This is a genomic window from Streptomyces sp. NPDC050548 (assembly GCF_044457385.1).
Lineage (GTDB): Bacteria > Actinomycetota > Actinomycetes > Streptomycetales > Streptomycetaceae > Streptomyces.
Map to the genome: position 1 here is coordinate 56611 of NZ_JBITGV010000007.1, position 110780 is coordinate 167390.

A 110780-nucleotide genomic window follows, 5' to 3' on the forward strand; every position below is an offset into this window, starting at 1 on the left:
CGCCGGAGCCCTGGGCGCCGGCTGACCTCCACGCACAACGACACGCGCGCGTGCACCCCGTAACAGGGGTCCACGCGCGCGTGCCGTTTTCCGTCGTCCTCCAGGAGGCTCTAGGGGGCGTACTCCGTGAAGGCCTCGCACACCGCGTCGTACTCCCGCGTCCACCACACGGCGAGCGCCGAGGCGGCCGGGAACTGGGGGTCCGCGCGGGTGTCGCCGCGTTCGTAGTGCCAGCGCAGCATCCAGAAGTCGTTGAGCCGTTCCCACCACACCCGGTGCACGGCGGCGGCGAGTTCGGAGGGGGTGGCCCGCGCGGCCCGCCGGTACGCGTGCGCGTACGCCCGCACCTTCGGCAGGTCGAGCGCCCCGTCGGGCCGTACGAAGAAGATCGCGGCGGCGCGTACGGCCTCCTCTGCGCGGGGCTGTACGCCGAGCCGGTCCCAGTCGACGATCGCGGCGGGGGCGTCGCCCTTGTAGAGCAGGTTGAACGGGTGGAAGTCCCCGTGCACCCAGCCCACGGAGCCCCCGCGCGGCGGGCGCCGGTCCGCGTGCCGCTCCAGCAGTTCGCGCCGCTCCAGCAGCCGGTGGCGGGCCAGTTCGTCGAAGGCGTCGGCGGGCCGGTGCCGGCGGACGTGCCCGAGCAGGTCGTCGATGAGGGCGAAGGTGTCGGCGGGGTCGGCCCCCGGCGCGCACTCCCCGCGCTGTCCCGGCATCACCCGCTCCAGGCTCGCGTGGACGATCCCGAGGAGCGCGCCGAGGCGTCCGCACTGGACGGGGGTGAGCTGGCCGCCGTGGCGGTGGCGGCCGTCGACCCAGGGGTGCAGGGCGTAGGCGTGACCGCCCACGACGGCGACCGTACGGCCGTCGCGGTCGGGCAGCGGCGGCGCGACGGGGACGCCGAGGTCGGCGAGGCGCCGGGTCGCGGCGTGCTGGCGGGCGATCGCCGCCGGGTCCGCGGTCTCGGGGTCGAAGTGGTGCTTGAGGAAGTAGCGGCCCCGGGTGGTGCGGAGCCGGTAGCCGCGGTTCAGGAGGCCCTGTTCGACGGGTTCGCAGGTGACGGCGGACCCGGCGGCGTACTGGCGGAGGAGGGCGCCCAGTGGGGGCGCGTGGGGCACGAGGGGTGGTACACGTAAGGGTGGCACGCGGCCGATGCTAGGGCACGGAACGCGCCCGTGAGCTGCGGTTTGTCACAGAAAGTCACCGCTCGGTCGTCGATGGTCGCTTTCGGTCACGGGGTGGGCCCGAAGCGCCGTTCCAGACCGCCGTCCACCGCGTGCACGGTGCCGAGCCGCGGTTCGATGCGCAGGTAGACCATCGCGTCCCGGGTCGGGCCGAAACGCTCGACCTGGTCGGCCGTCGGCTCGTGCGGCTCGCACCTGCCGATCACCTGCGCGGACCACAACTCCTCGCCCGGTCCGGCCGAGTCCAGGTTGTCGGCCCCGTAGGCGACGACGCTGCCCACGCACGCGTGGTGGTGGCCGTGGCTGAGGGGCATGCGCAGCAGCAGCCGGCCGTCCTGGACGATGTGCCCGGCGAGGGCCAGGAAGGGCAGCGCCCGCAGAGTGGTGGCCACCCTGCCGTGATCGGCGCGGGAGAGCAGCGCGACGGCCGGCTGTGCGTCCTCGGACATACGACCACTGTCGGCGTATCGGGCCTCCCGGGGGAGAGGTCTTTGGTCCCTAATGGCGCTGCCGCTCGGCCTGTCTGCGCGCCACATAGGCCGCCGCCTGCGAGCGCCGCTCCATACCGAGTTTGGAAAGCAGACTGGACACGTAGTTCTTGATGGTCTTCTCCGCGAGGTGCAGCCGCTCGCCGATCGCCCGGTTGGTGAGCCCCTCCCCGATCAGGTCGAGGATCCTGCGCTCCTGGTCGGTGAGCGCGTCGAACCTGTCGTCCGGCTCGGCGCCGCCGTTGCGCAGCCGCTCCAGGACCCGGGCGGTCGCCACCGGGTCCAGCAGCGACTTCCCGGCCGCGACGTCCCGTACGGCACTCAGCAGTTCGTTCCCCCGGATGGCCTTCAGGACGTACCCGGAGGCACCCGCCATGATCGCGTCGAACAGGGCCTCGTCGTCCGCGTAGGAGGTCAGCATCAGGCACTTCACCGACTCGTCCCGCGCGCGGATCTCCCGGCACACCTCGACCCCGCTGCCGTCCGGGAGCCGTACGTCCAGGATCGCGACATCGGGGCGCACGGCCGGGATCCGCACCAGTGCGTCGGCCGCCGTGCCGGCCTCGCCGACCACCTCGATGTCGTCCTCCACGGAGAGCAACTCATGGACACCTCTGCGTACCACTTCATGGTCATCGAGGAGAAAAACGCTGATTTTTCCGTCTTCGCGCACACGGCAAGTCTCACACGCGGCCTCTTCCCGTGCCCGAGGTGACCGGGATAACGTGCCGTTGTTCCGGCCCCCTGCAAGGCTGTGACCAGGAGTTGTTCCCGACTTTGCCGATTTACTTGGAAATCCAAGCAAAATCGCAGGTCAGGAGGGGTTTCACAGAATTGTGGAGCACTGGGTAACGTGCCTGTTGCAGGGCGCTCGCCGGGGCACCTGTCACGCCTGCTCCCGACGAACCGCACCCACCCTGTGCGTCCGTGGGGCGCAGGTGAGCCGCACTGGCACCCGGCGAACCCGGGGAGCCGGACCGACGGAGGAGCACACGTGACCGTGGAGAGCACTGCCACGCGCAAGCCGCGACGCAGCGCCGGAAGCAAGGCCAAGGGCGCCGACCCGGACCTCGTCCAGCTGCTGACGCCCGAGGGCAAGCGAGTCAAGAACGCGAAGACCGCCCCGTACGACAAGTACGTCGCCGGCATCACCCCCGATGAGCTCCGCGGCCTGTACCGCGACATGGTGCTCACCCGGCGCTTCGACGCCGAGGCCACCGCCCTCCAGCGCCAGGGCGAGCTGGGCCTGTGGGCCTCGCTGCTCGGCCAGGAGGCCGCCCAGATCGGCTCCGGGCGGGCCACCCGCGAGGACGACTACGTCTTCCCGACCTACCGCGAGCACGGCGTCGCCTGGTGCCGCGGCGTCGACCCGACCAACCTGCTGGGCATGTTCCGGGGCGTCAACCACGGCGGCTGGGACCCGAACACCAACAACTTCCACCTGTACACGATCGTCATCGGCTCGCAGACCCTGCACGCCACCGGCTACGCGATGGGCGTGACCATGGACGGCGCCGACAGCGCCGTCGTCGCGTACTTCGGGGACGGCGCCTCCAGCCAGGGCGACGTCGCCGAATCGTTCACCTTCTCGGCGGTGTACAACGCCCCGGTGGTGTTCTTCTGCCAGAACAACCAGTGGGCCATCTCCGAGCCCACCGAGAAGCAGACCCGCGTCCCGCTCTACCAGCGCGCGCAGGGCTACGGCTTCCCCGGCGTCCGCGTCGACGGCAACGACGTCCTGGCCTGCCTCGCGGTCACCAAGTGGGCGCTGGAGCGGGCCCGCAGCGGCGAGGGCCCGACGCTCGTCGAGGCGTACACGTACCGCATGGGCGCCCACACCACCTCCGACGACCCGACGAAGTACCGCGCCGACGAGGAGCGCGAGTCCTGGGAGGCGAAGGATCCGATCCTGCGCCTGCGCCGGTATCTCGAAGCCTCAAACCACGCGGACGAGGGATTTTTCGCGGAACTCGAAGCGGAAAGCGAGACGTTGGGCAGGCGAGTACGCGAAGCGGTCCGTGCCATGCCGGACCCGGACCGGTTCGCACTCTTCGAGCACGTGTACGCGGACGGGCACGCGCTCGTCGACGAGGAGAGGGCCCAGTTCGCCGCCTACCAGGCGTCGTTCGCGGACGAAGAAGGGGGTAAGTGACATGGCGCAGACCGCGACAACCAAGAACCTGCCGCTGGCCAAGGCGATCAACGAATCGCTGCGCGCCGCCCTGGAGTCCGACCCCAAGGTCCTCATCATGGGCGAGGACGTCGGCAAGCTCGGCGGCGTCTTCCGCGTCACGGACGGCCTCCAGAAGGACTTCGGCGAGCGCAGGGTGGTCGACACCCCCCTCGCTGAGTCGGGCATCGTAGGCACCGCCATCGGATTGGCCCTCCGCGGCTACCGCCCGGTCGTGGAGATCCAGTTCGACGGCTTCGTCTTCCCGGCCTACGACCAGATCGTCACCCAGCTCGCCAAGATGCACGCCCGCTCCCTGGGCAAGGTCAAACTCCCTGTCGTCGTCCGCATCCCCTACGGCGGCGGAATCGGCGCGGTCGAACACCACTCGGAGTCCCCCGAGGCCCTGTTCGCCCACGTGCCCGGCCTGAAGATCGTCAGCCCGTCGAACGCGTCGGACGCCTACTGGATGATGCAGCAGGCCATCCAGAGCGACGACCCGGTGATCTTCTTCGAGCCGAAACGGCGCTACTGGGACAAGGGCGAAGTCAACACCGAGTCGATCCCCGGCCCCCTGCACAAGGCCCGCGTGGTCCGCGAGGGCACCGCCCTGACCCTCGCCGCCTACGGCCCGATGGTGAAGCTCTGCCAGGAAGTCGCCGACGCGGCGGCCGAGGAGGGCAAGTCGCTGGAGATCCTGGACCTGCGCTCGGTGTCCCCGCTGGACTTCGACGCGATCCAGGCCTCGGTCGAGAAGACCCGCCGCCTGGTCGTGGTCCACGAGGCGCCGGTGTTCTTCGGCTCCGGCGCCGAGATCGCGGCCCGCATCACCGAGCGCTGCTTCTACCACCTGGAGGCCCCGGTGCTCAGGGTCGGCGGTTACCACGCCCCGTACCCGCCGGCCCGCCTGGAGGAGGAGTACCTGCCGAGCCTGGACCGGGTGCTCGACGCCGTCGACCGCGCTCTGGCGTACTGAGGAGAGGGTCGTGACGACGATGACTCAAGCGGAAGCGTCCGTACGCGAGTTCAAGATGCCGGACGTGGGCGAGGGCCTGACCGAGGCCGAGATCCTCAAGTGGTACGTCCAGCCCGGCGACACCGTCACCGACGGCCAGGTCGTCTGCGAGGTGGAGACGGCCAAGGCGGCGGTGGAACTCCCCATCCCGTACGACGGCGTGGTCCACGAACTCCGCTTCCCGGAGGGGACGACGGTGGCGGTGGGCACGTCCATCATCGCGGTGGCGGTCGCGGGTTCCGCGGCCGAGGCTCGGCCCGAGCCGAAGCCGGAGCCGGTGGAGGAGGCGAAGCCCGCCGCCCGCACCCCGGTGCTGGTGGGCTACGGCGTCTCCACGTCCGCGACGAAGCGCCGCCCCCGCAAGGGCGCGGAGATCCCGGCGCAGGAAGCGTCGGCGGCGACGGCGGCCGTACAGGCGGAGCTGAACGGCCACGCGCCGGCAGTGGCGTCCCCGTCCCGCCCCCTCGCCAAGCCGCCGGTGCGCAAGCTGGCGAAGGACCTGGGCGTCGACCTGGCGACGGTGACCCCGTCGGGCCCGGACGGCATCATCACCCGCGAGGACGTGCACGCGGCGCTGGCTCCGGCGCAGGCCCCGGCACCGGAACCGGTGCAGACCCCCGCACCCGCACCGACCCCTGTCCCCGCGGCCCTCTCGGTGCCTTCCGCGACGTACGACTCGACCCGGGAGACCCGCATCCCGGTCAAGGGCGTCCGCAGGGCGACGGCGGCGGCGATGGTCGGCTCGGCGTTCACGGCGCCGCATGTCACGGAGTTCGTGACGGTGGACGTGACCCGCACGATGAAGCTGGTCGAGGAACTGAAGCAGGACAAGGAGCTGCAGGGCCTGCGGGTGAACCCGTTGCTCCTGATCGCCAAGGCCCTGCTGGTCGCGATCAAGCGCAACCCGGACATCAACGCGTCCTGGGACGAGGCCGCGCAGGAGATCGTCCTCAAGCACTACGTCAACCTCGGCATCGCGGCGGCGACCCCGCGCGGGTTGATCGTGCCGAACATCAAGGACGCCCACGTGAAGACGCTGCCCCAACTGGCGGATTCACTGGGCGAGTTGGTGTCCACGGCACGCGACGGCAAGACGTCTCCCGCGGCGATGCAGGGCGGCACGGTGACCATCACCAACGTCGGCGTCTTCGGCATCGACACCGGCACCCCGATCCTCAACCCCGGCGAGTCGGCGATCCTCGCGATCGGCACGATCAAACTCCAGCCGTGGGTCCACAAGGGCAAGGTGAAGCCCCGCCAGGTCACGACGCTCGCGCTGAGCTTCGACCACCGGCTGGTGGACGGGGAGTTGGGGTCGAAGGTGCTGGCGGATGTGGCGGCGATTCTTGAACAGCCGAAGCGGCTGATCACCTGGGCGTGACGTCCGCCCATTCGGTACCCTAGGACGCCTGGAGGGGACGGCCGCAACTTCGTTTTGCGACCGCCCCCTCCGCTGTTCCGGAGTGTTCAGGCCGGCCTCAGGACCCGTCGAGCACGTACACCGGCGCCCCGTCCTCCGCCCCGCCGCGCGAGCGGATGCAGGCGTGCTGGCGCAGCAGGCGGAGACACTCGTTGACGCGGCGTACGGTCAGCCCCGTACGCGACGCGATAGATTCGAGCGGCTCACGCAGTTCCCCCCTCCTCGACCAGCACCGGTGCGATCACCACGGCCACCGTCCACACGTCCTCCGTGACGGACAGCCGTTGCCGCCAGTCGGCCAGCACGGATTCCGTGGTGGGCTGAAGGGCGGGGGCGTCGACGACCGCAGGACGGTCGAGAGCGAGCACGTCGAGCCGGTCCGCGATGCGTCCCATGGCCTGGGCGATGGTCTCCTGCGCGACGAGCGTCGCACGCTGGGCGGCGAGCATCTCCCTTTGCAACGCCAGCGATTCACGCTGCGCGACCGCAAGCTCCCCGTCCACCTGAAGGTTGTGCGCCTCCAGCCGGACGATGGCCTCGGCGACCTGCTCGGGCATCGCGTACGCGATGGAGGCTCCGGGGTCGGCGGGCTGCACCTCGGCTTCTTCGAGGGTGTAGGAGCCTTCGCGCTGGATGGTCTCGATCACTTCGACGGCCCACTGCTTGAAGGGCGCGGCTGAGGGCTTGGTGCAGGCGTTGACGAGGAAGAGCAGCCCCTGAAGATTGATGAGATTCATGTCTCGGCGCCACTCCCGACCTGCGGGAACGCTGAGACCGTAACCATTCGTTACGGTCTCAAGAGTTTCTCGGGACCCCTCGGGAACATGGTCGGCGAGAGCCTTTCTGGCATTGGAGTGTCCCAACTCCTTGCAGACATCCACAGCCGGGAACCAGTGCGTCCCGTCCGGCATGGTCAGCCTCCGGACGCGGGCTCCGGTAGTCGCGTAGACGAAGTCGTTGACGTCGATCGCCTCGTGCTGTTCGGCGGAATCGGGTCGTTTGCTGGGGTCGTTCATGTGAACCACCTCCGCCGGGGAACGCAGGGCGGAGGCGAATGAATATGCCAGCTGATACAAGGATGTTCAGGATTGCGGTGGAAGATCACCCGAATCCACAGCACGGGACCGCCGAAGCGTGTAAGGCGTCAACTCATCGGCCCACTGGGTCACTTCGCGGCGCTGCCCGGCGGGGGCCCGTACTCGGCACGCGGCGCGGTCAGCCGGTCGGCGACCAGTGCGAGCCAGCCGCTGGGTGAGTACGGCGCCGGTGGGTCGACCTCCATGCCCAACTCGGCTAGGGCGAGGGCGTAGTCGGACTCGTCGATGTCCAGAGTGAGCAGTTCGTGCAGCTCGCCGACGAGGTGGGCGACCAACTGCGGGTCGGTCGAGGTCCGGTAGTCGTCGACCGCCGCGTCGTGGTCGTCGAACTCGTCCGGCATGTCCTGGGAGAACCACCCGCCGAGGAACTGGCCGAGTTCCGGGAAGCGGGCGTGCCATTCCCAATGGGTGGCGGGAGTGGCCGGGGGCGGGACCTCGCCCTCCTCGACGCTGTGCTTGATGTGGTCGGCGAGGCAGTACAGCCACTGCTGGACGTCTGATTCGGGAAGGCCGACGTCCGGGACGGCGTAGAACTCGCCGAGACGCAGGCGGAGTCGGCCGGGAGGGTTGTCGGCGTACTCGCGGAGTTGGCGTTCGGCGACGGCGAGGGCCCAGGGGCGGGTGTGCCAGGTGTGGCGGAGATAGGCGACCAGCGCCTCGCTCGGCTTGTCCGGGGTGTCGTCGGGCGGCTGTCCGGCGTAGGCGCGGATCACCTGGTCCAACTCGCCGTAGCGGCGGTCGTGTTCGAGGGGGCTCAGGGGCAAGGGGATCAGCCTCTACGGATCGGGTTGTTACAGGTAGACAGGGAACGTGGCGTGGACAGCGAACCCGTGCGGCCGGGATGCGTCCCGCTTCAGGATCACCCGGGCCGCGCGGACGTCCACCGGGTCCCGTCCGGCCAGCATCATCGCCTGGAGCAGGACCCGTCCGACCGGTTCGGGGCGGGAGGGCCAGGACGCCTCGATGGTCAGGCGGGGGCGCGTGGACTGGGCCAGCCAGCGGTGGATCGCCTGCTCGTTGGCAGTGACGACCTGTTGGGTGGCCCATTGGGCGGTTTCGTGGTCGGGGTAGGTCGAACTTCTTGTACGCACTGCCGGCGATTCCTGCACGGGCGTCACCTCGTCGAGGGGCTTGCGGATAGGTACGGACGGTGGGTTCCGCCATCGGATCCTCGCGCATCCGTCGACGTTTCCGTCCGGTCACGGCGCTCGGCGGCTGTGGCCAGGACGTGGATCAGACGCGCCAACGCTCTCGCGCCCGACGCGTCCTCGGCGTATCGGCGTATCTGGATGGGACCGACCTCGTCCAGCACGACATCCTCGCGTGCCAGCACGAATGCCAGGGCCAGCAAAGCGGCACGGCCATTTCCGTCGTCGAAGGGATGGAAGAAGCACACATCGAGATAGGCACGGGCCGCACGGGCCGGGAGCGGGAGGACGGTGTCGATGTCAGTGGCCTGCCGCAGGCATTCATCGAATTGGGCCGGTGTATCGGCGCACAGGCCGTACCGCTCCCGTCCGGCCTTGGCGAAGGCAGGCAGGACGCGAAATGCGACATCAGGCCGCCCGAGTACCAGCTTCTGCCACGTGCACAGGACGTCGAAGTCGAGGGGCCTGCCTGCCGTGGCGTCCGCTCGGGCCATCCGCCAAGCAGCCCGTACTCGGGCACCGCGAGCGGGATCGTTCGGCCTGCCGCCTGTCCCGATCACCTCGTCGACGGCGTCGCGGCGTCCATGGATCGGGCCTGTCAGAGTTTTGGACGCGTGTCTCCAGTCGACTTCGGCGCGCACCCGTAGCCAGTTCTGCAGGTCGTCACGCACCGTATCCTCCGATGGCCTCCCGAACCCGGTCCACCGCTTGTTCATCGGGCGCGACCCAGCTCTCGAACTCGGAGTCCACGACCTCGTCCGTCAGTTCCTCCGCCTCGGCCGGAGGCAGACCGGTCGACTCCAAGTACCAGGCAAGTGCCTGTTCGAAGACGGACCGCCAGCTCTCACCGGCTCCGGTGCGTTCGACGACGAGTGTGACAAGGGGAGCGACAGCCTGCTCGCGCACTTGGCGGATCTGTTTCTCGTCCGCGTCCGGCCCGAGTGTGAACTGCTCGAAGACTGCGGCAAGTTCCTCCAGCCACGCTCGCCATTGAAGCAAGGCACTCAGGCACCGCTGCGTCTGCTGCTCCAGTTCGCTCCCGCCCGGGCCGCTTGCCGGGACCTCCCTGACAACGAGTCCGGAGTCGGGCGATGAACCTGTCGCATTGAACCAGCCGAATGCCCAGGAGTCGTAGTGTTCGGCAAGACCACGGGCGATTGAACGGGTCGACCGCGGTACCCCCGCGCGACCGGACCGCGGGTCCGGCGAGGACGCGATCTCGTACACGACGTCTGCTGCCCGAGCGGGGTCGAACAGATGCGTAGCCGGGTCCATGTCCTGCCACGTCATCGAAGCGGGATACCAATCCGTACTGATGGCCACTCCTAGCCTCTGAAATGCGGCTTATCTGTTGGGCATTGACGTCAGGACGACGAACGGAGGATCCAGTTGAGGGTCGTACTTGAGGATGGTTCTCACCTTGTTGACTGGAATGGCTTCTGCCTCCAGCCCCTTGGTCTTGAACCCCTCGTTGTTCACATCGTTCGGCTGCTTGGTGACACTGCGCCCGCTCGTCTCACCATTTGGTGCCGTGCAATTGATGGGAAGTTTGAGATCGTCGTTCTGAGCTGACGGTGGACGCCCGAGCCATGCTGTGATTTCGGCTGAGTTCTCGTCCACATTGTACTGAGTCAGTCTCTGTGCCTGTGCCGTCGTAGTGAACGTGGACGCCGCCCCGACATGCGGCTTTCCGTGTGGCCAGGCGGCTGTCGGCGGATCTCCCTGATCGCGTAGACGTTGGGCGAGCTGTTCGTCCGACTTGCCTACGTGTTTGTCGAGAGTGTGGCCGCCGTCGAGCCATTCGTTGCTTGCGAGGTCGATCTTGTAGATGCCGTTCTTGGTGTCCTCCGGATTCGTCCAGGCGTGACTGTGCTTGAACTCGTCGAGCGACCGCGCACCGAAAGCCTCGGCACGTGCTTCCTCGGCAGCGTATCTGGGGACACTGAGCCTTGCTTCCTCCAGAGCTTCCTTGAGTGTGCTCAATTCGGCACCGTAGGAATGAATTTCCCGGTTGTAGGCGTCAACCGCGTGATTCAGGCGCCCCGTGTCGATGTTGGATATGAACTCCGCGGCCAGCTCGGGGAGTTCGCTGAGCTTTTCCAGGGCGTCCAGGATCCCCTTCACGGCGAAGGTTTTCGTCGCCGCGTCCTTGTAGACGTCGATGATCGTGGACCTGATCTTCGTGACTTCGGCGCTGACCCCGTCACTGGCCGTGGCGATGTCTCGTGCGGAGTCCTGGAGGACATCCAGCGCGGGCCGCCGGCCATCCTTGTGGTTCCACTTGTGGCCGAGCCGTTCCTGGCCCCAGGCCGTTGTGCCCCATATCGAGGAACAGAAGTCCCTCATCGCGCTCTGCCACTCGTCGTTCCCCGACGCGGGATTGGTGATGTACGCGATGGCGTCGTCGAAGCTGTCCGCGGACTTCTCGGCGTCCTTGCCCGCCTGCCGCCAGGCCTGCGCGATCTTTGGCAGGCTGACGTCGTCGCCGCCCGGCGTGATGTCCGCGACCTTCCCGTGCTGCAGAGCGTGCTTGAGGATCGGGCGCAGTACGTGGTCGCCGACCCAGCTCAGCGCGCCGGAGACCTCGTCGATGATCGCGTTGCCCCAGCCGTCCTCGGCGGAGGCGTTGCCCCAGGCGAGATCGGCGACCGGGCCACCCGCACCGGCCCTTTTGAGGACGGCCGGCGGACTCTTCTTCACCACCGAAGGGGTCAGGATGTTGGTGGCGTGTTCTGCCTCCGCGTAGTTGTTGGCGGTCACCGTGAGGCCCACGGCCGCACCTCCGACACCCTCGGTGGCCCGGTCCCAGACGTCGAGGAACAGGGCGGCGATCTCGGTGTACGCCTTGGCGAAGGCCTCCGGTCCCGAGCCGCAGCCCACCGCGTGTTCGTATCCGTCGAGCGTGTCGACGAGGCTCTTGGCCCGGTCGGCGAAGTCGTACTGGGCGTTGCGCAGCATGAAGGACGCGTAGTACACGTGCGGCGGCTGGACGTCGAACCCGGTGACCACGCTGCTGCCCGGAGCGGAGGGCTTCATCGCGGCCAGCTCGTCGGAACGTTGCTGCCGGGCCGAGACCGTGTCCTGTTGCGAGAGGTCCTTGCCCTGCGGGTCCTGGAGCGAACCAGGAGAAGGCGCGGGGGTCGCACCGCCCGAGCCGGACGCCGGGGCGGGCAGCGAACCGCTGCCGGTGGTGGCGGGCGGTGTCGTCGATGGCGAGGGAGAGGGCGTTACCATCAGGCCGCCCCCCAACCCCGCAGCACCGCCCGGTGCGCCGCCGAGTAATTCGCATGCCCTGTGGTGACGTATGCGTGCAGCCACTTCTGCGCGGCCTGCAGATCCTGTGCCGAGCGGTCCCACTCGTCCAGCTTCTCCACGAAGACCTCGCGGGCCTCGCCCTTCCAGGACAGGACGACCGGTTCGGCGCGGTCGTAGAGGTCGTCGAGTTTGCCGTTGAGCTGCTTGAGGATGTCCTCCAGCTCGGTGGCGAGGTCGTGGAGCGTGGCGAAGGAGACGGCTATGTGGTCGTCGTCGGCGGAAGCCCCGGTCGACATGATCCCCCTGGATATCGGTTCCGTTGGCAACTACAGCTGGGTGACTGGCACTTGACGGCTCGGTTCAGAAGGAGTCGAGGCTGCTGCGGGGCGGCGTCGGCGTATCGCCGCCCGTCGCCTCCACGCCGGGCGTGGACAGTTTGGCGACCTCGCCGGCGACGTTCACCTGGATCTTCCGCATCTGCTCCAGCACCTCGATGTCGTTCGCGGAGAAGCCGTCCCTGCTCATGCGTACGGCCTCTTCCAGCAGCTTCATCACTTCGCGGATGCGTACGGCGTCCTCGGTCGCCGCGCGGTGGAACTCGCGGTACGCCGTCGCCGCCGGGCCGCGCCAGCCGGCCTCGATGCGGTCGACGATCGCGTCCATGCGTCTGACCTGCTTGTCGAGGTGATCCTGCATGTCGTCGAGGTCACCGGCGAGCTTGGTGAGGTCGGAGGACGTCACGCGCAGGTTGGGGCCGCCGCCCTGGTCCGTGCCTGTTCCGGGCACTGCCATGCCGTATCCCCGCCCCCGTCACGTCGGCCTCACACTTCACTTGCTGTTGCAATAATCCTACGGTTCGCAGTGGCCCGGAAGCGAGGCCGTTCAGGGTCCCGCGATGTCCAACTCCGCCCAGACCGTCTTGCCGACAGTGAGCCTCTCCACGGCCCAACGGGCGGCCAGCGTACGGACGATGAGGAGACCTCGGCCGAACTGGTCGTCCGGGGTGGAGTTTTGGGGCCACGGGAGTCGCTCGCCTCTCGGGTCGGTGACCGCGACGCGCAGGGCGTTGCCGGTGAGGGACGTCTCCACGCGGAACAGGCGGTCCCGGAGGCAGCCGTGCAGTAAGGCGTTCGTGCACAACTCGCTTGCCAGCAGGGCCGCGTCGCCGGCGGAGTGGGGGTGTCCCCAGGTGGTGGTGAGGTGGGCGACGTGTCTGCGGGCGCGGGGGATGTTGATCGGGTACGGGGTGTAGGTGACGGCGTCGTAGTGGTCGTAGCGGCGGCGGTCGTGGGGGTTGGGGTATCCGGGAGGGCAGGAGTCGGTCACCGGGGCGCACCTCCTTGTGCGGTGGGGGACGGGGCCAGGTGGGGTGGCTCTGCCGTGCTGTGCCGGGTGCAGGCAGCACGGTGCGCTTCCGCCAACTGGTGTCGCTGGGTGGGTGATTCGGTACTGACGGTAGCGGTGGGAGTCATTGGCCAGCAAGTGTGAGGCCATAAATTTCTACTCGAATTTGCTTGCTCGCAGTGCGACGACGGCACAGACTGTGACCAACTCGTCGGGAGGGAGCGCGAGATGGCAGGTCGGAACCCTGATCGCGGGGTGTCCGTGTCGACCGTGCTGGCGCGGCGGCTGGGCGGTGAACTGCTCCGCATGCGTGAGGTGCGTGGGCTGCGTCAGGCGCATGCCGCCGAGGCGTTGTCGGCGTCGGTGGCCAAGGTCGCGAAGATGGAGCGCGGGCAGGTGCCGATCCGTGATCCGGACATTCGCGCGCTCTGTCACCTGTACAGCGAGACGGCTGAGCCGGTGATCGGGCGGTTGCTGACCCTTGCGAGGACGGACCGTGAGAGACGCAAGGCTCGTGGTTGGTGGAACCAGTACCCGCAGCTTTCGGCGATGGTCGAGTACGTGGCATTGGAGGACATCGCCACCAGCATGCGTACCTGGGAACTGGCCTTTGTTCCCGGCCTGTTGCAGACACCGGATTACGCGCGTGCGGTGGCCGTCGGCGCGGGATCGTGGGAGGACCCGGGGGAGATCGAACCCTTTGTGGAGGCGAGGCTGGCTCGTCAGGCCCGACTGCGTTCGGAACGGCCACTGGAGTTGTGGGCCGTGGTGCACGAGGGAGCGCTACGCCAACTCGTAGGTGGCCGTGCCGTGATGAAGGAGCAGCTGGGGCAGCTGCTGGACCTGGCCCGCACGGACACGGTGACCTTGCAGGTGGTGCCTTTTCTGGCAGGCGCGAACCCCGGCATGATCGGGTCGTTCAGCATCGTCTCGTTCGCAGAACCCGGTGCCCTGGACGTCGTGCACATGGACGTACCCTCTTCTACGCTCTGGTTGGAGAGCGAGGAGGACGCGGCCCGGCATGGTCGGATTTTCGACCGCATCGCGCGAGTGGGGCTGGCGGAGCGCAACGCTCTCGATCTGATCGAAGCCATTCGCAAGGAGATGTAGATCCGGTGACAGAGTTCGTGTTCGTCAAGTCCAGCTACAGCGGCGGTGATGCCGGACAGCAGTGCGTCGAAGTCGCCCGCAACATCCCCACCACAGTCGCCGTCCGAGACTCCAAGGCACCCGACGGCCCCATACTCCGTCTCACCCCCGCCACCTGGACGGCGTTCGCAGCGCACGCAGGCGACGACCGAGGGTGAGTGATCTCGACGGGCTCCCGTGGAACCACGCCGAACAGCGCGCCGCGCAAGGCGACGCATCGTACGTGCGCAAGCTGGGGGAGCAGTTGGCCCACCGGCACGAGGACGCCGTTCGGCAGGTAAGGGAGTACGAGCGCCAACTGGCCCACGTCGTACGGGTGCTGGCCCTCACCCCCAGCCGTGACAGCCTGGTCAACCTCCTCCAACTCCTCGACGAGAAGCGCCCGCCCACAGGGAGTTCCCGCCCCCTGCTGCCTTTCGTCGCCTCGCTCCTCGCGGAGCACCAACAGGTCACCGACCTCGCAGCCACCGTCTTCGACCGTCGCGGACTGGATCACCTGGACGAGCTGTACGTCTGCCTCTTCCACGAGTTGGTGCTCCGTGGTGTGGAGACCGACGCGTATCCGGCGCTGCGTTCCTCGTCGCGCGTACGACCCCCGTGGCACCCTCTGTCCTGGCTTCCGGCGCACCGCCGCGACGTGGAGTCCGGCGCCGGCTTCCCGAGCCGTTCGATCAACGGCTCCTTCTACGGAGTGCCGAGTCAGCTGCCCGCCGAGGGTCGCGTGGACCCGCCGACGCCCCGTACCTCCGAGCGGTCCGCCCTGCGCGACAGGGCCACAACGGACGTACAGGAGAGCATTGTTGCCGCCGTGAAGGCGGGCGAATGGGGTGACCACGGCGCCTGGGTCTTCATGCTGGACGAGGCCATCGCACCCGAGCGGGTACCGGCTCTGCTGCCGACCCTGTCCATGCCCTGTGTCGACGGGCTCGCCCCCACGGATCGCTTCGAGATCGCCGTCCGCCCGCTGGACGAGATCTGGCGGCTCCTCTTCGCCACGGCGTCGATGGGCGGCATGTTCGACACGGGCGTGCACGGCGCGTATGGCCGACTGTGGGCATGGCGTTCGATCGCCGGGCTGAGCGGTGCTCCGGCGGGCGCGAGCGCGGAGGAGGTGGAGCACCGTGCCCGGCAGAGCACCTGGTTCCACTTCGACACCGACACGGACTGGTTCCACGGCGACATCGAGTCCGACTACGGCATAGCCGCCCTCTCCCCCGACCGCCGCCGGATCGCGGTGCTGGCGGCGACGGACACCGACTAGAGAGCCCGGCCGGCGACGGAGCCGTACGACAAAGGGACCCGCCGCTGGCATGCGGCAGGTCCCCGTGTGGATCTGAACGTCAGCTGATCTTCGCGTAACCGTACGTGATGAGCTTCTTCACGTCCGCCGTGCGGTTGGCCTCGTTGGCGGCGGTCATGACGGCGCCGATCACCGACTCGCCGTTCTTCGTGGCGGCGAAGACGAGGCAGTAATGGGCCTCGGTGCCCGAGCCGGTCTTGATACCGAGTGTGCCGTTCCAGCCGAGCAGGGTGTTGGTGTTGCTCCAGGTCGTGCTCCGCGTGGAACCGGTCTTGGTGGTCGTCTTGGCTGTGTACGACTTGGTCTTCACGACGGTCTTGAACGTGGAGAGTTTCATCGCGCTGACGGCAATCTTCGTCAGGTCACGCGGCGTCGAGTAGTTGTTGCCGTTGCTGTTGCCGTCGAACGAGTCGAAGTGCGTGTTCGTCATGCCCAGGCTCTTGGCCGTGGTGTTCATCTTGGCGATGAAGTTCTTGGTGCGGGCCGAGACGGTTGAACCGGAGCCGTACTTGTCGGCCAGGGCCATCGCGGCGTCGCAGCCGGACTGCAGCATCATCCCGTACAGCAGCTGGCGGACGGTGACCTTGTCACCCACGATCAGGTGCGCGGACGACGCACCCTTGGCAACGATGTAGTCGCTGTACGCCTTCTTGATCGTGACCGTGGCGTTCAGGTTCAGGTTCGACTGGGAGAGCACGACCTTCGCGGTCATGACCTTCGTGGTGGAGGCCGTGAGCCGCTTGGTGTCGGCTGCCTTGGCGAAGAGGGTCTTGCCGTTCGCGCTGTTCATCAGGAACCCGCCCTTGGCGGTGATGGTGGGCGTCGTGACAGCCTGCGCGGGTGCCGCGGTCAGGGCGCCGGTCGCGAGCACGGCGCCTGCGGTCACGGTGACCGCGGCGGCTCTGCGGAAGCGGCTGCCCTTGATGCCGTTAATGGCAGTAATCAACTGAGGTACCCCGAATACGTTGAATGCCCCTGAGGAACGGCCCAGTTGGAGGGGGGAAAGAAGAGGGCCGCACGTGTGTGACACGTAAGTAGCACAGAAGGTTGTGCGGTTGCTGGGGCGGGTTCCTCGAATGTGTGACACGCCCCCGGGAACCGGCCGCGGAAATACACATCCGTAGACGCACCCCGGGTCCCCCTTGGTTCCGTCCGCATCCTGGACGGCTCCCCTCATGCGTACGTGTTGTATCTATGCTGTCCTCATGTCGTCCCCGTCCCTCGTCACCACCGGTTCCGCCCCGCCCGCCGTCAAACAGCCCCCCGCCGCGGACCGCGTCTACACCCACGTCAAGCAAGGTGTCCTGGACCGGCTCTACGAAGGCGGAACCCTGCTCACCGAGGGCGAGTTGGCCGAGGCCGTCGGAGTGTCACGGACACCCGTGCGCGAGGCGCTGCTGCGCCTGGAGGTCGAGGGGCTGATCAAGCTCTACCCGAAGAAGGGCGCCCTCGTCCTGCCCGTCTCCTCGCAGGAGATCGCGGACGTGGTGGAGACCCGGATGCTGGTCGAGCAGCACGCGGTCCGCAAGGTCGTACCGGCCTCGCCGACCCTCATCGCCCGGCTCGAAGAACTCCTCGCGCGGCAGAAGGAACAGGCCGCCGCGGGCGACCTGGCCGGTGCCGCCGTCACCGACCGCTGCTTCCACGCCGAGATCGTCCGCAGCGGCGGCAACGAGATCCTCTCCCGCCTCTACGACCAACTCCGCGACCGGCAGCTGCGGATGGGCGTCGCCATCATGCACTCGCACCCCGACCGCATCGCCAAGACGCTCACCGAGCACGAGGCGATCCTCGACGCGCTGCGCACCGGCGACGCCGAGGCGGCCGTCGGGATCGTGCACCAGCACGTCGACTGGTTCTCCCACCTGGCCCGGGGCGAGGTCCGATGAGCAGCAGCGGCAGCAGCAGTTCAAGTTCCGCTCTCTCCCTGCCCGGTGATCCGCCCGGCGGCCGGCGCGCCCTCGCTGTATGGGGCATCGGCGTCTCCGTCTACTTCGTCGCCGTCATCTTCCGTACGTCCCTGGGAGTGGCCGGCCTCGACGCCGCCGAGCGCTTCCACGTCAACGCCTCGGCGCTCTCCACCTTCTCGATCCTCCAACTCCTGGTCTACGCGGGCATGCAGATACCTGTCGGCCTGCTCGTCGACAGCCTCGGCACCAAGAAGGTGCTGACCATCGGGGTGGTGCTCTTCACCGCCGGCCAGCTCGGCTTCGCCTTCTCCCCCTCCTACGGCACCGCCCTCGCCTCCCGCGCGCTGCTCGGCTGCGGCGACGCGATGACGTTCATCAGCGTGCTGCGGCTGGGCACCCGCTGGTTCCCGGCCCGGCGGGGACCGATGGTCGCCCAGCTCGCGGGTCTGGCCGGGATGGCCGGAAACCTTGTCTCCACCCTGGTGATCGCCCGCCTGCTGCACGGCATCGGCTGGACGGCCGCCTTCGCGGGCAGCGCGCTCGCCGGGGTCGTAGTCCTCGTCCTGCTGTTGCTCTTCCTGAAGGACCACCCGGAGGGCCACGAGCCGGAGCCCTTCCCGCACCGGGGCGCGGCCTACGTCCGCCGCCAGATCGCCGCCTCCTGGCGCGAACCGGGCACCCGCCTCGGCCTGTGGGTGCACTTCACCACCCAGTTCCCGGCGATGGTGTTCCTGCTCCTGTGGGGCCTGCCGTTCCTGGTCCAGGCCCAGGGCCTGTCCCGCGCCACCGCCGGCGAACTCCTCACCCTCGTCGTGCTGTCCAACATGGTGGTGGGTCTGGTCTACGGCCAGATCGTCGCCCGGCATCACGCGGCCCGGCTGCCGCTGGCGCTGGGCACGGTCGGCGCGACGGCGTTGGTCTGGGCGGTCGTCCTCGTCTACCCCGGCGCGCACGCGCCGATGTGGCTGCTGATCGTGCTGTGCGCGGTGCTCGGCTCCTGCGGTCCCGCCTCGATGCTGGGCTTCGACTTCGCCCGCCCGGCCAACCCGCCGGAGCGTCAGGGCACCGCCTCCGGAATCACCAACATGGGTGGTTTCACGGCCTCGATGACGACCCTGTTCGCGATCGGTGTGCTGCTCGACGCGACCGGCGACAACTACTCGATCGCGTTCTCGGTGGTCTTCGTGCTCCAGGCGCTCGGCGTCAGCCAGATCCTGCGGCTACGGCGCAGGGCGGCCCGCCGCGAGCGCGAGCGGCTGGTGGCGAGCCGGGTGGAGACGGTGCACGTGCCGCACGCGAGCCACCCCTGACAGGGGATCAGGCAGGGATCAGCGTCAGGTAGGCGAGGCCCAACACGCCCCGGTAGCCCATCCAATGGGCCCGGTGCCGATCGAGGCGCTCGCGCGTCTCGGCGGCCAGGGGGTGATCGCCGTGCCCGGCGAGCCACACCTCCACGTCCGCCTGGTACCCCGCCTCGAACTCCTCCCACTCGTCCGCGTTCGCCGTCTCGACCCTCCCCCACCCTCGGCTTCGCTCGACCGGGGGGACCCCCATGGGACGGAACCCGGCCGCCACCGCCAGATCGACGAGCGTCGCGAGGTCGAGATGGTCGTCGGCGGAGGCCTCCGGCCACATGCGTGCCAACTCGGCCGCCGTCGGCGGACGTTGCCAGAACCCCTCGCCGAGCAGCACCCGCCCGCCGTCGGCGACGAGCCCCCGCAACGCACGCAAAGCCTCGGAGATCTCGGGGGCGAGGGCGTGGCTCGCACCCACACACAGCACCAGGTCGGCCGGCCCGCGCGCCGTCCCCACGGCCGACTCCTCGACGAACACGACCCGCTCCGCGAGCCCCCGCGCCTCGGCACCGCGCCGCCCGCGCGCCAGATCCCGCGCGTCCAGGTCGACTCCGGTGCCCCGTGCCTCCGGTACGGCGGTCAGCACCCGGAGCATCAACTCGCCCCAGCCGCACCCCAGATCGGGCACGGTCCGCGGCGCCGCACCGGCCAGCCGCCGTACGATCCGGGTCGCCCGCTCCTCGGAGAGGGGACCGTGGAAGGTGAGCCGGGTGAGGCGGGGCGGACCGTCGCCGGGCTCGGTGTTCTCGGTTCTGATGGACGTCACGTCAGACATGCGGCGGAGGCTTGCCGCACTCAGCCGATCACCGACAACGAATTCCCGCTCCCGGTGACTGACTCGGGTGTGCTACTTCGTGACCGCGAAATTGCGCAGTATCGACGCCGCCAGCTCCGGATCGCCGTCCGCCTTGACGCGGTCCGTCACCGCTTCGAGGGAGACCCGCCCGCAGGCCAGCCGGACGTACGTCTCCCAGTCGAGGATCAGGGTCGCGGCGGGGCCGAGCGCCGGGGCCGTCTCCAGACTGCCGCGGCCCTGGATGTCGACGCGGATCGTCCGGAGGAACTCGATCGGACCGTGCACGTCGAAGACGACCGCCGAACTGCGCGGGGCGCCCGAGTCCTCGGCGACGACCTTCGGGAGCGCGGCGAGGAGCACGTCACGGGCGATGTGCGCGCCCGGGGAGTCGAGGTTCCCGGTACGGCCGAGGGCGGTACGCAGGTCCTGCTCGTGCACCCACACGTTGAACGCGTGGGTCCGCATGGACTCTTCGAGCGTGACCTCGGTGCCGACATGGCCGCGCACCTTCCGGCCCGGCTCCCGCGACTCGTTGCGCAGCTGCCGGTTGCGCCGGATGATCGTGTACTCCAGCTCCGACGTCATCTCCGGCGCCGTGTGGTGGCGGCGGACGTCGACCTGCATCTCCATGTACCGCTGGTGCTCGTTGGTGACGTGGTAGAGGTCGCGCGGGAGGGTGTGGATGGGACGCGGGTCGCCGAGCATCTCGCTGTCCAGCCCGATGACGTGCGAGACCACATCGCGCACCGACCAGCCCGGGCACGGCGTTCGCCGGTTCCACTCTCCCTCCACGAGGGGGGTCACCAGCTCGGATATCGCTTCGATGGAGTGGGTCCAGGCGTCGGCGTAGGGCTGGAGAGTGGGATGCAGACTCACGGAACGGGACCCCTCGGCGGTCGGTACAGGTCGGGTGGCGGGCGGCGTTGCCAGCGGGAGGTGGCTGTCGGCGGGTGTCTTGGAACGCTAAGTTACGCTGCTGTGAGGCACCCCGGCAGTGCTTTCGTGTGACGATCGTAGGCCCGTGTGAACGGCTCGAATGCCAGGACGGTGGTAGTGTGCGCGCCTCTCTCATCCAGATCGCCGTAGAAGAGGGCGAATCGGTCGAATCTCGCCGGGTTCGGATGGGTGCTCTCGTCCGCGAACAGGCGGGCGCCGACCTGGTCGTCCTGCCGGAGCTGTGGACCACGGGCGCGTTCGCCTACGAGCAGTTCGGCAGCGAGGCCGAGCCGCTGGAGGGGCCGACCTACGAGGCGATGGCCAAGGCGGCGAGCGACGCGGGCGTCTGGCTGCACGCGGGCTCGATCCCCGAGCGCGACCCTGAGGGCCCCCTCTACAACACGTCCCTGGTCTTCTCCCCCTCCGGCGAACTGGCCGCCGCCTACCGCAAGATCCACCGCTTCGGCTTCGACAAGGGCGAGGCCGTGCTGATGGGCGCGGGCAGCGAGTTGGTGACGGTCCGTCTGCCCCAGACCGTCATCGGTCTTGCCACCTGCTACGACCTCCGTTTCCCCGAACTCTTCCGCGGCCTCGTCGACGCCGGCGCCGAGACCCTCGTCCTCCCCGCGGGCTGGCCCGAACGCCGCCGCTCCCACTGGACGCTCCTGGCGCAGGCCCGCGCCGTGGAGAACCAGTCGTTCGTCCTCGCCTGCGGAACGGCCGGCACGCACGCCGGAGTTCCCCAGGCCGGTCACTCGATCGTGGTCGACCCCTGGGGCGAGGTCCTCGCGGAGGCGGGCACCGGCGAGGAGGTCCTCACGGTGGAATTCGACCCGGCGCGGGTGTCCGTGACACGCGAACAGTTCCCGGCACTGAAGGACCGCGTGCTGGGGCTGGAACGTCCGCGGCGCGCGGGGTGAGCGGCGGATCCGAGGTGAGCGACGGGTCCGAGGCGGGCGGCAGATCCAGGCGGCTTCGGGCCGCGCTCCGCCGCGCCTTCTGGGCCGTCGACCGTAGCTTCGACGGCGCGGACCCGCCGCCCCGGCCACTGGTGTTCGCCGCGCGGAACGCGGCGGGCTGCGCGACGGTCGCGGCCCTGCTCGTCGCGGCCCCCGTCGGCCTGGCCCTCTCGGTCTTCACCGACCCGGCCTGGGGCCGTCTCCTGCAGACCGTCCTCACCGGCACGTGCGCGTGGCTGCTGTTCTGGGCGTTCCTGCGCTTCGAACGCCGCCGTCAGGCCCACTACGAGCGCACCGGCTACGACCTCGCACCGCGCGACTCCGAGGCGCCCGCCGGCGCCCGGGGCGTACTCATCGGGGCGCTCATCTCATGGGTCCCCATGACGGTGTTCGTCCGGCTCATCGGCAGGCTGGACGACCCCTCTCCCAGCTGGACGGCCAGCGCGGTCCTCGCCGCGCTGACCGTCGTCTGCATGAACTACGCCCACTACCTGCGGGAACGCCGCCGGACCCGCGCGCGCAGGGCGGCCGAACCCGGAGGGCGTTAGTCCTCGCGTTCCTTCTCCGCCAGGTGGATCACGCACACCGCCACCGCGATCAGCAGCGCCGCGTCCGCGTCCTCCCGGACGATGTCGACGCCGTACGTCTCCCGGATGTGCAGCCAGCGCCGAGAGATCTGCGCGAGCAGCTCACCGTCGTAGTCGACGCCGAACTCGCGGTCCAGGATCTTGCCGCTGACGTCGAGTTCGGTGCCGTCCACCAGGGACACCCGATAGTGGTTGCGCAGCAGCGAGAACCGTTTGCGTCTGATGGTCGCGAGGGGCTCGCCGTCCCGTTCGATGACCATCGTGTCGCGCAGGGCGAGCATCTTCTTGTGGATGTCGATGAGCACGCGCCCGTGCGTGTCCTTCAACTCGAAGGTGTCCCTGATGCGCATGGCCTTGCCGTCGACCAGGAACGCCTTGTTGCCGTGCTGGTCCTCGATCCAGTAATCCTCACCGAAGCCGAGGATCCGATCGCGTACGAGGAATCTCATGACATTACGGCTTCCCCGGCAGCCGGTCCGAAACGCCGCCGGTAGGCCGACGGGCTCAATCCGGTCTCCTTCCGCAGTCGTACGCGCAGATTCGCACCGGTGCCGAGCCCGCACCGCGCGGCCACCACGTCCAGCCGCTCCTCCCCGCGCTCGATCAGCCGGCACGCCAGTGCCACCCGCTCCCCGGTCAGCCACGCCAGCGGAGTCGTCCCCAGCTGCGCCCTGAACCGCCGGTGCAGCGTCGCGGGGGAGACGGCCGCGCGGGCGGCCAGTTCGGCCACCGTCAACGGCTCCCCCAGCCGCCCCTGCGCCCACGCGAGCAGCGGCGCGAGCGACTCGTCGGGGACATCGGGCAACGGCCGCTCCACGAACTGCCTCTGCCCGCCGTCCCGATGGGCCGCGAAAACGAGCCTCCTGGAGACCGCGTTGGCGATCTCGGCGCCATGGTCCCGCCGTACGACATGCAGCCCCAGGTCGAGCGCGGCGGCGCTGCCGGAGGCGGTGAGGATGTCGCCGTCGTCCACGAAGAGGACGTCCGGTGCGAGCCGCACGCGCGGGTGCAGGGTGCGGAAGCGGTCGGCCCACATCCAGTGGGTGGTCGCCCGGCGCCCGTCCAGCAGCCCGGCCTCGGCGAGCGCGAAGCTGCCGGTGCACAGGCTCATGACACGGGCCCCGCGCGCGTGGGTGCGCCGGATGGCGTCCAGGACGGCGGCCCCGCGCGGTACGACGTTGTCGGGTCGGCCCGGTACGACGAGGGTGTCGGCCGAGTCCACGGCGTCCAGGCCGTGCGCTCCGGTGAGGGTGAAGAACCCGTGGTTCATCCGCACCTCACGCGTGGGCGTGCACACCAGGACCTCGTACAACGGCCCGGAGAGCCCCAGTTCGGGCCGGGGCAGCCCGAACAGCTCGGTGGCGACGCCCACTTCGAAGGGGTTGGTGCCCTCGTCGACGATGACGGCGACGCGATGCGGACGTTTCGTGTGTTTCGGGTGCTTCGGCTGCTGAGAGGATCCTTGCGGCATGTGCGATTCCTAGCACTCGTGAGGCGCTCACGGAACACGCACGATGGCCCCCATGGAACCGATCTCTCTCACCGCCGCCCTCGCCTCCTTCACCGACCAGTGGAGCCCCCGCATCGTCACCACCGTCAACGACTACGACGTACGCGTCGCGAAGGTCGAGGGCGAGCACCTCTGGCACACCCACGACCACACCGACGAGTTCTTCCTGGTCCTGGCCGGCGAACTGCACATCGCGCTGCGCGAGCCGGCGGGGGAGCGCACGGTCGTCCTCCCCAAGGGCTCCGTCTTCACGGTCCCGCGCGGCACGGAACACAAGCCCTACGCCCCGGTCCCCTCCGAGATCCTGCTTCTCGAACCCACCGGCACGCTCACGGTCGGCGACCAGCACGAGGAGATCCCGGCCCATGTGGACGCGACGACGGGTCACACCCTGAACTGACTCTCTCCCCGCCAATTCCGTTGAGCGCGCACTCCGCGATCGTGTTGGCTGGCGGCACCGGACTGTCAGTACCGCAGGGAGTTGAACGTGCAGGACAGTGGTGTCGACCCCGTCGCCCACAATCGGGCGGCCTGGGACAAGTACGTCCAAGAGGGCAACGAGTGGTCGAGGCCGGTGAGTGCCGAGGACGTCGAGCGCGCCCGCACGGGCGACTGGTCGGTCGTTCTCGTCGGGCACGAGCCGGTCGACCGCTCCTGGCTGCCGGCGGACCTGACCGGCAAGGACGTGCTGTGCCTGGCCTCCGGCGGCGGCCAGCAGGGTCCGATCCTCGCCGCGGCGGGGGCGCGGGTCACCGTGTTCGACAACTCACCAGGCCAACTCGGCCAGGACCGGCTGGTGGCGGCACGCGACGGACTCGACCTGCGCACCGTCCTGGGCGACATGCGCGACCTCGGAGCCTTCGGCGACGCGACGTTCGACGTCGTGTTCCATCCGGTCTCCAACCTGTTCGTACCGGACCTGGCACCGGTGTGGCGCGAGTGCTTCCGCGTCCTGCGACCGGGCGGAACCCTGCTCGCGGGCTTCCTCAACCCCGATGTGTACCTGTTCGACCACGAGGCGCTCGACGAGCGCGGCGAACTGATCGTCGTGCACAAGCTGCCCTACAGCGACCTCACGCAGTACTCCGCCGACGAACGCGCCACGAGGTTCGGCGCGGACGCAGCTCTCGAATACAGCCACACCCTCACCGGCCAGATCGGCGGGCAGCTGGCCGCGGGCTTCGTCCTCACTGGCTTCGCGGAAGCGCCGCACCAGTCCGACGCGTCCGCCCCATACATGTCGCACTACTTCGCGACGCGGGCGGTCAAGCCGGGCTGACCCAGCCGCGGGGCGTGGTGTCGGTGCGCTGTCGGTGGCCGGTGACGTGTGCCGCTGTGCTGTCGGATCTTTGTCGGCGGGCTCTGGAACGTTTCGGACAGGTCCTGCCGGAGGTCATCCGGCAGGCGCGAAACGCGAGGAATCACTGGCGATGTACGACGGCGCGGAACTCGGCAAGGCCATCGCCGCTCACCCCGACGACGTGGAGACAGCACTCACCGAATACGAGCACGCAATGTTCCCCCGCAGCGCCGCGTCCGCCGCCGAACAACCCGACCTCCACGAGGTCCTGGGCGACGACACGCCCCACAACCTGCTCAACAGGTTCGCCGGGAGCCGAGTGTTCTCACACCCTGAACTGACCCTTCAGCGCGGTGAGTAGGGCGTTCAGGGCAGTGGGGGCGGGGGTGAGGAGCGTGGCGGGGTCGTCGCTCTCGCGGAGGTGGAGGGTGGTGGGGGCGGCGGTTATCTCCAGGCAGCTGGTTTCGACGTTTCCTCCGGAGTACGACGACTTCTGCCAGTGGAGGGCTTCGGGCACGGGCGTTCCTTCAGAATTCCTGGGCGATACGGCGGATGAGGTCGAGGGAAGCCTCCTGCGGGAGAGCTGCCTTGTCGATGCTCTCGCCCCAGGTTCGGTAGCGGCTCAGCCGCATTGGGGCATCGATGAACTCGGCGCCATGGGGCGCATCGATCTGCACGGTGTCGAGTTGGGGAATGACGCCGCCAACGTACTGCATGGAAAATTCCGCCCCCGCGAACCCCTCGGCCGTGAACGGGATGACGCGAAGAGTGACCGACTTCCGGTCGGATGCCTCAAGGAGATGGTCGAGTTGAGCGCGGGCAACCTTGGAGCCACCCACCCGCATCCGTAGTGCGGCTTCGTGGACGATCACGTCGTACGGCGTCCCCGAAGCGATGACCTGCTGACGGCGTATCCGGAACGCGACTCGGGTCTCGCACTCCTCCTCCGTGAGACTTGGCGCGGCGAACATCGAGACTGCACGTACATGTTCCTCGGTCTGGAGAACTCCAGGGATGTGCACCATGTGGAACACGCGGACGTACAAGGCGTGGTGCTCCAACTCGGCGAGGTCGAGCGCCTTGGGCGGCAGCACGCTGCGGTACTCCTCCCACCAGCCCTTGGACCGCGGCGCCGCCATCTCGACCAAGGCGTCGATGAGTTGGCTGTCGTCGCATTTGTAGAACCTGGCCAGTCCGCGGAGCCGCTGCTCGCCGATTCCGAACCGGCCGGATTCGATGTGGCTGATCTGGGTCTGGTTCACGCCGAGGAAGGCGGCGGCGTCCCGCGACTCGATACCCGTCGCCTCGCGCAGCTTGCGTAGTTCGGCGCCGAGTCGCCCTTGGCGTGCGGTGGGGTTCGCCCTCGGCGGCATGGAGGTCTCCTCGTTCGTCGCACTTTTCTTGAACGGTTGGTGCGTATCAGGCTGAGTCGCTATGGTCGTAACGTACCTCACGGAGGGTGCCAACACGGTCACCCATCCGCAACTCCCGCACGCCCACCCCCCGTTGGAAGTGCCACCCCGGCCGTCGACACCGGGGCGCCGGACAGCAACGAGCCCGGGCTCGCGCAAACCCCCCTCACTCCACCGGAGTTGATGCCCCATGCCCTCGTACACCCTGATCTGCCCACCCCTCGACACCTCTCCCCACATCGCCCGCGACTTCGTCGCCACCGTCCTGCGCACGCTGGAGCTGGACCGTGCCCTGGTAGACGACGCGATCCTCTGCACCTCGGAACTCGTCACCAACGCCTGCGTCCACGCGAAGGGCGGTGACGGCACGGTGCTGTGGCTGGCGGTGGAGGAGGGGCGACTGCGGGTCGTGGTGTACGACGGCGACGAGAACCCGCCGGTGATAAGGGAGTTGACGGCAGAACCGGGTGAGCGCGGCGGCGGCCGGGGCCTGTACCTGGTGGACGCCCTCACCGAAGGCCGCTGGGGCCACGCCCCGGACATCCCGTACGGCGGGCAACCACACCCGGAGGGCAAGGGCGTGTGGTTCGACCTGCCCGCAGAGCAGGCCGTACGACGCCCGGCATCACCATGACCGACCAGCGACGCCGACAACTCGAAACAGCAGCCGTCATCCTGGGCCTCGCCCGGCCGATGGTGGACGACGACGCACCTCTGACGGCCGACGAACTCCGCTGGATCGCCCGCCGCCCGGTCGAGTCCCTGACGGACGTCCTCGGTACCGCCGCCGGCCAGCACCACGCACCGCCGCAGCACGGCGCGGGAGATCGGCGCAACGCCCCCAACTCCCCGATCACCCGCCCCTAGGATGGCGCACATGGCAATCGAAGGTGCGCAGACGACCCCGGACGTCGTGGAGGACGTGTTCGAAGGACACGCCACGGACATCGAGGTCGAGGACTCCGGCGGGGACGCCGAGCGGATCCAACGGCCGTGGAATCCCGACCAGATCCGGGTGAACACCAGCCAGTTCTCCCTGCGTAACATCCTCGACCAGATCGACGAGGGCTCCATCGAACTCGCTCCGGACTTCCAGCGGTTGCAGGTGTGGCGCGCCGATCAGAAGTCCCTGCTCGTCGAGTCCTTGTTGCTTCAGATCCCGCTGCCCGCGTTCTATTTCGCGGAGGACACCGACGGGTCGTTCCGGGTCGTCGACGGCCTTCAGCGGTTGTCCACACTGCACGCGTTCGTCCGGGGCGGGGAGAGGACCGGATTCGCCCTTGGGAAGCTGGAGCATCTGGACGACCTGAAGGATCTGCGCTTCAGCGATCTCCCCGTGCCGTTCCAGCGGCGGATCAACAACACCCAGCTGATCGTCAACGTGATCGACCCGACGACCCCGCGCGGAGTGACGTACGAGATCTTCAAGCGGATCAACACCGGCGGGACCCCGCTGAACGCGCAGGAGATCCGCCACTGCATGAGCAGCCCGCGCAGCAGGGACGTCCTGCACCGGATGACCCACACGGACGCTTTCGCCAAGGCCACCGGGGGCCGCCTCACCAACCACATCCGGATGAACGACCGGGAGATGGCACTGAGGTTCGCCGCGTTCTGGCTGAAGGGCGTCGAGGCGTACCAGGAGCGTCCCATGATGGAACTGTTCCTGATGGACGCCACCGAGCTGCTCGACGATCCGAAGCAGGTCCCGGACGAGCGGGTGGCGGCGCTGGAGGCCGCCTTCGAACGTGCGATGACCCATGCGTACCTCGTCTTCGGGGAGCACGCCTTCCGCAAGTGGCCCAAGGGCGACGACTACCGCCGTCCGATCAACCGCGCCATGTTCGAGAGCTGGTCGCTCGCCCTGGCCGACCCCGAACACACCACCGCCGATCTGCGTGCGCGCCGCACGGCGGTCGTACAGGCCGCGCGGACGCGGATGACCGTCGACTTCGTCTACCTCAACGCCATCACCTCCTCCACCGCAGACCGGTTCCGCGTCGACTACCGCTTCAAGGCCGCCGTCGAGGACGCGGGAGCCGGCCGGTGATCACCTCTCTGGAGATCCGGGGCTTCAAACGATTCGAGTCGGAGTCGTTCGAATTGCGCCCCCTGACCGTCCTCACTGGCGTCAACGGCGGCGGCAAGAGCACCGTGATCCAGTCCCTGCTGCTGGCCCGGCTGGCGGCCATGTCCGGCGGCGGCAAGGCGGGCGGCACGGTCCGGCTGAACGGGCCGCTCGGCCTGGCCCTCGGAGAGGCCCGTGACGTACTCAACTGGACGTCCGGCGCGACGGAGATCACGGTACGACTCGGCGGACCGGGCGGTGAGTCATGGGTGTTCGGCTTCGGCCTGCCCGATGCCGAACAGGCTCTGCATCTGGACGTACGGCGGCTCCCGGTGGCGGTCGTACCCGGTATCGGACCGGGTGTCGCAGATCCCGCCTTCACTTATCTGTGCGCGGAGCGCCTCGGCCCGCGCGACACCCTTGCCCTGTCCGCCGACGAACCCGAACGGATCGGGGTGGGCGTGCGCGGCGAGTTCACGGCACAGGTGTTGGCGCTGCGCGAGACTCGTGCGATCGGCCCCCGCAGTTCGCGCGGGGAGGTGCGGGGCCTGCTGCATCACCCGGACGGCGCCGGTCCGCAGCTGAGGGCCCAGGCCGAGGCGTGGGCATCAGAGATCATCCGGCCACTACGTATCACCGCCCGCTTGGCCGCAGGCATCATGGCCGGGACGATCCGCTTCGGTGAGACGAGCCTCATCGGCGAGGAGATCCGCCCCGCCAACACCGGCTTCGGCGTCTCCTACGCCCTGCCCGTCATCGTCGCTGGTCTGCTCACCGAGCCGGGCGACCTACTGATCGTGGAGAACCCGGAGGCCCATCTGCATCCGGCGGGACAGTCCCGTCTGGGCCGTTTCCTCGCGCGTGTGGCGGGCAGCGGGGTGCAGGTACTCGTGGAGACGCACAGCGACCACGTTCTCAACGGAGCCCGGCTCGCCGTAGCGCAGGACGGCTCGCTCCCCGCGAAGGACATGGTCACGCACTACTTCGATCACGACCGCACCTTGCCCATCGGCATCAACGACAAGGGCGAGCTCAGTCACTGGCCGAGCGGCTTCTTCGACCAGATCGAGACCGACCTGGGGAGGCTCGCCCGTGCTCGACGTGACAGGTGATGCCACGGCCGGCGACGACTATCGCGTCGTCGTCGGCGAGGAGTGCTTCGACTGGCGGGAGCTGACGGAGTCGGATCTTCAGGACGCCCTTGACCTGCTCGCGGAGTTATTGGAGCCGCTTGCCGACGGCCGCAAAGCAGCTCTCATGGAACCCGCGTACGAAACCGAGTGCCGCCCGTCCGTCGCGCTGTTCGACGTCCTCTATTCACCGGACGGTGGACTACCCCGCGACAAGCGAGTCCGGCTGCAGAAGTTGCTGGGCAAGTGCAAGCGCGTGGAACCCGACGAGGCGGATGTGCCCCAGCCGGTCCGCGTGGCCGACGGCCCCTGGCGCGAGCCCTCTTGGGGCACGGCACACGCCCTGGCCAGGGCGGCGGACGGCCGGGCCATGTCCTGCCTCCTCGCGCCGTATGCCAAGGAACCCGACTGGCCGTCCGGCTGGATCACCGTCACGCGAACGACGGAGACGGGCCACGACGAGGTGAAGGCGCACGTCCTGAGGACGCCGGAGGACGCGCCGGGTTTCTGGCGAGGTCTGTTCACCCACGAACCCGTCCCCGCCGAGCACTTCTTCACCTTCACCGAGGACGCCTTCCCCCGGCTGCTCTTCGCCGACTCCCTGCGTCTGCACCACTTCAAGGGCTCCTACACCGAGGTACTGCCCTGGCTGGTCAAGCTCCTCGGCGCGCTCAACGACCACTTCACCCGGACACTGGCGGACTGCGGCGGCGACCTGAACCAGGTCATGCGCAGGTTCGACGCGCTGGGTCTGGACATCTCCCCCGAGAGCGCCAACACGAAGAAGAACGCCAAGGCATGGGAGCAACGCAACGTCGACCATGACGGCGACACCTACCGGTGCGACTGGCACGGCAAACGTCTCTATGACCGCGACCGTGTGCACTTCTCCCTGCCGATCCCCGAGCGGGACGGCCGGATACTCGTCGGGATCTTCGTGGACCATCTCGCGACGTGACGGTCCGGTGAGGTGACTGTCAGTCGCGGGTGGCAGTCTTGATTCATGACCGATGCATCCGCGACCCCGACTCCCCGACGCGTCCGCGTCCGTGCCCCCCAGCTCACCGGCAAGGGCGGATGGCTGAACACGGGGGACAAGCAGTACAGCCTCACCGACCTGCGTGGACGCATCGTCATCCTGGATTTCTGGACCTTCTGCTGCATCAACTGCCTGCATGTCCTGGACGAGCTGCGGGAGTTGGAGGCGAAGCATCGCGACACCGTCGTGATCATCGGCGTGCACTCGCCGAAGTTCGTGCACGAGGCCGAGCATCAGGCGGTCGTGGACGCGGTCGAGCGGTACGGCGTGGAGCATCCGGTGCTGGACGACCCGGAGTTGGCGACCTGGAAGCAGTACGCGGTGCGCGCGTGGCCGACGCTCGTCGTGATCGACCCGGAGGGATACGTCGTCGCGCAGCACGCGGGCGAGGGGCACGCGCACGCCATCGAGCGGCTGGTCGCGGAGCTGGAGACCGAGCACGCGGCGAAGGGCACGCTACGGCGCGGGGACGGGCCGTATGTGGCCCCGGAGCCGGAGCCGACGGTGCTGCGTTTCCCGGGCAAGGCGTTGGCCCTGCCTTCCGGGAACTTCCTGGTCAGCGACACCACCCGGCATCAACTGGTCGAGCTGGCGGCGGACGGGGAGACGGTCGTACGGCGGATCGGTCAGGGCGATCGCGGAATGACCGACAGCACCTGGGTCCGCGCGCGGTTCAAGGAGCCGCAGGGGCTGGCGCTGCTGCCGGACGGCGCCGTGGCCGTCGCCGACACGGGGAACCATGTGATCCGGCGCTTCGACCCGGAGAGCGGCCGGGTCACCACCCTCGCCGGCACCGGATACCAGTGGATGCAGGGCGAGCCCACCTCCGGCCCCGCCCGCGAGGTCAGCCTCTCCTCCCCCTGGGACGTGGCCTGGTGGCAGGGCAGGCTGTGGATCGCCATGGCCGGTGTGCATCAGCTCTGGGCCTACGACCCCGCCGACAACACCGTCGCCGTCACCGCTGGCACCACCAACGAAGGGCTCGTCGACGGGCCCGGCCCCGAGGCCTGGTTCGCGCAGCCCTCGGGACTCGCCGCGACCGCCGACCGGCTCTGGGTGGCCGACTCCGAGACGTCCGCCCTGCGCTGGATGGACGTCGAGGGTGCCGTCCACACTGCCGTCGGTACCGGTCTCTTCGACTTCGGGCATCGTGACGGAGCCGCCGAACAGGCCCTGCTGCAGCACCCGTTGGGCGTCACCGCGCTCCCGGACGGCTCGGTCGCGATCAGCGACACGTACAACCACGCGCTGCGCCGCTACGACCCCGCGACCGGCGAAGTCACCACGCTGGCCACGGACTTGAGGGAGCCGAGTGATGCCGTGCTCGTCGGTGACGAGATCCTGGTCGTCGAGTCGGCCCGGCACCGGCTCACCCGCCTACGCCTCCCGGAGGAAGCCGTGCGGGTCGAGTCCGTTGCCCATCGCACCCAGCGCGCGGCCACCGAAGTCGCCCCGGGCGAAGTCAAGTTGGACGTGATCTTCCAGGCTCCGACCGGGCAGAAACTCGACACCCTCCCCCACGCTCGAACAGACTCGCGCGGGGGGACCCCCATCGGCCCCTCGACCCGGCTGCTCGTCTCCGCGACCCCGCCCGAGCTGCTGGTCGGCGGCGAGGGCCCGGGCACGGACCTGAACCGCACCCTGACCCTCAACAAGGCGGTCGCGGAAGGCGTGTTGCACGTCTCCGCGATGGCCGCCTCCTGCGACGACGACCCCGCCAACGAATACCCCGCCTGCCACGTCCACCAGCAGGACTGGGGCGTCCCGGTCCGCCTCATCGTCGGCGCGACGGACCGCCTCCCCCTCGTCCTGGCAGGCATGGACGATCCGCACGACCCACACAACCAGGACGCCTGAAACGGGGGATCACCCGGGGCAACGCCCTATCGCCGCCGCGCCCGCGGTGCCAGCTTGTACAGCGCCATCCCCGCCGCCACCAGCGTGGTCGCCGCCACCATCATCGCCATGCTGTTCAGCCACAGGCCCGTCGCGGCCAGGGTGGCACCACCGGCGCCGGTCGTGCCGGCGCCGACAACTCGTCCGTACATGAATATCTCTCCTTGCGGGATGTGCGGTTTGCGTAGGGGGTGGGCTAGGTGGCCACCCACTTCTCCTCGCTGCGGCGGACCAGGCCCCACAGGGAGGTGAAGTAGACGGCGTGCTGGAAGAGGTCGTAGAGCATCTCGGGGATCATCAGCGCGGCGACCAGGACCGCGAGGGGTCCGGCGCGGCGGACGGAGACGGTCTTCTCGACCACGAAGATCAGGCCGATCGCGGTCCAGAACGGGGAGACGCCGGGGAAGCCGTAGAGCGTGGTGTAGGTCGCCATGAAGGTCAGGTAGACCAGGAACGACAGCGCGCCGAAGCCCATCAGGAACTGCTGGAGGAAGTAGCGGGCGGTGACCTTGGTCCAGCCGTAGTCGCGGAGGTTCTCCAGGGCGCCGCGCTGCCAGCGCAGGCGCTGGTGCCAGAGTTTGGGGAGGCTGGTCATGACCTCGGTGGTGACCGCGCAGCCCGCGGGGGACATCGCGCGGTAGCCGAGGGTCTTGACCGCCTTGGTCATCTCGTCGTCCTCGGTGAGCGAGGCGAGGCTGTAGTAGCCGTCGCCGCCGCCGATCCGCCCCGAGTGGCGGGCTTCGCGGACCTCGCGCAGGACGCGGGCGCGGAACATCGTGCCGGTGCCGGTGAGGACCTGGGCCTTGCCGCCGGTGCGGTCCAACTCCCAGGCGTAGCGCTGGAACTCCATGCGCTGGAGCAGTCCGAGGAGGCCGCCGCCCTGCTCGCCGTAGAAGACTCCGCCGACGGCGCCGACCTTGCGGTTGAAGGTGGCCATGGCGGTCTCGCTGAACCAGGGGTTGAGGACGGTGTCCGCGTCCTGGACGAGGAGGAGGTCGCGTTCGTCGAGGTGGGGCAGGACCCAGTCGATGGCCTGGTTGAGGGCGCCGGCCTTCTTGTGGGTGTTGCCCGCGGTGGCGAAGATGTCCGCGCCGTGCGAGGCGGCGACCTCGGCCGTGTCGTCGGTGCAGTTGTCGGTGACGACGACGATCAGGTCGGGTTTACGGGTTTGCCGCCACAAGCCCTCGATCGCGGCGCCGATGCGGTCCGCCTCGTTGTGGGCCGGTATGAGCACCACCAGCCGTGGTTCGGGCACGGCAGCGGCCTCCCCCGTGATGAATCGTGAGATGGGCCCGGGGCTGCCTCCCCCCGGACCCTCAACTGCACAGAGTCTTCACGAGGCTCACACAAGCGCACAATACGACTGGCGTCACGAATTGCTCACGGTTGTCTTTGGATGTCCTGTGCGGGCGATTCGGTCCGTGTGAGGGTTACGCCCGGTATCCGTCGCGGTTCCGGTCCTCGTCCACCACGGTCGTCGAGCCCGGCAGGAGCACTCGACGGCGCCGCGCGATGCTGCTGAACGTCACGACGCCGATCAGTCCGACGACCATGAGGATCACACCGACCAGCGTGAGATTGACCCCCTGCATGTGCCAGTCGGTCGCGAACGCGAGGATCGCGCCGACGGCGATGAGGATGATGCAGCCGCCCAGGCCCATGAGTGTCGCCTCCCTTTGCTGTGCGCTCGTTCCGGTCCGCGACCGGGTACCCGGGAAGGCAACACCCATGCGCCGAGCGGGAGTTGACTACCCCTCCAGGAACGCCACCAGCGCGTTGGCCAGCAGGAACGGGTCGTGGTCGCCGCAGAGTTCGCGGGCGCTGTGCATCGAGAGGATGGCCACCCCGATGTCGACGGTCTTGATGCCGTGCCGGGCCGCGGTGATCGGGCCGATCGTCGTGCCGCAGGGCATGGAGTTGTTGGAGACGAAGGTCTGGAACGGCACACCGGCCTTCTCGCAGGCGGCGGCGAACACCGCGCGGCCCGAACCGTCCGTGGCGTAGCGGTTGTTGACGTTGACCTTGAGGATCGGCCCGCCGTTGACGCGCGGGTGGTGCGTCGGGTCGTGCCGCTCCGCGTAGTTGGGGTGCACGGCGTGACCCGTGTCGGAGGAGAGGCAGACGGTCCCGGCGAAGGCCCGTGCCCGGTCCTCGTACGATCCGCCGCGCGCGAACACCGAACGCTCCAGCACCCCGCCGAGCAGCGGCCCGTCCGCGCCCGTGTCGGACTGCGAGCCGTTCTCCTCGTGGTCGAAGCCGGCGAGCACGGGGATGTACGGCAGGTTCTCGCGGGTCGCGGCGGAGGCGAGCGCGGCGGCGCCGGCGTGCAGGGACAGCAGGTTGTCCATGCGCGGGCCGGCGAGCAGCTCCTGGTCGCGGCCCAGGTAGGAGGGCGCCTCGACGGAGTGCGTCATCAGGTCCCAGCCGGTGACCTCGCCCGGCGCGAGCCCCGACTCCTCCTCCAGGAAGGCGATCAGGTCGCCGTCGCGGACGTCGTCGCCCAGGCCCCAGATCGGCTGGAGGTGGCGCTGCTTGTCCAGCTTGAGCCCCTCCGCCGACACGGAACGGTCCAGGTGGATGGCGAGTTGGGGCACGCGCAGCAGCGGGCGGTCCACGTTCACCAGGCGGGTCGAACCGTCCCGCAGGCTCAGCCGGCCGGCCAGACCGAGGTCGCGGTCGAGCCAGGAGTTGAGCAGCGGTCCGCCGTAGATCTCGACGGCGACCTGGCGGAAGCCGTGCGCACCGGTGTCGGGGCGCGGCTTGACCCGCAGGTTCGGGGAGTCGGTGTGTGCGCCGACGATGCGGAAGGGGGTGTGGGGTGCCGCACCTTCGGGGACGAACCAGGCCACGATCGCGCCACCGCGCAGCACGTACTTGCCGCCGGTCGTCCCCTCCCAGGCGTCCGTCTCGGCGACCTGCTTGAATCCGGCCTTCTCCAGCCGCTCGGCGGTGTTCGCCACGGCGTGGTACGGCGTGGGGGACGCCGCCAGGAAGGACATGAGGTCGTCGGTGTGGCCGCGGTCGAAGCGGGGGGGTTCGCTCATGGGGTTCACCTTAACGACGTACGAGGGCCCGCTCCGGGTGATGGGAGCGGGCCCTCGCGAGGGCGATGTGGGGTTTCGCGAAGCTGTTCCGGTCTGTCCCGGAACGGGTTCTCCGGTCGGCTAGAAGGCGGCTTCGTCCAGTTCCATCAGGTCCAGCTCGACACCCTCGGCGACCTTGCGGGCCAGGGTGAGACCGGGCAGCACGTTGGCCGCGAAGAACTTAGCAGCCGCGATCTTGCCGGTGTAGAAGGGCTTGTCCTTCGCCGATGCCGTCTCCAGTTTTTCTACGGCGACGGCGGCACCCTTGAGGAGCAGGTAGCCGACGACGACGTCACCGGAGGCGAGCAGCAGGCGGGTGGTGTTGAGGCCCACCTTGTAGATGTTCTTGACGTCCTCTTCGGTCGCCGCGAGGTCGGTGAGCATCAGGCCGACGATGGCCTCCAGCTCGACGGCCGCCTTGGCGAGGTGCTCACGGGCACCGGCCAGCTCCTCGCCGCCCGTGCCCAGCGCGAGGAACTTCTTGATGTCCTCGGCGAGGGAGTTGAGGGCCGCGCCCTGGTTGCGGACGATCTTCCGGAAGAAGAAGTCCTGGCCCTGGATCGCGGTGGTGCCCTCGTACAGGGTGTCGATCTTGGCGTCCCGGATGTACTGCTCGATCGGGTACTCCTGGAGGAACCCGGAGCCGCCGAAGGTCTGCAGCGACTGGGCGAGCTGCTCGTAGCCCTTCTCGGAGCCGTAGCCCTTGACGATCGGCAGGAGCAGGTCGTTGAGCGCGTGCTCGGCCTTCGAGTCCTCGCCGTTCGCCTCCTTGACGGCGATCGCGTCCTGGATGGAGGCGGTGTACAGCACCAGGGCGCGCATGCCCTCGGCGTACGCCTTCTGCGTGATCAGCGAGCGGCGCACGTCCGGGTGGTGCGTGATGGTGACCTTGGGCGCGGTCTTGTCGCCGAAGGCCGCGAGGTCGGGACCCTGGACGCGCTCCTTGGCGTACTCAAGGGCGTTGAGGTAGCCGGTCGAGAGTGTCGAGATGGCCTTGGTGCCGACCATCATGCGAGCGAATTCAATAATCCGGAACATCTGGCGGATGCCGTCGTGCTTGTCGCCGATCAGCCAGCCCTTGGCGGGGTGGCGGTCGCCGAAGGTCATCTCGCAGGTGTTGGAGGCCTTGAGGCCCATCTTGTGCTCGACGTTGGTGGCGTAGACGCCGTTGCGCTCGCCCAGCTCGCCGGTCTCGACGTCGAAGAGGAACTTCGGCACGAGGAAGAGGGAGAGCCCCTTGGTGCCCGGCCCGTGGCCCTCCGGCCGCGCGAGCACGTAGTGGAGGATGTTCTCCTCCATGTCGTGCTCACCGGAGGTGATGAAGCGCTTGACGCCCTCGATGTGCCAGGAGCCGTCCTCCTGCTGAATGGCCTTCGTCCGGCCCGCGCCGACATCCGACCCCGCGTCGGGCTCGGTGAGCACCATGGTCGAACCCCAGGTCCGCTCCACCGCGAGCTGCGCGATCTTCTTCTGTACGTCGTTGCCCTCGTCGTAGAGGATCCCGGCGAAGGCCGGACCGGAGGAGTACATCCACACGGCCGGGTTGGCGCCGAGGATCAGCTCCGCGTACGACCAGATCAGGGAGGGGGGAGCCGTCGTACCGCCGATCGCCTCGGGCAGGCCGAGCCGCCAGTACTCGCTCTCCATGAAGGCCTTGTAGCTCTTCTTGAAGGAGGCCGGCACGGGCGCGGTGTTCGTCTCGGGGTCGAAGAGCGGCGGGTTGCGGTCGGCGTCGGCGAAGGACTCCGCCAGCTCGTTCTCCGCGAGCCGGGTCAGCTCCTCCAGGACGCTCTTCGCGGTGTCCGTGTCCATCTCCGCGAACGGACCGGTGCCGTACAGCTTGTCGCGCCCGAGGACCTCGAAGAGGTTGAACTCGATGTCGCGGAGATTCGACTTGTAGTGCCCCATGGCGACGACTCCGTAAGAGATATGTACAACGAGACTTGTACTAAGCAGTAGCTACGATGATGCTACCCGTCGGTAATAAGACGCAACCCCAAGCCGTCCATCTGTGACTCAGTACTCTTGCGGGCATGTACGGCTACGACCAGAACGTCGGGGCTCAGCAGGGGTACGTCCCGCCCCAGCAGCAGATGGCCGGTGGCGTGGGCGGCTACGGCCAGCAGCCACCGCTCTACCCCGAGCCGTCCCCGCCCTCGCTGGCGGACGCGGTACGCGCGTTCACCACCGGGCAGATGGCCGCGGAGGACTTCCAGCAGGTCTTCGCGACCTCCAAGGTCTACTGTCCGCGCGGCGACAACCCGGGCTTCCTCGCGCTCCACAACACCCAGCAGCCGGTGATCCCGATGTTCACCTCGCTGAAGGAGCTGCGCCGCTACGCCGGCAAGGAGTCCAAGTACTTCGTGATCACCGGCGCCGAGGTGATCGACCTGCTGCCGACGGGCTACGGCTTCGTCGTCGACATGGAGGGCGAGCACCGCATGGTGTTCGACGCGAAGGCGGTCGAGCAGATGGTGGAGTTCGCGATGCGCCGCATGTACGGCTGAGGTCCGTCGCCCGTTGCACACGACGCCCGGAGGGAATGCCCTCCGGGCTTCTTCTGTTGTGGGGTAGCAGAAAGTTCAACGCTCAACTAAACTCGACGCACAAGGAGGTCCCGACATGCCTGCAGTGACCGTAGAGAACCCGCTGACCCTGCCCCGCGTGGCCGCGCCGGCCGACGCCGTGGCACGTCCCGTGCTCACCGTCACGACCGCACCCGGCGGTTTCGAGGGTGAGGGCTTCCCGGTGCGCCGCGCGTTCGCCGGGATCAACTACCGCCACCTCGACCCGTTCATCATGATGGACCAGATGGGCGAGGTGGAGTACGCGCCGGGCGAGCCCAAGGGCACCCCCTGGCACCCGCACCGCGGCTTCGAGACCGTCACCTACATCATCGACGGCGTCTTCGACCACCAGGACTCCAACGGTGGCGGCGGCACCATCACCAACGGCGACACCCAGTGGATGACGGCGGGCGCGGGCCTGCTGCACATCGAGGCGCCGCCGGAGTCCCTCGTCGTGTCCGGCGGGCTCTTCCACGGGCTCCAGCTGTGGGTGAACCTCCCGGCCAAGGACAAGATGATGGCCCCGCGCTACCAGGACATCCGCGGCGGCCAGGTGCAGCTGCTGACCACCCCCGACGGCGGCGCCCTCCTGCGCGTCATCGCCGGTGAGCTGGACGGCCACGAGGGCCCCGGCGTCACCCACACCCCGATCACGATGGTGCACGCCACCGTGGCCCCGGGCGCGGAGCTGACCCTGCCCTGGCGCGAGGACTTCAACGGCCTCGTCTACGTCATGGCCGGCAAGGGCTCGGTCGGCGCCGACCGCCGCCCGATCCACCTGGGCCAGACCGCCGTCTTCGGCGCCGGCTCCTCGCTGACCGTCCGCGCGGACGAGCAACAGGACTCCAACACCCCGGACCTGGAGGTCGTCATCCTCGGCGGGCAGCCGATCCGGGAGCCGATGGCGCACTACGGCCCGTTCGTCATGAACACCCGCGAGGAACTCCAGCAGGCCTTCGAGGACTTCCAGAAGGGCCGGCTGGGCACCATCCCCGCCGTGCACGGGATGGGCGAGGGCGGCCTGTAAGCCTTCGTGGAGCGTTCATAGAGCCTTCGTAGAGCCTTCGTAGAGCGGAACTTCCCGAAGCCCCGTCCCTGTCCGGACGGGGCTTTCGGCATGCGGGTCGGCGGTCGGGCCCGGGTCCTCCGTCCGGGTGAGCCGGACCCGGCCGGGGCATGAAGGTCCCGCTCATGGAAAGAGACGGCCTGAAAGTGGACGTCGAATGCAAGGAAGTCACCCGTGCGTATCCGCATGAGTCCGGCCGTCGCCCTGGCAGCCACCTGTCTCGCCCTGACCGGCGCGGCGAGCCCCACCCAGGCCCGTACCCCCTCCACCCAGCAAGCCGCGAGCGCCGCGTCGCACCGCGCTGACGAGAACTGCGGGGCGGGGGAGATCTGCTTCTGGCACGACAGGAACTACTCGGGCACCCCCTGGCGGTGGAGCCCCGGCTCCGGGTACCGCGACATGCCCTCCAACCTGCACGACCACGTGTACTCCTTCAAGGCCAACGCCAACGCGTGCTTCATCGACTGGAGCCCGCAGGAGAAGCGGCCGGTCCTCTCCGGCGACTACGCCCAGGCCTACGACACCAACTTCGGCAATCGGATCGACGCGGTGGGCCCCACCTGCTGAGTCCGTCACCCGGGCGGGCCGTCCCCACGGGACGGCCCGCCTTCCGCGTGGTCGGCTGGGACCGTGCAGCTGCTCCCGGATCCCGTACGACGGCTCGCCGCCTGGTGCGCCGTCGTCCTGCTCGTCTCCGGGGTCGTCTACGTCGGGATCCGGCTCTGCGCCGAGTTCAGGACCGCGGTCACGCCCGTGCTGCTCGCCCTGCTCGGCACCGCGCTGCTCGGGCCGCTGTACCGGCGGCTGGTGAAGGCCGGGGTCAACCGGTCCGTGGCCGCGGCCATCACCTGTGTCGCCGTCGTCGCCGCGGTCGGCGGTGCCGTCTACATCGTCGTGGCCGCGCTGATCGACACCGGGGACCAGATCGTGTCCTCGCTCAAGGACGCGGCGAACTCCGTCTCCGACCACTTCGGGGCCGCCGGGACCTCACTGGACGACCTGGCCTCCAACGCCAAGGAACTGCTCACCAAGTTCGGCGGGACGGCCGCCTCCAACGTGATCAGCGGGGTCAGTGTCGTCGGCGAGGCCATCGCCATGGCCGTACTGGCGCTGCTGCTCGTCTTCTTCTTCCTGCGCGACTCCCACCTCGCCACCGGACTGCTGCGCTCGCTCGCCCCGCACGGCACCGCCGACGTCGTCGAGGCCATGGCGCGCCGGGCCTTCGAGGGCGTCGAGGGCTTCATGCGCGGCACCACCGTGATCGCCCTCATCGACGCCACCTGCATCGGCATCGGCCTGCTCGTGCTGGACGTGCCCGGGGCGGTGGGCCTGGCCGCACTGGTCTTCCTCGGCGCCTACGTCCCCTACCTCGGCGCGTTCCTGTCCGGCGCGGTCGCCGTGCTGGTCGCGCTCGCCGACCGGGGTGCCGTCATCGCGCTGTGGGTCCTCGGGATCGTCGTCGCGGTGCAGGTCCTGGAGGGACACGTCCTCCAGCCGGCGATCCAGAGCCGGACCGTGCAGATGCACCCGGCGGTCGTGATGATCGCGATCACCGCCGGAGCCTCCGTGGCCGGCATCCTCGGCATGCTGCTCGCGGTCCCGCTGACGGCCGCCGTCTTCGGCGTCGTCCACGAACTGCGGGCCCGCTACGGCACGGCGGACCCCGCCGCGGAACCGTCGCCGTCGGACTCGTAGAGCTCGAACCAGATGCTCTTGCCCTCGCCCCTCGGGTCCACGCCCCAGGTCTCGGCGAGCAGCTCGATCAGCAGCAACCCGCGCCCGGAGGACGCCAGTTCACCGGGGTGCCGCTTGTGCGGGAGGTCATCGCCCGCGTCCGTGACCTCGACCCGCATCCGCCGCTCACCGGGTTCACCGGCCACCTCGGCGGTCAGCAGGGCGTCGGCGTCGGTGTGCACGAGGACGTTGGTGAGCATCTCGGAGACGAGCAGCACCGCCGAGTCGACCTGGTCGTCGCCGGTCCAGTCGTGGAGGAGTTCGCGCAGCTGCTGCCGGGCCACCGCGATCCGTTCGGGCTCGGCCTGCGCGACCGTGAGGACCGTACGGCGGATCTTCGGCGCCTCGGTCACGGTGTCGCCGCAGCCGCAGCTCTCGCCCTCCCGGGACAGCAGGAGTACGGCGATGTCGTCCTCGCGGCGGTCGGCGAGCGGGCCGGTGGTGTGGTGCGAGGAGGGCCCGTGGACGGCCTGGACGAGCGCGTCGGCCAGTTCCTCCAGGTCGCCCTTGTGCTCCTCCAGGATGGTCCGGATGCGCTGCCAGCCGGTCTCCAGGTCGTGGCCGCCGGTCTCGATCAGCCCGTCGGTGCAGATCAGCATGGTCTCGCCGGACTCCAGGGCGAGCGTGGTCGTCGGATAGTCGGCGTCCGGGTCGATGCCGAGCGGCAGCCCGCCGGCCGTGGGCCGTGTCAGCACCGTCCCGTCCGCCATGCGTATCGCGGGGTCGGGATGGCCGGCGCGGGCGATCTCCAGCACGCCGGTCTCCGGGTCGGCCTCGACGTAGAGGCAGGTCGCGAAGCGCGGGTCGGTGATCTCCGCGCCGCCGTTGGTGATGCCGTGCAGGAAGCGGGAGGCGCGCGACAGCACGGCGTCCGGGCGGTGGCCCTCGGAGGCGTAGGCGCGCAGGGCGATGCGGAGCTGCCCCATCAGCCCGGCGGCGCGCACGTCGTGCCCCTGGACGTCGCCGATGACCAGCGCGATTCTCCCGTTCGGCAGCGGGATCATGTCGTACCAGTCGCCGCCGACCTGGAGGCCGCCGCCCGTCGGTATGTAGCGGGCGGCGACGCTCATGCCCGGGATCTCCGGGCCCAGAGTGGGCAGCATCGAGCGCTGGAGTCCGTCGGTCAGTTCCCGCTCGGACTCGGCGACACCGGCCCGGGACAGGGCCTGGGCGAGCATCCGGGCGACCGTGGTGAGGACGGACCGCTCGTCCGGAGTGAAGGCGACGGGATAGGTGAAGGCGGCCATCCAGGCGCCCATCGTGCGCCCGGCGACGGTCAGCGGCAGGAACGCCCAGGACTGCCGGTGGAAGTGCTGCGCGAGGGGCCAGGTGACCGGGTAGCGGGACTTGTACTGCTCGGGCGTGGACAGATACACGGCACGGCCGGTCCGGACGACCTCGGCGGCCGGATAGTCGGTCCCCGTGGACATGTGCGAGAACGGGTCCTCGTCGCCGGGCTGGTGCCCGTGGTGCCCGATGATCGTGAGCCGGTCGCCCGACACCCCGAACACGGCGAGGCCGTCCGGGGAGAAGCCCGGCATCGACAGGCCCGCCGCGACCCGCAGCACCTCCGCCGTGGACCGTGCCTCCGCGAGCGCGCGGCCCGCGTCCAGCAGGAACGCCTCGCGGGAGCGCCGCCAGTCACCGGTGACCGCCGTCCGCCCGGCGGGCGTGCCCGGCGTGGGCTCGGTGACCTCCTGGAGGGTGCCGATCAGCTCGAACGACCGGGTCTTGGGGTCGTAGGACGGCTTGGAACGGCTGCGGACGGTGCGGATCACCCGGCCCCGTCCGTCCATGATCCGGATGCGGACCTCGGCGAGGGTGTCTTCGGCGACGGCAAGGCCGACGACCCCGGCGATCTCGTTCCAGTCGACGGGGTGAAGTCTGGCCCGGGTCTGGGCCTCCGTGAGGGTGGTCGGCTCGGCGGGCAGCCCGAGCAGCCGTGCGGCCTCGGCGTCCACCGTGACCAGCTCCGTGGCGGTGTCCCAATGCCACAGACCGGTCGCGAGGGCGGCGAGTACCTCCCCCACGGCGGGCAGGGGCTCACCAGTGCGCATTGACCCACTCTAAGAAGAGGAGATCGGTAAGTGCCACCGATGGGGTCCCCGGTTAGTGGTGGGGAGGCGATCAATGGGTGGCCGGTACCCTTGGGACGTCCGGGCTCCGGCCCCGGACGTTTCACGTGAAACACTCCCCGATCCGCGAAGGCTGGATGAACGACGATGCATCGGTACAGGTCCCACACCTGCGGCGAGCTCCGCGCCTCTGACGTCGGCACCGACGTCCGGCTGAGTGGCTGGCTGCACAATCGGCGCGACCTGGGCGGCATCCTCTTCATCGATCTGCGCGATCACTACGGCATCACGCAGCTCGTCGCCCGCCCCGGTACGCCCGCGTACGAGGCTCTCGACAAGGTCACGAAGGAGTCGACGGTCCGCGTCGACGGCAAGGTCGTCTCCCGGGGCACGGACAACGTGAACCCGGACCTGCCGACCGGTGAGATCGAGGTCGAGGTCGGCGAGGTCGAGCTGCTCGGTGCCGCCGCCCCGCTGCCCTTCACGATCAACACCGAGGACGGGGTCAACGAGGAGCGGCGCCTTGAGTACCGCTTCCTGGACCTGCGCCGCGAGCGCATGCACCGCAACATCATGCTGCGGTCCTCGGTGATCGCCTCGATCCGCTCGAAGATGGTCGCCCTCGGCTTCAACGAGATGGCCACCCCGATCCTCTCCGCGACCTCCCCCGAGGGCGCGCGCGACTTCGTGGTCCCGTCCCGCCTGAACCCGGGCAAGTTCTACGCCCTCCCGCAGGCCCCGCAGCAGTTCAAGCAGCTGCTGATGATCTCCGGCTTCGACCGCTACTTCCAGATCGCGCCCTGCTTCCGCGACGAGGACGCGCGTGCGGACCGCTCGCCGGGCGAGTTCTACCAGCTCGACGTCGAGATGAGCTTCGTCGAGCAGGAGGACGTCTTCCAGCCGATCGAGAAGCTCATGACGGAGCTGTTCACGGAGTTCGGCGGCGGCCAGGAGGTCACCTCGCCCTTCCCGCGGATCCCGTTCCGCGAGTCGATGCTGAAGTACGGCTCCGACAAGCCGGACCTGCGCGCCAAGCTCGAACTCACCGACATCACCGACATCTTCGAGGGCTCGGAGTTCAAGGCGTTCGCCGGCAAGCACGTGCGCGCGCTGCCGGTGCCGGACGTCTCCGCCCAGCCCCGCAAGTTCTTCGACCAGCTCGGCGACTTCGCGGTCACCCTCGGCGCGAAGGGCCTGGCCTGGGTCCGTGTGACCGAGGACGGTTCGCTGACGGGCCCGATCGCGAAGTTCCTCACGGAGGAGAACGTCGCCGAGCTGACCAAGCGCCTGTCGCTGGCCGCCGGCCACGCGGTCTTCTTCGGCGCGGGCGAGTTCGAAGAGGTCTCGAAGATCATGGGCGCGGTGCGGGTGGAGGCCGCGAAGCGTGCCGGCCACTTCGAAGAGAACGTCTTCCGCTTCTGCTGGATCGTCGACTTCCCGATGTACGAGAAGGACGAGGAGACCGGGAAGATCGACTTCTCGCACAACCCGTTCTCGATGCCGCAGGGCGGTCTGGAGGCCCTGGAGACCCAGGACCCGCTGGACATCCTGGGCTGGCAGTACGACATCGTCTGCAACGGCGTCGAGCTGTCCTCCGGCGCGATCCGGAACCACGAGCCGGACATCATGCTCAAGGCCTTCGAGATCGCGGGCTACGACCGCGAGACCGTCGAGGAGCAGTTCGCCGGCATGCTGCGCGCGTTCCGCTTCGGCGCCCCGCCGCACGGCGGGATCGCCCCCGGCGTCGACCGCATCGTCATGCTGCTCGCGGAGGAGCCGAACATCCGCGAGACGATCTCCTTCCCGCTCAACGGCAACGCCCAGGACCTGATGATGGGCGCACCGACGGAGCTGGACGAGACGCGACTGCGGGAGCTGCATCTGTCGGTGCGGAAGCCGCAGCCGAAGTAGTAGGAAGTAGTAGGCATCTGGCGGAAGTTGGGGCTCGGAACCGGCATCGGTTTCGAGCCCTTTCGCTTGCTCACAGGATTCACAGCGCATTCTCATGTTCATGTCATGCGGGGCGCCCCTAGCGTCCAGGGCATGACGGATACCCGAGTACCCCCCATGGATTCTGAAGTCCCCGAGGAAAAGGGGCAGTTGGCGCGCCGTACGGTCCTGGTGGCCGGGGGTGCGGCGGTGACGGCGGTGGGTGTCGGCGGCACCCTCGCGGCGAACGCTTCGGCGGCGCCCGAGGACGTGCCCCAGGACGCCTGCTACACACTCACCTCGGAACTGGTCGAGGGCCCGTACTACATCGACGCCGACAAGATCCGCCGCGATGTGACGGAGGACCAGGAGGGCATCCCGCTCACCCTGGCCCTGAAGGTGATCGACGCCGACACGTGCAGACCGCTCCGCAACGCGGCCGTGGACATCTGGCACTGCAACGCGACGGGCGTCTACTCCGGCTACGAGGCGGGCGGGGGCGGCGGGCCGGCCCCCACGGGCGCACCGCCCTCCGGTACCCCGACCGGCACCCCGACGGGTGGCCCGCCGCCCGGTGGCGGCGGAGGTCACCAGGATCCGACCGACGACGACCGCTTCCTGCGCGGCACCTGGCACACCGACCGCCACGGCCAGGTCACGTTCAAGACGGTGTTCCCCGGCTGGTACCAGGGCCGCTGCGTCCACATCCACGTCAAGGTCCACGTCGACGGCGAGTGGACGGACGCGGGCTACGAGGGCGGCCACACCTGCCACACGGGCCAGCTCTTCTTCGACGAGAAGTCGGTCCTCGCGACGGCGGTCCTGGAGCCGTACGTCTCCAACACGACGACCCGCACGACCCTCACCGAGGACGGCATCTACCCGCAGAACGGCCACGAGGGCGGCCTGCTCTACCTCAAGTACGACAGACGGCACATCGGCCGGGGCGTACACGCGCGGCTGACGCTGGCGGTGGCACCGGACGAGACGAACGACGGGGAGGGCGGCGGAGGCCCGGGCCCGTCGGCTTCGGCATCACCGTCGGCCACGACAGGCTGACGCCACACCGGCCTCGTACGGCTCTCTGGCACCCCGCCATGGAAACCTCGCAGCGGACGCACAGGAATATCGATGTGCCCGCACAGAGGCAGGGCGTGTCATGGACGTACGAGGCCGGAACCGCCCGGCCCGTGGACCGTGAAGGCCGGGAGGAAGCGATGGGATACGTCGTACTCGCACTGCTGTTGACAGCCGGGGCGGCGTTCGCCGTCGTCGCGCAGCGCCGCTCGCACCGGCCACGGGCCCTGTCCGACCTGGACGCGGAGGTCGAGGCCAGCGGCTGGGTGCTACGGCTCGGCGCGAGCCTGTCGGTCCCCGAGGCGCGGATCTGGGCGGGAGCCGGCGAGACGGCGACCCGCGCACTGACCGACGCCGCCGAGTGCCACCGCGCCGCCGGGACCCGGCTGGCCTCGGCCCACACGGCGGACGAGTACGCCGAGGCGACGCGGGTGGCCAAGGAGGGCCTTGCCCATATCGCTACGGCGCGGGCGGCGCTGGGAGCTGTGGTGGCGGCGTGAGAGATCAGCCGAGGCCGCGGCGCTGCCACCAACGGCGTCTTACGTACGGCCCGCCCGTTCGGCCTTGAGTCGTCAGACCTGGTCGGTTCCGGCCTGGTGCTGCGGTGCCCCAGGGCTCTCGACGAACAGATCCTCCGCCGCGGACGCGGTCAGGGAACGGTCGAACCAGAGGGTGAGGGTGTCGAGGTCGGTGCAGGAGGTGATGCGTTCACGGATGGGCTCAGGGACGTCGATGCCATGCTTTTCCAGCACGCGCAGGATCAGCGAGGCGCGGTCTTCGGCTTTGCCCTCCGTCTTGCCCTCGGCCTTCCCTTCGGCCTTGCCCTCCAGGTACTTCTCCTCGAACAGCGTCCCGTGGCCCGGGAAGTGGGTGATGACCTTCGACATCAGATCTCTCCATTTCTCCTTGGCCGGAGTGTTCTCCAGGCCGACTTCCATCACCTCGAACCAGTACGCCGTGGTGTCCGGATCGAATGACAGGAGTCCACGGAGCATCGCTTCCAGTATGGCGGGCGCTCTGCGGTCGTCGCTATGAACGATCGCCGAGAGCACCGACAACGCTGGCTGCCGGGTCACCATCGACTCGTCGGTGATCACCGGGACCGTGCCCGGTCCCAGCACGAACGGACGCGTGACCTGGGTCGACCACGGACCGACAGCGCACTCGAAGGGACCGGCTGCCCACTTCGCTGTCGACCGGTCCCGGCAGACGGCCACCAGCAGCACCGGCATGTCGTACTTCGCGCTGAGGTGCGCCACGTAGTACGCCCAGCTCTTTGCCTTGTCCGGGTCCTTTTTGGTCTGGGCCTCGATGGCGAGCAGGAAGCTCTCTCCCATGGCGGGTTCGAACTTGAGCACCGTGTCCACTCGGCGCTCCAGGGGCCGGATCTCGGTGGCGTCGGGTGTGATCGAGCCGAAGTCCGACTTCGCGGGCGGCGGGATGCCCAGTGACTCGAAGACGAGGGTGAGGGCCTCCGGATGCTCCTGGAAGAGCCGGTGGGTCGCCTCGTGGGTTGATGTGACCATGTGCGCAACCTAGATGGATCAAGGACCGGGTTGTCCGGCCGATCGGGATGGGTTCACTCTTTCGAGGGGCGAGTGAACGTTCAGGCAGCCGTGGTCAGTTCGCACCAGACGTATTTGCCCTTGCTGCCGTTCCTGGACAGCGGCTGCCAGCCCCACAGGTCCGCGCAGGCCTTGACCAGGCCCAGACCGCGGCCCTCCTCCAGGTCCAGGAGCTTGGCCAACTCCCTTGGTGGTTCCGGGGGTTCGGGGTTCGCGTCCCAGGCGCCGACGCGGAGGGTGCCGGGTTTCCAGGAGACCCGCAGGATTACCGGGCCTTTCGTGTGGCGTACGGCGTTGGAGACCAGCTCCGTTGCCAGGAGTTCGGCGGTGTCGACCAGGCCGATCAGTCCGTGCATCGTGAGGATCAGGCGGAGGGTGCGGCGGCTGACGGTGACTGCGCGGAGGTCGTGGGGGATGGTGAGGGTGTATTCCCAGGGGGCGGCTGGGGCGGCTGGGGTGGCTGGTTCCTCGGTTTCGGGCATGCGTGACTCCTGGTCAGGGAGGGGGAATTGGGGGTGGGAATGCGTTGCGGGTTGGCGGGCGGTGGCTTGTCGCGGCCGTCATGGCAGGGCGGGGCGGTGCGCTTCCGGGGTCCCGGTGTTCCGCAGGGTGTGCGTCGCGTCACTGACGGTAGAGAATAAAGTTAGTACGGCGCAACCTGTTGTCGTAACCTGGTCACCCAATGTGGTGGAGGTGGGAGGCGTAGGTGCCACGGAAGCAGCCGACAGCCCGACAGCGGCGGCTGGGGCGGGAGTTGCGCAGGCTGCGAGAAGCGGCGGGTCTGACGGCGCGCCAGGCGGCCGAGTCGCTGGGAACGATCTCGGTGACGATGAGCCAGATCGAGTCAGGCGTCGCCGGCGTCAGTGAGGCACGAGTGCGGCGGATTGCGGCTCAATACGCCTGCACGGACACGCAGTTGATCGACGCGCTGGTGGGGATGGCGACGGAGCGCACCGATGGATGGTGGGAGGAGTACCGGGACGGGCTGCCGCCCATGTTCCTCGATTTGGCGGAGTTGCAGCACCATGCGACGTTCCTGCAGGAGATCGCCACGGCGCATGTACCGGGTTTGCTGCAGATCGAGGACTACGCACGTGCTGTATTTGCCTACTGGCGACCCGAAATCCCGGAAAACGAGATGGAGTTGAGGGTCGAGCACCGGATACGGCGACAGGTAGACCTTGGGATGGCTCCATACACGGCGGTATTGCACGAACCGGTGCTGCGTACCCGGGTCGCGAACCGGCGTGTGGCACGGGCTCAGCTTGATGCCGTACTGGAACGGTCTGACGCTCCCGGCGTCACCGTACGGGTGATTCCGTTTGACGTGGACGGCTTCGCGGGTGCGAGTGCGGAGCTCCTGTACGCCGGCGGTCGGGTGCCCGCGCTGGATACGGCTCAGCGGGACACCCCTCAGGGGACGGCCTTCATCGACGCACCGGCCCAACTCCTGTCCCTGCGAACGCTCTTTCGTAAGGTGGAAGCGGTGTCCCTCGAACCGGCCCGGTCCCGGGACTACCTCCATCGTCTGGCGAAGGAGCTGTAGACGTGATCCTGTGGCAGAAGTCGACCTTCTCCAGCGGAAGCGACGGGGCAAACTGCGTGGAAGTGGCGGCCTCCGAAGAGCAGGTACTCCTCCGCGAGAGCGACGACCCTGACCGAATACTCCCGCTCACTCCCACTGGCCTCGCCGCTCTCCTTCAGCGCCTTCAGGCCGGGGGGCGGGTTAGGAGGTAGCCCGAGATGGGGACCGGGCTCTCCTCGTCCAGGTGGCGGGCGTCGGACCAGTTGCGTTGTTCGACGGGTGAGAGCAGGGACTCGACCGTGCACGACCATGTCTGGCATAGGGCTCGCAGGAAGCGTCCGTAGAGGCCGCCCGACAAGCGCCACCATTCCTTCTGCCAGGTCGGCATGATGTCGTTGCGCGCGGACTCGTATGCGAGGTCGCGATTCTCGACATCTGGGAAGACGTCGGACAGCGGTGGGTTGAGGACTCTGGCGGTGATGACGATCCAGTTGTCGGGGAGCTGCACAGTCTGCCCGGACAGGTAGTGATAGACCTCCGGAGGTCGGCTTCGCCAGGTCAGGGGCAGACCGGTAGCCATGAAGACCTCGTTCTTCCGTGCGGTCCAGTCGGCGATGTCGGCCGGGCGCAGGACACCCTCCGCCGTGAGGGCAAAGGCGACGTCGTCGGCGAGTTCGTTGAACGCGTTGTTGAGGGTGTAGGCCAGCTCCAGCTGGACCGGGTCTCCGAACTGCCCGTTGCCACGGAGTTGTTGCTCCTGCCGTCGCATCCAGAGCCGAATCTGGTCCTGGTTCGCGACGAGGCCCGCCCGGTCCCGTGAAGCCCGGCTGGGCTGACCGGCGAGGTAGCCTGCGAAGGAAATCGACTCGTCGGCGAGCAGGCCGTTCACCGTGACGATCCCCTGGAAGTGGCGCCGAGACAGGTAGTACATGTCGTTCCAGAGCGTGGCCAGTCCGATGCGCCTTCCTTTGCCGTCCAGCAGCTCGGTAGCCCGCGCGATAAAGTCGTCCCGCAACTGGAGGCGTTGCTTCTCCTCTCCGACGCGCCGGTTGTCGGCTGCGGGAGGGTAGAGGCGGTCGAAGACCTCGTCCGGTGCTCCCGCGGCCAGCGAGAAGGGGGCCAGGACATCGGGTGCGGTGGTGCCGGGTTCCCAGCTGTGGATGGGCACCGCGTTCTCCAGTGCCAGCCGCCGGACCAGCTGGGTGAGCCGATCGTCATCGGTCTTGTAGAGCACTCCCTTTACGTCGTTTGGGCCTCTCTTGAGCGTGACGTGCACGGTCGTGCCCTCCGGAACCCAGTCCTGTGTGGGCAGAGGCGTGAGCAGGGGGCGACGATCGGGACCGTCGAAGGTGAGGCGACGGGCGTCGTGGGTGGAAGAGTCGTAGCGACGGGTGGTCAGCTCGACGCGGTCGCCGAGCAGGAAGACTGAGAAGAAGCCGATGCCGAACCGGCCGCTGGGCCGGAAGCCGCCGTCGGCCAGTCCGGGGAGCCTGTTGCGGATACTCGGGGAACTCCAGCCACTCTTGCCGAAGTCGAGGAGACCGTGGATGAGGGTCTCCTCGTCCATGCCGATGCCGTTGTCGCGGATCTCCAGGCACCAGCCGCCGCCGGTCTCGGTCAGCCGTACCTCGATGCGCCCCTCCGTGAAGCCGGGTTGCAGAGCGCGGCGAGCCTGGACGGCGTCCTGAGCGTTCTGGATCAGTTCCCGTACGGCGACCTCGGGCTCGTCGCCGTACAGCTGCTCCCCGCCCAGGCTCTTGACCAGGGCAGGGACGTCGGAGACCTTGACGGTCGCGTCGATGGGGCGCCAGCCCTGCACGCGGAAGAGTTCGGCGAAGCGCTCGGGGGAGTCAACCCCGGCGACCGCGCGGGCGGCGAGCCGATCCCGGCCGAGGTCGTGTAAGAGGGAGTCGACCGACTTCAACTCCTCGTCGATTCGGCGCAGATAGTCGAGGGCCAGCCACCAGGACGCCGCGTCCTGCGAGGAGAAGGGGCGCAGCGAGGTGTACCGCACCCGGTCGCCCTTCAGATGCGGGCGGCTGATGTGTTCCTGGAACCGCCAGTGCTCGCGTGCCGTGCCCAGCGGATTGCGTAGGGAGAACAGCAGGGTCGGAGCCCGGCGGCTGTCGATCTGCGTCGCGTCGGCCAGTCGCAGAACGCAGGCCAGCTTCAGCGGTTCGATGGTCCACTCGCTCGGCTGCCAGGGCAACGAGCCTATGGTGTGCCCGAATTCGCCCGCGAGCCGTCCCACCGGCCACCAGTGGCTGGCCGCCAGGTCACCGATCAGCGGGCCGTAGACCTCGCGCAGTTGGACTTCCTCGATCAGGAACATCGGGTTGCCCGTGCTGGACTGCCAGGGCTGATCCACCAGTCGTCGGGCCTGCTCGGCATGCGTCTGCCGGATCGCCGTCGCCAGGCAGGCGTCCGTGACCTCGTCGGGCGGCGAGTCGAGTTCCTCGCCGTCCGGCCAGCACCCACGCCGCTCGTAGTACGTCACCGACACCAGATCGCGCCACCGCTTCTCGCCCAGGGTCTCGCGCACACTCGTCCCGTACGCCGCCTCGCCCATCGCCGCGTCGTGCAACACGAAGGCACAGCCCAGCACATATGCCTCGGCGGGATTCAACGTCACCTGCCGCCCGCACACGAGATCGGCCGTCTCCCACAGCGCGTCGACATGGCTGATGTCGTGCACGGTGAAGTCGGGCATGCTGCGCTCGTTCTCCTTAAGGAGAACGGCCGCCTTCCTGCGTAGTTCGACGTACGACGTCCGCAGCCGTTCGCGCTGTTCGGCCTGGGCGTCACCGCCCGGACGCGGGGCGAGGGTGTCCTGCCACAGGGGCGTGCTGGTGTAGTCGTGCTCTGACACCGGGGACGATCACCTCATTGCCGGCAGGAGGAGAAACGCGGCGAGCACCCACATGGTGATCACCGAGACGAGGATGAAGAGCAGCACGTAAGTCTCGTACCAGCGAAGGAAGTTGCCGGGACGTGGGCGCTTGCGGAAGCCGGGGCCGACGATCTCGTCGACGAGGTCGCACTCTTCGTTGCGAAAGTCGAGCCAGGACAGGGCGCCCACCACGATGAGTGTGCTGGTGAACGCGGCGACCACGGTGACGAGGGTCAGCAGCCCGATGACTCCGCCTCGTGCGGTGGCGGGCGGCACGTCCCACTTGCGGTAGCCCACGAAGAGGGCGAGGGCCGCGCTGACGAGTCCCGTGGCGAGCGTCTGGTAGAGGGCCAGGAAGCGGTGGGCGTTCTCGTTGACCGCGTGTATCTGCTGAAGGATGTACCGATACCGCTCGAGCGCGAACTCGTTGCGGACCGAAGCCGCTTCCGGCCTCGTCTCCCCCGGTGCCGCCATCGCCCCCCACTCGTCTGAGCCTCTATCAGCATAGGTAACTCGGCTCCGCTTGGCATCCGTTGTCGCTCAGCCGATGAAGGGAGAGGGCACGAAAAGAAATGAACACGTTCACGGCAACCTTCTTGATCCTCACGGCCACTGAGGAGTCGTAACCCCCTCCCCGCACCGAAGGACTCCCCCGTGGCCGCCAGCGCTTCACCCGCCCCTTCCCACCGCCGCTCCCTCCGCAAGCGTCGCACCGTCGTCATCACCGCCGCCGCAGCCGCCGCAGGCATCGGCGCCGGCATCCTCGTGCTCAACGCGAACGCGGCCAGCACCACCGCGACCGCCGTCGACCTGTACCACCAGACGCTCGCAGCCAAGGACGGCTGGGCCTCGTCCGGGACCGGTACCACCGGGGGTGCGAAGGCCGATGCCGCGCACACCTTCACCGTGAGTACGCGGGCGCAGCTCGTGAAGGCGTTGGGGTCGGCCAGTGACACCACGCCGCGGATCGTGAAGATCAAGGGGACGATCGACGCCAACACCGATGACTCGGGGAAGAAGCTGAGCTGCGCCAACTACGCGGCGGGGACCGGGTATTCGCTGTCCACGTATCTGAAGGCCTTCGACCCCTCCACCTACGGCACCTCCAAGCTGCCCTCCGGTACGCAGGAGACGGCGCGGGCGGCGGCGCAGGCCAAGCAGGGGAAGAACATCATCTTCCGCGTGCCCGCCAACACGACCGTCGTGGGCGTGCCCGGCACCAACGCCGGGATCACCGGGGGCATGCTCCAGATACAGGGCGTCGACAACGTCATCGTGCGGAACCTGGCCTTCGCCGCCACCCAGGACTGCTTCCCGCAGTGGGACCCGACGGACGGGGACAGCGGGAACTGGAACTCGCAGTACGACGCCGTGACGTTGCGCGGGGCGACGCATGTCTGGGCGGACCACAACACGTTCACCGACGCCCCGGGGCTGGACACCTCCGACCCGACCTACTACGGGCGCCAGTACCAGATCCACGACGGCGACCTCGACATCACCAAGGGCTCGGACCTGGTGACCGTCGAGCGCAACCAGTTCACCAACCACGACAAGACGATGCTCATCGGCAGCAGCGACACCGACAGCGTCGGCAAGCTGCGCGTCTCCATCCACCACAACGTGTGGAAGGGGATCGTGCAGCGCGCGCCGCTGGCCCGGATCGGGCAGATTCATATTTACAACAACTTCTACGACACCACGAACCTCAACGGGTACGTCCTCCAGTACAGCGTCAACTCGCGCGCCAAGGCGCAGGTCGTCGCCGAGGACAACTACTGGAAGATTCCCGCGAGTCAGAAGGTCGGCAAGCTGTTCAGCGGTGACGGGACCGGGGCCATCGCCGGTGGCGGGAACCTCGTCAACGGGACTGTCACCGACCTCGTCGCCGCCTACAACGCCGCCAACTCCAAGAAGCTGAAGACGACCGTGAACTGGACGCCGACCCTCACGGCCGGCCTGGAGACCTCCGCCAAGAACCTGCCGACGGAGCTCGCGACCACCACTGGAGCCGGGGTGCTCAAGTAGCGGTCGCGCTCTGGAGCCGCAACTTCCCTTGCCGACAGGGCAGTTGCGGCTCAGCTGTCGTACGTGCCGTCCCACGGCGGCCCGAAGGCGTGCCGGTCCGGGTACAGCTCGGCCCAGCTGCCGTCCTCGTCCTCCTCGACCAGCAGGCCGAACAGGACGCCGTCCACGGTGCGTTGGAAGGGGCGGACCGCGATGTCGGTGTAGCTGCGGCGGGGGAGGGCGCGGAGCAGTTTCGCCAGGTGGATGCGGGCCTGGGAGAGGACCGAACCGTCGCCGTGCGGGGCGCGCTGCTGCTCGGCCCAGGTGCCGGCGCACCAGATCTCCGAGTCGCGGTACCGGCCCGCGGCGTCGAAGGTGTGGAGCACCGTGTAGAGACGTTTCTGCTCTTCCCAGCCGTCGGCGGGACGGAAACCCTGGGGGAACGCGTAGGTGACCGACGCCAGGAACTGACCGTCCGCGTAGCGGCCGACGGCCCCGCTGCGCTGATTCGGGTCGTAGGCGATCGGGATGACCTCGGGGACTGCCATGGCGGCACCTTACGGGTTGGCGCGAACACGTCTACGTCGGGGTCCGTCACCGAGCCCGCATGACCTCGCTGAGTTGACCCGGGGTCAATGGTGGCACCGCGATGGGACGCGCCGCACCAGCCCGCAGGCCGTCGAGGAAGAACGCCAGGCAGCGGCGCCAGGTGTCGGGCGCCGTGGCCATCGACTCACGGATCACCTGGGACATCGCCCAGACCAGGGTGACCAGGTCCTCCGGCTCGAAATCGGGGCGCAACTGCCCGCTGTCCCGGGCCCGTTCGATGATCCGCCCCGCGCGCCGGAAGCCGCGGTGACAGGCCTGCTCGACTCCCGCAGCGACGTCCGGCACGCCGGCTACGTCGTGTCCCTCGCCGCGGCGGGCGTCGAAGCCACGTCCTACGTCGCCGATGTGCGCGACGCCAAGCAGCTCGGCTCGGTTCTCGACGCCGTCATCGAGCGATACGGACGGATCGACCTCGCGTACTACGGGCCGGGCGCCCTCGACCTCGACGAGAGCCGCCCCACGCCGATCACCGAGACCGACTCCTTCGGCGTCCAGGAGGCGATGACCTGGATGTATCCGGCCGTCGACGTGGTGGGCAAGGTGCTGCCCGGCATGGTCGAACGGGGCGCCGGTGCCTTCGTGTTCGCGGGCGGGCTCAGTGCTGTGGTGCCGATGCCCACGCTCGGCGCGCTCGCCGTCTCGGCCGCCGCCCTGCGCAACTACGCCCTGACCCTCAACGCCGCGCTCGCCGGCACCGGCGTCTACGCCGGGAACCTGGTCATCGGCGGACTCATCGAGCGCGGTGACATCCACCAGCTGGTCACGTCGAACCCGGAGCAGTTCGGGAACGTCGGCGACCGCACCCTCGACCCGGACGAAATCGCCGACGGCGCCTGGGAGTTGGTGGCACGCCGGGACCGGGCCGAGGACACGTTCAGCGTGTTCGCCTAGGAGTCCGTACGGTCCTCAAGGCGCGGGAAGAGAACCGCGCCCTTCGTCACCGGGGAGCCGGGTGGAAGCGCACCCCAGGCCGAGGCATCCCGGACTCGCTGGTCACTCAGCGGGCCCAGGGATGTCGACGCGCCGAGCGATTCCCACAGCCGCTCCGACGTCTCCGGCATGACCGGTGCGAGGAGGATCGCGATCGCGCGGAGGGAGTCGGCCGCCGTATAGAGGATCGTCGCCAGGCGGTCGCGGGCCTCGGGGGAGTCGGACTTGGCGACCTTCCAGGGTTCCTGGTCGGTCAGATAGCCGTTGACCTGGCGGACGAAGTCGAAGACGGCCAGGATGCCGCCCTGGAAGTCGAGTTGGTCGCCGATACGGCGGTCCGCCTCCGAAGTCGCCGTGAGCAGAGCCGACTTGAGTGAGCGCTCGGCCTCGGTCTCCTCCCCCGGCGCGGGCAGCGCGCCCTCGAAGTACCGGGCTGTCATCGCGGTCACCCGGGACGCCAAGTTGCCGTAACCGTTGGCGAGTTCGCTGGTGTAGCGGGTGGTGAAGTCCTCCCAGGAGAAGGAGCCGTCCTGGCCGAAGGCGATCGCGCGCAGGAAGTACCAGCGGTAGGCGTCCACGCCGAAGTGCGCGGTCAGGGACTGCGGGCTGATGCCGGTCAGGTTCGACTTGGACATCTTCTCGCCGCCGACCAGCAGCCAGCCGTTGGCGGCGATCTTGCCCGGCAGCGGCAGGCCGTTGGCCATGAGCATCGCGGGCCAGATCACGGCGTGGAAGCGGAGGATGTCCTTGCCGACGAGATGGACGTCGGCCGGGAAGGTCGCCTCGAACTTCGCCGGGTTCTCGTTGTAGCCCACGGCGGTCGCGTAGTTGAGGAGCGCGTCGACCCAGACGTAGATGACATGTGACTCGTCCCAGGGGACCTTGACTCCCCAGTCGAAGGTCGAGCGGGAGATCGACAGGTCCTGGAGGCCCTGGCGGACGAAGTTCACGACCTCGTTGCGGGCCGAGGCGGGCTGGATGAAGTCCGGGTGGGCTTCGTAGTGGGCGAGGAGCCGGTCGCCGTACTCGCTCAGCTTGAAGAAGTAGTTCTCCTCCTTGAGGAGTTCCACCGGCCGCCGGTGGATGGCACACAACAGCGTGCCGTCCTCCGCCTCGATCAGCTCGCCCGGGAGCTTGTACTCCTCGCAGTACACGCAGTACGGGCCCTCGTAACCGCCCTTGTAGATCTCGCCCTTGTCGTGCAGGTCCTGCACGAACTCCTGGACGCGGTCCGTGTGCCGACGCTCCGTGGTGCGGATGAAGTCGTCGTGGGAGATGGCCAGATGAGCCCACAGCGGCTTCCAAGACTCCTCGACCAGACGGTCCGCCCACTCCTGCGGGGAGACGCCGTTCGCCTCCGCCGTGCGCAGGATCTTCTGGCCGTGCTCGTCCGTGCCGGTGAGGAACCAGACGTCCTCACCGCGCCGGCGGTGCCAGCGGGCGAGGACGTCGGCGGCGACGGTGGTGTAGGCGTGGCCGAGGTGCGGGGCGTCGTTGACGTAGTAGATGGGGGTGGTGACGTAGTAGTACGTCATCGGGTCACCCCTGGTCTCCGCCGAACCGCTCCTTGTACATCTCCAGGTCCTCCTCCGTGAGCTTCGCGAAGAGCACGGGGGGGACGGTGAAGGGGGTGCCGGCCGGGACGGTGGTCAGGGCGCGGGCCTCTTCGGCCGAGACCCAGGTCGCGGTGTCGTCCGGCAGGTCGAATGCCGCGCGCATGGCCGCCGAGGAGGACGGGATGAAGGGTTCCGAGACCACCGCGTAGAGGTGGATCAGGTTCATCGCCGTGCGCAGGGTGAGGGCCGCGGCCTCCGGGTCGGTCTTGATCTCCAGCCAGGGGGCCTTCTCCTCCAGGTAGGAGTTGCCCGCCGACCACAGGGCGCGCAGCGCGGCCGCGGCCTTGCGGAACTGGAGGGCCTCCATCTGGGTCTCGTACTCGGCCAGCAGACCGGCGATCTCCTCGCCGAGCTTCGCCTCCGCCGGGCCGGCCTCGGCGCCCGCCGGTACCTCGTCGCCGAAGCGCTTCTTCGAGAAGGACAGGACGCGGTTGACGAAGTTGCCGAGGGTGTCCGCCAGGTCTTTGTTCACCGTGGCGGTGAAGTGCTCCCAGGTGAAGGAGGAGTCGTCGGACTCGGGGGCGTTGGCGATCAGGAAGTAGCGCCAGTAGTCGGCCGGGAGGATGCTCAGGGCCTGGTCGGTGAAGACGCCCCGCTTCTGGGACGTGGAGAACTTCCCGCCGTAGTACGTCAGCCAGTTGAAGGCCTTGACGTAGTCGACCTTCTTCCACGGCTCGCGGATGCCGAGTTCGGTGGCCGGGAACATCACCGTGTGGAACGGGACGTTGTCCTTCGCCATGAACTCCGTGTAGCGGACGGGGTTCTCGCCCGCGTCCGACTCGTACCACCAGGACTTCCAGTCCCGGTTCTCCGGGTCCTGGTCCGACCACTCCTTCGTCGCGCCGATGTACTCGATCGGGGCGTCGAACCAGACGTAGAAGACCTTGCCCTCGGCCGCCAGCTCCGGCCAGGTGTCGGCGGGGACCGGGACGCCCCAGTCCAGGTCGCGGGTGATCGCGCGGTCGTGCAGGCCCTCGGTGAGCCACTTGCGGGCGATGGAGGAGGCGAGCTGCGGCCACTCCTCCTCGTGCGCCGCGACCCACTCCTCGACCTCGTGCTGGAGCTTCGACTGGAGGAGGAAGAGGTGCTTGGTCTCGCGCACCTCCAGGTCCGTCGAGCCGGAGATCGCCGAGCGCGGGTTGATCAGGTCGGTCGGGTCCAGGACGCGGGTGCAGTTCTCGCACTGGTCGCCGCGGGCCTTGTCGTAGCCGCAGTGGGGGCAGGTGCCCTCGACATAGCGGTCCGGGAGGAAACGGCCGTCCGTGGGCGAGTAGACCTGGCGGATCGCGCGCTCTTCGATGAAGCCGTTCTCGTTCAGGCGGCGGGCGAAGTGCTGGGTGATCTCGCGGTTCTGCGGGGAGGAGCTGCGGCCGAAGTAGTCGAAGGCCAGCGCGAAGCCGTCGTAGACCGCCTTCTGCGCGTCGTGCGCCTGCGCGCAGAACTCCGCCACCGGGATGCCCTGCTCCTTCGCGGCCAGCTCGGCCGGGGTGCCGTGTTCGTCCGTCGCGCAGATGTAGAGGACGTCGTGGCCGCGCTGACGGAGGTAACGGGAGTAGACGTCCGCCGGGAGCATGGACCCCACCATGTTGCCCAGGTGCTTGATCCCGTTGATGTACGGAAGGGCGCTGGTGATGAGGTGTCGAGCCATCGGGGGGCTGCTCCCAGGTCGGTGTGTTGCTGTTGTTGCGAACCTTGAAATCGTAGCCGACATGGGTGTGCCGCCCGCCTCCCGTTTTACGGGGTGGGAAGCGGGCGGCACGGGGTCCGGTGTACCGGGTGGGGCTACGGGCGCCAGTCGATCAGTACGCCGTCGTACAGCTCCGCGTCCGTCAGCTCCAGGGGGGTCGGGCCCGCGTGGAAGAAGGCCGTGTTGTCGGTCTTCAGCTTGCGGAGGTAGTCGAAGGCCTTGTTGTCGTGGTCGCCGAACGCGACGAACGAGAAGAAGATGGAGGCGTGCGACTTCGCGGCGTCCGTGAGGGACTGGGTCGCCGGGGTCTTCGCGTCCGGGGCGCCGTCCGTCTGGAAGACGACCAGGGCGGGGGTACCGGGGGTGGCGTTCGCGTCGTAGTGCGCGAGTACGGCTTCCACGGCGGCGTGGTAGCTGGTACGGCCCATGCGGCCGAGGCCGGCGTGGGCCTCGTCGACGGCGTTGTCGGGGGAGGCGGGGGTCAGGTCCGTGGTGCCGTCCACTTCGGTGGAGAAGAAGACGACGTGGACGGAGGGGGTGGGGTCCGGGTCCAGGTGGGTCGCGAGGGCGAGGGTCTGGTCGGCGAGGGCCTGGGCGGAACCGTCCTTGTAGTACGCGCGCATGCTCGCGGAGCGGTCGAGGACGAGGTAGGTCTTGGCTCGGGTACCGGTGAGGGTGGCCTTGGCGAGGGCTGCGGCGGCGGAGTCCGCGCCCACGGCCTCGGCTACGCCTTCGGCCTCGACAGTTTCCCCACCCGCACCGCCCGTGACGGATTCGTTGTCGGGTGCGGGTGGCCCCTGTGGGGCGGACTCGCCGTCGGCGGCTGCGGCGAGCGCGAGCGCGGGGACGGGCTCGGGGGTGGCCTCCGCGGCGGGCTCCGGCTCGGGCTCCGCCTCCGGCGCGACCTCCTCGGCGACCGGCTCAGCCGCGGGCGCGGCTTCCGCCTCCGCCGCCTCCGGCTCGGTTTCCGCTTCCGCTTCCGCGACCGGCTCGGGCTCCGGTTCCGGGGTGACCTCGGCGACCGGCTCGGCCTCGGGCTCGACGACCGGCTCGGCCTCGGGGGCGGCGGCTTCCGCGACGGGCTCGGCCTCGGGCTCGGGGTCCACGGCGGGCGCGGTTTCCGCGACGGGCTCGACGACCGGCTCGGTGTCTGCGGCGGGCGCGGTTTCCGCGACGGGCTCGACGACCGGCTCGGTGTCTGCGACGGGCTCGGCTTCCGCCTCGGGTGCGGTCTCCGTGACCGGCTCGACAACAGCCGCAGCCGCGGCCTCCGCGACCGGCTCCGTCTCAACCGGCGGCTCAACCTCGGCCTCCGCCCCGGTCGTCGCCGTACCCTCCGTCCCTTCCGTCGACGTCGCCGGCTTCGGGACCGTCACGTTGTCGAAGGCCAGGGCCACGAGTTCGTGTTCGTCGTCCTCCAGGGTGGAGGACGGGCGGGGTTCCGGGACCTGGGCGACTGCCGTGGGGGCCGGGGTGGTGAGGTCGGGTTCTGTGGACGGGGACGGGACCTTGGCGTCCGGTTCCCGGGGGGTCTGCTGTTCCTGCGAAGGAGTGCGTTCCGCGCTCTCTGCTTCCGCGGCACGCTCCTTGCGTGACCTGCCGAACGCATTCCGCAGGAGAGTGAGAATGCCCATGTGCGCAACCCTTCGCGTGAGTTGAAGCCGTCAATCCCTGGCCAGGACGGACACGTAAGGTTAGCGGCCTCGGACGGCGATCTTAGGCAGGGGCGACGCGCGTGGGACGCCTTCTGTCAACACCCCCTGTTTCGGCCACCACTTCGCTCACCCGTTCACCTGCCACTTCACCGGCCGACGGGCACTGTCAGTGGGTCCCTCTACCGTGCCTTCCATGACACACGTGACGCACCGCACGTACAGCACCCACTGGATACACGGCCCGCTGGCCGGTCCTGAGGATGTCAACGTCGTCTTCTTCCGGGGGATGTCGTTGGACGCGCTCACCCGAGGGCTTCTCTCCATACGGCACATCCCGCTCGCCTACGCCAAGGGTGCCGAAGGCGAATGGGGGCTGGTCATGCACGACATGTTCGGCTGGGACGAGGACGACCACGACCGCCCCGACTACCGGCCGTTGTGCCGCGACGGCGGTGAACTCGCCGTCTTCACCACGGAACCCTGCGTCGCCAAGGCGCACGGCCCCGACTTCGACTACTACCGCGCCGGGCGCTACGTCTGCGGGATCAGCTTCGAGAACCTGTCCGGCGGCGTCGGGGAACAGCCCGATCTGCTAACACCCGCCCTCACCGCGGCGCGGCTCATCGGGCCGCACGCGGAATACGAACGGGAGGACAGGGAGGAACGGACCGTCCAGGCGATCTCGGCCTTCTTCTCCCTCCCCGATCCCGACTTCTCCCTGATCTGACCTGACCTGACCTGATCTGACCGACCCCAACTTCCCTGACCGCAGCGCGGTGACCTCAGTGCGGTGAAGCGATCGCCCGTGCCGCCGCGACCTCCTGCCGCAGCGGCTCCAGCACGCTGCCCGCCGGCCCCGTCAGATCCGTACGGACCTCCACCAGCACCTCCGACTCGCGCACCCCCTCCGCCAACTCCCGCAGCTGGAGGGCCACTTGGGTCACCTCCGCCGAGGACGGCGGCGGTGCCCCGTGTTTCACCCGGACCCGCGCCGCCGTCGTCGCGTCGACGATGCGTTCCACGGCGACGACGAGGGGGAGCCAGCCGGCGGCGAGGCGGCCGGTGGGCGGCGGTTCGGTGAGGGCGCGTTGGAACTCCGTGCGGATGACGGACAGGTCGCGGTAGAGGCGGCGCCGCATCCGGGCACGGGCGGCCGGATCGATCTCCACGCCAGACGTGCCGGCCTGCGTTTCGAACGCCGACTCCACATACCCCGCCGTGTCCGCCACCGCCTCCGCCAACCGGTCCCCCACCCGCGTGTGCCAGCTCTCCGGCCAGAGGAGGTAGCCCGCGATCAGCGCGATCCCGCAGCCGATCAACGAGTCGACCAGGCGGGGCAGGAGCAGTGCCGTGCCCTGGTGGTTCAGGATGTCGGACAGGAGCAGGATCACCGGGGTGATCGCCATCGTCTGGTAGCCGTAGCCCCGGGGGGTCAGGGCGGGGATCAGGGGGGCCAGGACGAGCAGGACCAGTACGTCCCACCAGCCCCTCGGTACCGCCGACAGGACCGCCGCCGCGATCACCAGCCCGGCCACCGTGCCGAGCGCGCGCAGCAGCGCCCGGGAGAAGACCGAGCCGAAGTCGGGCTTCAGGACGAAGGTGATCGTCAGGGCGATCCAGTAGGAGCGGGGGACCGGGACCGTGGACACCAGGACCTGCGCGAGGCCGATGCAGAGGGCCAGGCGGAGGCCGTAGCGCCAGGAGCCGGAGGAGAGCAGGACGTTGCGGGCCGCTCTCGCCGCCCTGATGCGGAGGGCCGCCGGGCGGCCCAGGCGGTCGTCGATGCCCCGGGGGTCGACGTCGGGTGCGGTGACGACCTCGGCCGCGTGGCGCAGGGCGTGGTCGACCGCGCGGGTCGTCTCGCTGGTGGGGGCGGGGAGGTCGAGGCCTATCGGGCCGGTGTAGCCCGTTTCGACGGCGTGCGCGAGATTGCGGACCGCGTCGCGGATCTGCGGGGGGAGGGAGCGGCCCGACTGGTGGACCGCGGGGGCCGCCTCGACGACTGGTGTGATCGCGTTCAACTGGGCCAGCAGGCGGGTGAGTTCGGGGTTGCGGCCGTGGTGGCGGGCGCGCCGGGCGAGGACGAGGTCGTAGGACTGGTTGAGGGATTGGGTGACGGCCTGGCGGGCCGCGTCGTAGGCCGCCGTCGGGTCGTCGCCGCAGGTGGTGAGGAGGTCGGCGACGGTGCGGTAGGTGTTCGCGACCGCCGTCCGTTCCGGGACGCCGGAGCGCAACGGCCAGGCGAGGAGGGCGAGGAGCAGGACCAGGAGGCCGCCGCCGGACATCAGGACGGGGGCCAGCCACCAGGCGCCGGGGAGCGGAAGCCCGGCTCCGATCACCGAGTTGAGGAGCAGGAGCAGGCCCGATACGGAGGCCACCGCGCCGATCGTCGAGATCATCCCGGACGCGAGCGCGACGAGGGTCAGGGCGGTGACCGCGTACCAGCCGTGGCCGTAGACCGCCGCGCCGAGCGTGACGCCGAGCGCGCCGAAGAGCTGGGGGATCGCGATGTTGAGGATCCGCATGCGGTACGCGTCGGCGGTGTCGCCGATGACTCCGGAGAGGGCGCCCATGGAGGCGAGGGCGCCGTAGGCGGTGTGTCCGGTGGCGAGGCCGAGGGCGAGGGGGAGGGACATGGCGATGGCGGCGCGGGCGATCGCCGGGCGGTTGAGGGGGGCCTGCTGGGGTTGGAGGTTCCTCACCAGCCAGTCGGGGGGTGTGAGGCCGATGGGGAACTCGCGGGACATGCGCCCATTATGAGCAGCCCCCCGCGTTATTCGTGCTGGTGGAGTGCGATGTCCACCAGCAGCGCGCGGTGGTCGGTGTCGGCGAGGTCGAGGAAGCGGGCGCTGTTCGCGGAGAAGTCCGGGGAGAGCAGGACGTGGTCGATCTGGGTGCCGAAGGTGGGGAGCAGGCGCTCGGGCCAGCTGGCGGTGCGGGGGTGTCCGGCGAGGCGGGCCGCGTCGCGCAGGCCGGTGTCGAGGATGCGGCGGAACGCGGCATGGTCCTGGGAGGAGTTGAAGTCTCCGGCGAGGACGGTGGGGGTGGTGGGGTCGGCCGCGGCGAAGGTGCGCAGCCTGCCCAGTTCGCGGCGCCACAGGCCGACCTGGTTGGGCAACGGGGGCATGGGGTGGGCGAGTTGGAGGCGGACGGGATGGCCGTCGACGTCCGCCACCGCGCCGGGCATGCCCATCGTGCCGGTGACGCCCTTCGTGCCCTTGAGGGGGAAGCGGCTGATGATGATCGAGCCGTGCGAGCCGGCCGCCACCACGGCCTGCCGGTAGGGGAGTTGGGTGCCGAAGTCCCGCCGCAGGGTGGCCTGGCAGGTGTACTCGCACTCCTCCACGAACACCACGTCCGGCCGCTCCCGTCGGATCACCGGCACCAGGGAGCCGGTCCCCCGCCCGAACTCGACGTTCGAGGTCAGCACCCGGAGTTCGGCGATCGCGGGCCCGCCCGGCTCACCGCTCTTGCCGTACGGCTCGATGAACCAGGCCAGCGGTCCGAGCAGCGCCACTCCCCACACCAGTCCCACTCGCCAGCGGGAGAACAGGGCGAGGAGGAGTCCGAGGCCGGTGGGGGCCAGCAACCACGGGAAGAAGGCGAGGAGTTGGGGGACGGGGGTCACGGCGTCGGTGTCGGCCGTGCGGCAGCCGACGACCACGCTCACGGCCGTGAACAGCAGGCCCGCGCACCAGAACGTGAGATGGCGGCCCCGGTGGCGCTCCGGTACGAAGTCGGCGGCGGTCCACTCGGAGGTCGTGGTGCCCACGTGATGACCTTCCGCCGGTGGACGCAGATGCCCGAATCATCCCACGTGAGCTGTGAACTCCCCCGGGAATCAGGAATCAGCGGTCAGCGAGCAGCAGTCATGCCTGGGCCCGCGTCGCCTGCTGTGCCCGGTCCGCCGCGGTGGCCGCGGGCGTTCGCCGGCGTCGTACGAACTCCCGTGCCGGGCGGGCGTATCGGGTGAGCCAGGCCGTCGCGGCGACCGTGAGGCCGAGGCCGAGGAGCAGCCAGGCGACCGTGCGCAGGGTCGAGGTGAGGGCGTCGTAGATCGCGCCGCCCGCGGCCTGGGAGACCTCGGCGGGGAGGTCGGAGACCGTGAGCTGGCGGCCGATCGCGAGGGCCAGGCCGAGCAGGGCGCCGCCGAGGGCCGTGCCGAGCGCGGTCGCGGTGATCGCGCGGCGGCGGCGCACGGCGACGGCGATGCCGGTGACCGCGAAGCCGGCGGCGGTGACGGGGAGCCAGAAGCCGGCGACCTCAAGCACGTGGAACTCCTCCCGGAGCGGGCCCAGTTCACCGGCCGGGAGGACCGCGACCTCGGTGTGCTGGACGGGGATGCGATCCGCCAACGGCACGTGCTCGTGGGCGAGTCGATGCTTGACGTGAGCGGCGACCGGGGCGAGGTCGACGGTGACGGCGCCGCTGCCCTCCTCGTCGCGCAGGGCGTGCAGCACGGCGTCGTGGGTGGCTCGGTTGCTCTCGTCCCAGGCCAGTCGGAAGGCCTCGGTCTTGGTGAAGGAGCGCACCGCGTCGTGGACGAAGGGGGCCATCGTGCCGCGCATGCCGCCCACCGTGCCGCGCATGCCGTCCACATGGATGCCGCGCATGATGCCCGCGCCGACCGTGTCCGCGACGACGTCCCGTACGGCCGGGTCGGCGGCCAGTGGCGCCATCGCCGTGACGTAGCGGCCGGAGTCGGTCAGCCCGTACGCGGCCCAGGCCGCCAGCGCGCCGAAGGGCGTCAGGAAGCAGGAGAGGGCGACGAGTACGGCCGACAGGGCGCTCCGGAGTCGTGGGGGCACCTCCCCAGGACACGTGCGGGGCGTGCGGGGCGCGAGCCGGGTGCCGGTATTTGGCTGCATTCGGGTGCGATGTCAAGCCGAACGGGCGTCCTGGCCTCGGAACCCTTGGCGGAACTGGACGTTCCGCTCTCGGGTGGAGGGTTGACCCGAACGGGTGTTTCCTGGAACCGGGGAGAAGGAGGCCGAACATGCGCACCACTCCGGCCCTGCGGACTCTGGCCGCGGCCCTGCTCACCGGTGGCACACTCGCCGTCGCGGCGGCGGGCACCACGGCGGCGGCAGCACCGACCACGTACGCCGAAGGACATGGCGGTGGTGGCGGTGGCGGCAGTCCGATCTGGGGCACCATCGTCTCCCGCACGGATCTGAACGTGCGGCAGTCGCCCACCACGCACTCACCCGCCGTCGACACGCTCTCACCGGGCAGCCAGGACCGCGTCCAATGCGTGGTCAGGGGACAGAGCGTCAACGGGAATCCCGACTGGTACTGGCTCGTCGGCGCGCAGGGCTGGGCCAGCGCCGCGTTCGTCGACACCGGCGGCCAGTGGGTGCCGTCCTGCTCGGACCCGTGTCCGGGCTGGAAGGACGGCAGCGACAACGGCAACAGCTCGAACTGGAACAACGACCCCAACTGGAGCGACAACTCCAACGCGTGGAGCACCTCGGCCTCCGGCTCGTGGAGCGTCTCGGGCTCGTGGAGCTGGAGCGCGTCCGGGTCGTCGAGCGGCGGCGGCATCTGGAACTGGGCGCCGTAACAGCCGTAGGAAGGCGGGCAAGTCGTGGGCCCCGGCACCGAGTTGGTGCCGGGGCCCACAGCCGTGCGGGTTCAGCGGATGCGGTTGCCCTCCCCGTCCTCCCGCGTGTAGTAGCGGTAGAAGAACACCAGGAACACGCCCGCCGTGGTGGCGAGACCGATCGCCGCGGACCGCAGCACGCTCTCGCCGGTCTGGCTGTAGAGGAAGCCGATCGCGGCGCCCGCGAAGCCGGACTTCACCAGCGAGTGCAGTTCGCGCTTGAGCAGCGGGGCGAACCGGGCCACCGCCAGGCACAGCACGATGAACGCCAGCGCGGTCACGAAGCCGAACAGGATGTTCCAGCCGGTGATGGGACCGCCGCTGCGACGGTTGGCCGCCGCCCAGTAGCCGTAGACGAGCCCCAGGACGACCGGGATCGCGATCTTCGCCACGCGGTGGACGCGGGCGTCGAAGATGTCGGGCAGCCGGCTCGGGGCGGTGAATCCGCCGGAGCCGGGTGTGGGTGCCGCATGAGCCATGAGAGCACTCCTCTCTCTCGCCCCCGTCTACCAATGCACACCCCGGGGGAGGCGGTGGCAAGTCGGGGTGCGGGCACGGTTGCCCCATGTTTCGCTGGGGCGCATGAAGCTCGTACTCTTCGGCGCCACCGGCATGGTCGGCAGCCGGATCGCCACCGAGGCCTCGGCCCGCGGCCACCAGGTGCTGGCGGTCAGCCGCTCCGGCCAGTCGCCGGTCCCCGGGGTCACCGCGACGGCGGCCGACGCGACGGACCCGGCGCAGGTCGCGGACCTCGCGCGCGGCGCCGACGCCGTCGCCTCGGCCTGTGTACCGCCCCGCGACGGGAGCGACCCGCGCGGACCCTTCCTCGCTCTCAACGAGGGGCTCGTCGCGGGCGTCCGCGCGGCCGGTGTCGACCGGCTCCTGGTGGTCGGCGGCGCCGGCGGCCTGGAGGTCGCCCCCGGCCAGGCCCTCAGCGACCAGCCCGGCTTCCCCGAGGCCTACCTCCCCGAAGCCCTCGCCCACCGCGACGCGCTCGCCTACTACCGCACCCTCGACGACCCCGACTGGACCTACGTCTCCCCCGCCGCCGAGATCGCCCCCGGCAAACGCACCGGCCGGTTCCGCGTCGGCGGCGACGCGTTCATGACCGACGACCAGGGCCGCAGCTTCGTCAGCGCCGAGGACTACGCCGTCGCCTTCGTCGACGAACTCGAACAGCACGCCCACCCGCGCACCCGGATCTCGGTCGCGTACTGACGGCCGTGAGCGGCCGCGAACTCATACCGGTGCCCTCCGGCTCCGGCTCCGGCTCCGGCTCCGGTGACACCGACGCCCTACGGCGGCAGCAGCTGCTGCGCGTGCGCGGGCGCAGCGTCGCCTGGGTGCCGCCGCTGCTGGTGCTCGTCACGATCCTGCTGGTCGACTGGTACACCGGCGGCGAGTTCCGGACCGTCTCCTGGATCGTGCTCGTGCCCGGTATCGCCGCCGCGATCTGCGGGGTGTGGGGCACGGCCGTGTTCGCGGTGCTCGGCCTGGCCACCTACGTGCTCGCCGACCACGCCTGGCCGCGCCAGTACCAGACCGGCCTGCCCGACTTCATCCTCGTCGGCGTCGGCGGCGTCCTCGCCGTGCTGGCCTGCGCGGTCCGGGTCCGCGGCGAACGCCGCATGCTGCACATGCGGGACGTCGCCGAGACCACCCGCCGCACCCTGCTGCGCCCGCTGCCGCCCGGCTTCGGCGGCCTCGACCACGCGGCCGTCTACCTCGCCGCGGACGCCGTCGCCCGCGTCGGCGGCGACTTCTACGACATCCAGCCCGGCCTGCACGGCACCCGGGCCCTCGTCGGCGACGTCCAGGGCAAGGGCCTCGGCGCGGTGGAGGCGGCGGCCGCGCTGCTCGGCACGTTCCGCGAGGCCGGCTACCACGAGGCGGAACTCGGCACCGTCGCCGCCCGGCTCGACGTCCGGATGCTGCGCCACGGCCGGCATCTCGCCGCCCTCGGCCGCGAGGACGTCGACCGCTTCGCCACGGCCGTCCTGCTGAGCTTCCCCGCCGGCGACCCGGGCACCGTCGAGGTCGTCAACTTCGGGCACGAACCCCCGCTGGTGGTCGGCCCGTTCGGGGTACGGTCGCTGCCGCCCGGGCACGGACTCCCGCTGGGGCTGGGCGAGTTGGCCGGCCTGGAGGGACCGCCGCCGACCCTCCGCATCACCCTCGCCCCCGGCGAGACCCTCCTCATCGTCACCGACGGAGTCACCGAGGCCCGCGACGGCGCCGGTGTCTTCTACCCCCTCAAGGACGAGGTCACCGAGGGCGTCCACCTCGACCCGGGCACCGCCGACCCGCACCGCATGGTCGCCCACGTCCGCGACGGCACCCTGCGCCACTGCGGCGGCCGGCTCGCCGACGACACCACGATCTTCGCGGTACGGCGGTCCTGACATCCCCCTTTGCAGCAGCAGAGGTTACGGTGCTGCGGTACGCAAGTGATCGACGGTTCTATCGGGGGAGGGCACATGCCTGGAACGGTGTTGCTGCTCGCGGCCTCGCCGGTCGGCAAGGGACGGCTGGTGGACGCGGCTTCCGTCCTCCCGGTCCTCGCGGCCGTCGCCCCGCCCGTCCTCTCCGGCACGGAGACGGCCAACGTCGTCGAACTCGCCGACCCGTTGGAGCCGCAGGCGGTACTGACCCGGCTCCGCGCCGCCGCGACCGCCCCCGGGCCGCTGACGATGTTCATCACCGGGCAGCTCCAACTCGACCGCAAACAGCACCTTCCGCACCTGGCGCTGGCGCGGACGACTCCGTCGACGGTCCGCTATACGGCGTTCCCGTGGGCCTGGATCCGCGAGGAACTGCGCCTGCGCGCACCCGGCACGACAACCCTCCTCCTCGACCTCCACGCCGACGCGGAGACCTGGCAGTGGCTGCGGGCCCACCCGCTCGACTCGGGCCGCACACACGCCGTTCACGGTCGCATCGCACCGCCTCCGCCCCGGCGAGGGGTGGCTGTGCCGACGTACATGAAGGCAGTGGCCACGGTGTTGCGCAGCGGGTACCGCCCACCAGTGGAGGAGTTGCATCAGCTGGCGGTGGGCCGACTGGGCGCGGAAGCCTATGCGGACGTGCTGCTCGCCTCACCGGGGCTCGTCGGTGCGGGCGCCCCTGGGGGCTCCGCCCCCAGACCCCCGTCGGCCCTGAAGGGGCCTCGTCCTCAAACTCCCCCAGAGGGGGGACCCCCAGACGGGCTGGATGATGCCCACCGGAGTGAAAAGGACACCGATCCGCACGCCGCCATCACGGACGCCGTCCAAGCCGGTCGTCACCCCGCCGCCGACGCCCTCGCCGCCGAGCACGAGCAGGCCGCTGTGCGGGCGCACGGGCGGGGGTCGGAGCAGGCGTTGCACTGGACGGAGGTCCGGGCCGATCTGGCGATGTTGGCGGGGGATCCGGTGCGCAGTTGCCGGGCGTGGCTCGCGGTGGCGGCCGCGCGGCTGGCGGTGGGACAGGCGCCGGATGTGCCCGCCGTGGAGGCGGCGGTCGACCGCGCCCATCATCAGTGGGGGCAGATCCACGACCCCGTGACCGCCCGTGAACTCGGCCTGGCGCTGGCCGAGTTGAGAGGCCGGGTGCCGGGTCGCCGTGCCGGTGCCCTGGACCACGTACGGAAGCAGCTGCTCCAACTCCAGCCGTAGGGCTAGCCCTTGGCCAACTCCGCCCGTAGCGCCGTCATTTGCATGTCCAGCGCGAACTCGAAGCGCTCGTCGAAGGTGCCGGCGACGATGTGCGCGGAGGCTGCGCGCAGCGCCGGGAACGAGTCGTCGTCGAAGGCCAGGACCGGGTCGGCCGCGTCGGCGGACTGGGCCTGCTGCTCCTGGGTGATGCCCAGGATCAGATAGAACAGGGTCCAGTTGGCCCAGGCCGCCGTTCGGGGCGGGAAACCCGCGTCCAGGAGAGTCTGGATCATCGTGTCGGCCAGCCGGTATGTGTTGGTCTCCGTGGTCGAGAGGCCTGCGAGCAGGCGGGCCCCGTCTCGGTGGGCCAGGAGGGCTCCGCGGCACCAGCGGGCCAGGGCGCGGACGCGGTCGTCCCACCGCGGCGGGAGGGTGTCGACGTCCAGTCCCGCGAGGATGGCGTCCGACATGAGGACGAGCAGTCGCTGCTTGTTCTCCGCGTGCCACCGGACGGTGTTGTGCTGCACGCCCAGCCTGTCCGCGACGGCGCGCATGGTCACCTTGTCCAGGCCCTGCTCGTCGAGCACGTCGAGTGCCGCGTCGACGACCGCCGCACGGCTGATGCCCATGGTGCCTTCCCCTACGACTCCGTGACTTCTCTTGTCCGGTGGTCAATATACAAACGCGGACTCTGTTGTCCACTGGACAAGAGCGGGCTATTGTGCAGTGACCAAGAAGTGAGGAGTGGGTTGTGTTCCTGGATCCCGAGTTCCTTCCGGTCTACGAGGCGCTGCCGGAAATGGACGTGTTCGCCGATGTGCAGGGCGCCCGCGTGGCCCTCGCCGCGGCCAGCGGTGACGGCAAGTCGGACGGCGAGGTGAACGTCGAGGACCGTGAGATCCGAGTGGACGGGCGCGCGCTGAGCCTGCGGCTCTACACCCCCGTCACCCCCGCCTCCAGGAGCGCCGCTCCGCTCCCCGTGGCCGTCTGGATCCACGGCGGCGGGTTCGTCCTCGGCGGGCCCAACGCGGAGGACGCCACCTGTCGGCGGCTGGCCGCGGAGCTGGGGATCGCCGTAGTCGCCCCGGACTACCGGCTCGCGCCGGAGAACCGCTACCCCGCCGCGTTCGACGACTGCTACGCCGCGCTGCGCTGGGTCGCCGACGAGGCGGACGCCCTCGGAGTCGACGTAGCGAGGGTGGCGCTGGGCGGGCACTCCGCCGGGGCCGCGCTGGCGGCCGCCGTGGCCCTCGCCGCGCGCGACCGTCGAGGGCCGGGCATCCGGTACCTCTACCTCGGATACCCGGTCCTCGACGACCGTCTGGAGACCGGGTCGGCCCGGGCGATCACCGATCCGAAGCTGTTCAACCGCCAAGGGGCGGCGGCCGGTTGGGAGCTGTACCTCCAGGGGAGCGATCCGGAGGCCGGCTACGCCGTGCCGGGCCGGGCGAAGGACCTGGGGGACCTGCCGCCCACCTACATCCTGGTCGACGGGGCCGATCCGGTACGGGACGAGGCGCTGGAGTTCGCCGCCCGGCTGAGCGCGGCCGGCAACTCCGTCGAGCTTCACCTCGTGCCCGGCGTACCGCACATGTTCGACGTCCTGGCCCCCGACATCCGCGCGAGCCGACGGGCCGTGGCGGCCTGGACGACCGCGTTCGCCCACGGCATCGGAGCGACCAGCGACCATGACCAATAACCAAACCAATAACCAAACCAATAACCAAACCAATAACCAAACCAACAACCAACAGGTCGTCATCGCCGGAGCAGGCCCGGTCGGACTCTGGCTGGCCGCGGAGCTGCGGCTCGCCGGCATCACGGTCACCGTCCTGGAGCCGCGCCTGGAACGCGATCCGAACTCCAAGGCGCTCACCGTCCACCCCCGCACCGTCGAGCTGCTGGCCTCCCGCGGGCTGGAGAAGCCCTTCCTCGAAGAGGGCCTGCACATCCCCAGCGGGCACTTCGCGGTCCTCGACAGCCGGCTCGACTTCGGCCTGCTGGAGACCGACTTCCCCTTCACCCTGGCGCTGCTGCAGAGCCGTACCGAGGAACTGTTCGAGATCCAGGCCACGGCGGCCGGCGCGGACATCCGGCGCGGCCATCGCGTCACCGGTCTGACCGAGACCGCCGACTCGGTCACCGTGCACATCGAGGGCCCCGACGGCCCGTACGACGAGGAAGCGCTCTACGTGGCCGGCTGCGACGGCACCCGCAGCACGGTCCGTACGAGTGCCGGAATCCCTTACCCGGGCGAGGACTTCACCGTGCTGGGCTTCCTCGGCGACGTCGTCCTGGACGAGCCTCCGCCCGGCGTGGCGTTCAGTAAGACCGGTATCGACGGCATCGTCATGATCGTCCAGCTGCCGGGCGGCCTGCACCGCGTCGTGGGTGGTGTGCCCGCGGACGTCCGCACCGACTGGCCCGGCGACCTCACCCTGGAGGAACTGCGGGCGAACGTCCGGCAGGTCACGGGCACCGACTTCGGCATGCACTCGCCGGCCTGGCTGTCCCGCTACGGCAACACCAGCCGCCAGGCGGAGCGTTACGTCAAGGGCCGGGTGGTCCTCGCCGGCGACGCCGCCCACCAGCACATGCCCGCGGGCGGGGTGGGGCTCAACGTCGGCGTCCAGGACGCCACCAACCTCGGCTGGAAACTCGCGGCCACCATCCAGGGCCGGGCACCGGCCGGTCTGCTCGACACGTACCACGACGAGCGCCACCCGGTCGGCGCCGACCTGCTGGAGCACACCAGCGCCCAGACGGCCCTGATCTCCGCGTTCAGCACCGACGGCCAACGCCTGCGTTCGCTGCTCACCAAACTCGTGAACGAGCAGCCGTCGCTGAACCGGACCCTGGCCGAGCGCCTGTCCGGCCTGCACGTTACCTACGACGCCCCGACCGCCGACGCGCATCCGCTCACCGGACGCAGGGCGCCCAACCTCACCTTCACCGACGGCGGCGACACCGTGTTCGCCCTGCTCCGCACCGGCCGTCACGTCCTGCTCGACCTGCGCGGCGACTGGGGAACGCCCCTGGCCGCCGCCGAGGACGGCCCCCTGGTCACCCGCACCGGCACGCTCACCCGGGAACACACGCCCTGGGCGTATGTCACCGCCGCGCTGATCCGCCCCGACGGACATGTGGCCTGGGCGACCGAGGAGGACGACCCCGCACAGCTCGCGACCGTCACCCGCGAGGCCCTCGACCGGGCCGGCCTCACCGCGGCCGACCGCTGACCCCCTCAACTCACCCTCTCCACAACGCCCTTGGGAGTACACATGTCCGCGGAAATGATCAACCCCCCGACCCTCGCCCCGCCCGTCATGAACCTCTACACGCAGGTCGTCGCCGCGACCGGCACCCGGTTCGTGGCCATCGCCGGCCAGGTCGCCATCGACGCCGAAGGGCGACTCGTCGGCCCCGGCGACTTCGAGGCCCAGGCCGAACAGGTCTTCCGCAACCTGAGGGCCGCGCTCGAAGCGGCCGGCGCCACCCCGGCGGACCTGGTCAAGATGACGATCCACGTCGTGGGCCACCGCCCCGAGATGATCGACACGGTCTTCACGGCCGGCAGCAGGGCCTTCGACGGCGAGTGGCCGCTGCCGGCCAGCACATACCTCGGCGTCGAGGCGCTCGGCCTGCCGGAGTGGCTCATCGAGGTCGACGGCTACGCGGTCGTCGCCGCCTGACGCGGACCCGCGTCTAGTTCACCGTCAGGATCTCCAACGCGCCCGACACCAGGGTCCGTACCCCCGGCACGACCGTCACCAGATCGGGCGCGAAGTTCGGGCTGTGGTTGCTCGGCACGGCGTGGAACTTCTCCATCAGGTCGGTGCCCGGGGCCGCGTCCCAGGTGGCCGCCGGGGTGCTCGTCACGAACCAGTAGGAGTACGGCACCCCGTCCGGGACGAGGTGGGGGAAGTCCTCGCTGCCCGTGGCCGGGCCGGGGTCGAAGACCGTGCCCGCGCCGAGGACCTCGGTGTGGACCGCAGCGATCCGGCGGTCGGTGTCCGCGTCGTTGACCATCGTGGGCAGGCTGGTCCCGATGGTCACCTCGGGCTCGCGCGGGCAGCCCGCCGCGATGCACTCGCCGGAGGCGATTCGGCGGATCGCGGCGATCATCCGGTCCCGTACGTCGGCGGACTGGGTGCGCAGGTTGAGGGAGATCCGGGCGGTGGTCGGGATGATGTTGTGCCGGGTGCCGGCCTCGATGCGGCCCACGGTCAGGACGGCGGAGTCGCGGGCCGCGATCTCGCGGGAGACGACCGTCTGGAGCCGGGTGACGAGGTAGGCGGCCGTGACCACCGGGTCGACCGTCGACTCGGGACGGGAGCCGTGGCCGCCGAGTCCGTGGATCACGATGTCGATGTCCGTGGAGGCCGACATGATCAGGCCGGGCACGTGCGGGTAGAACCCGGCGGGGCCCGGTGCCGCGTGCTGGGCGAGCGCCGCGTCCGGACGCGGGACGCGCTCGTACAGACCGTCGGCGACCATCGCCGCCGCGCCCCCGCCCGTCTCCTCGGCGGGCTGCCCCACCAGCACCAGCGTCCCCGACCAGGTGTCCCGCCCGGCGGCCAGCGCCTCGGCGGCGCCCGTCAGCCAGGTCACGTGCAGGTCGTGCCCGCAGGCGTGCATCGCGCCGTCCACGGTCGAGGCGTACGGCAGTCCCGTCTCCTCCTGCACCGGCAGCGCGTCCATGTCGGCGCGCAGCAGCACGGTCGGTCCCTCGCCGTTGCGCAGCACCGCGGCGACACCGGTGCCGCCGATGCCCTCGACGGTGTCGTAGCCCGCCTTGGTGAGGCGTTCGGCGAGCTTGGCGGCGGTGCGGTGCTCGCGGCCGGACAGCTCCGGGTGGCGGTGCAGGTCCCGGTAGAAGTCCTCCAGGTCGGGGACCGGGAGGTCGGCGGTGAGGTCCAGTGCGGTGCGCGCGGCGGGGGAAAGAGTCACGGGGGCAGCGTATGCGGGTCGTATGTGCGTGCGGGAGCCCCGGCGGGACAGGGGGGATGTCCCGCCGGGGCGGCAATGGGCGGGCGCCGTCGGCTACTTGGTGCCCATCTTGATCGCCAGGCGCAGGATGTTCGCGATCGCCTGGAGGGTGTCGAAGTGGTAGCGGCCGATGTTGGGCGTCGGCCGGGTCTGGGGGTTGTTCAGCCGGTTCTGGAGGTTGTTGCCGAGGGTCTGCCAGTTGTGGATCAGGCCGTCGTCGTCCTGGTCGAACTGGTAGCCCGTGTTCGGCGCGAGGGCGGCCTCGATCCGGTCGGAGATCGCGTTGAAACGGGCGCCCTCGGAGATCGCCTCGACGTAGAACATGAGCGCGCCGGCCCGCTGGGCGCCGGTGGAGTTCGCGGCGGCCAGGACGCCCTGGTTGTACGACATCCACGAGTAGGAGAACCGGGGGCTGCGCACGGTCTGGTGGGCGTACGCCGACATGGAGGCGTAGCTGCCGCCGAACGGGAGCCGCAGGGCGCGGGGCGGGTTCGTGGAGGAGCCGGCGCCGGGCCAGTGGCTCATCGTCGCGTCGTTGAAGTAGTAGTACGTGCTGGTGCCGGGGACCAGGTAGCCCTGGACGTAGAGGTCGTGGGCGCGGACCAGGACGCGGATCTGCGGGTGGTCGTCGCTGGTGATGTTGACCGTGAAGTAGTTGTTCTGCTCGTCGTGGGTGACCTGCTGCCTGCTGCTGCCGGTGTGCTCGGTGCTGACCGTGGTCCAGGTGGTCGCCGCGCGGTTGCCGTACAGGACACCGCTCTCGGCCCCGGCCCGGACCTCGTCGATCATGCCCCGGTAGGCGGGCTTGCCGTCGTTGAGGTGCCAGTTGACGTCGTCGTTCTGGTCGACGGCGTGCGCCTTCGCCGCGCCGAAGGGGGCGAGCAGGCTCAGCAGCAGCGCGATCAGGAGGGTGCCGGCGGCGGCCAGCGGGGTGCGGGCGCGACCGCTCGGGGGTCGTAGGACGAGGGTGGGACTGTTCACGGTCGGGCTCCAGTCGTTCGGTGTGGGGGATGCCACGACCGACGATCGCGACCGGAATGTTGATTCGCACGCCCCTCTGACCAGGTCAATCAATTCCGGATCGGGCGGGAGAGCCGTCGATACGGCGGTGGGTGTCACCCAGCCGTCACCCGGCGGCAACCCGGCCGTTTCCTGACCATCCGTATGGTCATCGCTCCGGATGTCGCTTTCGTCAGGTGCATGGAGGTACGCGCATGGGTCGTCCCGAGCGGCCGGTCGACCCCGGGGCCGGTGCCGTGCAGGGGCTCGCGCACGCGCTGCGGGAACTGCGCCGCGCCGCGGGCGGACCCTCGTACCGGACGATGGCGAAGGCGGCGGGCTTCGCGGCGACCACGCTCTCCCAGGCCGCGGCCGGCGAACGGCTGCCGAGACTCGCGGTCGTGGAGGGATACGTACGGGCCTGCGGCGGCGACCCGGCCGAGTGGGGGCCGCGCTGGAAGGCGGCCGAGGCAGAGGCGGCGGCCGAGGCGAGCCGGGTCCGGGCGGCGGAACCCGAGGACGTCGGCGGCCCGGTGCCGTATCGCGGGCTCGCCCGGTTCGAACCGGGCGACCGGCATCTCTTCTTCGGCCGGGACCGGGTGGTCGACGAGGTCAACGCGCTGGTCTGCGACCACCGGTTCGCAGTGCTGTTCGGCCCCTCGGGCAGCGGCAAGTCGTCCCTGCTGCGGGCCGGACTGATCCCGCGCCTGCGGGAGGAACTGGCCACCCGAGGCCACCCGGCGACCCTGCGCGTCCTCACCCCCGGCCCGACCCCGGCCACCACCTACGGCCATCTCCTCACCCCCGCCCCCGGGGAGCCGGCGAGCTGGGTGGTGGTGGACCAGTTCGAGGAGATCTTCACGCTCTGCCAGGACGCGCGGGAACGATCCCGCTTCCTGGACCTCCTCCTCGCGTCCCGCACCCCGGACACCCGCCTGCGGGTGCTGATCTCCGTCCGCGCCGACTTCTACGCCCGCTGCGCCGAACACCGCGAACTGGCCGACGCCCTTCGAGGGGCCGCGCTGCTGCTCGGCCCGATGACGGCGGAGGAGTTGCGGGAGGCGGTGGTGGGCCCGGCCCAGGCGGTGGGCTGCCTGGTCGAACGGACCCTGACCGCCCGCCTGGTGGAGGAGGTCCTGGACGAACCCGGCGGCCTGCCGATGCTCTCCCACGTCCTCCTGGAGACCTGGCGCCGCCGCAGGGGCCGCATGCTCACCCTCGCCGGCTACGAGGCCGCCGGCGGAGTACGCGGCGCGATCGCGGCGACGGCGGAGGAGGTGTACGGCGCCCTGTCCCCCGACGAGGCCCGCACCGCCCGCCACCTCCTCCTGCGCATGGTCGTCCCGGGCCAGGGCACCCCCGACACCCGCCGCCCCCTGACCCGCCCCGAACTGGCGGACTGGGACGCCCCCGAGGTGTCGGTGGTGTTGGAACGCCTGACCCGAGCCCGCCTCCTCACCGCCGACGAGGACGCCGTCCACCTCGCCCACGAGGCCCTCATCACCTGCTGGCCCCGCCTCCACACCTGGATCGAACGGGACCGCGAACGCCTCCGCCACCACCGCATGCTGACGGAAGCGGCCCGCACATGGCTGGAGCACGACCGGGATCCGGGGGCGCTGTATCGGGGGACGCGGTTGGCGCGGGCGGAGGAGTTGTTCGGCGAGGACGAGGGCGCCGCGGGTTCTGCGGACGGGTCCGACCTCGCCCTCACCACCCCCGAACGAGCCTTCCTGACCGCCGCCCTCGACGCCCGCGCCGCCGAACACCGGGCCGCCGTCCGGATCAGCCGCAGGTACCGCGTGCTGGCCGTGTCGCTGTCCGTCGTGCTCGTGGTCGCGGTGCTGTCGGCCTTCGCCGTCGTCCATGAGCGGGACGACAACCTGCGGCGGCGTACGCAGAGTGCCGCCCGGCGGGTCGCCGACGTCGCCGACGGGTTGCGTTCCACCGACCCGCGCACCGCGCAGCAACTCGGCGTCGCCGCCTGGCGGACGGCCCGGCTGCCCGAGACGCGGCGGGCCCTGCTCGGTTCGCTCGCGCAGGTGGAGACGGACACCTTCACCGACCCCGCGCCCGGCCAGGACACCCTGCGGCGGCTCACCGACGACGGCCGTACCCTGCTCAGCGCCAACGGCCGTACCTGGCGCACCTGGGACGTGACCGCCCATCGCGCCACCGGCTCGGGCCGCGTGCCCGCCGGCACGGTGACCGAGGCCGGCCCGTCCGCGCAGGTCCTCGGGGTCACCGACGGGGACGGCACGCTGCGGCTGTGGAACGCGGTCACCCACCGCTGGTCCGGGCCGCGACTGCACGATGTCGGCGACGCCCGCTTCACGGCCGACGGCCGCTCCCTCCTCACCACCGAGGGCGACCGCGTGCGCTTGCGCTCGGCGGCCGACGGCCGGGTGCTGTTCGAGGCGCGGGCACCGGGCGCGGTTCTCACCGCGGTGAGCGCGGACGGTCGTACGGCCGCGGTCTGTTCGGCGACGGGTGGCGTACACGTATGGAACACGGCCAAGTCACGCCCGCTGCACGGCACTTGGCGTCAGGGCCCGGGCATCTGCGATACCGACAACCCTGTCCTCGCCCTCTCCGGAGACCGGCTCGCCGTCGCCACCGGCACCGGACTCCGCGTCTGGGACACGACGACGGGCCGCTCGGTCGCCGACCTCCAGGACACCGGGACGCGGTACGCCTCCTTCAGCCCGGACGGCACCTTCGTGGCGACGGCCGACGGCTCGGAACTGCGCGTCTGGCGGCTCTCGGCCCCCGGCGCCCCCGTCCTCCGCCACGCCCTCGACAACCAGCGCCTCTACGGCGGTCTCGCCTGGGACCGCGACGGCCGCACCCTGCGTTATCTGGAGAGCGGCACCGTCCACACCCTCGGCCTGGGCCGCGCAGTCACCCACGCCTGGCGCGACACCGCCCTGGACGACGTCCGTTTCAGTCCGGACGGCCGCACCTACGCCACCACCCAGCGCACCGGCGGCCACTACCTCTTCCGCCTCTACGACACCTCCGACGGCCGTGTCCTGCACACCTTCCCGCCGGTCCCCGTCCCCGTCTCCACGGACCCCGCGCTCCCGACCGTGCCCGCCGAGACCCTCCCCCTGATGGCCTTCGGCCCGGACGGCACCCGGTTCGCGTACGGGGTCTCGGCGCCGGGCCGGGACGCGGTGGCGCAGCGGTTCGGGGTGTGGGACGTGACGCGCGCGAGGTCCGTGGCCTCGCCGGACCTGCCCGGCGCGGCGGTCGTCTCCCTCGCCCTCGGCCCGGACCCCGGCCACACCCTCCACGTGGCCCGTACCTCGTCCACCGGTCAACTCACCGACGAGACCTGGGACTTCACGCGCGGACGCCGCACGTCCGTCCTGACCGGCGTGACCGGCTCCCACCTCACCGTCCGCCCGGACGGCGGGCTGCTGGTCGGCGAGGGGCGGATCGCCCGGCTGCCCTCGGGCCGTTCCACCGGCGCCGACCTCGTGCAGGGCGACGAGATCGGCGCCCTCGCCTTCACCGCCGACGGCTCCGCGCTGGCGGTCGGCGACCAGACGGGCCGGGTCCACCTGTGGGACGGAGCGGTCCGCCACCGTACCGGCATCCTCCGCAACGTCTTCCCCGCCTCCGTCGGCACCGCCCCGGAGGGCGTCTCGGCCGTCGCCTTCAGCCCCGACGGCCGCACACTCGCGGTCGCCGGTGACGCGGGCAGCCTCCAGCTCTGGGACGTGGGCACCCAACAGCCGCTCAGCAGCGGCCCGTTGACGACCCCCGGCGAGGCCATCACGTCCCTCGCCTTCAGCCGGGACGGCGGCACGGTGTTCGCGGGCAGCGCGCACGTCCCGCTCCAGCGGTACACCGTCGACCCGGAGCGGGCACGGGCCGAGGTCTGCGCGAGGACGGGGAACGCGGAGCTGACCCGGGCCCAGTGGCGGACGTACGTGCCGGACGCCCCGTACCGCCGTATCTGCTGAGGTCACCCGTACGGCGCAGCCCACGCGGCCACGCTTCCTTCGCGCTGCTCCACTTGATGCTGACAGGGGGCTGGTAGTACCCACCGAAGGAAGTGCCGCTCATGGCTGTCCCTGAATCCACCCTCGCCATCGACTTCACCCAGGGGCTGAACGACGCCTGGTCGAAGGTCGCGCAGTTCGTGCCCCAACTCATCGGCTTCCTGGTCATCCTGGCCATCGGCTGGTTCGTGTCGAAGCTGATCGCCCGCGTGCTCGACCGGGTACTGCGGCGCGTCGGCTCGGAGAAGCTCTCCGAACGGGCCGGTACGGCGCGGATGTTGCGGGACTCCAAGTACGACATGACCGGCATCGTCTGCAAGATCGTGTACTACGCGCTGATGCTGATCACCCTCCAGCTCGCGCTGGGCGTCTTCGGCACCAACCCGGTCTCCACGATGATCAACGGCATCGTGGCCTGGCTGCCGCGCGGCATCGTCGCGGTGGTCCTGATCGTCGTGGCGATGGCCATCGCGAACGCGGTCCGCGGGATCGTCGGCAGCGCGCTGTCGTCGATGTCGTACGGCAGGATGCTCGCGACCATCGTCTGGGCCTGCATCGTGGCGCTCGGCGTGATCGCCGCGCTCGGCCAGGCGGGCATCGCGACGTCGGTCACCCAGCCCGTCCTCTACGCGACCCTCGCCACCGTCGCCGGAATCCTGATCGTCGGTGTCGGCGGCGGCATGATCGCGCCGATGCGGCAGCGCATGGAGCGCATGCTGATGGCGGCGGAGCGCGAGACCACCAACGCGAAGGGCAGCCTCACGGCGTACCAGGCGGGCCGCGCGGACGCGATGGGGAACCAGCCGGTGCGGGAGCGCACGGACATGGGCACGGACCCGCGCCAGGACATGTAGCGGGCGCAGGCACCGGCATCGGCGCAGGTGAGGTGGGTGATCCGGAGTTGATTCGCCCCTGGGGCGGGACTGTCGGATCAACTCCCCGGCGATGACGATCGGAGGCGTCGCCACCCGTGGCGGGTGGTGGCGCCGACCGACGTATCGACGAGGAGAACGACCATGAAGGTGTTTCCGCGTGGCCGCCGCCGACTGGCTCTGCTGGCGCCCGCTCTCGCCCTGGTGCTCATCCCCTTCTCCACGGGGACCGCCAGCGCGAACTCCAGCCCCGGCTGGGGCGACGACAAGCCGGACGTGCTGGCCGGCTGCAACCACCACGGCGACGTCCGCTGGCCGAGTTCGTGCCAGTACCACGAGGTCAACGCCTGGACCGCGCTCGGCAAGCGGCACCAGGCGAGCAACGTGGTCGGGAACTGCGGAGGCACCGACAACGGCACCTACGCCGTCACCTACAGCTATGCGACGAACACCTCGTACTCCTACGAGCAGTCGCAGAGCATCGAGGTCAGCGTCGGCCTGAAGGACACCTTCGAGGCGGGCATGTCCGCCAGCTCGTCGACATCGGAGACCTGGACCCTGGGCAACACCCGCACGGCCACCAGCACCATCACCAACACGATCCGCCCCGGCTACAAGGGCGCGTACTGGTTCGCGCCCTGGGTCCGGCACTCGGTGGGCTGGATCGAGGCGCACTACAACAAGCGCACGGACGGCCACTACTACTGGTACTACCCGGGCCAGGGCTCCTCGGGCATCCACATAGACACCCCGGTCTCCTGGTCGGACGGCTCCCTGAAGGGCGAGCTGTACTGGGCGACGTGGAAGTGCTGAACCCGCACCACTTGGTGAACCGGCCGGGGCCCGGCCACGCAGGCCGGGCCCGCGTCGGCCCTGGCTGCCATGCGGTATGACCGAGCGTGCCGTTTACAACCGTCTGCGTGAGCTGCGCGAGCGCTTCACACCACCGCCGGGCTTCACGTATCCGGAGATCAGCGGCGGGATGTTCGTCATGACGACGATCCCCTGTCACCGGCACGAGGCCACGGTTGCGGACGTGCGTGATCAACTCGTTCCGCAGCTCCCGGACGGTGTCGGTGTTTTCCAGGCCGCCGTCACCGGGGACGAAGTACTCGGCACGCTCCGTGTCCCCGACCTCGTCGTCACCCCGGGCGAGGCCACCGTGCCCCTGCTGGCCGTCGAGGTCGTCTCCCTGTCGAGCCCCGGCACCGACGACGACGCCAAGGGCCGCGACTATCCGGCGATGGGCATCCCGCACTACCTGATCCTGGACCCGCGCGACGGCACGTGGACGTACCAGTGGCAGGTCGGCGAGCGGCGCGGTTCCCCGGAGTACGGGAACACCGTCACCGTCGCGGGCAGGTGGAAGGTCGAGACCGGCGCTCTGCCGCTCTACCCCCGCACGGACGTGACGCTCGCGCCCGAGTGAGACGCAGGCAGGCGGTCCGCCGCCTTGGCCGGGCTTGCCGCTGCCGCGCCGATCAGGGCGGCTACGGCGATGACGGCGGCGCAGAATCCTCTGACGTAACGCGCGGACATACCAACCTCGCAACGACAGTGACGGCGACGGCAACAGCGATGAGTTAAGCACGCTTAATGCGTGCCTAACTTAAGGGGTTGGAGTGCGCAACGGGAAGGGCTTCAGGGGGAGTTGAGCCAACGGAAACCTGTTTTCAGTCACCCCGGCGCTGCTCCGGCAGCAGCCCGTGCCGGTGCACCAGCCAGCTGATGGCCGTCAGCCTGCACACCGCGTAGTCGTGCCCGACCGGCTCCCGCCAGTCCAGCTCCGCGAGCGCGTCCAGAAAACCGAGCGCGTAGTCGGTGAGGTCGGCGGAGTCCGGGGACGGGGGAGTCAGATCGGGGCCGCCTGCCGACAGGCGTTCCCGCAGCTCCGCGACATGCTGATCCACCGCGGCCGTGAACGCAGGCTCGAAGGCGAACTCCGCGAAGCGGGGCCCGTAAGCGCTGCTGATCTTGACCAAAGGGGACATTTCTCCACCGTACGGCAGCTCGGTGCGGATGAGTCACGTGATTCCCGTCACCGGGATACGACGGAGTGATGACGCTCAGCGACAGGCTGTAACCGCTCGGAGGTGGCTGTCGTATGGTCCACGTTCGGCAACGCCGTGTAACTGAGTTACTCGCCAGTCTGTAACTCCGCTTACTGGCATGATTAATGCATGGTGAGACGGGACGACCCGGAAGTCATCGGGCGCAGGGTCCAGCAGTTGCGGCACGAACGCGGGCTCACCCAGCGGCAGTTGGCCGAGCCCGCCTACACACCGGCGTACATCTCCACCCTTGAGGCCGGCCGGGTCCGCCCCTCCGACGACGCGCTGCGCCACCTCGCGGAACGGCTCGGCGTCGCCTACGACGAGCTGGCCACCGGCCGCCCCGCCCACCTCGCCACCGAACTGCGCCTACGGCTGACCGGCGCCCAACGCACCCTGGCGACAGGGGAGTCGGAGGAAGCGGCGGAGCGGTACGCCGAACTGCTCGCGGAGGCGGAGTCGCACGGGCTGGTCGACGAGGAGGCCATCGCACTCCTCGGGCTCGGCGAGTGCGGCCTCGACACCGGTGATCTCACCGCCGCCCGCCTGCACTTCGAGCGCGCGGAGCAGCGCCTCGCCGACGAACCCCTCCCCGCCCGCGTCCCCGCCATCCGCGGCCGTGCCGTCGCGCACTACCTCACCGGTGAACTCCGTTACGCCGTCTACCTGTTGGAGTCCACGCTCGACGAGCTGAACCGTGGCGGCCTGCACGACCCCGACGCGCTCCTGCTGCTCTACGCGAGCGCGATAGGGCCGTACATGGACATGGGCGCGCACGCGAGGGCGGCCCAGGCGGCGGAACTGGCGCTCGCGCTCGCCCCGCAGGTCGCGGACCCGGCACTGCTGGCCCGCATGCACCGTTCGGTGGCGCGCACGCTGATAGCGGAGGGCAAGGTCGCGGAGGCCGACGCCTCGCTCGCGAAGGCCGCCGATCTGTACCGGCAACTCCAGTTCCGCACCGAACTCGCCAACTGCCACTGGATGCGCGGCTACGTCTACGCCCAGGACGGCGAACTGGAGCGCGCCGAGGTCGAGTTGAGGCAGGCGCTGGCCATGCTGACGGCGAAGCGCGCGGCGCTGTACAGCAGCCAGGTCGCCGTCGAGCTGGCGGATGTCCTCCACCGACGCGGCAAGTCCGACGAGGCCGCCACCCTCCTCCACGACGTCCTCAGCGACCTCAGTTCCGAACGCGGCGCCCTGCACTCCGCCGCCGCACACCGCCTCCTCGGCATCATCGCGGAGGACGCCCGCGACACGGACGCGGCCGAGGAGCACTACGTCCGCGCGCTCAGCCTCCTGGAACGGGCGGGCGCGGCAGGCGACTTGGCCGACCTCTGCCGGATGCTGGGCGATCTGCTCCGCCGTACCGGCCGGGTGGAAGCGGCGCTCGACGCCTACCGCACGGGCCTCGGCCACCGTACGGCCCCCGGAACCACGACCCTCGGCCCGGCGCCCGCACAGCCTCCTCTTTGACAAATCGGGGATACCGCACAGCGCCGACGGTTACCGTGCCACGTACGAGTGCCAGGAGTAATCGTGCGAAACGGGATGAGACAGGCGCGTGCAGAACGAACGGACCGTGGTCGACGGCCTGCGTCTGGCCGTACGCGCCATGGTCTACGCGGTACTCGGTGGCGCGGCACTGATCGCGATCGCCACGGTCGTGTCGGTCCTCGGCCCGATGCTGGCGATCGACCTCTACACCCCACCCGTGGCGGCCTGGTGGACGGTCTTCACGGCGGTGGCCGTACAGGGCGTCCCCTTCCTGCTCCTGGGCACGGTGGTGTCGGCGGCGATCGGCGCGTTCGTCCCCGAGCGGGTCTTCACCCGCCTCCTCCCCCGCAACCAGGCCCTGGCCGTCCCGATCGCGGGCGCGGCAGGAGTCGTACTCCCGGGCTGCGAGTGCGCGTCGGTCCCGGTGGCGAGCAGCCTGATGAGACGAGGGGTGGCCCCGGCAGCGGCCCTGGCCTTCCTGCTCTCTGCCCCCGCGATCAACCCGGTTGTCCTGGTGGCCACTTCGATCGCGTTCCCGGGCCAGCCGAAGATGGTGCTGGGCCGCCTGGTCGCGTCCCTCGCGACGGCGGTGGTGATGGGCTGGCTCTGGGCGCGCTTCGGCAGGGAGGAGTGGCTACGACTCCCGAAGCGCACGCGGTCCGCCGAGCACTCGGCGGTGGGCGTGAAGGCGTTCGTCGCGGGCCTGCAGCACGACTTCCTCCACGCCGGCGGTTTCCTGGTGCTGGGCGCGGCAGCGGCGGCGACCTTCAACATCGCCGTACCGCGCTCGATCCTGGACATCTTCACGGGTTCGTCCTGGCTGTCGCTGCTGTTGCTGGCACTCCTGGCGGTGGTGCTGTGCGTGTGCAGCGAGGCGGACGCGTTCGTAGCGGCTTCGCTGAGCGGCTTCTCACCTGCCGCGAAACTGGCGTTCATGGTGGTGGGCCCGATGGTCGACCTGAAGCTGATCGCGTTGCAGGCGGGCACGTTCGGCCGTTCCTTCGCGTTCCGCTTCTCCTCGACGACCTGGCTGGTCGCCGTGACGAGCAGCACGCTGGTGGGCTGGTGGTTGCTGTGAGGCGCTACGGCTCGGCGGTCCTCCTCCTGCTGACGGGCGGGGCGGTGCTGCGGATCTCGCTCTTCAGCGACCTGTATCTGCGGTATGTGCAGGCGGCGTTGCGGCCGTATTTGGTGATCTCCGGTTCGCTGCTGATGCTGTTGGGGGTGGTGGCGGCGGTCAGGGGGATGAGCCACAGGGACCACGAGGAGGACCACGAGGGGGAAGAGGAGGAGGAAGCGCACTCCCATGGTGGCCACGGCCCCCGCATCGCCTGGCTCCTCACCCTCCCCGCCCTGGCCCTCCTCCTCTTCCCGCCCCCCGCGCTGGGCTCGTACAGCGCGGGCCGTGAACAGGCGCAACTCGCGGCACAGGGAGTGGGCACCTTCCCCGCGCTACCGGCCGCCAAGGTGCTGGACATCTCGGTGGCCCAGTACAGCTCACGGGCGATCTACGACACCGGCCACTCCCTCAAGGGCCGCACGGTCCGCATGACGGGCTTCGTCACCCACGGCTCGAACGGCGCCTGGTACGTCACCCGCCTGGTCGTCACCTGCTGCGCAGCCGACGCCACGACCAGCAAGGTCGAGATCAGAGGAACCGAGGCCACCGACGCCCCCCAGACCGACACCTGGGTCACCGTCACCGGCACCTGGCTCCCCAAGGGCAAACTCGGCACGGACGGGGCGTGGCCACCGCTCCTCGACGCGACGACCGTCAAGCAGGTGAAGCAGCCGGCGGATCCGTACGAGAAGCGGTAAACGGTAAGCGGTGACCGTTGCCGGTCTTCAGATCTGCACCCGCCCCTGCCGCTGCACATCCGTAAGCCGCTGCGCCCCGATCTCCAGTGCCCGGCTCATCGCGTCCGGGGGGACGTTCGCCGGCCCCCCGACCGTGAGGGTGATGGTGTCGTCGCCGATGCGGACGGCGGCGGTGTCGAGGGTGAGGGTGGACTGGTCGCCCTCCGGGGTGGTGCCGGTGAGCGTGAGGTGGAGGCCCTCGCGGGCGTCGCCGACGTTCGGGAGGGTGGCCTCGGTGACCGTCACGGTCTGGACGCCCGAGCGCGTTGTCGTCGCTGTGAACTGGGCGCATTTCTGCGGGAGCGTCTTCAGCCAGGCCAGGGTGCGGTCCACGTCGGCGGACTTGAACGCGGCCACCTGGTAGTGGAGTTGGGCCTCGTCGTCGGTGTCGTCGAGGCCGATGACCGCTTGGGCGGTGGCGGGGGTGCCGAGGAGTTCGTCGGCGTAGAGCGCGTCCAGGAGGCGTTGGCAGTCGGGGTCGGCGGTCTTCGCCTTGAGGAGGCTGTCGCGCCAGGTCGCCGTGCCCTGGGTCGGGGTCCAGGGGGCGCCCAGGTCCGTGTCCGCGATCAGTGCGGTCTGTGCCTGCGCCTGGGTGAGGACGGGGGCCGCGGCGGGGGACGCGTGCGCCGCGGGGGTGCGTACGACCGAGGGGGAGGGCGCGCTCGTCACCTTGTGCAGGGCGGCCTCGTTCGCGCAGCCCGTGGCCGTGAGCAGGGTGCCCGCCGACAGTGCCGAGGCGAGGAGGAGGACACGGGCCGGGGAGCGGGTCATCGAGGGTCCCTCCTGGGGCGGACGCGTGACGCGGATGCGTGGCGCGCATGTCGGCGCGTGCTCCCACGGCACCATCGCCCGCGCCCGCCCACCAGCGCGCCGGGCCGTCCGGGTGACTGCCGGGCTCGCCGTGGGCCATCGGGAAACCAATACCGGCCATTCGATTCCTCATTGGCCGCCCGTCCGCGCCCCGCCTACTGTCGGAGTCAGATCACCGACCACCGCCCTGGAGACCCCCATGTCGAAGATCCTCTTCGTGCTGACCGGCGCCGACCACCTCACCCTGGCCGACGGGACCCTGCACCCCACCGGCTACTGGGCCGAGGAGGCCGTCACCCCGTTCGAGGCCTTCAAGGCGGCCGGTCATGAGGTCGTCGTCGCGACGCCCGGCGGTGTCGTACCGCCCGTCGACCGGGGCAGCCTCGCCCCCGACTACAACGGCGGCCAGGAGAACGCCGACCGCGTCGCCGCCGTGCTCGCGTCGAGCCCCGAGTTCCAGCACCCGGTCAAGCTGACCGAGGTCGACCTCGCCGACTACGCCGCCGTCTACTACCCCGGCGGCCACGGCCCGATGGAGGACCTGGCCGTCGACGCCGACTCCGGCCGCCTCCTCACCCTGGCCCTTGCCTCCGGCAGGCCGCTCGGCGTGGTCTGCCACGGCCCCGCCGCGCTCCTCCCGGCCGTCAAGGAGGACGGCACCAACGCCTTCGCCGGGCGCCGGCTCACCGGTTTCACCAACGACGAGGAGATCCAGGGCGGCCTCGCCGACAAGGTGAAGTGGCTGCTCCAGGACCGGCTCGTGGAGCTCGGCGCGGAGTTCCAGCAGGGCGAACCGTGGGCACCGTACGTCGTGGTCGACGGCAACCTCGTCACCGGCCAGAACCCGGCGTCCTCGGCGCCGGTCGCGGACGAGCTGCTCAAGAAGCTCGGCTGATTAATCCCGTCGCGGCAGCGGTCGTACGCCTGCTACGGTGCGCCGCATGAAGCGCGCCAAGCCGTTCGTGTCGGCTGTGACGACGACGCCGGAGAGTGTCCCGGCGCGCTGACTGCTGACCAAGTCGAAGCCCCGGGGCGAGTGCCCCGGGGCTTCGTCCCGTGGTGCTCGTCTCTCGGTTCTTTCTTTCGCGAGGAGTTCACCATGTACGACCACCGACGTCTCGGCCGCGAACTCGGCCTCTTCGACACCGACCCCCTGATGGGCGCGGGGCTGCCGTACTGGCTGCCGGACGGTGCCGTCGTGCGGCATCAACTGGAGGAGTATGTAAGGGGGTTGGAGTCCGCGGCCGGGTACCGGCACGTGTACTCGCCCGTTCTCGGCAAGCGTGAGCTGTACGAGATCTCCGGGCACTGGTCGCACTACAGCGACGACATGTTCCCGCCCATGCAACTGGGCGCGGAGGAAGTCGTGTTGCGGCCGAGCCTCTGTCCGCACCACGCCCTCATCTACCGCTCCCGCTCGCACAGCTACCGCGAACTACCCCTCCGTATTGCCGAGTTGGGCGGCATGTACCGCTCCGAACTCTCCGGCGTGCTCGGCGGCCTGACCCGCGTCCGCGCCATCCAGCTCAACGACGCCCACATCTTCTGCACCCTCGACCAGGCCGTCGAGGAGGCCCGCGCAGCCCTCGCCCTCATCGCCCGCGCCTACGCCGACCTCGGCATCCGCGCCTCCCGCTACCGGCTCTCGCTGCCGGGCGACGGCGGCAAGTACGTTGCCGATCCGGCCCTTTGGCGCCGGGCGACCGCGATGCTGCGGGAAGTTCTCGACGCGTCCGGGGTGGCCTACGAGTCCGCCGAGGGCGAAGCCGCCTTCTACGGCCCGAAGATCGACGTCCAGATCGAGGACCCGGCCGGCCGCGAGGCCACCCTCTCCACCGTCCAGATCGACTTCCACCAGCCCGAACGCTTCGACCTCCACTACATCGGCCCCGACGGCGCGAAACACCGGCCGGTCATGGTGCACCGCAGTGTCATCGGGAGCGTGGAACGGGCGGTGGCGCATCTGGTCGAGCAGCACGGCGGGGCGTTCCCGGCGTGGCTGGCGCCGGTGCAGCTGGCCGTCCTCCCGGTGTCGGAGGCGCAGGAGGCACAGGCCTACGACCTCGCCGAGCGGGCCCGCGCCCAGGGACTGCGTGCCGAGGTCGCCGCCGAGGGCAGCCTCGGTGCCCGGATCCGGGCGGCGCGGCTGGTTCCGTACCAGGCGGTGATCGGCGAACGGGAGGCCGACGCGGGCCTGGTCGCCGTACGGCTGCGGGACGGCCGTCGGATCGACCCGCTGCCGCCCGCCGACCTGCTGCACCGCGTCACCGCGCGGGTCGGGGCGCGCGGCGCCCAACTGTGGGCGGATGCGTAAGGTCGCAACCGAACAGCACCCTTGCGTCGAGAGGACCCTGTCGTGACCGGTCGGCCCATCCCCGTGATCATCGACTGCGACACGGGGGTCGACGACGCCCTGGCGCTGCTGTTCGCCGTCCGCCACCCGGGACTCGACCTGCGGGCGGTCACCTGCGTGGCCGGGAACACGGACGTGGACCAGGTCGTACGGAACACCCTGATCGTCCTGGACCACGCCGGTGCCGGTGACATCCCGGTCGCGCGCGGCGCGGCCCGCCCGCTGCTCGAACCGGCCCGGTCGGCCGCGCACGTCCACGGGCAGGACGGTATGGGCGACATGGGGCTGTCGGCCTCGGCGCGCACGCCCGTCGACGTGGACGCGGTGACGTTGCTGCGCCGCGAGATCCTCGCCTCCCCGCGCCCGGTGACCCTGATCCCCACCGCCCCGCTGACGAACATCGCGCTGCTGCTGCGCACGTTCCCCGAGGTGACGGCCAACATCGAGCGGATCGTGTTCATGGGCGGCGCGGTGGCGGTCGGGAACGCCACGCCCGTCGCGGAGTTCAACGTGTGGCACGACCCGGAGGCGGCGGCGATCCTGCTGACGGCCGGGGTGCCGATCACGATGTACGGGTTGGATGTCTTCGAGCGGGTCCAGGTCCCGGCCGCGGATGTCCAACGACTGCGGGGGAGTGCGGTGCCACGCCTGAAACTGGCCGGCGACCTCCTCGCCCACCGCGACCCGGCCGCCTCCGGCGACCCCACCCCCACCGGCGGCCTCGGCGACGCGGGCGCGGTCTGTGCGGTCGCCGACCCGGCCGGGCTCACCACCCGCCTCCTGCCGGTCGAGGTCTCCCTCGCCCCGGGCCCGTCGCGCGGCCAGACCATCGTCGACCGACGCCCCCGCCACGGCGAGTCCGAGATCCACGACGGGGCCCGCGAACAGGCCCTGGTGGACGTGGGGTTGGACGTGGATGTGGAGCGGTACGTGAAGCTTTGGCTGGAGACGGTTGAGGGGGCCCAGGAGAGGCCGGTCTTCTAAGCGTCCTTGCGCGGTCTGCCTCGTCTCGGGGCAAGCGGACGCCACGAGTTCACGTCCTCGGCCGAAAGACCCAGGACGGTGAGGTGTGCGTTGTATGCGTCCTCGACGGTTTCCCTCTCCGGTTTGCGACCGGTGCCGTGTGCGTCGCCAGGCGTCGTGACCCGGGCGAGAAGGTCGGCGAGCGCCGTGAGCAGCGGCAGGGCCGACTCCGGACGCTGTTCATGGGCGTGGGAGTCGGCTTCGAGGAGGCTGAGCACCGCCGAGGTGCGCTCGTCGCCGGACCAACCGGCCCAACCGATCGGTGTGTTGGGAGACAGAGGTGAGGCGGACGACGGGAAGGAAACGAACCGCTCGTTCGGGACGTCGAACTTGCCGCGGTGTTGCCAGTAGTACGGCCTGAGGAAGTCCGCGGACGTGAAGCGCGGTGGGTCGGCGATCGGACGGGGCGCCTTGTCGGCCGGCCCCTCTCGGTCTTCTCGGCGTTGGGCTTCCCAGACTCCCCTCCACTCGTGCCGCTTCGCGAGGCCCGATGCCTTGTACCGGAGAGGCGCGGCCTGGGGCACGTGTTCGTCGGCAAGTAGCTCCAGAAGCATGTCCGTCGTTGCGGAACCGGGGGCGTACAGAGCCGCCAGGTTAGTGAAATCCTCGTTCCTGCCCAGCAGTTCGGCCAGTTGGCGAGGCGTACGGGCGACGGGCCGTGGTCCCGCCGATGAGGTCTCGAACCACAGGTGGGTCGCTTCGCAGAGGTCCAGCAGGCGTTGTCGGAGCACCAGCTCGACCCTGGTTTCCCAGGGCTCGTCCGACCAGCGGCGTTTGTAGTCGGGCTGTTCCAGCAGCCGCAGCGAGGCGTTCTGCTCAATTGCGTCCACCCGGCGTTGCACCAGGGCCCGGTACGCCGGAGGCCAGTGCTGGGGAAGGTCGGTCACCGGCGTCGCCGAGTGGCGCGCGAACCACTGTGTCTCTGCTTCTCCCGTCGCCACGCGCCGGGCGAGCATGATTTCGAAGGGTCGCTCTCCCACGGTGAGGTCGGGAACATCCTCGACCGAACCGATCAGTTCCTCGTCGTCGGGGATCAGGCCATATTGGGCGTACACCGTCCAGTCGAGTTCCTCCTGGAGGGCGATCATCCGCGATCTGAGCGACGACCACCGGTTTCGGGCCGAGTTGAGGAGTCGACCGGTGATCGGGGTGTCGGGGGCGGCGATCTCCTGCAGGGCGCGTTGCGCCTCGGCTGCCAGACGGTGCAGTTCGCTCGCTTCCATGACGGGGAACGCGGTGGGAAGGGGCAGGTCGAGGAGCCGGGTCGAGGTGAACTCGTAGATTTTCGCCCAGGCTTCACCGCCTGTTTCAGCACCGCGCAGCTGGTCGGCGCGCGACTGCCCCTTGCTCTGGCTCATCTGCTTGAGCCAGAAACTCACGGCCGAGCTGTTGAGAGTACCCAGGAGCCCGAGATGGGACTCCGCCGATTCGCTCTTCGGCAGCTTGATCACCGGTGCCGAATTGAGCGGGACGGCAGACCCTTCGAGCAGGCTGAAGTGGGGGTGGGTGGCAACCCAGGGAAAGACGATGGACCACGGATGCGCGTCCCCGGTCGCTGCGATGTGGTGCCAGTCGTACCAGGGTGATGACTTCTTCGCGCCCTTCCGCTTCCGCAGCGTCGTCCGGTACGGCCACAGTCGGCGATGGTGTCCGGGGACGCTTTGCAGGTCGATGACGGGTTCGAAGGGGTGACTTGTGTGGGGGTAGAACGCCATCAGGGCCGGGGTTGCAGACCAGTCACGTACCTCGGAACCGGTCAGCACCGGCACAGTGGCAAACTCCTCGGCCCCCTGACGCCGGAAGGAACCGGCGGTGGCGCAGAAGAGGTCGTCGGAGCCGGTGTTGGCGGCGTAGCCGATGCGGACGACACGGTCGCCGAGTCGGCGGGAGGGCTGATTCTCGCTCTCCATACGGCGCAGAACGTCGCGGGCCGCCGACGGTGTGAGGCTCCAGGGGAAAACGCTCAGCTGTCCGCGGTCCTGCAAGTAGGACTCCGCCCACTCGCTTGTCCCCTCGGCTGTGAATGCCAGGGCCCGTAGTGACTGCCAGACATGGCCCAGTTCGGGCACCTCCGGTAGCCACGGTTCGCCCCGACGGCCGACGACCGTGTGGACGGGCGTACCGGGATCCGCCGCCCGGTTCCGGCCAGTGATGATGGCGGTCGGGGTGCCGTGCCCGGGGATGTATGCCCCGGACATGTCGATGACGTGGGTGATCTCCACTCTGGGCAGGATGCGCTCGACGAGGTTGCGCCCGAACTCACGCTTCATGAAGGCGTTGGACGTGAGGAGTCCGACCCGGCCCGCCACGTCGCCCGGTCGAGCGAGTTCGAAGGCCAGTTCCGTGAAAGGGACCGGCAGGGCATAGGCCCCGCTGCAGCTCTCGTAGAGGGAGCGGTAGGCCGAGGACAGGGCCTTGTCCGCGACGGTGACGTACGGCGGATTGGTCGTCACCACGTGGTACGAGGCCGGAACGAGAAGCCCGTGACGAGCGGTGTACTCGTCGAGCTCGGAGGGGAGGCCCGTACTCGCGGTCATCGGGCTCGGGTCGGCGGTGCGGCGGTGCAGGAGGGAGTCGCCGGTCGCGACGACCAGCGGCAGGTCCGGGACCTTCTCAAGGCGGCGTTCCCCGGTGGTGTTCATCGAGGCCAGCAAGAGGCGGAACCGTGTGACGCTCACGGCGCACGGGTCGATGTCGCAGCCGTGCACCGACCTCAGGGCTCGTGCCGCTCGTTGCCAGGGGCTCATGTCCGGCCTGGTCTCGGACCAGCGCTGGAACAGTCGTGCGTATGCGTCCAGCAGGAACGCACCCGATCCACAGGCGGGGTCGATCATCCGGAGGTCGGACAGCCCTCCCGCCCGGGAGGCCTGTGGCGTCGTGTGCTCCGCAAGGGCCGGTTCGAGCACGAGATCGTGGATGAGGTCCACGACGAACGCCGGGGTGGGTACCTGGCCGTACGACTTCCGCGCGCGCTCATTGAGTGACGAGTGGAGATCGGCCAGGAACCTCGTGTCGCGCGAGGCGTCGGTGAAGTCGTACAGGAGAGTGCCGTCCGGGGTCCGGCGACGCCAGAAGGAGAGCAACTCCTGGCCCGCCTCGTGTCCGGGCCTCAGCTGCCAGAGGGGATGCCTGCTGCTGAACACCGCGGCCATGGCGGGAAATGCGCGGAGGCGGTCGATGGCGTGAACGATCAGATCGACGGCTGATACGTGGGGTCGGGTCGCGGAGAACGCTTCATTCGTGAGGTCCGCGGAGCCGGTGGCGAAGGAGATGTCGAGCAGTTCGTTGTCCTCGCAGAACCGGATCATCGCGGTCGCGAGTACCCAAGCGGTCGCCACCTGGGAGATCCGGGCGTCCAGCCAGGTCGACCAGGTGGCCGACGTCAGGTTGCGGTGCCTGGCGGTCTCGTATTCGTCGCGCAGCTTCTTGTCGGCCGGGTCATGAGGAAGGCGTGCGCCCAGGTCCGACTCGATGCGGGCGGTGAGCCGCAGCAGGTCGCCGGCCAGGCCGTTGTCGACGGGCATGTGCCCCTTCCTGGTCGGCTTCATAAGGTTCTGGGTCCGACTTTATCACCGAGAGAGTGTCATAAAGTTTGGAGAGTGTTGTGATGACCCTCTACGCTCCTCCCGTGTTGGTCGGCCGCGATGGCCGGTCCGTCCTCGACGTAAGGGGTGGGTGGCTCATGGGTGGCGATGGCGGGGGGCTCAAATGGGTGTGGGTGGCGATCGTTCTGATCGTCGCCTCGCTCCTCGGTGGTGCGGCCGCCTGTATTTCATGGGTGACGACGGGTGGGAGCCCGGATCGGGAGCGGGTGAAGGGGGCGCTCGCCGCGGGCGGTGGGACGTTCCTCGGGGTGGCGGCTCTTGGTGTCGCGATCGGGAGTTTCCTGACCGGATGACCTCGGCGCCACCTCTTTAGGGATACAGTCCTTAGAGGTGTATCCCTAAAGCGATCGTCAGGCGCATTCCTCATCGCATCCCCTGTGGATGGCTTTCAAGGAGTTCACGTGCAGCATCACGCAAGGCCGGACAAGCCGTCGCGACTCTTCGATCGCGGTGCCGAATGGGACGCGCTCAGCGCTTTCGTGAGCCGGCCGCTGCCGCATGCCATGCTCGGCATCGTCAGTGGCCGACGGCGTATGGGGAAGACATATCTCCTGCGGGCGCTCGTCGAGCAGTGCGGCGGGTTCTACTTCGGGGCCACCGCCGGGACCGATGCCGAGTCGCTCCGGCAGTTCAGTGCCGCCCTGGCCGAGCACCAGGGTTCTCCGGTGCCCTTCTCCTTCGCGACCTGGGACGACGCGATCTCGTATCTCTTCGGTCTTGCCGTCCCGGGGCGAGCGGATAGCCCGTTCCTCGTGGTCGTCGACGAGTTCCCGTACCTGGCGAAGGTCGCGCCGGAGCTTCCCTCGCTCATCCAGCGGGTGATCGACCGCTACCAGGTGGAGGAGAGCGGCATGCGGCTGCTCCTGTGCGGGTCGGCGATGTCCGTCATGGGAGGGTTGCTCGCCAGCACCGCACCGCTGCGGGGCAGGGCCCAGCTCGAACTCGTCGTACGCCCCTTCGGATACCGGGCCGCGGCGGATTTCTGGAGTGTCGCCGATGATCCGGCCCTTGCCGCACGGTTGCACGCGGTGGTTGGAGGCACGCCCGCGTACCGTCGCCAGTTCCTGGCGGACGACGTCCCCGCAGGGCTCGGGGACTTCGACGACTGGGTGTGCCGGACCGTCCTCTCGCCGTTCAGTCCGCTCTTCCGCGAGGCGCGCTACCTGCTCGCCGAGGAGGCCGACATCCGTGACACCGCGCTGTACCACTCGGTCCTCGCGGCGGTGGCCCAGGGCAACGCCACACGAGGCGGCATCGCCGGCTACATCGGCCGCAAGTCCGTCGACATCTCGCATCCGCTCAACGTCCTTGAGGACAGCCACCTGTTGGCGCGCGAGGCGGACATCTTCCGGGCCGGGAAGTCGCAGTACCGCATTACCGAACCGCTGATCAACTTCTATGAGGCGGTCATGCGTCCGGCGTGGGCACGGCTGGAGAGCGGACAGGCCGCGGAGGTCTGGGGGCAGTCGGCGGAGCGCTTCGCCGCGCAGGTGGCGGGACCGCACTTCGAGGCGGTGTGCCGGGAGTACGTGCTCGGACCCGGCAGGTCCCTGCTGAGTACGTCGCTGGGCGAGGTCGGCAGCGGAGTGGTGGCGGACCCGAAGGCGCGCCGACAGATCGAGATCGATGTGGCCGTCGTCGAACCGGGGTCCGGTGCGAGCAGACCGTCGGTCGCGCTGCTGGGCGAGGCGAAGTGGGGGACCGTCATGGGGGTGAACCATCTGGAACGCCTGGGGCGGGCCAGGGACCTCCTCGCCGGCCGGGGCACGGACACCACGCGGTGCGGGCTGGCCTGCTTCAGCGGCGTCGGCTTCAGCGACGCCCTCCGCGCCGAGGCGGAAAGAGGCGGCGTCCTGCTGATCGGCCTCGACGAGTTGTACGGCCGTGCGATGCCGACGGCGCTGCTGCCCTGAACGAACGATCCCCGCCGTTCACGACCCTGAGGCTGTCGTGAACGGCGGGGTGTCCGCAGAGACACAGAGTCAAAGAGTCACAGAGGTACGTCTACGAGTGCGAAGCCCGCCGGCGTCGCGTAGCCACCACGATCGCCCCGCCGCCCGCCAGCAGTGCCGCCGCGCCGCCGACGATCGCGCCGGTGTTGCTGCCGCCACCGGTCTCCGCGAGGTCGCCGCCGCCACCGTTGGGCGAGGGTGCCGCCGGGGCGCTGCTCGAACCGGAGGCGACCGGGGTCGGGTTGTCGGACGGTGTGGTCGACTCGGAGGCGCTCGGGGTCGGGGTCGAGGACTCGTCGGCCGGCGGGGTGGACTCCGAGGCGGGCGGCGGGACCGACGCGGAGGTGGACGGTGTCGGCGACGGGGACTCGGTGCTCGTGCAGTCCTTGGTGCCGCCGTTCCAGGCCGCGATCAGCTTGTCCTTGATGACCGTGTGGTCGGGGCCCTTGGGCAGGTCGCCGTGGACGAAGCCGTCACCGGCGGCGGGGTTGCCGTCGAACTTCACCGCGCCGCGGTAGAGGTCGATCTGCGCGAAGCAGCCCTCGTCGGGCACCGCGATGTCGAGCGAGTCGGTCTGGCCCTTCTTCACGGTGACCGTGTCGAAGTCGACGAAGACCTGCTGGCCGGAGGTGGCGAAGGTCGGGCCGTGCGCGATGTACGAGGCGAGCGAGGCGGTGCAGGTGGAGGCGTCGCCCGCGGTGCGGACCTTGATGTGGACCTTGCCGTCGTCGGTGGGCTTCAGGTTCTGGTCGTCGACCTTGACGGAGGGGAAGAAGCTGGTGCCGTCCAGCGAGAACTGGCAGCCCTCGGTCTCGGTGACCGTGCCCGCGCCGGAACCGGGCTTGTAGTGGCCGCCCGACTCCCAGCCGTCACCGCCGCCGCCGTGCCCCCCGGTGGCCCAGGCGCCGGACGCGGCGGCTACGGAGGCCGCGGCGAGGGCGAGGGAGGCGGCGCCCGTCCCCAACAGGCGGCGCACGGTGACACGACTGGCTATGGACATACTGATCCCATCTGGCGTGTACAGGGTGTGGAGGGTGTGGATCAACGCGAGAAACACTGGGCCCATTGGTCACATGCGCCACAGCGTGTGCACATCGTGGGTCCACCGGAAGAAGACTGTCAACTCGCCTCGGTGCAGAGGGAATTCATAAGGAGACCACGTGTCCGACCTGTCCTCCCGTGACCCGAACTGGTGGCGTCAGGCCGTTGTGTACCAGGTGTATCCGCGCAGTTTCGCCGACGCCGACGGCGACGGACTCGGTGACCTGAGAGGCATCACCGAGCGGCTCACCCACCTCGCCGCCCTGGGCGTCGACGCCCTCTGGCTCAGCCCGTTCTACCCGTCCGAACTCGCCGACGGCGGCTACGACGTCGCCGACTACCGCGACGTCGACCCGCGCCTCGGCACCCTCGACGACTTCGACGCGATGGTCGCCGAGGCGCACCAGCTGGGCCTGAAGGTCATGGTCGACATCGTGCCCAACCACACCTCGCACCTGCACAGTTGGTTCCAGGAGGCGCTGGCCGCCGGTCCCGGTTCCGCCGCACGCGACCGGTACGTGTTCCGGGAGGGGCGCGGCGACGGCGGCCAACTCCCGCCCACCGACTGGCCGTCCGTCTTCGGCGGCAGCGCATGGAAGCAACTCCCCGACGGACAGTGGTACTTGCACCTCTTCACCCCCGAACAGCCCGACCTGAACTGGGACAACGAGGAGGTGCGGGCCGACTTCCGCAGCACGCTCCGCTTCTGGTCCGACCGGGGCGTCGACGGCTTCCGCGTCGACGTGGCCCACGCGCTGGTGAAGGACCTGGCCGAGCCGTTGCGGGACATCGGCCCGCTCGCGGCGAACTCCGAGGCCGTCCTCGACGACCTCCCGCCCGGCAGCCACCCCTACTACGACCGCGACGAGGTCCACGAGATCTACCGCGACTGGCGCCGCAGCGTCTTCGACACCTACACCCCGCCCCGCATGGCGGTCGCCGAGGCCTGGGTCCCGGCCGCCCGCCGCGCCCTCTACGCCCGCCCCGACGAACTCGGCCAGGCCTTCAACTTCGAGTACCTGGAGGCCGGTTGGGACGCGGCCGAACTGCGCGAGGTGATCACCGGCTCGCTCGCCACGGCCCACGCGGCAGGTGCTTCCGCCACCTGGGTGCTGTCCAACCACGACGTCGTACGCCACGCCTCGCGCCTGATGCTGCCGAGGGGCACCGACCCGAACACCTGGCTCCTGTCCGACGGCCGCACACCACCCGTCGACCCGGCGGCAGGCCTCCGCCGCGCCCGCGCCGCGACCCTGCTGATGCTGGCGCTGCCCGGTTCGTCGTACGTCTACCAGGGCGAGGAACTCGGACTGCCCGAGGTCGCCGACCTGCCCGTCGAGGTCCTCCAGGACCCGATCTGGGAACAACAGGGCCACACCCACAAGGGCCGCGACGGCTGCCGGGTACCCCTGCCGTGGACCACGACCGGTCCGTCGTACGGCTTCGGGTCCGGACCCGCGTGGCTGCCGCAGCCGGCGAGCTTCGCGTCGTACGCCGTCGAGGCACAGGACGGGAGCGAGGGCTCGACCCTGGAGCTCTACCGCAGGGCGTTGCGGTTGCGCCGCAAGCTGCTCGAAGGGGAGTTGCTCACCTGGGCCGCCGAAAGCCCGCCCGGGGTACTGCACTTCACCCGCACCGAGGGCTGGCGGTGTGTCACCAACCTGTCGGCGGAGCCGGTCGCCCTGCCGCCGGGGGAGGTGCTGCTGAGCAGCGAACCGGCGGCGGGGAAGGGGCAGTTGGGGCTGCTGGCTCCGGACACGACCGTGTGGCTGGGGGCGTAGCGCGCGTTGCGGTGAACTCACCCCACGGTCGGGGTCTGGCTGGGGTTGGCCGCGTTCCCGCTGGGCGACTCGCCCGGCAGGGCCGGCGGCTGGGTGGTGCTGTTCACCGGCGGGGTGAGGACGACCTCCGGCGCGCCCGCGGCCGGGGGCGGCGGGGTCAGGTCCACGGCCGGCAGCTTCGGCGGGGTCGTCTCCTGGAAGAGGACCTGGCTGAAGTTGACCAGGCCGGTGTCCTCCATCACCGTGATGTGGTCCAGGACCGTCGCGTTGGCCTGGTTGGCGAGGACCCGCACGAGGGTGTTCTCCGTCGTGGAACGGATCTTCGCGATCGTGTTGAAGATCGAACCGTGCGTCACGCGCAGGATGTTGGCGAAGTCCGTGTCGAACTGCTTGCCGCTGTCGCCGTTCAGGGTGTTGATGAACCCCTGCTGCTGCGGGCTGGGCTGGTTCGGGATCGTGATGTTGAGCATCGGCGCGATCTTGCGGACGGTCGAGTCCAGCGCCGCGTGGCCGTCGATCAGGTGCTTGCTCGCGGTGATGACCGCCGGGCTCGCCCCCTTCTTCAGACCTATCTGGCCGACCGGGTACTCCCACAGCCCCGCCGCGCGCACCTTCACCACGAAGTCGCGGTCCGCTTCGGTCAGCGGCCCCCACTGCGTGTTGGCGATGACGCGTGTGGGCGCGCTGGAGACCGTGTTGACGCCCAGCATTGCCGGATAGGCGAGGGCGACGAGAGTCAGGCTGAGGGCACCGCCCACAACCATCGTTCCCGTCGCGTTCCGCGAAAAGCGCACCGTACCTCCTGTGTCGTGGACCGCCCGTCGGCGGTACGGACAGTGGGGAGTACGGATCGGGGAAGCGTTCGAAGTCTTTGGTTTTGGTAAAGCCCGAGTGGGGCGCGTCACAAGTGGCGGGTGTGGCGGGGGCCCCGCCAGGCGGCGGGCCCCTCCGGTCGGCTGGTGCTTGCCGGCCCTGATTCCCGGTGCCCACAAGGGCAGTTGGGCGAGGGCGTACCGTTCTGTCCGACCAGTGGGCAACACCGCGCAGCGTGACATCGGGGGTACTTCCGGCATGGCATGTCCATCCCGTAGAACGTGGTTCGTCCTCGGCGTGACGGGCGTGACGGGCGTCGCGGCCGTCGCTGCCGCGGCCGTTCTCGTCGTACACGAGTCGGACGCGCCGGCCTACGCCATCGAACAGGCCCCCCATGCCCGTTCCTCCGCCTGCACACGCATCGCCAAGGACTACCCGGCCGCGCTGGAGGGACACCGGCGTGCCGAGACCGGCACACCGGGCGTCGCCGTGTGGGGCGACGAGGCGGTCGTGCTCCGTTGCGGGCTGGAACCCCCGGCCCCGACCACCGACCTGTGTGTGTCCGTCAACGGCGTGGACTGGGTCTACCGCCAGAGCCAGTCCCGTGACGGCCTCAAGGTGGTCGTCACGTACGGCCGCACTCCCGCCGTCGAGGTGACGCTCTCCGAACAGGACACCGCCCTCGACAGTGCGCTGGTGGACGTGAGCCGGATCGTCCGGCCGATCCGGCAGCAGAGCCACTGCGTCGACTCCTCCGGAAACTGAAGGAACCCCGAGTGAAACGCATCCCCGCACGCGTCTACGTCCCCGTCCTCGCGGCCCTCGTCTGTGCCGGGGCACTCATCGGCGTGACCGAGGCGCAGGACGACCCGCACGGCACCCCGGGGCGCAGCTACGACGCGGACGGGACTCTGAAGATCGACGCCGCGCGGCGATCCGTTGCACCGGACATCGCCGGTACCGGCACCGACGGACGTACGGTCCGCCTCTCCGGGTACCGGGGGAAGACGGTCGTGGTGAACGTCTGGGCCTCCTGGTGCGGGCCCTGCCGTCAGGAGACGCCCATGCTGGTGCGCTACCAGGAGAAGACGAAGGGGCAGGATGTCGTCGTCCTGGGGCTGAACGAGGACGACTCCGCCGGTGACGCACGCGCCTTCGCCCGTACCCACCACATGTCCTACGCCAGCCTCCTGGACCCCGACGGAAAGCAGTTCCGCAAGCTGGCCAAGGGCCTGGTGAGCACCCAGGGTCTGCCCGTCACGCTCGTCATCGACCCGCGCGGCAGGGTCGCCGCGGCGACAGCCGGAGCGCTTTCCGAAGCCCGCCTGACGAGCGCGGTGACGGCGGCACGAACCGGTTCCTGACGGTGATCGAGCGCTTCCGGCAGGCGCCGTCCGGCACCGAGCAGGTCGTCGGAGCCGGACGGGCGGTGCGTGCGCTACGCGAACTGACCGGGCTGGTAGTCGCCGGCCGGCATCGTGAGCATGACGTTCATGCGGTTGAAGCTGTTGATGAGGGCGATCAGTGAGACGAGGGCCATGAGCTGCTCGTCGTCGTAGTGCTTCGCGGCGTTCCCCCACACCTCGTCGCTCACCCCGCCGGCCGCGTCCGCGATCCGGGTGCCCTCCTCGGCGAGTTCGAGCGCGGCGCGCTCCGCGTCGGTGAACACGGTGGCCTCGCGCCACACCGCGACGAGGTTCAGCCGTACCGAGGTCTCGCCAGCGGCCGCGGCGTCCTTGGTGTGCATGTCGGTGCAGAACCCGCACCCGTTGATCTGACTCGCCCGGATCTTCACCAGCTCCTGCGTGGCGGCGGGCAGCGGCGAGTCTTCGACGACCTTGCCCGCGGCGATGAAGTGCTTCAGGGCCTTGCCGGCGATCGGGCTGGTGAAGGCGTTGAGTCGGGCACCCATGGTGGGCTCCTCTGCGTTTCGTTGTTTCGCTGCCGTTGCTTGCACAGGACTGACGAAACGGGTGCCGCGAATGTGACACGTACGGGGAGCGGCGCGCGAAAACCGGTGGAGCTTTGGCTCTCTCCCCCTCTACCGTGCTGCCCGACCGAGTCGTCTGGGCAAGGACGTGCCGTTGTACACCGTGTGAGACCCCCCGAGTGCTGAATCGTCGCGCGTCGCGCTGTTGCGCCGCGCTCCTTTTTGCTGCGGTCTTCTCACTGGAAACGGTGTACTTCTGTGCTCGAAAACTGGGTGGTCATGCCCACCTGCCTGCCACTCGTCCGCCGCCGCTGTCACGCGTGCGGGGCCGGACACTTCCGGGCGAGCGGCAAGTTCCGCGTCAACGCCCACCACAAGCTGCTGGACGTCTGGCTCCTGATCCTCTGCACGGGATGCGGGGACACGGCGAAACTCACGGTCATGGAACGGGCGAACGTGCGCTCCATACGACCGGAACTGCTGGCGCGGTTGCACGCCAACGATGTCGTTCTGGCGTCGGAGTTGCTCCAGGACCCCGTGGTCCAGCGCCGTAACCGCATCGCCCTCGACTGGTCCGGCGCGTGGCGCCTCGACACCGGCGGATCGGACCACTTGAACCGCGAGGTGATCGACATGGCGGTCCGCTTCACGGCCCGGATCCCGATCCGACCGGTACGACTGATCGCGGAGGGCTGCGTCCTGCCACGGGCCGAGGTCGAACGCCTGATCACGGAGGGTCGGTTGGTCTCGACCGCCCGCCTGAACGACAGGGTCTCGGACAACTTCACGTTCACCCTGAAACGCTGACGCGCCCGCGCTCGGAGGGCCTGCCTGGCGGGTTCTACGGGCGCGGCGTGAGGGTGTCTGTCTTGCGTATCGCTTGGAGCAGTTGGGCGAGGGGGGTGGGGGTAGTGGTGAGTGCGGTGCCGGGGGTGTCGGATTCGCGGAGGTGGATTGTGGTGGGGGTTGCGGCGAGCTCGACGCAGTCGTTGCCTTCACCGCCGCCGGAGAAGGATGACTTCTGCCACTGAGCGGGGGTGATCATGGCTCTACCTCACAGATCCTTGGCCAGCTGGTGAATGAGGTCACGTGACTGAGCGGGGTCGAGCGACTCGTTCCTCACTTTACGGAAGAGCTTTCGAAAGTGCTCCAGTTGGGCTTCGGAGTTGAGGAACGCGGTGCCGTGTGGAGCGTCGCGCACCACGGTGTCCAGGCGGGGCACCACCCCGCCCAGGTGCACCATCGCCCCACCAGCTCCCGCGAAGGCGTCCAGTTCGAACGGGATGACCCGCACGGTGACGTGTTCCGCCTCCGACAGATCGAGGATCTGGGCGAGTTGAGCACGGAAGGCGACCCGGCCGGCCACCCTGATGCGGAGCGCGGCTTCATGGATCACGGTGTCGTACGGGATGGGGTCCGGGCCCTCGATGATGACCTTCCGCTTCATCCTGTGGGCGACCCGGTGGTCCAACTCGCTCTCCGGGAACTCCGGGTTCATGTAGGAGAAGAGGTCGCGTGCGTAGGCCTCGGTCTGAAACAGACCGGGCACGTGCGTGACCGCCACGTCGTGACGGAACGTCGCGTGATGATCCAGCTCGGCGAGGTCGAAGTAGGCGGCGGGAAGGACACCCCGGTACTCCTCCCACCAGCCACGCGTCCGGTCCGTTGCCATGGCCACGAGGGCGTCGACCAATTCGCTGTCGGCGCAGGCGAAATTGGCGGCGAGCCGGCGCACGGTCTCTTCGCTGACCCCGGCCACACCGGACTCGATCTGGCTCAGCCGTCCCGCGTCGGTTCCCAGTGCCGCCGCTGCTTCGCGTCCCGTGAGCCCGGCTGCTTCGCGCAGTTTCTGCAGTTCGGCACCCAGGCGTGCCTGGCGCGCGGTGGGTTGCCTTCTCCGCGGCATGGGCTCTTCCTCGCTCCTCAACGGCCTTGGGGCGCTGCCCCGTTCGTGGGCAGATTACGGCAACAGCTTGCAGTGGACCAACCTTGGACCCTACCGTCAGTGATGCGCCGCACACCCTGCGGAACCCCGGGGCACCGGAAGCGCACCGCTCCGTCCTGCCAGAACGGCTGCGGCACTGCCACCGCCCCCCCCGGGCCTCAACTTCCCACCTCACGCACGGAGTTCACGCATGCCCGAAACCGAAGGTCCCGCTCCCTGGGAGTACTCCCTCCACATCCCCAACGACCTCCGTTCCGTCACGGTCTGCCGCCGTACCCTCCGCCTCGTCCTGACGATGCATGGGCTGATCGGCCTGGTCGACACCGCCGAGCTTCTGGCGACGGAGCTGGTGGGCAACGCCGTACGGCATACGGACGGTCCCGCCGCGCTGCGGGTGTCCTGGGCGCCGGACACCCTCCGTATCGGGGCTTGGGACGCGAACCCCGAACCACCGCACCCTCCACGTGAGTTGACCGCGATCACCGATCTGGAGGACGAGCGCGGACTCGCCCTCGTCGCCGCCTGTGCGAAGCAGTGGGGCTGGCAGCCGCTGTCCAGGGGCGGTCGCCGGGGCAATAACGTGTGGTGCGAACTGGGCGGTGCGGCCTGAACGTTCCTTCGCCCCTCGAAAAAGTGAACGTCTCCGAATCGGCCGGACAGTCCGGTCCTTGATCCATCTAGGTTGCGCACATGGTCACATCAGCTCACGAGGGCATGCACCGGATCTTCCAGGAGCGGCCCGAGATCCTCGCGCCCGTCTTCACCGTGCTGGGCATCGAGTTGTCCGAGAAGGCGGCGGTGTACGCGATCACCACCGACGCGACGGAGACACGGCCGATGGCCCGCCACATCGATACGGCGCTGCGGATCTGTCCGTCGGACGGCGAGGACTTCCTGCTCGCCGTCGAGGCACAGGAGCGGCGGGATGACAGGAAGGAGCAGAGCTGGGCGTACTACGTCGCGTATCTCCAGTCGAAGTACAAGCTGCCGGTGCTGCTGCTCGTGGTCTGCCGCGACCGGGCCACGGCCAAGTGGGCGGCCGGTCCGTTCGACTGCGGTACGCGCGGCTGGACGGTCCAGCGCACGTGTCCCCTCGTCGTCGGGCCGGACAGCCTGCCGATGATCACGGACGTGCGGAGCGCGGCGAAGAATCCCGCGATGGCCGCGTTCTCCGCCCTGACACACGCCAACAACCCCGAATGCGACGCCATACTGGACGCACTGGACCAGGCCCTCGGTGGCATGGACTCCGACGCCTCCGACTACATCTACCAATTTCTCGACGTCACTCTGGGGGACACCCCCGTCGGAGACAAATGGAGGAGCATCATGGGTTTCGTCAACTACTTCCCCGGCCGGGGGCACCTCATGGAGAGGGCGTATCTCGAAGGTCAGGCCGAAGGCGAAGCCAAGGGGCAGGCCGAAGATCGCGCCGCATTGATCCTGCGTCTGCTGGAGAAGCGCGGAATCCTCGTCTCCCAGGACGTACAGGACCGCATCACGTCCTGCACCGACCTCGACACACTCACCCTTTGGTTCGACCGGGCCTTGACGGTCGATCACGCGGAGGATCTGTTCACCGCCGAGGCGGAAGGCCAGGAGTAGGTCAACGCCCTTCCGTTGACGGAATGTTGACCGGTGTATGGCACAGCGTTGGTGAACCCCCGCTATACGTTCGGGCCCATGCCACCACTCCCCCCACACCCCCAGCGGGCCCGTCAGGCGCCCCTCCCCGTGTTGCCCTATCGCAAGCCCACCAAGGGCCGTGACTACTGGGTGCTGAACGACGTCCTTCCGGATGTCGACGCCGTACGGGAGCGGTGTCTCGCGAAGGACGACTGGGTGAAGGGGTATCCGTACACCTCGGAGACCTGGCCGGGGCTGCGCACCATGCCGGGGCTTGAGCCGGCCGAGTTGGGGCGGATCGAGAGGCTGGTCAAACAGGCCACCGGGGCCAAGGAGTTGTGGGTGCAGAAGGCGCCCGGCGGCGGGACGCTCAACCACAACTGCATCCAGGTCGTGGGGGAGGGCGAGAGCGAACCCCGGCCCCACACCGACTCGCGGTCGCTGTGCCGGTACGCCGCCGTGCTGTATCTCAATCCCTCCGTGCCGAAGGACTGCGGGACCAGTTTCTACCGGCAGCATCTGCCGGGCGGACGGCTCGGCGGCAACGTCGTACAGGCTCCGCACAACAACCTCGTCGAGGCGTTGGGTACGCGGTTCGTGGCGCCCGACGCCTTTGAAGAGGACGTACGCGTGCCGCACCGGTACAACAGCCTGCTGCTCTACCACGCCAACCTCGTGCACAGCGCGACCGGTTACCACGGCAGCACCCTGGAGGAGAAGCGGATGACCGCCGTCTTCTTCTGGATGGCCTGACCCGACCCACCCCCCCCGCAGCGCGGTCAGTAGCGCAGCGCCGTCCCCGTCTCCGCCTTCACGTCGCCCGACAGCTTGCGGTTGCTGCGGGCGGTCGCCGTGCCGGACTGTCCGGCCGGGACGTCGGAGACGGTGACGACCACGGTGTCGAGCAGATTCCCGCCCGTGTCCTTGAACTCGACCTGTACGGCGAAGGACTTGGTCGAGTCGGCCTTGTTGTCGGCGGTGACCTCGACGGTGCTGCGCCCTGCCGAGTCGGTGCTTGCCGTGCCCAGCTTCACCGCGTCCTTGGCGTCGACGCCGTTCTTCACCTCGTCGAGTCTGCGGCCCGCCTCGGCGGTCGCCGACGCGATGGCAGCCGTGGCCTGCGCTCCGATGGACGCGACGGCGGACGCCGCCTTGCTCGCGACGGAGGAGGTACTGCTGTCGTCGGAGCAACCGGTGAGGGCGGTGAGGGTGATGGCTACGACCGCCGTCAGCGCCGCGCCGGACCTGTACCACGCCATGTCGCCTCCATGAGTCGCCGCTTCCCCGGGCCGTCCCTCAAGTGAAGGTCCGTCGCCGTGCGCCCGCATGCCGGACTCACCCGAACGACGTGGCACCGCTCGCGGAACGGGCGCGGGGCCCCGGCACCGGGTGCGTTCACTGGTCGCCGTTCTGCTCGTTGTCGTCGGGTGTGCGCTCGCTCCAACTGGCGGGCGCCTGGCTGCCGTTGGTGGCCCTCGTCCTGGTCGCGGCCGGTGTGCTGCCGGCTAAGCGGCGGCGCGGGGCGCCGGTCACCGGCGCGCTGGGGGTGGCCGGCGCGACGGTTCTCCCCGGCGTCGGGCGACGCGCTGTGAGCACGTCGGTGCGGATGGTCGTGGCGGTGGGGGTGGGGGTGGCGGTCGCGCTCGGTGCCTGGCTGACGGGGCCGGGTCGGCGGGTGGGTCTCGTACGGCGGCTGTGGACGTCCGGGATCGGGGCGGGGCGGGCCACGGCCGACGGGGTGGGACTGCGTACGGGGCCGGTGGGGCCGTTCGTCCGCCGGTACCGGACGTGGATCGGCCGACTCCTGGTGGCCGCGGCCCTGCTGGCCCATCTGCTCTGGTCTGGTCGTACCCGACCGAGTGAGTGGTGGCGGGGCCGGCCCTCGCCCTGCTCTTCGCGCCGGCGGTGCTGGAGTTCCTGGCGGCGGACGAGGACCCGGGGCCCAGACGGGGGCTCACCCGGACGGCGTAACCCCCCTGGTGGAGGGCGTGCCTCGGCCGGATGGTCGAAGCACCACACACCGCAGAGAGACCGAACCACCACGCACCGCACACCGCACACCACAGAGAGGTGGGGCACCGCCATGACGCAGCAGCCGCACTCCACACAGCAGCCGCACTCGACGTCCGCCGGCGGCGAGGAGAAGCCCCCGGTCTGGAACGACGCCGGTCAGGCACCCGGCACCCGCGGCTACGGCCCGCCCCCCTCCGGCGGCGGGCTCGCGGCCGGCGGTGCCGTCTTCGCCGGTGTCCTGATGCTGATGAACGGCGTCATCGCCATCCTCCAGGGCATCTCCGCACTCGCCAAGGACGACGTCTACACGCGCGTCGGCAGCTACGTGTACAGCATCAACCTCACCGGCTGGGGCGTGATCCTCCTCTGCCTGGGCGCCGTGGGCGTGGCCACCGGCCTGGGCATCCTCAAGGGCATGAGCTGGGCCCGCGTCTGCGGCATCGTCCTCGCGAGCCTCAGCGCGATCCTCCAGTTCATGTTCCTGCCGTACGCCCCGATCTGGTCGGTCATCATGATCGCGGTCGATGTGTTCGTCATCTGGGCACTGGCGGTCTACGACCCGAAGACCTCCGGGGCGCGCCAGTAAGGACGACGAACAGCTGAACCGGCGAGTGGGCGGGTCAGACGTGTCCGATACCGCCCCCGCCGAAGGAACCGCTCCTCCCCGGCACCCAGCGCTGCCGTTTCTGGTTCTTTCCCGTCCTGCTTCCGGAGTGATGGAGCTGGTACGGCATCAGCCGTTCCTTCTCCTCCGAGGCGACGGGCATCTCGTCGGGTTCCCGCATCTCGCGCATCTCGTGGACGGCGCCGCCGGCGGGGAGGTGAGGCTGCTCCTCGGGGAGCGGCCGCGGAAGTTCCTGGTCCCGGACCTTCATACCGAAATGTATGGCCCAGACCAGCGCGCCTGCGATCAGCAGGCCACCGAGAAAGGCTGCGGTCACGTTGAGCGTGTCGTGCGACGCAGCCAGTAGTTCGTACGCTGCCATGCTCATACTCCGAGTATCACTCTTTGGGCGGCAATGTAGCGATGCGTGAGAGATAGTCCGTTACCTCGGCGGGGTCGCGGGTGAACAGCGCCACGTGGTTGTCGGGGCGGACCAGCACCAGGGCCGGGGCCGGATCCGTCACTCCGTATGCCCGGCGCGCATGCCCCTCGTGGTCGCGAAGGTCGTGCGGATCGGCCACCGTGAACGCCTGCAGCAGACCCTCGTGCTCGACCGCCAACTTGCCCACGGCGTCCGCGACTTCGGCACCGAAGCCGAGCAGTGTGAACCGCGGGTCGGCGTACACCTGGAAGAGCCGGACCGGATGCCCGGAGGCGTCGAGGCAGGGGGCGTCGGGAGCGCGGTCACCGGGGCGCAGGACGGCGGGATCGCCGACAGCGCCGACACCGACAGCGCCGACACCGACAGCGCCGACACCGACAGCGCCGACACCGACAGCGCCGACACCGACAGCGCCGACACCGACAGAGTCGACCGAGCCGGCAGAATCGTCGGCCGGACCCGCGAGGGAACTCCACCGGTAGCCCGTACCCATCGGCGGCGGAGCCGCGACCTCGATACCCGTGCCGGGTTCCTTGACCGCTTCGAGCACCCGGGCGTACAGGTCGGTGGAGACCCCCAGCGTCCACGCGGCCACCGGAAGACGCTCCTCCTCGTATGTGTCCAGGAGCCCGGGTCCGGCCTGCCCGCCGGCCACGAGGGCCAGCTTCCAGCCCAGGTTGTAGGCGTCCTGGATGCCGGTGTTCATGCCGAGCCCGCCCGCGATCGGATGGACATGGGCCGCGTCCCCGGCGAGCAGGACCCGGCCGACCCGCATCCGGTCGACCATGCGGACATTGACCCGCCAGACGGAGAGCCAGGTGGGGTTCGTCAGCGTGACGCCGGGCACGCGCGCGTACCGGTCGAAGATCCGCTGGAAGCTCTCCAGCGAGGGCGGCAACGGCTCGCCGTCCGCGCCGAGTTCGGGGCTCGCCTGGAGCTGGAAGGAGTCCGTGCCGGGCATGGGGCACAGCGCCAGCCCGCCGCCGTCCGAGGTGAACCACTGATGCCACACGTCCCGGCCGATCCCCTCGGCCCGCACGTCCCCGACGACCATCGACTGGGTCTCCTCGGTCGTGCCGTCGAAGCGCACCCCCAGCACCTTGCGCACCCGGCTGCGCCCACCGTCGCAGCCCACCAGGTAGCCGGCCCTGATGCGCTCCCCGTCGGCGAGGGCGGCCGTGACTCCGTCCATGTCCTGCTCGAACTCGGCCACCTCCGTGCCGAGTCGGACGCCGACCCCGAACTCCGCGAGGCGCTCGCGCAGGATCTCCTCCACCTGCCACTGCCCTATGAGCACCCCTCGCTCGTACGGCGCGTCGGGCGTGGGGCGCGCGTCGGCGAACGGGTCGGTGTCGTTCACATGCTTGCCGTCGAAGTACTTGCGGAAGGGGAGCCGCGTGGTCCCGGTGGCGAGCACGCGCTCGGTACCGCCCACGTCCTCCAGTACCTCCAGGGTGCGCGGTTGCAGACCCTTGCCCCGGGACTCCCGGTGCGGGACCGGCGCCGCGTCCACGATCCGCACCCCCACACCGCGCCGGGCCAGCTCGATGGCGAGCGTGAGGCCGGTCGGCCCGGCGCCCACGATCAGAACGTCGTCGGTCATCGCGATCCCTCTCGTCGTCGTTGCGTCAAGGGAACACCGAACCGACAGAAAATGCAACCAGGTCTCAGAAGATTCTCGACTTCACTCCATCTCCGGTCTCATTTGATTCTCGGTCTCATGGTCTGGTAGTGTGGCGCGCATGGACGAACTCCCCGGCCTCCGCGAGCGCAAGAAAGAACGCACCCGGAACCTCATCGCGCAGGAAGCCCTCCGCCTCTTCCGCGAGAAGGGCTTCGACGAGGTGTCGGTCGTCGAGGTCGCGGCGGCGGCCGAGGTCTCCAAGGCCACGCTGTTCCGGTACTTCCCGGCGAAGGAGGACCTGGTCCTGCACCGCTTCGCCGACCACCTCGGCGAGGCGGCCCGCGTCGTACGCGAACGCCCGCCCACCCTGTCCCCCACGGCCGCCCTGCGCGCCCACTTCCTGGACCGCCTCGCCGCCCGCGACCCGATCACCGGCCTGAACGACCACCCCGACGTGCTCAGTTTCATGGACCTGCTCTACGGCACCCCGAGCCTCCAGACCGGCCTGGTGCAGCGCTACCGCAGCCAGGAGATCGACGCCCTCGCCGAAGCCCTGACCCTCCCAGACCCCGACCCCGACATCGCCGACTCCACCCCGCTCACCAGACGCCTCGCCGCCACCCACCTGATCGTCGTCCAGCAGGAACTCGGCATGGCGAACTGGCGGACGATGGCCGCGGGCCGCACCGCCGACGAGGCCTACGACGACGCCGTCGCCGAGGCGGAGCGCGCTTACGGCCAGCTCATGACAGGGCTGGACTCGGTGTTCCCGGCCGGGACCGGAGGCGGCTGATGGTGTAGTCGGCTACACCGTCCACTCGGCACCCTGCTCTCCCGCGCCGGCCGCATCCCGGTGCCAGCCTGGTGGGCATGGGTACGACAGTGCGGCAGGCGACGCGGGCGACGGTTCAACTGGCCAGAGGTGTGGCCATGACCCTCGGGACGTATCTCTTCGTCACCGCGCTGCTGATCGCGGCCATGGGGACGCTGTTCGTCGTCGGTGCCTGGATGCTGCCCGAGGCGGTGCTGCTGGTGCGCCGGATCGCGGGCGCCAGGCGGCGGCAGGTCGCCGGGTGGAGCGGGCGGAAGATCGCGGAGGCGTACCGGCCGCTGGACGGACGGCCGTTGCGGGAGCGGTTCGTCGTGGCGGTGCGTGATCCCGGTACGTTCCGGGACCTGCGGTGGATGCTCGCCCAGTACGCGTACGGGCTGCTCGGGCTGCTCGCCGTTCC

112 protein-coding genes and 2 pseudogenes (2 of these 114 only partly in view) are annotated in these 110780 nt (G+C 69.7%); 61 read left to right on the top strand and 53 right to left on the bottom strand.

What is annotated here, in order from left to right:
* A protein-coding gene (locus tag ACIBJH_RS20550; RefSeq protein ID WP_399118609.1) for a protein kinase crosses the window boundary here: on the top strand, positions 1-25 show its 3' portion. The gene continues 1505 nt to the left of window position 1, outside the view; 25 of the gene's 1530 nt are visible here — the last part of the coding sequence; its start codon lies off the left edge, out of view; its stop codon occupies positions 23-25.
* 85 nt (positions 26-110) lie between these two features.
* Here ACIBJH_RS20550 and ACIBJH_RS20555 read toward each other — a convergent pair whose 3' ends face one another.
* The 3 genes from ACIBJH_RS20555 to ACIBJH_RS20565 form a co-directional block, all read right to left on the bottom strand.
* Complete coding sequence (locus ACIBJH_RS20555) at positions 111-1115, bottom strand: phosphotransferase (RefSeq protein WP_399118610.1); 1005 nt, start codon at positions 1113-1115, stop codon at positions 111-113.
* A 113-nt stretch (positions 1116-1228) separates the two neighbouring features.
* Entirely contained in the window at positions 1229-1630 is a 402-nt protein-coding gene (locus ACIBJH_RS20560) for a pyridoxamine 5'-phosphate oxidase family protein (RefSeq protein WP_399118249.1), read from the bottom strand.
* A 49-nt stretch (positions 1631-1679) separates the two neighbouring features.
* Positions 1680-2342 (bottom strand): response regulator, encoded by a 663-nt coding sequence (locus ACIBJH_RS20565; protein ID WP_399118250.1) that lies wholly within the window; start codon positions 2340-2342, stop codon positions 1680-1682.
* A 321-nt stretch (positions 2343-2663) separates the two neighbouring features.
* On the opposite strand from ACIBJH_RS20565, the gene pdhA reads away from it, so the two are divergent.
* The 3 genes from pdhA to ACIBJH_RS20580 are packed head-to-tail and all read left to right on the top strand — an operon-like array spanning position 2664 to position 6235.
* Positions 2664-3821: a pyruvate dehydrogenase (acetyl-transferring) E1 component subunit alpha gene (gene pdhA, locus ACIBJH_RS20570; RefSeq protein WP_399118251.1), complete on the top strand. Its 1158-nt coding sequence runs from the start codon at positions 2664-2666 to the stop codon at positions 3819-3821.
* 1 nt (position 3822) lies between these two features.
* On the top strand, positions 3823-4815 hold the full coding sequence (locus tag ACIBJH_RS20575; protein ID WP_399118252.1) for an alpha-ketoacid dehydrogenase subunit beta: 993 nt from the start codon (positions 3823-3825) through the stop codon (positions 4813-4815).
* 10 nt (positions 4816-4825) lie between these two features.
* Positions 4826-6235 carry a dihydrolipoamide acetyltransferase family protein gene (locus ACIBJH_RS20580; protein ID WP_399118253.1) on the top strand — a complete coding sequence of 470 codons (1410 nt, stop codon included), beginning with the start codon at positions 4826-4828 and terminating at the stop codon, positions 6233-6235.
* A 97-nt stretch (positions 6236-6332) separates the two neighbouring features.
* Here ACIBJH_RS20580 and ACIBJH_RS20585 read toward each other — a convergent pair.
* The 9 genes and pseudogenes from ACIBJH_RS20585 to ACIBJH_RS20625 form a co-directional block, all read right to left on the bottom strand.
* Positions 6333-7290 (bottom strand): annotated as a pseudogene (locus tag ACIBJH_RS20585) (Bro-N domain-containing protein).
* A 149-nt stretch (positions 7291-7439) separates the two neighbouring features.
* Positions 7440-8135, bottom strand: coding sequence for a contact-dependent growth inhibition system immunity protein (locus ACIBJH_RS20590; RefSeq protein WP_399118254.1), 696 nt, complete (start codon positions 8133-8135; stop codon positions 7440-7442).
* Between the two features lie 27 nt (positions 8136-8162).
* Positions 8163-8462, bottom strand: a complete 300-nt coding sequence (locus tag ACIBJH_RS20595) for an RNase A-like domain-containing protein (RefSeq protein ID WP_399118255.1) — start codon at positions 8460-8462, stop codon at positions 8163-8165.
* 23 nt (positions 8463-8485) lie between these two features.
* Positions 8486-9190: a Fic family protein gene (locus tag ACIBJH_RS20600; protein WP_399118256.1), complete on the bottom strand. Its 705-nt coding sequence runs from the start codon at positions 9188-9190 to the stop codon at positions 8486-8488.
* On the bottom strand, positions 9183-9809 hold the full coding sequence (locus ACIBJH_RS20605) for a hypothetical protein (RefSeq protein WP_399118257.1): 627 nt from the start codon (positions 9807-9809) through the stop codon (positions 9183-9185). Before ACIBJH_RS20605 ends, ACIBJH_RS20600 begins: the two co-directional genes overlap by 8 nt.
* 54 nt (positions 9810-9863) lie before the next feature.
* The gene (locus ACIBJH_RS20610; RefSeq protein WP_399118258.1) at positions 9864-11477 is read right to left on the bottom strand and encodes an RNase A-like domain-containing protein; all 1614 of its coding nucleotides are present in this window, start codon (positions 11475-11477) and stop codon (positions 9864-9866) included.
* Between the two features lie 275 nt (positions 11478-11752).
* Positions 11753-12070 (bottom strand): WXG100 family type VII secretion target, encoded by a 318-nt coding sequence (locus ACIBJH_RS20615; protein WP_399118259.1) that lies wholly within the window; start codon positions 12068-12070, stop codon positions 11753-11755.
* 64 nt (positions 12071-12134) lie between these two features.
* Positions 12135-12566: a WXG100 family type VII secretion target gene (locus tag ACIBJH_RS20620; protein ID WP_399118260.1), complete on the bottom strand. Its 432-nt coding sequence runs from the start codon at positions 12564-12566 to the stop codon at positions 12135-12137.
* A gap of 90 nt (positions 12567-12656) precedes the next feature.
* Entirely contained in the window at positions 12657-13100 is a 444-nt protein-coding gene (locus ACIBJH_RS20625) for an ATP-binding protein (protein WP_399118261.1), read from the bottom strand.
* Positions 13101-13346: 246 nt separating this feature from the next.
* Here ACIBJH_RS20625 and ACIBJH_RS20630 point away from each other — a divergent pair, with 246 nt between their 5' ends.
* From ACIBJH_RS20630 to ACIBJH_RS20640, 3 genes are read left to right on the top strand one after another with little or no spacing between them, the layout of a single operon-like run.
* A complete protein-coding gene (locus ACIBJH_RS20630; RefSeq protein WP_399118262.1) occupies positions 13347-14228 on the top strand; it encodes a helix-turn-helix domain-containing protein in 882 nt (293 codons plus the stop codon).
* 5 nt (positions 14229-14233) lie between these two features.
* Positions 14234-14425: a DUF397 domain-containing protein gene (locus tag ACIBJH_RS20635; protein ID WP_399118263.1), complete on the top strand. Its 192-nt coding sequence runs from the start codon at positions 14234-14236 to the stop codon at positions 14423-14425.
* Positions 14422-15528: a DUF6183 family protein gene (locus ACIBJH_RS20640; RefSeq protein WP_399118264.1), complete on the top strand. Its 1107-nt coding sequence runs from the start codon at positions 14422-14424 to the stop codon at positions 15526-15528. The genes ACIBJH_RS20635 and ACIBJH_RS20640 overlap by 4 nt, the downstream gene beginning before the upstream one ends.
* A gap of 79 nt (positions 15529-15607) precedes the next feature.
* On the opposite strand, the gene ACIBJH_RS20645 is transcribed toward ACIBJH_RS20640, so the two are convergent.
* Entirely contained in the window at positions 15608-16513 is a 906-nt protein-coding gene (locus ACIBJH_RS20645) for a D-alanyl-D-alanine carboxypeptidase family protein (RefSeq protein WP_399118265.1), read from the bottom strand.
* Positions 16514-16772: 259 nt separating this feature from the next.
* Between ACIBJH_RS20645 and ACIBJH_RS20650 the strand changes: the two genes are divergently transcribed.
* A complete protein-coding gene (locus ACIBJH_RS20650) occupies positions 16773-17456 on the top strand; it encodes a GntR family transcriptional regulator (protein ID WP_399118266.1) in 684 nt (227 codons plus the stop codon).
* Positions 17453-18787 (top strand): nitrate/nitrite transporter, encoded by a 1335-nt coding sequence (locus ACIBJH_RS20655; RefSeq protein ID WP_399118267.1) that lies wholly within the window; start codon positions 17453-17455, stop codon positions 18785-18787. Before ACIBJH_RS20650 ends, ACIBJH_RS20655 begins: the two co-directional genes overlap by 4 nt.
* Before the next feature lie 7 nt (positions 18788-18794).
* Here ACIBJH_RS20655 and ACIBJH_RS20660 read toward each other — a convergent pair whose 3' ends face one another.
* Both ACIBJH_RS20660 and ACIBJH_RS20665 read right to left on the bottom strand, forming a co-directional pair.
* The gene (locus ACIBJH_RS20660) at positions 18795-19607 is read right to left on the bottom strand and encodes an SAM-dependent methyltransferase (RefSeq protein WP_399118268.1); all 813 of its coding nucleotides are present in this window, start codon (positions 19605-19607) and stop codon (positions 18795-18797) included.
* A gap of 72 nt (positions 19608-19679) precedes the next feature.
* Complete coding sequence (locus tag ACIBJH_RS20665; protein ID WP_399118269.1) at positions 19680-20504, bottom strand: maleylpyruvate isomerase family mycothiol-dependent enzyme; 825 nt, start codon at positions 20502-20504, stop codon at positions 19680-19682.
* Positions 20505-20683: 179 nt separating this feature from the next.
* On the opposite strand from ACIBJH_RS20665, the gene ACIBJH_RS20670 reads away from it, so the two are divergent.
* Together ACIBJH_RS20670 and ACIBJH_RS20675 are read left to right on the top strand one after the other, a co-directional pair.
* Positions 20684-21484 carry a carbon-nitrogen family hydrolase gene (locus ACIBJH_RS20670; protein ID WP_399118270.1) on the top strand — a complete coding sequence of 267 codons (801 nt, stop codon included), beginning with the start codon at positions 20684-20686 and terminating at the stop codon, positions 21482-21484.
* Between the two features lie 14 nt (positions 21485-21498).
* Positions 21499-22071, top strand: a complete 573-nt coding sequence (locus ACIBJH_RS20675) for a hypothetical protein (RefSeq protein WP_399118271.1) — start codon at positions 21499-21501, stop codon at positions 22069-22071.
* On the opposite strand, the gene ACIBJH_RS20680 is transcribed toward ACIBJH_RS20675, so the two are convergent.
* Together ACIBJH_RS20680 and ACIBJH_RS20685 are read right to left on the bottom strand one after the other, a co-directional pair.
* Positions 22068-22559, bottom strand: a complete 492-nt coding sequence (locus ACIBJH_RS20680) for an LURP-one-related/scramblase family protein (RefSeq protein ID WP_399118272.1) — start codon at positions 22557-22559, stop codon at positions 22068-22070. The genes ACIBJH_RS20675 and ACIBJH_RS20680 overlap by 4 nt on opposite strands.
* Complete coding sequence (locus ACIBJH_RS20685) at positions 22556-23581, bottom strand: GlxA family transcriptional regulator (RefSeq protein ID WP_399118273.1); 1026 nt, start codon at positions 23579-23581, stop codon at positions 22556-22558. Before ACIBJH_RS20685 ends, ACIBJH_RS20680 begins: the two co-directional genes overlap by 4 nt.
* 43 nt (positions 23582-23624) lie before the next feature.
* Here ACIBJH_RS20685 and ACIBJH_RS20690 point away from each other — a divergent pair, with 43 nt between their 5' ends.
* The 3 genes and pseudogenes from ACIBJH_RS20690 to ACIBJH_RS20700 form a co-directional block, all read left to right on the top strand.
* The gene (locus ACIBJH_RS20690) at positions 23625-24020 is read left to right on the top strand and encodes a cupin domain-containing protein (protein WP_399118274.1); all 396 of its coding nucleotides are present in this window, start codon (positions 23625-23627) and stop codon (positions 24018-24020) included.
* Positions 24021-24107: 87 nt separating this feature from the next.
* On the top strand, positions 24108-24899 hold the full coding sequence (locus ACIBJH_RS20695; RefSeq protein ID WP_399118275.1) for a class I SAM-dependent methyltransferase: 792 nt from the start codon (positions 24108-24110) through the stop codon (positions 24897-24899).
* Between the two features lie 142 nt (positions 24900-25041).
* A pseudogene (locus tag ACIBJH_RS20700) lies at positions 25042-25281 on the top strand (hypothetical protein); the annotation flags it as partial.
* On the opposite strand, the gene ACIBJH_RS20705 reads toward ACIBJH_RS20700, so the two are convergent.
* Positions 25246-25437 (bottom strand): DUF397 domain-containing protein, encoded by a 192-nt coding sequence (locus ACIBJH_RS20705; protein WP_399118276.1) that lies wholly within the window; start codon positions 25435-25437, stop codon positions 25246-25248. The pseudogene ACIBJH_RS20700 and the gene ACIBJH_RS20705 sit on opposite strands and share 36 nt — an antisense overlap.
* 10 nt (positions 25438-25447) lie before the next feature.
* Positions 25448-26293: a helix-turn-helix domain-containing protein gene (locus ACIBJH_RS20710; protein ID WP_399118277.1), complete on the bottom strand. Its 846-nt coding sequence runs from the start codon at positions 26291-26293 to the stop codon at positions 25448-25450.
* A gap of 229 nt (positions 26294-26522) precedes the next feature.
* On the opposite strand from ACIBJH_RS20710, the gene ACIBJH_RS20715 reads away from it, so the two are divergent.
* Genes ACIBJH_RS20715 through ACIBJH_RS20740 form a run of 6 tightly spaced genes read left to right on the top strand, consistent with a single transcriptional unit; the run spans position 26523 to position 32426 of the window.
* Positions 26523-26966 carry an ATP-binding protein gene (locus ACIBJH_RS20715; RefSeq protein WP_399118278.1) on the top strand — a complete coding sequence of 148 codons (444 nt, stop codon included), beginning with the start codon at positions 26523-26525 and terminating at the stop codon, positions 26964-26966.
* Entirely contained in the window at positions 26963-27199 is a 237-nt protein-coding gene (locus ACIBJH_RS20720) for a hypothetical protein (protein ID WP_399118279.1), read from the top strand. Before ACIBJH_RS20715 ends, ACIBJH_RS20720 begins: the two co-directional genes overlap by 4 nt.
* A gap of 10 nt (positions 27200-27209) precedes the next feature.
* Positions 27210-28382: a DUF262 domain-containing protein gene (locus ACIBJH_RS20725; RefSeq protein WP_399118281.1), complete on the top strand. Its 1173-nt coding sequence runs from the start codon at positions 27210-27212 to the stop codon at positions 28380-28382.
* Entirely contained in the window at positions 28379-29512 is a 1134-nt protein-coding gene (locus ACIBJH_RS20730) for a DUF3696 domain-containing protein (RefSeq protein WP_399118282.1), read from the top strand. The genes ACIBJH_RS20725 and ACIBJH_RS20730 overlap by 4 nt, the downstream gene beginning before the upstream one ends.
* Positions 29493-30488 carry a hypothetical protein gene (locus tag ACIBJH_RS20735; RefSeq protein WP_399118283.1) on the top strand — a complete coding sequence of 332 codons (996 nt, stop codon included), beginning with the start codon at positions 29493-29495 and terminating at the stop codon, positions 30486-30488. The genes ACIBJH_RS20730 and ACIBJH_RS20735 overlap by 20 nt, the downstream gene beginning before the upstream one ends.
* 45 nt (positions 30489-30533) lie before the next feature.
* On the top strand, positions 30534-32426 hold the full coding sequence (locus tag ACIBJH_RS20740) for an NHL domain-containing thioredoxin family protein (RefSeq protein WP_399118284.1): 1893 nt from the start codon (positions 30534-30536) through the stop codon (positions 32424-32426).
* A 26-nt stretch (positions 32427-32452) separates the two neighbouring features.
* Here ACIBJH_RS20740 and ACIBJH_RS20745 read toward each other — a convergent pair whose 3' ends face one another.
* From ACIBJH_RS20745 to ACIBJH_RS20765, 5 genes are all read right to left on the bottom strand, one after another.
* Complete coding sequence (locus ACIBJH_RS20745) at positions 32453-32617, bottom strand: hypothetical protein (RefSeq protein WP_019055237.1); 165 nt, start codon at positions 32615-32617, stop codon at positions 32453-32455.
* A 44-nt stretch (positions 32618-32661) separates the two neighbouring features.
* Complete coding sequence (locus ACIBJH_RS20750) at positions 32662-33720, bottom strand: glycosyltransferase (RefSeq protein ID WP_399118285.1); 1059 nt, start codon at positions 33718-33720, stop codon at positions 32662-32664.
* Positions 33721-33895: 175 nt separating this feature from the next.
* The gene (locus ACIBJH_RS20755) at positions 33896-34126 is read right to left on the bottom strand and encodes a DUF6458 family protein (protein ID WP_200712933.1); all 231 of its coding nucleotides are present in this window, start codon (positions 34124-34126) and stop codon (positions 33896-33898) included.
* A gap of 87 nt (positions 34127-34213) precedes the next feature.
* Positions 34214-35509, bottom strand: a complete 1296-nt coding sequence (locus ACIBJH_RS20760) for a M18 family aminopeptidase (RefSeq protein WP_399118286.1) — start codon at positions 35507-35509, stop codon at positions 34214-34216.
* A 120-nt stretch (positions 35510-35629) separates the two neighbouring features.
* Positions 35630-37456, bottom strand: coding sequence for an acyl-CoA dehydrogenase (locus tag ACIBJH_RS20765; protein WP_399118287.1), 1827 nt, complete (start codon positions 37454-37456; stop codon positions 35630-35632).
* A 125-nt stretch (positions 37457-37581) separates the two neighbouring features.
* Between ACIBJH_RS20765 and ACIBJH_RS20770 the strand changes: the two genes are divergently transcribed.
* The 4 genes from ACIBJH_RS20770 to ACIBJH_RS20785 all read left to right on the top strand — a co-directional run bounded on the left by ACIBJH_RS20770 (position 37582) and on the right by ACIBJH_RS20785 (position 40876).
* The gene (locus tag ACIBJH_RS20770) at positions 37582-38055 is read left to right on the top strand and encodes an SseB family protein (protein ID WP_019073480.1); all 474 of its coding nucleotides are present in this window, start codon (positions 37582-37584) and stop codon (positions 38053-38055) included.
* Between the two features lie 115 nt (positions 38056-38170).
* Positions 38171-39142 (top strand): pirin family protein, encoded by a 972-nt coding sequence (locus ACIBJH_RS20775; protein ID WP_399118288.1) that lies wholly within the window; start codon positions 38171-38173, stop codon positions 39140-39142.
* 213 nt (positions 39143-39355) lie between these two features.
* Positions 39356-39748 (top strand): peptidase inhibitor family I36 protein, encoded by a 393-nt coding sequence (locus ACIBJH_RS20780; protein WP_399118289.1) that lies wholly within the window; start codon positions 39356-39358, stop codon positions 39746-39748.
* A 63-nt stretch (positions 39749-39811) separates the two neighbouring features.
* Complete coding sequence (locus ACIBJH_RS20785; RefSeq protein ID WP_399118290.1) at positions 39812-40876, top strand: AI-2E family transporter; 1065 nt, start codon at positions 39812-39814, stop codon at positions 40874-40876.
* Here ACIBJH_RS20785 and ACIBJH_RS20790 read toward each other — a convergent pair.
* A complete protein-coding gene (locus tag ACIBJH_RS20790; protein WP_399118291.1) occupies positions 40828-42972 on the bottom strand; it encodes a SpoIIE family protein phosphatase in 2145 nt (714 codons plus the stop codon). The two genes, ACIBJH_RS20785 and ACIBJH_RS20790, sit on opposite strands and share 49 nt — an antisense overlap.
* A 165-nt stretch (positions 42973-43137) precedes the next feature.
* On the opposite strand from ACIBJH_RS20790, the gene aspS reads away from it, so the two are divergent.
* The 3 genes from aspS to ACIBJH_RS20805 all read left to right on the top strand — a co-directional run bounded on the left by aspS (position 43138) and on the right by ACIBJH_RS20805 (position 46496).
* On the top strand, positions 43138-44901 hold the full coding sequence (gene aspS, locus ACIBJH_RS20795) for an aspartate--tRNA ligase (RefSeq protein ID WP_399118292.1): 1764 nt from the start codon (positions 43138-43140) through the stop codon (positions 44899-44901).
* A 156-nt stretch (positions 44902-45057) separates the two neighbouring features.
* The gene (locus ACIBJH_RS20800) at positions 45058-45978 is read left to right on the top strand and encodes an intradiol ring-cleavage dioxygenase (protein WP_399118293.1); all 921 of its coding nucleotides are present in this window, start codon (positions 45058-45060) and stop codon (positions 45976-45978) included.
* A gap of 74 nt (positions 45979-46052) precedes the next feature.
* Complete coding sequence (locus ACIBJH_RS20805) at positions 46053-46496, top strand: hypothetical protein (protein WP_399118294.1); 444 nt, start codon at positions 46053-46055, stop codon at positions 46494-46496.
* Positions 46497-46568: 72 nt separating this feature from the next.
* Here ACIBJH_RS20805 and ACIBJH_RS20810 read toward each other — a convergent pair whose 3' ends face one another.
* Entirely contained in the window at positions 46569-47522 is a 954-nt protein-coding gene (locus ACIBJH_RS20810) for a hypothetical protein (RefSeq protein WP_399118295.1), read from the bottom strand.
* An 80-nt stretch (positions 47523-47602) separates the two neighbouring features.
* The gene (locus ACIBJH_RS20815; RefSeq protein WP_399118296.1) at positions 47603-48043 is read right to left on the bottom strand and encodes an ATP-binding protein; all 441 of its coding nucleotides are present in this window, start codon (positions 48041-48043) and stop codon (positions 47603-47605) included.
* 224 nt (positions 48044-48267) lie between these two features.
* On the opposite strand from ACIBJH_RS20815, the gene ACIBJH_RS20820 reads away from it, so the two are divergent.
* Positions 48268-49107, top strand: coding sequence for a helix-turn-helix transcriptional regulator (locus tag ACIBJH_RS20820; protein ID WP_399118297.1), 840 nt, complete (start codon positions 48268-48270; stop codon positions 49105-49107).
* Between the two features lie 2 nt (positions 49108-49109).
* Positions 49110-49298, top strand: a complete 189-nt coding sequence (locus ACIBJH_RS20825; protein WP_399118298.1) for a DUF397 domain-containing protein — start codon at positions 49110-49112, stop codon at positions 49296-49298.
* On the opposite strand, the gene ACIBJH_RS20830 is transcribed toward ACIBJH_RS20825, so the two are convergent.
* Both ACIBJH_RS20830 and ACIBJH_RS20835 read right to left on the bottom strand, forming a co-directional pair.
* Entirely contained in the window at positions 49271-51955 is a 2685-nt protein-coding gene (locus tag ACIBJH_RS20830) for an ATP-binding protein (protein ID WP_399118299.1), read from the bottom strand. The two genes, ACIBJH_RS20825 and ACIBJH_RS20830, sit on opposite strands and share 28 nt — an antisense overlap.
* 9 nt (positions 51956-51964) lie before the next feature.
* Complete coding sequence (locus ACIBJH_RS20835) at positions 51965-52450, bottom strand: hypothetical protein (RefSeq protein WP_399118300.1); 486 nt, start codon at positions 52448-52450, stop codon at positions 51965-51967.
* Positions 52451-52630: 180 nt separating this feature from the next.
* Here ACIBJH_RS20835 and ACIBJH_RS20840 point away from each other — a divergent pair, with 180 nt between their 5' ends.
* On the top strand, positions 52631-54004 hold the full coding sequence (locus ACIBJH_RS20840; RefSeq protein WP_399118301.1) for a polysaccharide lyase family 1 protein: 1374 nt from the start codon (positions 52631-52633) through the stop codon (positions 54002-54004).
* A 50-nt stretch (positions 54005-54054) separates the two neighbouring features.
* Here the strand turns inward: ACIBJH_RS20840 and ACIBJH_RS20845 are convergent, their stop codons facing one another.
* The gene (locus ACIBJH_RS20845; RefSeq protein ID WP_399118302.1) at positions 54055-54531 is read right to left on the bottom strand and encodes a hypothetical protein; all 477 of its coding nucleotides are present in this window, start codon (positions 54529-54531) and stop codon (positions 54055-54057) included.
* A gap of 46 nt (positions 54532-54577) precedes the next feature.
* Complete coding sequence (locus tag ACIBJH_RS20850) at positions 54578-54877, bottom strand: hypothetical protein (RefSeq protein WP_399118303.1); 300 nt, start codon at positions 54875-54877, stop codon at positions 54578-54580.
* Here ACIBJH_RS20850 and ACIBJH_RS20855 point away from each other — a divergent pair.
* Entirely contained in the window at positions 54839-55483 is a 645-nt protein-coding gene (locus ACIBJH_RS20855) for an SDR family NAD(P)-dependent oxidoreductase (protein WP_399118304.1), read from the top strand. The two genes, ACIBJH_RS20850 and ACIBJH_RS20855, sit on opposite strands and share 39 nt — an antisense overlap.
* Here ACIBJH_RS20855 and metG (ACIBJH_RS20860) read toward each other — a convergent pair.
* From metG (ACIBJH_RS20860) to ACIBJH_RS20870, 3 genes are all read right to left on the bottom strand, one after another.
* Positions 55480-57057, bottom strand: coding sequence for a methionine--tRNA ligase (metG, locus tag ACIBJH_RS20860; RefSeq protein ID WP_399118305.1), 1578 nt, complete (start codon positions 57055-57057; stop codon positions 55480-55482). The genes ACIBJH_RS20855 and metG (ACIBJH_RS20860) overlap by 4 nt on opposite strands.
* Before the next feature lie 4 nt (positions 57058-57061).
* Positions 57062-58786 (bottom strand): methionine--tRNA ligase, encoded by a 1725-nt coding sequence (metG, locus tag ACIBJH_RS20865; RefSeq protein ID WP_399118306.1) that lies wholly within the window; start codon positions 58784-58786, stop codon positions 57062-57064.
* 134 nt (positions 58787-58920) lie between these two features.
* Positions 58921-60459, bottom strand: coding sequence for a VWA domain-containing protein (locus ACIBJH_RS20870; protein WP_399118307.1), 1539 nt, complete (start codon positions 60457-60459; stop codon positions 58921-58923).
* A 214-nt stretch (positions 60460-60673) separates the two neighbouring features.
* Here ACIBJH_RS20870 and ACIBJH_RS20875 point away from each other — a divergent pair, with 214 nt between their 5' ends.
* Positions 60674-61207: a hypothetical protein gene (locus ACIBJH_RS20875; RefSeq protein WP_399118309.1), complete on the top strand. Its 534-nt coding sequence runs from the start codon at positions 60674-60676 to the stop codon at positions 61205-61207.
* 55 nt (positions 61208-61262) lie between these two features.
* Here the strand turns inward: ACIBJH_RS20875 and ACIBJH_RS20880 are convergent, their stop codons facing one another.
* The 3 genes from ACIBJH_RS20880 to ACIBJH_RS20890 all read right to left on the bottom strand — a co-directional run bounded on the left by ACIBJH_RS20880 (position 61263) and on the right by ACIBJH_RS20890 (position 65288).
* Positions 61263-63227 carry an FUSC family protein gene (locus ACIBJH_RS20880; protein ID WP_399118311.1) on the bottom strand — a complete coding sequence of 655 codons (1965 nt, stop codon included), beginning with the start codon at positions 63225-63227 and terminating at the stop codon, positions 61263-61265.
* A 26-nt stretch (positions 63228-63253) separates the two neighbouring features.
* Positions 63254-64252 (bottom strand): endonuclease/exonuclease/phosphatase family protein, encoded by a 999-nt coding sequence (locus tag ACIBJH_RS20885; RefSeq protein ID WP_399118313.1) that lies wholly within the window; start codon positions 64250-64252, stop codon positions 63254-63256.
* Positions 64253-64349: 97 nt separating this feature from the next.
* Positions 64350-65288, bottom strand: a complete 939-nt coding sequence (locus tag ACIBJH_RS20890; RefSeq protein WP_399118315.1) for a hypothetical protein — start codon at positions 65286-65288, stop codon at positions 64350-64352.
* Between the two features lie 188 nt (positions 65289-65476).
* Between ACIBJH_RS20890 and ACIBJH_RS20895 the strand changes: the two genes are divergently transcribed.
* A complete protein-coding gene (locus ACIBJH_RS20895; protein ID WP_399118316.1) occupies positions 65477-66043 on the top strand; it encodes an SH3 domain-containing protein in 567 nt (188 codons plus the stop codon).
* Between the two features lie 71 nt (positions 66044-66114).
* Here the strand turns inward: ACIBJH_RS20895 and ACIBJH_RS20900 are convergent, their stop codons facing one another.
* Entirely contained in the window at positions 66115-66561 is a 447-nt protein-coding gene (locus ACIBJH_RS20900) for a hypothetical protein (RefSeq protein WP_399118317.1), read from the bottom strand.
* A 103-nt stretch (positions 66562-66664) separates the two neighbouring features.
* Here ACIBJH_RS20900 and ACIBJH_RS20905 point away from each other — a divergent pair, with 103 nt between their 5' ends.
* The 3 genes from ACIBJH_RS20905 to ACIBJH_RS20915 all read left to right on the top strand — a co-directional run bounded on the left by ACIBJH_RS20905 (position 66665) and on the right by ACIBJH_RS20915 (position 69735).
* Entirely contained in the window at positions 66665-67300 is a 636-nt protein-coding gene (locus ACIBJH_RS20905) for an NAD(P)-dependent oxidoreductase (RefSeq protein ID WP_399118318.1), read from the top strand.
* Positions 67301-67305: 5 nt separating this feature from the next.
* A complete protein-coding gene (locus ACIBJH_RS20910; RefSeq protein WP_399118319.1) occupies positions 67306-68484 on the top strand; it encodes a PP2C family protein-serine/threonine phosphatase in 1179 nt (392 codons plus the stop codon).
* Between the two features lie 75 nt (positions 68485-68559).
* On the top strand, positions 68560-69735 hold the full coding sequence (locus ACIBJH_RS20915) for a hypothetical protein (protein WP_399118320.1): 1176 nt from the start codon (positions 68560-68562) through the stop codon (positions 69733-69735).
* Between the two features lie 2 nt (positions 69736-69737).
* Here ACIBJH_RS20915 and ACIBJH_RS20920 read toward each other — a convergent pair whose 3' ends face one another.
* Complete coding sequence (locus tag ACIBJH_RS20920) at positions 69738-70343, bottom strand: TetR/AcrR family transcriptional regulator C-terminal domain-containing protein (RefSeq protein ID WP_399118321.1); 606 nt, start codon at positions 70341-70343, stop codon at positions 69738-69740.
* Between the two features lie 122 nt (positions 70344-70465).
* On the opposite strand from ACIBJH_RS20920, the gene ACIBJH_RS20925 reads away from it, so the two are divergent.
* Genes ACIBJH_RS20925 through ACIBJH_RS20935 form a run of 3 tightly spaced genes read left to right on the top strand, consistent with a single transcriptional unit; the run spans position 70466 to position 73406 of the window.
* A complete protein-coding gene (locus tag ACIBJH_RS20925; protein ID WP_399118322.1) occupies positions 70466-71413 on the top strand; it encodes an alpha/beta hydrolase in 948 nt (315 codons plus the stop codon).
* Entirely contained in the window at positions 71403-72953 is a 1551-nt protein-coding gene (locus tag ACIBJH_RS20930; RefSeq protein ID WP_399118324.1) for an FAD-dependent monooxygenase, read from the top strand. Before ACIBJH_RS20925 ends, ACIBJH_RS20930 begins: the two co-directional genes overlap by 11 nt.
* Positions 72954-72995: 42 nt before the next feature.
* Positions 72996-73406 (top strand): RidA family protein, encoded by a 411-nt coding sequence (locus ACIBJH_RS20935; RefSeq protein ID WP_399118326.1) that lies wholly within the window; start codon positions 72996-72998, stop codon positions 73404-73406.
* 13 nt (positions 73407-73419) lie between these two features.
* Here the strand turns inward: ACIBJH_RS20935 and ACIBJH_RS20940 are convergent, their stop codons facing one another.
* Positions 73420-74664, bottom strand: coding sequence for an amidohydrolase (locus tag ACIBJH_RS20940; RefSeq protein ID WP_399118327.1), 1245 nt, complete (start codon positions 74662-74664; stop codon positions 73420-73422).
* 93 nt (positions 74665-74757) lie between these two features.
* Positions 74758-75684 (bottom strand): ribosome-inactivating family protein, encoded by a 927-nt coding sequence (locus tag ACIBJH_RS20945; RefSeq protein ID WP_399118328.1) that lies wholly within the window; start codon positions 75682-75684, stop codon positions 74758-74760.
* 233 nt (positions 75685-75917) lie between these two features.
* On the opposite strand from ACIBJH_RS20945, the gene ACIBJH_RS20950 reads away from it, so the two are divergent.
* From ACIBJH_RS20950 to ACIBJH_RS20965, 4 genes are all read left to right on the top strand, one after another.
* Positions 75918-79673, top strand: a complete 3756-nt coding sequence (locus ACIBJH_RS20950; RefSeq protein WP_399118329.1) for a hypothetical protein — start codon at positions 75918-75920, stop codon at positions 79671-79673.
* Between the two features lie 101 nt (positions 79674-79774).
* Positions 79775-80566, top strand: coding sequence for a hypothetical protein (locus tag ACIBJH_RS20955; RefSeq protein WP_399118330.1), 792 nt, complete (start codon positions 79775-79777; stop codon positions 80564-80566).
* A 162-nt stretch (positions 80567-80728) separates the two neighbouring features.
* Complete coding sequence (locus ACIBJH_RS20960; RefSeq protein WP_399118331.1) at positions 80729-81397, top strand: hypothetical protein; 669 nt, start codon at positions 80729-80731, stop codon at positions 81395-81397.
* A gap of 76 nt (positions 81398-81473) precedes the next feature.
* The gene (locus tag ACIBJH_RS20965) at positions 81474-82013 is read left to right on the top strand and encodes a Uma2 family endonuclease (RefSeq protein ID WP_399118332.1); all 540 of its coding nucleotides are present in this window, start codon (positions 81474-81476) and stop codon (positions 82011-82013) included.
* Positions 82014-82257: 244 nt separating this feature from the next.
* Here the strand turns inward: ACIBJH_RS20965 and ACIBJH_RS20970 are convergent, their stop codons facing one another.
* Positions 82258-82575: a DUF6401 family natural product biosynthesis protein gene (locus tag ACIBJH_RS20970; protein WP_399118333.1), complete on the bottom strand. Its 318-nt coding sequence runs from the start codon at positions 82573-82575 to the stop codon at positions 82258-82260.
* Between the two features lie 189 nt (positions 82576-82764).
* On the opposite strand from ACIBJH_RS20970, the gene ACIBJH_RS20975 reads away from it, so the two are divergent.
* The 3 genes from ACIBJH_RS20975 to ACIBJH_RS20985 all read left to right on the top strand — a co-directional run bounded on the left by ACIBJH_RS20975 (position 82765) and on the right by ACIBJH_RS20985 (position 85947).
* On the top strand, positions 82765-84108 hold the full coding sequence (locus tag ACIBJH_RS20975; protein WP_399118334.1) for a tetratricopeptide repeat protein: 1344 nt from the start codon (positions 82765-82767) through the stop codon (positions 84106-84108).
* A 139-nt stretch (positions 84109-84247) separates the two neighbouring features.
* The gene (locus tag ACIBJH_RS20980; protein WP_399118611.1) at positions 84248-85207 is read left to right on the top strand and encodes a permease; all 960 of its coding nucleotides are present in this window, start codon (positions 84248-84250) and stop codon (positions 85205-85207) included.
* Positions 85204-85947: a TIGR03943 family putative permease subunit gene (locus ACIBJH_RS20985; RefSeq protein WP_399118612.1), complete on the top strand. Its 744-nt coding sequence runs from the start codon at positions 85204-85206 to the stop codon at positions 85945-85947. Before ACIBJH_RS20980 ends, ACIBJH_RS20985 begins: the two co-directional genes overlap by 4 nt.
* 27 nt (positions 85948-85974) lie before the next feature.
* Here ACIBJH_RS20985 and ACIBJH_RS20990 read toward each other — a convergent pair whose 3' ends face one another.
* On the bottom strand, positions 85975-86757 hold the full coding sequence (locus ACIBJH_RS20990) for a hypothetical protein (RefSeq protein WP_399118335.1): 783 nt from the start codon (positions 86755-86757) through the stop codon (positions 85975-85977).
* Between the two features lie 238 nt (positions 86758-86995).
* On the opposite strand from ACIBJH_RS20990, the gene ACIBJH_RS20995 reads away from it, so the two are divergent.
* The 3 genes from ACIBJH_RS20995 to ACIBJH_RS21005 all read left to right on the top strand — a co-directional run bounded on the left by ACIBJH_RS20995 (position 86996) and on the right by ACIBJH_RS21005 (position 90133).
* The gene (locus ACIBJH_RS20995) at positions 86996-87691 is read left to right on the top strand and encodes a type 1 glutamine amidotransferase domain-containing protein (RefSeq protein ID WP_399118336.1); all 696 of its coding nucleotides are present in this window, start codon (positions 86996-86998) and stop codon (positions 87689-87691) included.
* Positions 87692-87832: 141 nt separating this feature from the next.
* A complete protein-coding gene (thrS, locus tag ACIBJH_RS21000; protein ID WP_399118337.1) occupies positions 87833-89110 on the top strand; it encodes a threonine--tRNA ligase in 1278 nt (425 codons plus the stop codon).
* A gap of 42 nt (positions 89111-89152) precedes the next feature.
* Entirely contained in the window at positions 89153-90133 is a 981-nt protein-coding gene (locus ACIBJH_RS21005) for a nucleoside hydrolase (protein WP_399118338.1), read from the top strand.
* Here the strand turns inward: ACIBJH_RS21005 and pglX are convergent.
* Positions 90130-93696 carry a BREX-2 system adenine-specific DNA-methyltransferase PglX gene (gene pglX / locus ACIBJH_RS21010; RefSeq protein WP_399118339.1) on the bottom strand — a complete coding sequence of 1189 codons (3567 nt, stop codon included), beginning with the start codon at positions 93694-93696 and terminating at the stop codon, positions 90130-90132. The genes ACIBJH_RS21005 and pglX overlap by 4 nt on opposite strands.
* 194 nt (positions 93697-93890) lie before the next feature.
* Between pglX and ACIBJH_RS21015 the strand changes: the two genes are divergently transcribed.
* Both ACIBJH_RS21015 and ACIBJH_RS21020 read left to right on the top strand, forming a co-directional pair.
* Complete coding sequence (locus tag ACIBJH_RS21015; RefSeq protein ID WP_399118340.1) at positions 93891-94070, top strand: hypothetical protein; 180 nt, start codon at positions 93891-93893, stop codon at positions 94068-94070.
* 108 nt (positions 94071-94178) lie between these two features.
* Positions 94179-95690 (top strand): ATP-binding protein, encoded by a 1512-nt coding sequence (locus ACIBJH_RS21020; RefSeq protein WP_399118341.1) that lies wholly within the window; start codon positions 94179-94181, stop codon positions 95688-95690.
* A gap of 91 nt (positions 95691-95781) precedes the next feature.
* On the opposite strand, the gene ACIBJH_RS21025 is transcribed toward ACIBJH_RS21020, so the two are convergent.
* Entirely contained in the window at positions 95782-96729 is a 948-nt protein-coding gene (locus ACIBJH_RS21025) for an LAETG motif-containing sortase-dependent surface protein (protein ID WP_399118342.1), read from the bottom strand.
* Between the two features lie 160 nt (positions 96730-96889).
* Between ACIBJH_RS21025 and ACIBJH_RS21030 the strand changes: the two genes are divergently transcribed.
* Entirely contained in the window at positions 96890-98551 is a 1662-nt protein-coding gene (locus ACIBJH_RS21030) for a glycoside hydrolase family 13 protein (protein ID WP_399118343.1), read from the top strand.
* A gap of 17 nt (positions 98552-98568) precedes the next feature.
* Here the strand turns inward: ACIBJH_RS21030 and ACIBJH_RS21035 are convergent, their stop codons facing one another.
* Positions 98569-99309 carry a DUF4142 domain-containing protein gene (locus ACIBJH_RS21035; protein ID WP_399118613.1) on the bottom strand — a complete coding sequence of 247 codons (741 nt, stop codon included), beginning with the start codon at positions 99307-99309 and terminating at the stop codon, positions 98569-98571.
* 313 nt (positions 99310-99622) lie between these two features.
* On the opposite strand from ACIBJH_RS21035, the gene ACIBJH_RS21040 reads away from it, so the two are divergent.
* Positions 99623-100129: a DUF3515 domain-containing protein gene (locus ACIBJH_RS21040; RefSeq protein ID WP_399118344.1), complete on the top strand. Its 507-nt coding sequence runs from the start codon at positions 99623-99625 to the stop codon at positions 100127-100129.
* 11 nt (positions 100130-100140) lie between these two features.
* Entirely contained in the window at positions 100141-100728 is a 588-nt protein-coding gene (locus ACIBJH_RS21045) for a TlpA family protein disulfide reductase (RefSeq protein ID WP_399118345.1), read from the top strand.
* A 74-nt stretch (positions 100729-100802) separates the two neighbouring features.
* Here ACIBJH_RS21045 and ACIBJH_RS21050 read toward each other — a convergent pair whose 3' ends face one another.
* Complete coding sequence (locus ACIBJH_RS21050; RefSeq protein WP_399118346.1) at positions 100803-101276, bottom strand: carboxymuconolactone decarboxylase family protein; 474 nt, start codon at positions 101274-101276, stop codon at positions 100803-100805.
* Between the two features lie 297 nt (positions 101277-101573).
* Between ACIBJH_RS21050 and ACIBJH_RS21055 the strand changes: the two genes are divergently transcribed.
* The gene (locus tag ACIBJH_RS21055) at positions 101574-102101 is read left to right on the top strand and encodes a DUF1062 domain-containing protein (protein WP_399118347.1); all 528 of its coding nucleotides are present in this window, start codon (positions 101574-101576) and stop codon (positions 102099-102101) included.
* Between the two features lie 34 nt (positions 102102-102135).
* Here the strand turns inward: ACIBJH_RS21055 and ACIBJH_RS21060 are convergent, their stop codons facing one another.
* Positions 102136-102339 carry a DUF397 domain-containing protein gene (locus ACIBJH_RS21060; protein WP_399118348.1) on the bottom strand — a complete coding sequence of 68 codons (204 nt, stop codon included), beginning with the start codon at positions 102337-102339 and terminating at the stop codon, positions 102136-102138.
* 9 nt (positions 102340-102348) lie between these two features.
* Positions 102349-103200, bottom strand: coding sequence for a helix-turn-helix domain-containing protein (locus ACIBJH_RS21065; protein WP_399118349.1), 852 nt, complete (start codon positions 103198-103200; stop codon positions 102349-102351).
* Positions 103201-103429: 229 nt separating this feature from the next.
* Here ACIBJH_RS21065 and ACIBJH_RS21070 point away from each other — a divergent pair, with 229 nt between their 5' ends.
* From ACIBJH_RS21070 to ACIBJH_RS21080, 3 genes are all read left to right on the top strand, one after another.
* Complete coding sequence (locus tag ACIBJH_RS21070; protein WP_399118350.1) at positions 103430-103849, top strand: ATP-binding protein; 420 nt, start codon at positions 103430-103432, stop codon at positions 103847-103849.
* A gap of 80 nt (positions 103850-103929) precedes the next feature.
* Positions 103930-104844: a hypothetical protein gene (locus ACIBJH_RS21075; protein ID WP_399118351.1), complete on the top strand. Its 915-nt coding sequence runs from the start codon at positions 103930-103932 to the stop codon at positions 104842-104844.
* Between the two features lie 78 nt (positions 104845-104922).
* Positions 104923-105618 carry a DUF6445 family protein gene (locus ACIBJH_RS21080; RefSeq protein ID WP_399118352.1) on the top strand — a complete coding sequence of 232 codons (696 nt, stop codon included), beginning with the start codon at positions 104923-104925 and terminating at the stop codon, positions 105616-105618.
* A gap of 26 nt (positions 105619-105644) precedes the next feature.
* Here the strand turns inward: ACIBJH_RS21080 and ACIBJH_RS21085 are convergent, their stop codons facing one another.
* Together ACIBJH_RS21085 and ACIBJH_RS21090 are read right to left on the bottom strand one after the other, a co-directional pair.
* Complete coding sequence (locus tag ACIBJH_RS21085; RefSeq protein ID WP_399118353.1) at positions 105645-106124, bottom strand: FxLYD domain-containing protein; 480 nt, start codon at positions 106122-106124, stop codon at positions 105645-105647.
* Between the two features lie 136 nt (positions 106125-106260).
* The gene (locus ACIBJH_RS21090) at positions 106261-106593 is read right to left on the bottom strand and encodes a hypothetical protein (protein ID WP_399118354.1); all 333 of its coding nucleotides are present in this window, start codon (positions 106591-106593) and stop codon (positions 106261-106263) included.
* A gap of 355 nt (positions 106594-106948) precedes the next feature.
* On the opposite strand from ACIBJH_RS21090, the gene ACIBJH_RS21095 reads away from it, so the two are divergent.
* Positions 106949-107464: a hypothetical protein gene (locus tag ACIBJH_RS21095; RefSeq protein WP_019075062.1), complete on the top strand. Its 516-nt coding sequence runs from the start codon at positions 106949-106951 to the stop codon at positions 107462-107464.
* A 34-nt stretch (positions 107465-107498) separates the two neighbouring features.
* On the opposite strand, the gene ACIBJH_RS21100 is transcribed toward ACIBJH_RS21095, so the two are convergent.
* Positions 107499-107870, bottom strand: coding sequence for a DUF6479 family protein (locus tag ACIBJH_RS21100; RefSeq protein WP_399118355.1), 372 nt, complete (start codon positions 107868-107870; stop codon positions 107499-107501).
* A gap of 10 nt (positions 107871-107880) precedes the next feature.
* Positions 107881-109527 (bottom strand): FAD-dependent monooxygenase, encoded by a 1647-nt coding sequence (locus ACIBJH_RS21105; protein ID WP_399118356.1) that lies wholly within the window; start codon positions 109525-109527, stop codon positions 107881-107883.
* A gap of 139 nt (positions 109528-109666) precedes the next feature.
* Here ACIBJH_RS21105 and ACIBJH_RS21110 point away from each other — a divergent pair, with 139 nt between their 5' ends.
* Entirely contained in the window at positions 109667-110341 is a 675-nt protein-coding gene (locus ACIBJH_RS21110; protein ID WP_399118357.1) for a TetR family transcriptional regulator, read from the top strand.
* Between the two features lie 77 nt (positions 110342-110418).
* Positions 110419-110780 carry the start of a histidine kinase gene (locus ACIBJH_RS21115; protein WP_399118358.1) on the top strand. 805 nt of this gene lie beyond the right edge of the window, so the window shows 362 of its 1167 coding nt (coding positions 1-362); it begins with the start codon at positions 110419-110421; the stop codon falls past the right edge of the window.

What these genes read in the sequence shown, in the direction of transcription:
- ACIBJH_RS20975 (WP_399118334.1), top strand. Translation starts at nt 82,765, where the DNA reads ATGGTGAGACGGGACGACCCGGAAGTCATCGGGCGCAGGGTCCAGCAG.
- ACIBJH_RS20930 (WP_399118324.1), top strand. Translation starts at nt 71,403, where the DNA reads ATGACCAATAACCAAACCAATAACCAAACCAATAACCAAACCAATAAC.
- ACIBJH_RS20690 (WP_399118274.1), top strand. Translation starts at nt 23,625, where the DNA reads ATGGCCCCCATGGAACCGATCTCTCTCACCGCCGCCCTCGCCTCCTTC.
- ACIBJH_RS20955 (WP_399118330.1), top strand. Translation starts at nt 79,775, where the DNA reads ATGGCTGTCCCTGAATCCACCCTCGCCATCGACTTCACCCAGGGGCTG.
- ACIBJH_RS21060 (WP_399118348.1), bottom strand. Translation starts at nt 102,339, where the DNA reads ATGATCACCCCCGCTCAGTGGCAGAAGTCATCCTTCTCCGGCGGCGGT.
- ACIBJH_RS20815 (WP_399118296.1), bottom strand. Translation starts at nt 48,043, where the DNA reads ATGCCCGAAACCGAGGAACCAGCCACCCCAGCCGCCCCAGCCGCCCCC.
- ACIBJH_RS20845 (WP_399118302.1), bottom strand. Translation starts at nt 54,531, where the DNA reads ATGGCAGTCCCCGAGGTCATCCCGATCGCCTACGACCCGAATCAGCGC.
- ACIBJH_RS20960 (WP_399118331.1), top strand. Translation starts at nt 80,729, where the DNA reads ATGAAGGTGTTTCCGCGTGGCCGCCGCCGACTGGCTCTGCTGGCGCCC.
- ACIBJH_RS20905 (WP_399118318.1), top strand. Translation starts at nt 66,665, where the DNA reads ATGAAGCTCGTACTCTTCGGCGCCACCGGCATGGTCGGCAGCCGGATC.
- ACIBJH_RS20970 (WP_399118333.1), bottom strand. Translation starts at nt 82,575, where the DNA reads ATGTCCCCTTTGGTCAAGATCAGCAGCGCTTACGGGCCCCGCTTCGCG.
- ACIBJH_RS21075 (WP_399118351.1), top strand. Translation starts at nt 103,930, where the DNA reads ATGGTCACATCAGCTCACGAGGGCATGCACCGGATCTTCCAGGAGCGG.
- ACIBJH_RS20620 (WP_399118260.1), bottom strand. Translation starts at nt 12,566, where the DNA reads ATGGCAGTGCCCGGAACAGGCACGGACCAGGGCGGCGGCCCCAACCTG.
- ACIBJH_RS20920 (WP_399118321.1), bottom strand. Translation starts at nt 70,343, where the DNA reads ATGGGCATCAGCCGTGCGGCGGTCGTCGACGCGGCACTCGACGTGCTC.
- ACIBJH_RS20790 (WP_399118291.1), bottom strand. Translation starts at nt 42,972, where the DNA reads ATGCGCACTGGTGAGCCCCTGCCCGCCGTGGGGGAGGTACTCGCCGCC.
- ACIBJH_RS21095 (WP_019075062.1), top strand. Translation starts at nt 106,949, where the DNA reads ATGACGCAGCAGCCGCACTCCACACAGCAGCCGCACTCGACGTCCGCC.
- ACIBJH_RS20775 (WP_399118288.1), top strand. Translation starts at nt 38,171, where the DNA reads ATGCCTGCAGTGACCGTAGAGAACCCGCTGACCCTGCCCCGCGTGGCC.
- ACIBJH_RS20720 (WP_399118279.1), top strand. Translation starts at nt 26,963, where the DNA reads ATGACCGACCAGCGACGCCGACAACTCGAAACAGCAGCCGTCATCCTG.
- ACIBJH_RS20835 (WP_399118300.1), bottom strand. Translation starts at nt 52,450, where the DNA reads ATGGCGGCACCGGGGGAGACGAGGCCGGAAGCGGCTTCGGTCCGCAAC.
- ACIBJH_RS20615 (WP_399118259.1), bottom strand. Translation starts at nt 12,070, where the DNA reads ATGTCGACCGGGGCTTCCGCCGACGACGACCACATAGCCGTCTCCTTC.
- ACIBJH_RS20875 (WP_399118309.1), top strand. Translation starts at nt 60,674, where the DNA reads ATGACACACGTGACGCACCGCACGTACAGCACCCACTGGATACACGGC.
- ACIBJH_RS20725 (WP_399118281.1), top strand. Translation starts at nt 27,210, where the DNA reads ATGGCAATCGAAGGTGCGCAGACGACCCCGGACGTCGTGGAGGACGTG.
- ACIBJH_RS20935 (WP_399118326.1), top strand. Translation starts at nt 72,996, where the DNA reads ATGTCCGCGGAAATGATCAACCCCCCGACCCTCGCCCCGCCCGTCATG.
- aspS (WP_399118292.1), top strand. Translation starts at nt 43,138, where the DNA reads ATGCATCGGTACAGGTCCCACACCTGCGGCGAGCTCCGCGCCTCTGAC.
- ACIBJH_RS20765 (WP_399118287.1), bottom strand. Translation starts at nt 37,456, where the DNA reads ATGGGGCACTACAAGTCGAATCTCCGCGACATCGAGTTCAACCTCTTC.
- ACIBJH_RS20800 (WP_399118293.1), top strand. Translation starts at nt 45,058, where the DNA reads ATGGATTCTGAAGTCCCCGAGGAAAAGGGGCAGTTGGCGCGCCGTACG.
- ACIBJH_RS20610 (WP_399118258.1), bottom strand. Translation starts at nt 11,477, where the DNA reads ATGCTGCGCAACGCCCAGTACGACTTCGCCGACCGGGCCAAGAGCCTC.
- ACIBJH_RS20685 (WP_399118273.1), bottom strand. Translation starts at nt 23,581, where the DNA reads ATGCCGCAAGGATCCTCTCAGCAGCCGAAGCACCCGAAACACACGAAA.
- ACIBJH_RS21050 (WP_399118346.1), bottom strand. Translation starts at nt 101,276, where the DNA reads ATGGGTGCCCGACTCAACGCCTTCACCAGCCCGATCGCCGGCAAGGCC.
- metG (WP_399118306.1), bottom strand. Translation starts at nt 58,786, where the DNA reads ATGGCTCGACACCTCATCACCAGCGCCCTTCCGTACATCAACGGGATC.
- ACIBJH_RS21085 (WP_399118353.1), bottom strand. Translation starts at nt 106,124, where the DNA reads ATGGCGTGGTACAGGTCCGGCGCGGCGCTGACGGCGGTCGTAGCCATC.
- ACIBJH_RS21025 (WP_399118342.1), bottom strand. Translation starts at nt 96,729, where the DNA reads ATGTCCATAGCCAGTCGTGTCACCGTGCGCCGCCTGTTGGGGACGGGC.
- ACIBJH_RS20650 (WP_399118266.1), top strand. Translation starts at nt 16,773, where the DNA reads ATGTCGTCCCCGTCCCTCGTCACCACCGGTTCCGCCCCGCCCGCCGTC.
- ACIBJH_RS20770 (WP_019073480.1), top strand. Translation starts at nt 37,582, where the DNA reads ATGTACGGCTACGACCAGAACGTCGGGGCTCAGCAGGGGTACGTCCCG.
- ACIBJH_RS20660 (WP_399118268.1), bottom strand. Translation starts at nt 19,607, where the DNA reads ATGTCTGACGTGACGTCCATCAGAACCGAGAACACCGAGCCCGGCGAC.
- ACIBJH_RS20870 (WP_399118307.1), bottom strand. Translation starts at nt 60,459, where the DNA reads ATGGGCATTCTCACTCTCCTGCGGAATGCGTTCGGCAGGTCACGCAAG.
- ACIBJH_RS20990 (WP_399118335.1), bottom strand. Translation starts at nt 86,757, where the DNA reads ATGACCCGCTCCCCGGCCCGTGTCCTCCTCCTCGCCTCGGCACTGTCG.
- ACIBJH_RS20745 (WP_019055237.1), bottom strand. Translation starts at nt 32,617, where the DNA reads ATGTACGGACGAGTTGTCGGCGCCGGCACGACCGGCGCCGGTGGTGCC.
- ACIBJH_RS20560 (WP_399118249.1), bottom strand. Translation starts at nt 1,630, where the DNA reads ATGTCCGAGGACGCACAGCCGGCCGTCGCGCTGCTCTCCCGCGCCGAT.
- ACIBJH_RS20630 (WP_399118262.1), top strand. Translation starts at nt 13,347, where the DNA reads ATGGCAGGTCGGAACCCTGATCGCGGGGTGTCCGTGTCGACCGTGCTG.
- ACIBJH_RS20605 (WP_399118257.1), bottom strand. Translation starts at nt 9,809, where the DNA reads ATGACGTGGCAGGACATGGACCCGGCTACGCATCTGTTCGACCCCGCT.
- ACIBJH_RS20740 (WP_399118284.1), top strand. Translation starts at nt 30,534, where the DNA reads ATGACCGATGCATCCGCGACCCCGACTCCCCGACGCGTCCGCGTCCGT.
- ACIBJH_RS20880 (WP_399118311.1), bottom strand. Translation starts at nt 63,227, where the DNA reads ATGTCCCGCGAGTTCCCCATCGGCCTCACACCCCCCGACTGGCTGGTG.
- ACIBJH_RS21040 (WP_399118344.1), top strand. Translation starts at nt 99,623, where the DNA reads ATGGCATGTCCATCCCGTAGAACGTGGTTCGTCCTCGGCGTGACGGGC.
- ACIBJH_RS20755 (WP_200712933.1), bottom strand. Translation starts at nt 34,126, where the DNA reads ATGGGCCTGGGCGGCTGCATCATCCTCATCGCCGTCGGCGCGATCCTC.
- ACIBJH_RS20575 (WP_399118252.1), top strand. Translation starts at nt 3,823, where the DNA reads ATGGCGCAGACCGCGACAACCAAGAACCTGCCGCTGGCCAAGGCGATC.
- ACIBJH_RS20995 (WP_399118336.1), top strand. Translation starts at nt 86,996, where the DNA reads ATGTCGAAGATCCTCTTCGTGCTGACCGGCGCCGACCACCTCACCCTG.
- ACIBJH_RS20915 (WP_399118320.1), top strand. Translation starts at nt 68,560, where the DNA reads ATGCCTGGAACGGTGTTGCTGCTCGCGGCCTCGCCGGTCGGCAAGGGA.
- ACIBJH_RS21070 (WP_399118350.1), top strand. Translation starts at nt 103,430, where the DNA reads ATGCCCGAAACCGAAGGTCCCGCTCCCTGGGAGTACTCCCTCCACATC.
- ACIBJH_RS20680 (WP_399118272.1), bottom strand. Translation starts at nt 22,559, where the DNA reads ATGAGATTCCTCGTACGCGATCGGATCCTCGGCTTCGGTGAGGATTAC.
- ACIBJH_RS20900 (WP_399118317.1), bottom strand. Translation starts at nt 66,561, where the DNA reads ATGGCTCATGCGGCACCCACACCCGGCTCCGGCGGATTCACCGCCCCG.
- pglX (WP_399118339.1), bottom strand. Translation starts at nt 93,696, where the DNA reads ATGCCCGTCGACAACGGCCTGGCCGGCGACCTGCTGCGGCTCACCGCC.
- ACIBJH_RS21110 (WP_399118357.1), top strand. Translation starts at nt 109,667, where the DNA reads ATGGACGAACTCCCCGGCCTCCGCGAGCGCAAGAAAGAACGCACCCGG.
- ACIBJH_RS21055 (WP_399118347.1), top strand. Translation starts at nt 101,574, where the DNA reads ATGCCCACCTGCCTGCCACTCGTCCGCCGCCGCTGTCACGCGTGCGGG.
- ACIBJH_RS20810 (WP_399118295.1), bottom strand. Translation starts at nt 47,522, where the DNA reads ATGGTCACATCAACCCACGAGGCGACCCACCGGCTCTTCCAGGAGCAT.
- metG (WP_399118305.1), bottom strand. Translation starts at nt 57,057, where the DNA reads ATGACGTACTACTACGTCACCACCCCCATCTACTACGTCAACGACGCC.
- ACIBJH_RS21105 (WP_399118356.1), bottom strand. Translation starts at nt 109,527, where the DNA reads ATGACCGACGACGTTCTGATCGTGGGCGCCGGGCCGACCGGCCTCACG.
- ACIBJH_RS20655 (WP_399118267.1), top strand. Translation starts at nt 17,453, where the DNA reads ATGAGCAGCAGCGGCAGCAGCAGTTCAAGTTCCGCTCTCTCCCTGCCC.
- ACIBJH_RS20965 (WP_399118332.1), top strand. Translation starts at nt 81,474, where the DNA reads ATGACCGAGCGTGCCGTTTACAACCGTCTGCGTGAGCTGCGCGAGCGC.
- ACIBJH_RS20710 (WP_399118277.1), bottom strand. Translation starts at nt 26,293, where the DNA reads ATGCCGCCGAGGGCGAACCCCACCGCACGCCAAGGGCGACTCGGCGCC.
- ACIBJH_RS20895 (WP_399118316.1), top strand. Translation starts at nt 65,477, where the DNA reads ATGCGCACCACTCCGGCCCTGCGGACTCTGGCCGCGGCCCTGCTCACC.
- ACIBJH_RS20715 (WP_399118278.1), top strand. Translation starts at nt 26,523, where the DNA reads ATGCCCTCGTACACCCTGATCTGCCCACCCCTCGACACCTCTCCCCAC.
- ACIBJH_RS20980 (WP_399118611.1), top strand. Translation starts at nt 84,248, where the DNA reads ATGGTCTACGCGGTACTCGGTGGCGCGGCACTGATCGCGATCGCCACG.
- ACIBJH_RS21100 (WP_399118355.1), bottom strand. Translation starts at nt 107,870, where the DNA reads ATGAGCATGGCAGCGTACGAACTACTGGCTGCGTCGCACGACACGCTC.
- ACIBJH_RS20950 (WP_399118329.1), top strand. Translation starts at nt 75,918, where the DNA reads ATGGGTCGTCCCGAGCGGCCGGTCGACCCCGGGGCCGGTGCCGTGCAG.
- ACIBJH_RS21080 (WP_399118352.1), top strand. Translation starts at nt 104,923, where the DNA reads ATGCCACCACTCCCCCCACACCCCCAGCGGGCCCGTCAGGCGCCCCTC.
- ACIBJH_RS21065 (WP_399118349.1), bottom strand. Translation starts at nt 103,200, where the DNA reads ATGCCGCGGAGAAGGCAACCCACCGCGCGCCAGGCACGCCTGGGTGCC.
- ACIBJH_RS20760 (WP_399118286.1), bottom strand. Translation starts at nt 35,509, where the DNA reads ATGAGCGAACCCCCCCGCTTCGACCGCGGCCACACCGACGACCTCATG.